Source organism: Clostridium gelidum (assembly GCF_019977655.1).
Classification (GTDB): domain Bacteria; phylum Bacillota; class Clostridia; order Clostridiales; family Clostridiaceae; genus Clostridium; species Clostridium gelidum.
Genome location: NZ_AP024849.1, coordinates 3,757,206 through 3,872,548, shown reverse-complemented (window position 1 = coordinate 3,872,548; position 115,343 = coordinate 3,757,206). Strand labels below are relative to the sequence as shown.

Here is a 115,343-nt window from a genome sequence, read left to right as displayed (position 1 = left end):
CAAAGGGGATACACCTACAGGAAGAATTATAAAAATAAATGGAGAAAATTTAAATGCAAATAAATTAGTCGCTCAGCTCTCACAAAATATGAATTTTGTAATGGATGTATCTGTTGAAGAGTTTATAAGAATGCATGCTAAAAGTAGAAATGTTAGAGAACTTAAAGACATTACGGAGAAAATAGTTAAATATGCTAATGAACTTGCTGGAGAAAAATTTAGTAGTGATGTTCCAATAACACAACTAAGTGGTGGACAATCAAGAGCATTAATGATTGCAGATACGGCATTTTTAAGTATTTCTCCAATAGTCCTTATTGATGAAATCGAAAATGCAGGTGTAGATAGAAGTAGAGCATTAGAATTACTTGTTAAAGAAGGGAAAATAGTTTTTGTATCTACTCATGATCCAATACTCGCTTTACTTGGAAATAAGAGAATAATAATAAAAAATGGTGCTGTGAGTAAAGTTATTATAACAAATACAAAGGAAAGAGATAATCTTAGGATAATGAAGAAAATTGACAATAAGATGTCACAACTTAGAAATGCATTAAGAAGCGGAAATAAAATAGATTGGAATATGGAGAAATATTTTCAAGAGGAGGATTAAAAATGAAAAAGTTTCCGGAAATAAAATTAGTACCTGATGAAATGAGAGAAAAATTGGATTTTTTAGGACATATATATTGCCCTGCTAAAGAGGTGTTTTCAGAAAAAATAACAAAATTTTTAGAATTAAATAAAGAAGATTTGAAAGACATAAAAGCAGTGGTACCTATGGGTTCATGTGGAAGAGATGAATATTACAATGTTAATAAGATAAAAGATATTAATAAATTTCCAAGTGTTATAACTGGGGCTGGATTTACTGAATTTTTTGAAGAGGAATTTATACAAAGATTTGTAAATGAAGGATATTTTCAGCCTTTAGATTATGCAACAGATTTGAATACTACATATGAAGGTTTAGATCTTAAAGATCCTAAGGGATGTTATAATATTTATTCATCCTTTCCATATGTATTTGTTGTAAATGAACGTAAACTTAAAAACAGACCTGTTCCTTTAAGCTGGGAAGAACTTCTTGATAAAAAATATGAAAGAAGTATTACAGTTGGGCACACGGAAGAGGACATAAATGAAATGGTTCTTTTGCACACTTATAAAAATTTTGGAGAAGAAGGTATTAAAGCTTTAGCAAGAAATATAAATGCACCTATGGAAACAATAAAAATGGCAAAGGCAGCTGGAGGAAATGTGGATAGTGAAAGTGCTATATATATAATGCCATACTTTTTTGCAAAAGCAACACCTAAAAAAGATTATTTAAAAATAATATGGCCAAAAGAAGGTGCACTGTTATGTCCTCTTTATGTAATGATTAAAAAACATAGAGAAAGCTCTTTAGATAAACTTATAAATTATCTTTATAGTGAGGATTTAGGACAAGAACTAGCTAATAAATATTTTCCCCATGTAAATAAAAATGTAGATAATGGGATTCCAAATCACGGTAAATTGTTATGGCTAGGATGGGATTATATTCATGAGAAAAATATAATAACTAGAGTTCGCGAAATTGAAGAGATTTTTTATAAAGAGTGGAAAAAAAGGGGGATTTCAAATGAAAAGAATTAGTACATTATTTTTAATGTTCATTATTATGTCAACTTTGTTTGTTGGATGTGGGAGTAATACTTCAAATACCAAGGAAGCAAAAAATACAGGTGTTACAGAAGAAAAAGCAAGTGTAAAAAGTATAACAGATATGGCAGGAAGAAAAATGGAAGTGCCATCCAAAATTAATAAAGTATATTGTTCAGGACAACCAGCTATTGTTATGATGCATAATATAAATTTAGACAAGCTACTTGGCTGGTGTTTTGAATTAAGAGATTATGAAAAAAAATATTTAGATCCTAAATATCAAAAATTACCAGTAATAGGAGCAATGCAAGGAAAAAATGGAACAGTAAGTACGGAACAATTATTATCTTATAATCCTCAAATTATATTATCAATGGGAACTATAGATAATAACACAGTTTCAGATGCAGATAAATTATCGAAGGACATTGGTGTTCCTGTTGTAGTTGTAGATAGTAGTTTGCAGAATTTAGATAAGAGTTATGAATTTTTAGGAGATTTATTAGATGAAAAAGAAATTACTAATAAATTAGCGGAGTATTGTAGAGAGACTATGAATCAATTAAAAGAAATAACATCTAAAATACCTGAAGATAAAAAAGTGAGAGTTTATTATGCAGGTGGAGAAAAAGGACTTGAAACAGCTTCAATAGGAAACTGGCATGCAGAATTATTAGATTATGCTGGGGCAAAAAATGTTGTAGATTTCAAAGCATCAGGAGGACGTAGTGAAGTATCTATGGAGCAAATTATAACTTGGAATCCAGATGTAATAATTGAAGCAATATATGATAATCATTTAGATGGTGTGTTTAATAGCACTGAATGGTCAGGCATAAGTGCGGTTAAGGAAGGCAAAGTTTTTAGTGCTCCAGATGAACCATATAACTGGGTTGATACGCCACCATCAAGTAATAGAATAATAGGCCTTAAATGGTTAGTAACTGTGCTATATCCAGAGTATAGTAAAATGGACATGAAAAAAGAAATAAAAAAATATTATAAACTATTTTATAAAGCAGATATAGACGATAAAACAGCAGACGAATTATTAAATACAACAGTATCACTTGTATCAAAATAGATTATGCATGGCAATAATAATACAATTATGATTGGGGTTGTGAGTGTGAGTAAAATGAAAAATATTATTGATAAGTCTGAATATGATGTTCTTGGATTATTACCATGTCCTATTAAGGTGCCAGTAGAAACTGGATTTGATGATATGATAAATAATTTAGGATATGAATGTGATTTTAAATATCTTTTAGAAGGTAATGCTAATTATGAAGTTATGTGGATGGATGAATCTTCACATATTCCGCTTAAGGAAGAACTACCAAAGATTATCATAAGTGCTGGAGTAAATAGTTTTTATAGAAAAGATTTTAGAACCAAAGCAATAGATGAAAAATACTTTAAAGAAGTTAAAGGAATTGAAGAAGATGTAAAGAGAAATGATTTAAGTGATTTAGAGGGAAATTATTATATAATGGCATTAAATTATTTAGTTATGGTTGTGGATTTAACTAAATTGAAAGGTAGAGATATACCTAATTCATGGGAAGAACTTTTAAATAGTCCTTTTAAAAATGAAATTGCTATTAGAGGTAAAAAGGGAAAGTATTGCGAAACAACATTGCTTGCAATATATAAAGATTATGGCATGGATGGAATCAAAAAATTAAGTAAACTTGTTGGGTATGGTGGACATCCAGCTGAAATGGTAAAGAATGCTGGAAAGGGAATGAAAGATTCACCAACAATAAGTGTTATGCCATATTTTTACGCAAAGCTTCTTAAAAATAATGAAAACATTAAGATTATATGGCCAAAAGATGGAGCGATTGTAAGTCCTGTTACCTTGCTAGTTCAAAAAGAAATTTCTAAAAATTTAGAAAGTGCAGTGAATTATTTTATTGGTGCAGAAGTAAGGGAGATTTGTAAAAATGCATCTTTACCACATCCAATGGATTATTTAAAGTACCTGGAGGAAAATAATTATAAGCTAAATTGGATAGGCTGGAATTTTATAAGCAATAATAATATAAATAAATTATTAATAGAATTAAATTCACATTTTAATAATTTACAATAAATAAAGTTCAAAAATACAATAGTAGACAAGATTATTGAGCTGTTATTTGATTTGTATCAAAATGATGTGTTTAAAATGTATTACTTGCTAGAAATTCTTACTTATAAATGATAGAATTAACTAATGCCAATAAGGAGGAAGTTCTATGGATATTGAAGAATCTTTAACAGCACTTGAAGTTGCTGAATTATTAAAGATAACTAAAAACACTGTGTATGAATTAGTAAAAAGAGGAGAATTGCCTGGTTATAAAGTGGGCAAAAAATTAAGAATAGATAAAACCGATGTTGAAAGTTATATAAATAATCAAAAGGTTACAAAAAGTAATAATAAATTTATGGCACCGAAAGATGAATCCAATAAAGAAGAAAACTTAAATAATATAAAGAAATTAGAGAGTCAAAATGATATTATAATATCAGGGCAAGATGTAATTTTAGATATACTCGCAGAAAATATTAGAGAAAAAACTAGTGACGTAAGAGTACTAAGATCCAATGTTGGAAGTTATGAAAGTCTTTATGATTTGTACAATGATAAAATTTCTATTTCGTCAGCGCATTTATGGGATGGAGATACTAATGAATATAATACTGCTTTTGTTAGAAAAATGCTTCCAGGAATAGCGTGTTTAATTATAAATTTAGCTTATAGAAATGTTGGTTTTTATGTAGCTAAAGGAAATCCATATAAAATAAATACATGGAAAGATTTAACTAAGCATAATATATCAATGATAAATAGAGAAAAAGGTTCTGGAATAAGAATTTTACTAGATGAAAAATTAAGATTAAATAATATAGATAGAGAAAAAATCAATGGATATAATATAGAAAAACAATCTCATTCAGCAGTAGGAAGAAGTATTGCAAGGTGTGAAGGCGATGTTGGATTAGGAAATGAAAAGGTAGCTTCTCAGTTAAGCGAAATTGATTTTATAAAGCTGCAAGAAGAAAGGTATGACTTAGTTATAAAAGTATCAGATTTAAAATATCCAATATACAAAATGATCATAGATACTATACAAAGTGAAGAATTTAAAAAAGAAATTGAAGTTTTAGGAGGATATAATTTAAAAGATACAGGTAAAATACTTGCTAAAACTTAGGCAATAATATAATATGAGATTAATAGAATATTTTAGGTGCAAAGACGCAGTGATTTTACTGTGTCTTTTTTGTTTAGGCGCAATCAAAAAAATAAAATTTATGAGGAGTGATATTATGAATGAAATAGCAGTATTTCTTGATGAAAGAAATGAAATAAGTTCTTTTATAGAATCAAAGTGTGTTAAGATTTTTGAAAAAAAAGAAGATTTATGGAAAGCAAAAAAAGAAGTATCAGTAGAAATATCAATTGATGGAAAAGGAGTAAGAGAAATAAGAGAAGAGTATTTAAATTTAATAAAACAAATGGAAGAATGCAAAATTGTTATAGTAAATAAAGCCTTTGGAATTCCATATAGTGTATTTTATGCAGAAGATTTTAGTGTTTGGGAACTAGAAGGAAATCCACTAAACTTTTTAGATGAAATTATAATTAAAGAAAAAGAAGAAGAAGAAAGAGAAGAAAATCAAGAAGAAATTGCAAAAGAACTTGGAGAAGGACATTTTTATATAGATTTAATGGAATTAGAACTTTCCAAACCAGAACTGTCATCTAAAAAGGTGATAATTCCATTTTTAGAGAAGGATGAAGTAAAAAAAATAGAAATACATTGTTGCCATGTACCACCTTGGATTATAAAAGAAAAAGATAAAGGGAAAATAACATTAAAAGTTGAGGAAATTAAAAGAAATGAGTATAATGTAACTATAGAAAAATACAATTAGTCTTATAGGAAAAGGAGGATAAAACTATGGAAATAATAAAAACAAAATTTGGAATTTTAAATGATACATTTGTCGCTGAATATTATCCTACTGGAGAAGTAGAAGGATACAAGTTAGAAGAAAAAAGTGAACTTGATATTTTAGGGTACAAGCTAATACCTTCATATGGATTTCCAGATCTAAGGAAAAAGGAATTCCCATCAGTAAAAGTTTATAAAAGTGGAAATATAAAATGTATTTCATTAAATGAACTAACTTCCATTAAAACTAAGATGGGAGAGTATGAAGTTGAAAAAATTACATTTTATGAAGAGGGAGCAATTAATAGATTGTTTTTGTTAGATGGTAAATTATCTGGATATTGGTCTGAAGATGATGAATATAATTTAGCAAAAACACATAAATTTAACTTTGAGTTTGCATCTTTTGAAGCTAAAGTTATGACTCTACATTTTTATGAAAATTGTGAGCTGAAGAGTATAACTTTATGGCCTAAGGAAAAAGTCAATCTTACTTTAAAAGACTATAAGATTACAGGCAGAATAGGATTTTCCTTATATGAAAGTGGCAAACTTAAATCATGTGAACCTTTTAGACCAACTACTATAAATACGATTATTGGAGATATAGAGGCCTATGATGTTAATGCCATAGGAATTCATGGAGATGAAAATTCTCTTAAGTTTTATGAAGATGGTAAGATAAAATCACTTATTACTTCTAGAAATACAATAACAGTTACTACTTCGGAAGGAGACACAATATATCATACGCCAAAAAAATTAAGGATATATTCTAATAGTGAAGTTATGGATACTATATCATTAACTATAGAATTTAGAGATAATTTAGTTATAATAGATAATAAATATGAGTATGATATTAAAGAAAATAAGTTTGAAGTAAGGAGTTTTGGAGAAAAGCAACTTACACTTGTGGGCGATTTAAATAAGTGATTTTTTGTGAATTATGGTAAAAGTGATATTTTGTTATCAAATTGATAAAAGTGTATCGTTATCATTGCAAATGTCATAGAAAAATGAAAAAGAGCTTGCAATACTAATTATTTGTGATATGATAATTTCAATAACAAAAACAAATCAAAAAAAACAGCAACTCATTACAGATATTATAAAATTTGAAAAAGAGTTTGCAAGATGAAAATTTTATGATATAGTAATTTAAATAACTAAATAAAAATTAATTACTTACAATTAAGGCAATGAAGTCTAAGTTTTTAACTCAATGAAGAAGTTAAATCTTGGATTTTTTTTATTAAATGAAGGACGAAGGAGTCTACTTTATATAACTTTAGCGGTTATACAAAATAGATTCTTTTTTTTAAACTATTTTTTAGTTATATTAATACAATTAAGTTATAATGTCCCAAAAGGGCTTATATAAAGTGAAACTTTTCAGTTGGAGTTTTACTCCAGTTGATTTAGTTAAACAACTAGACATGGATAAAATCTATTTTAAATTAAGAGGAGGAAATTAGTATGAGACAAGTTGCGATTTATGGAAAAGGTGGTATAGGAAAATCTACTACCACTCAAAATTTAACATCAGCATTAGCTGAAATGGGAAAGAAAATAATGATAGTAGGGTGTGATCCTAAAGCAGATTCAACAAGATTAGTACTTGGAGGATTAGCACAAAAAACAGTTCTAGATACTTTAAGAGAAGAAGGAGATGACATCGAATTAGATGCAATCTTAAAACCTGGATACGGTGGAATAATGTGTGTTGAATCAGGAGGCCCAGAACCAGGAGTTGGATGTGCAGGTCGTGGAATCATTACAGCAATAGGAATGCTTGAACAATTAGGAGCATATACACCAGAATTAGATTATGTTTTCTACGATGTACTTGGAGATGTTGTGTGTGGTGGATTCGCAATGCCAATGAGAGAAGGAAAAGCTCAAGAAATATATATAGTTGCAAGTGGAGAAATGATGGCATTATATGCAGCTAATAATATATCAAAAGGTATTATGAAATATGCAACAACAGGTGGAGTTAGACTTGGTGGTATCATTTGTAACAGTAGAAAAGTTGATAAAGAATTAGATCTTTTAAAAGCTTTCGCAGAAGAACTTGGAAGTCAATTAATTCACTTTGTACCAAGAGATAATATGGTTCAAAGAGCAGAAATTCATAAGCAAACAGTTATAGAATTTGATCCAAAAGCAGATCAAGCAGATGAATACAGAGCACTTGCTAAGGCAATAGATGACAATAAAATGTTTGTTATTCCAAAACCAATGTCTCAAGAAAGACTAGAAGAAATATTAATGGAATATGGTTTAATGGATATCTAGGATAAAGAAAAACATATTATTAAAATAACCATAATTTAAAACCAAATGTGTTTAAATCTATATCTAAAAACAAAATATTTTATAGAAGGAGAGAAAAATATATGTATATGATTCGTGCGATAATAAGACCAGAAAGGGTTAGTACAGTACTTTCAGAATTACTAGATGCTGGTTTTCCAGAAGTTACAAAAATGGAGGTTTTTGGACGAGGTAAGCAAAAGGGAATTAAAGTTGGAGAAATTCATTATGATGAACTTCCAAAAGAAATGCTTTTAATCGCAGTAAAAGATGAAGATAAAGATGATGTAATAAAAGTTATAATGAGAAGTTCTAGAACTGGAGAAAAGGGTGCTTTTGGAGATGGTAAAATATTTGTTGCACCAGTTGAAGAAGCATACACTGTAAGTAGTGGAAAATCCGGATTATAAAATTAAATTAGGAGGAATAGCTTTATGAAAGAAGTTATGTGTATTATTCGTTTGAATAAAGTAAATAAAACTAAAGAATCCCTTGCAGAAGCTGGATTTCCATCAATTACTTGCAGAAAAGTACTTGGAAGAGGTAAAAAATCTATAGATATGGCTTTAATTGAATCATATGTTGAATCTGGTGAAATACAATCATCATCATATGGAGAAAATTTATCTGAAAGAGGTAGACTAATTCCTAAAAGGTTTATTACATTAGTAGTAAATGATGATGAAGTAAAAACTGTTGTAGATACAATAATGAGTGTAAATTCAACTGGAACTCCAGGAGATGGGAAAATATTTATACTACCAATCGAAGAAGTATATAGAGTTAGAGATGGACAAACAGGAGAAAGTGCAATTTAAAGTGTGGAGGTGAGGCAAATGAGTAATAAAGTATTAGATAGTGTATTAGATAAATATAGTGCAAAAGTATACAAAAACAGAAAAAAACATATATTAGACATTGAAAATGAAACAGAAGAAATTGATGCAAATAGAAGAACTATGCCGGGAATGCTGACACATAGAGGTTGTTGTTATGCAGGCTGTAAAGGAGTTGTTCTTGGACCTATAAAAGATATTGTAGTTTTAACTCATGGTCCTATAGGGTGTGGATATTATTCTTGGGGAACAAGAAGAAATAAAGCTTCAGTTCAAGATGGAGATGGAAGTTTTATCCAATATTGTTTCAGTACTAATTTAGGAGACAGTGATATTGTATTTGGTGGAGAAAAGAAATTAAAAGCCGCAATTAAAGAAATTGTAGAGATATTTAATCCAAAAGCAATATTTATTTGTTCAACATGTCCAGTTGGATTAATCGGTGATGATCTTCCAGCAGTTGCAGTAGAAGTTAAGCAAATGTATGGAATTGAGTGTATATCTTTTGCTTGCGAAGGTTATAAAGGTGTATCACAATCTGCTGGTCACCATATTGCAAATAACAAGATAATCAAATCCATAATAGGAACAAAAGATCATACACCTAAGACACATTCAGTTAACATTCTTGGAGAATATAACATAGGTGGGGACTCTTGGGAAATAGAAAGAGTCCTAAAGAGAATAGGCTATGAAGTTATATCAGTTATGACTGGTAATGCTAGTATTGATGATATGCGAATGGCTCACACAGCAGAATTAAACCTAGTTCAATGTCATCGTTCTATCAATTATATAGCAGAAATGATGAAAATCCAATATGGAACTACATGGCTTAAGGTAAACTTTATTGGAATTAAAGGTATAGTTGATTCTTTAAGAGATATGGCAAAATTCTTTAATGATCCAGCTATAACAGCTAGGACAGAAGAAGTAATAGCTGAAGAGCTTGAAGACATAAAAGAGGATATGGAATATTACAAGAGCAAGTTAACAGGAAAAACAGCAGCATTATATGTTGGTGGTTCAAGAGCCCATCATTATCAATTGTTATTAAATGATTTGGGAGTAGAAACAGTACTTGCAGGATTTGAATTTGCACACAGAGATGATTATGAAGGTAGAGAAGTAATTCCTAGTATTGTTGAAGATGCAGATTTAAAAAATATAGAAGTATTAGAAGTTGAAAAGATTGAAGGGAAATACAAAGAATATAAATCAGAAGAAGAAATACAAGAATTAAAGAAAACTATACATGATTTAGAAAATTATGATGGTATGATGGTTGATATGCCAAAAGGTTCAATCGTAGTAGATGATTTAAATGAATTTGAACAAGAACAATTTATTAAAGAACTAAAGCCAGACATATTCTTTACAGGTATTAAAGATAAATACACAATACAGAAAGGTGGAGTTTTATCAAGACAATTACATTCTTATGATTACAGTGGACCTTATGCAGGATTTAAAGGTGCTGTTAATTTTGGACGCGATGTAACTATGGGAATATACACACCAGCTTGGGGATTCGTGGTAGCGCCATGGAAAAAGCAATCTATATTAGAAGGAACATTTGGAGGTGAGGCATAATGTTAGATTTAACCCCAAAAAAAATAGTAGAAAGAAAAGCAGTTACGATTAACCCTAGTAAGACATGTCAACCAGTTGGAGCAATGTATGCTGCACTTGGTGTTCATGGTTGTATGCCACATAGTCATGGATCACAAGGTTGTTGTTCATACCATAGAACAGTATTATCAAGACATTTTAAAGAACCAGCTATAGCAACTACTTCAGCATTTAGTGAAGGGGCTTGCGTATTTGGTGGAGGTAGTAATATTAAAACTGCTGTAAAAAATATTTTTGATATATATAATCCAGAGATAATTGCAATTCATACTACATGTTTATCAGAAACTATAGGTGATGACTTAAAAACTTACATCTCAGATATGAATATTCCAGAAGGAAAGTACGTGTTACATGCCAATACTCCAAGTTATGTTGGATCACATATTACTGGATTCTCTAACATGGTCACAGGTTTTATTAATGGCTTATCTAAAACAACTGGAGTAAAAAATGGAAAAATGTGCGTAATACCTGGATTTGTTAACCCTGGTGATATGCGTGAAATGAAAAGAATGTTAAAACTTATGGGTGTAGATTTTACAATGATTCCTGATACAACTGGAGTTTTAGATTCTCCAATGACTGGTAAATATCAAATGTATCCAAAGGGTGGAACAAAAGTTCAAGACATCATAGAACTTGGAGACTGCGAAAAAACTTTAGCAATAGGAAGTTTTGCATCAGAAGCAGGTGCAAGTACACTAGAAAAGAAATTTAAAGTTCCTTACAATACATTAAAGATGCCTATAGGTATTGGAGCTACTGATGATTATATTATGGAATTAAGTAGATTTAGTAAACAAGAAGTTCCTTATGAACTTGAAGAGGAAAGAGGACAACTTGTTGATATAATGCTAGATGCGCATCCATATTATGATAAAAAGAAAGTAGCTTTATACGGAGATCCTGATACATTAATTTCATTAACTAAATTTGTATTAGAACTTGGAATGATACCTAAATATGTAATTACAGGTACTCCAGGAATGGCATTTGAGAAAGAAATAAATGCATTATTTGCAGAATTTGGTGTTGAAGGATCTATAGTTAAACAAGATTCAGATTTATTTTACTTACACCAATTGATAAAAAATGAAACAGTAGATCTATTAATGGGTGGAACTCATGGTAAATATATAGCAAAAGCTGAAGATATACCATTAGTTAGAGTTGGATTCCCAGTATTAGATAGATATGTTCACTCATTAATGCCAGTTACTGGATACAGAGGTGGTATGAGATTATTAGAATTAATGCTTGGTGCTCTAATGGATAGACAAGACAGAGATGCTAAGGATGAAGATTTTGAATTAGTAATGTAACGTAAATTTAAGGTATGTTCTAGCTGACCGAAATCAAATACATTTTTATTCCGCAGGACTATGAAAATATCACTGAAAGTACTAAATGGAAGCTTGCACCCACATTAGCTTGCTCCCACTTTCAGTGTGACAAGCTAATGTGGAACAAGCTTCCATTAAGTACTTTTAGCAGTGAAATTTTCAAATGCCTGCTTCACAAAAATGTATTTGATTTCTAGTGTATGTATGTACTTAAAGTTTAGTAAATGTGTATTTGAATTACTCTAACAAGTATAATCAGGAATTTTATTTTCCATAAAGTGTGTAAAATAGTATAAATAAAAAGATATGCACATATAAAAGAAGCAGCTATGCTGCAACCAAGAACTTAAAAAAGATATGCCCCTATGAAAAGAGCAGCTATGCTGCAATCAAGAACTTAAAAAGATATGCACAAATAAAAGAAGCAGCTATGCAGCAACCAAGATCTTAAATAAGGATATGTATAAACCTAAAAGATATGTATAAATAACTAAAAAAGAATAAACTCAATGATTGAGCAATTGAACACGAACTAAGACGTGTCAATTGCTCAATTCATTAATAAATTCAAAATTTAGAATTGAGAATGTAGAATGAACTAATAGGTACATTATACATCCTATATTCTCAATTCCAAATTGATAATTATAAATCGAAAAGGTGGTGTGTGACCTATGGAAAAGAAAAAATCAAATTCAGTTCTTGAAGAAAGAGAAGACTTTATATGCACAAAAGAAGGAAAGAATAAAAATTCAATGAAGTGTGATGGTGATAGTGTATCGGGATCAATTAGTCAAAGAGCGTGTGTTTATTGTGGTGCAAGAGTAGTTCTAAATCCAATAACTGATGCATACCACATAGTTCATGGACCAATAGGATGTGCTAGTTATACTTGGGATATAAGAGGAAGTCTTTCAAGCGGTGATGATTTATATAGAAATAGTTTTTCAACAGATTTACAAGAAAAAGATGTAATATTCGGTGGAGAAAAGAAGCTAATAGCAGCTATAGAAGGTATTATGGAAAATCATAATCCAAAGTTGATTTTTGTTTATGCAACTTGCATAGTTGGAGTTATTGGTGATGATATTAAAGCTGTCTGTAAAGAGGCAGAAGAAAAGTATAATGTGCCAGTTATACCTGTTATGGCACCAGGATTTTCGGGGAATAAATCTAAGGGATACAAATTAGCGTGTAATGCACTAATGAATATTTTTAGAAGAAATGTTTTACCTAAAGTAAAAGGAATTAATATGCTTGGTGATTTTAATTTAGCAGGAGAAATATGGATTGTAAAAGAGTATTTGAAGAAAATTGGAATAGATGTAGTATCAACAATTACAGGTGATTCTAGTTATGCTAATTTATTAAAAGCTAGTAGTGCAACTGTTAATGTTGTTCAATGTGCTGGCTCTATGACATATTTAGCAAAAAATATGGAACTGGAATTTGGAATTCCTTTTGTTAAAATAAGTTTTGTTGGAGTCGAAGATAGTAAAAATTCATTACTTAAAATTGCAAGCTTATTTGGAGATGAAGAGACTTTAGCAAAGGCTAAGGCTTTTGTAAAAGAAGAAGAAGAAAAAATAATGCCTATATTAAATGAATACAAAAAAAATCTTAAAGGTAAAAAAGCAGCTATATATGTAGGTGGAGGTTTTAAAGCAATTTCTTTAATTAAACAATTTAATGAATTTGGAATAGATACAGTAATGGTTGGAACACAAACTGGGAAAGCAGATGATTATGAAGTAATAAATAGTTTGGTTAATGATGGAACAGTTATTTTGGATGATGCAAATCCTTATGAATTAGAAAAATTTATGTTAGAACAAGATGTAGATATTTTAGTAGGTGGAGTAAAAGAAAGACCACTTGCGTATAAACTCGGAGTTGCTTTTTGTGATCATAATCATGAAAGAAAACATCCTCTAGGTGGATTTGTTGGAGCTGTTAATTTTGCAAAGGAAATTAATTTATCAATAAATAGTCCTGTATGGAAATATGTAAAGGAGAGTGAAGAAAATGAAGAGTAATTATGTGAATCTAACTGTTAACCCATGCAAAATGTGTATGCCTATGGGAGTTTGCAATGCTTTATATGGAATCAAGGGTTGCATGACAATTTTGCATGGATCACAAGGTTGCAGTACATATATAAGGCGACATATGGCAACACATTATAATGAACCAATAGATATAGCATCTTCTTCGCTTACAGAAGAAGGAACTGTTTATGGTGGAGAAAACAATTTGATTAAGGGGATTGAAAATTTAATCAAATTATATAATCCAGAAGTTATTGGTATTGCAACAACTTGTCTTGCTGAGACAATTGGAGAAGATGTAGATAGACTTTCAAAAATATTTTATGAAAAACATCCAGAAACTAAAGTCAAATTAATACCAATAAAATCTCCGGGATATGGTGGAACTCAATATGGGGGATATTTTACAGCACTAAGAGCAGTAGTAGAAAATGTAGAAATGGACATAAAGCCTAATGAAAAAATAAATATTGTAACTGGACCAATCAGCAGTGCTGATACAAGAGAACTTAAAGAAATACTAAGTGATTTTGAAATTGATTATATTTTGCTTCCGGATATATCTGAAAGTTTAGATGGAGGGCACAGTAAAAATTATAATAGATTACCTTCAAGTGGAACTACCATAGAAGAAGTTAAATATATGGGGGGGGCAAAAGCTACAATTGAACTATCTACATTTATTAAAGAAGAATATTCTGTTGGAAGCTACTTAGAAGAAGCTTATGGCGTTAAAAATTATAGAATTAATATACCAAGAGGACTTAGAGAAACGGATAAATTTTTAAAAGTATTGTGTGAAGTTTCTGGAAGGCCTATTCCAGAAAAATATAAAAAACAAAGAGGTAGATATTTAGATGCTATGATAGATTCTCATAAGTATAATGCAGAAGCAAGAATAGCAATCTTTGGAGAACCTGATTTTGTATATTCTGTAGCAAGACTAGCTATAGAAAATGGAGTAGTACCAGTGCTTATTGCAAGTGGAGATGCATGCAAAAAACTTGAACCAAGTTTAAGAGAAGAAGTTGATGAACTTGCTAAACTAATGTTTGCAGGAGAATGCATAATTACAGATGAAGCAGATTTTAAAGGAATAGAAAAATATGTTTTAGATTTAAAGGTAAATGTAATGATTGGAAGCTCTGATGGTAGAAGAATAGAAGAAAAACACAAGGTACCTTTAATTAGAATGGCATTTCCTATTCATGATAGAATTGGTGGTCAAAGAATTTTATCTATAGGATATGAGGGTTCTTTAAATTTAAGTGATCAAATTACAAATGTGATGCTTGCAAAAACAGAATCTACATTTAGAGAAAATTTATATAATGAATATTATAAGGAGGAGAGCATAATGAGTGAAATCACAATTAAAGAAAAGATGATTGAGGAGAGCAACATAGAAATAAAAGCTAGTGTTAGAGAAGAAGTTGAGGAAAAAACAAAAACTCATCCTTGTTTTAGTTGTGATTCAGCTCATAAATATGCAAGAATGCATCTTCCTATAGCACCTAAATGTAATGTTAGCTGTAATTATTGCCTCCGAAAATTTGATTGTGTTAATGAAAGTAGACCAGGGGTAACAACAGAAGTCTTATCTGCAGAAGAGGCATTTGTAAAATACAAATTAGTAAAATCTAAAATGGATAACTTAAAGGTAGTTGGTATTGCAGGTCCTGGAGATGCACTTGCTAATTTTGATGAAGTAAGAAAAACTCTAAAGCTTATAAAAGAATATGATAATGAAGTTACCTTCTGTTTATCAACAAATGGCTTAATGCTTCCATTTTATGCTCAAGAGTTAATTGATTTAGGAGTAACTCATGTAACTGTAACAATGAATGCTATAGATCCTAAGATAACAGCAAAAGTATATAAATTTATAGATTATCTAGGTGTGACTTATACTGGCGTGGAAGGAACTCAAATTCTTTTAAATAATCAATTATCAGGTATTAAGTATTTAGCTGATAGAGGGATTATGGTTAAGGTTAACATTGTAATGCTTAAGGGAATTAATGATCACCATATAGAAGAAGTAACTAAAAAAGTTAAAGAACTTGGCGCGGGAATAACAAACATAATGCAAATGATACCAGTTAAAGGTAGTGTATTTGAAAACATGCCACTTACAAGTAATAAAGAAATAATGGATTTAAGAAAAAAATGTGAAATAAATATTAAACAAATGTATCATTGCAAACAATGTAGAGCTGATGCAATTGGATTACTTGGAGATGATAAGTCTCAAGAATTCAATAAACCTATGAATCAAAGTACAACAAAAGAAGAAAAACCATTAAAATTTGCAATTGCTTCAAAAAGCGGCATTGGAGTTGATATGCACTTTGGACATGCATCAGAATTTTATATTTATGAATGCAAAAATGGAGAGGCAAAATATATAGAAAAAAGAGATGTAGATAAATACTGTAATGGTATCGACGTCTGTGATGAAGAAGAAGATAAATTTGCTAAACTATCTAAAGTTGTTTCAGATTGTGATGGAGTACTTTCACTTAGAATGGGTGATGATCCTAAAAAGAAATTTAAAGATATGGGAATAGAAGTATTTATGACTTGTGAAACAATTGAAACAGCAGTTGTAAAAGCTGCAGAATCTATATTAAAAGGGACAGAAGTTAAAGAAATGCTAAGAGCTTAAGAGATTTAATGATTTTGATGTTTGCATCAATTTTGTTTTTAAACTCTGATGGTTACTTACATTTTAATATAATTAAGCATATACAAAGAAATAATAAGTCAGCATGCTAGTATATTTTCCTTCATACTTCATAAGCATATTCACCTAATAGCCCCCTATAAGATGAACATACTTCTTCGTCTGAAGGAAAATATACACAGTGAAAAAGAGCAGTTATGTTGCATATAAGAAGATTTCATCGCATTATTGACTTGTTATTTTCTTTAATATGTCTTAAGTAAAATATAAATATTTAATAAAAAAGGAGACGAGTGAAATGATAGATATAAAGCATCATATTTTTGTTTGCGCAAGCTGTAGAGTTAATGGAATGCAAAAAGGAATGTGTTATTCTAAAGATTCTGTAAAGGTTGTACAAAAATTTATGGAGGAAGTTGAAGACAGAGACTTAATAAACGAAGTAATGGTTACTAATACTGGTTGTTTAGGGGTATGTAATAAAGGTCCTATTGTGGTTGTTTATCCAGAAGGAACTTGGTATGGAAATGTAAAAGTTGAAGATGTGGAAAGAATTGTAGAACAACATATCGAAGGCGGAAAAGTAGTAGAAGAATTAGTTATATAAGAAAGATGTATAAGATATATATGTTGTAATTATCAATGCTCAATTAATGATGATAGTTTTAGGTAACTTACTGTGGATTGTAGACTATAAAATACAATATATATAATTAAATACGATGCTATATTTCGTTAAAAAAATAGAACTTTAAGGAAATCATACGCTTTTCCTTGAAGTTCTTATTTTATAGATAAACACATAGAAGTTTTACATATACTTGGTATTATATTCAACATTCACTACACTTAGGCGTATATACAAACAGAGAAATTGGATACATATTTGTGGAGTAGGCATTGAAAATAAGCTGTTGAAGCATCTTAATGGCAGGTTGTTCCACTTTAGCTTGTCCAACTGAATAGTTGGAGCAAGCTAAAGTGGGTGCAACCTGCCATTTAGATACTTCCAGCGAAATTTTCACATTCCTATGGAACAAATATGTATTCAATTTCGGCGGGTATGCGCATAAGTGTGATTTTCATTGTGGGTATCTATCTGTTATTTAGGTTCATATTTCTCTAATTCATCAATAATTTCATCTTCTACCAATTCTATATTTGTTTTTCCAATATACCCAAAATTTATGCAATTTGAACGTATAAAATTAATAGCTCTATAATAAGTAGCGTGGTTCATAAAACCAGTATAGAAAAAAACATAATCATAATTGGATAAAATAGTAGTATCAAAGGTTTCATTAAATCCTGATAATGTTCTAAGGTCAGGATATTTTTCTCTAAATTTTCTTCTCCATTCTTTAGAGCCACCAATAATTAGTATATTTTTTCTAGCTATATAATAATCTAAAGTTTTTTCAGTATTAGAAGGAACATAGTTATTATTGATTTTAAATATATATTTTCTTATTTCATTTAGTTCAGTTCTATACTTTTTTTCTGATGCTAATTGATCTTCAAGTTCTTCAATTCTATTTTGCAGAGTTAATACCTCAGAATTATGTTTTTTATTAAAATCATTTTTTTGACGAGTAAGAACTTTATCAAATGATCCATTCTCTTTTTCAAGTGTATCAATTTGGTTTGACAATGTTAGGTTATCTTTTTCAAGGTTAAAAAGCTTTTCCTCTAATGAGTCTATCTTAAAAAAAAGTGTTTCTTGACTATTGCTAAAGTATAATTCTCTAGCATTTTTATATTCGTTAAGTAGTGATTTTATAAATATACCATTAATTATAGTTTGAAGTATTACTCTTATATCTATTTCACCATCATTACTTTTAATATAAGATAAGATTATTTCATCAATATTTAAAAAATTAGAATTATAGAACAAATAATTTATATCAAATTTATTAATGATAAAAATATTCTCTAAAATAATTCCAAAATCCTCAATGAAATTAAATTCACTATTTAAAATATCTGTATAGCTATTTAACTTACCATATTCTCTCTTTAATAATGATTTGATTTTTTGTAATTCAATTTTATGGAGTTCTATCTCCTTGCTTATTACTCTTGTTATGGGATCATGAAATTCAAAAAAGTTCATATCTTCAATAATTGAAAGAATAAAACCTTGATCAACAGTATCTTCACAGCGATATATAGAAAAATAAAAATAGATTGAAGAATCTAATCTAGCTTCGGCTTTACGTGTTACTTTATCCATTTGAGTGTATCTTTTAGTTAAAGCATTTTTATCATGCTTTTTAACTGCATTAAATATAACAGGATAAGACTTTCGTAATAAAGCTATTATGTTATTTCTTAAATTATGATCTTTTTCAGCGATTAAAAGTATACCTAATGCTTTTCGCCCCTCAATCTCTTGCTCAAGAGTCCCTTGAGTCATTATAATGTGGTTAATGCAGGATGAATTTATAGCAGCATTATAATAATTTATCTTATCAAGAAGATATATTTTATTAATATTTTTTCTGAGTTCTGAATCTCTAGTTATTGCAATACTTATATTTGCTAAAATATAATTTTTAAAAACTGATGGAGATATACTCCAGTTTGCTCCAATCATTTCTGAAAAGCGTTCTATATTTAAATTTACTGAATTTGAGTTAGAATCAAATAATTCCATTTGTAGAACACCCCCTAAAAACTTACTTATGTATTATGTGAAGATTAACCATAAGAATTAACGTAATATGGTTCAAAACAGACCGTAGATTAATATATAAAACTAAATTATATTAAATATAATTATAAAGTGAATATCATTATATTACAATGATTTAGTAATGATTTGTTAATTAATAAAGAAAAAAGTTAAGAAAATGTTATACAAATCATATCTATTATGATAATATAATAATAAGAAAACTTGATTACAATTAAGGCAATGAAGTCTAAGAAGCAACTCATATATTTAGTTGTTCTTAGACTATTTTTTTAAAAGTGGCAATGGAGCCTATTTAATATAATAAATTATATTAAATAAGGCTCTTTTTATATTTTAAAATATAATCATAGAATTTAATTATAGTTTAAAAGGGGTGAAATTATGAGTGAAAGAAAAATAGAAATCATAGATAAGACAATAATTGTTCTAAAAGAGATATATGGTGATAAGTTTAAGCAGAAAATTCCTGAGATAAAAGAGTTCATAAAATTGCTATATATAATAGGAAGTGATTTTATTGAAATTACTCAAGAACTCTATGAAGAATTATCACCACTGCCACAAAATATAAGATTTATAATATCTAATAACAATAATGTTGAGATTCAAAATGCTAATGAATTTTATAATAGTTTAATTAGTAAGTCTAATTTATGCAATTTAAAAAATGCTAGAGTAACTGGATTAGATGATATTATTTTTTACGACTATGAAAAAGTTTTTTTTGAAATTACGAATGCTTTTGGAACCAATATACAAATGTGTATTAAAAACAAGTATGGAGCATCTACAGCCATGAGTTTAGAGTGGATTAAACTTGGAGGGAAAAGGGTTATTACAACTTTTGCAGGAATTGGTGGATATGCTCCCCTTGAAGAAATCTTAGGAGCACTGTCTTTTTTGGAAAAAATAAAACTACGAGGAAATCATAAGCTGTTGCCGAAAGTACTTAATCTTTTTGAAGATATTACAGAAAGCAAGCTACGTGGGGATATGCCTTTTATAGGTAAGGATATTTTTAATGTAGAATCTGGAATACACGTAAATGGAATTTCTAAAAACCCATCCACTTATGAACCTTATGATCCAAGTGCAATTGGAAGGAAAAGAATTATTATTATAGGCAAGCATTCGGGAATGAAATCATTAGAGATAAAATTAAAAGAATTAAATATAAAATATGATTCGAGTGATTTAAACTGCATGCTAGAGGATGTAAGAAGACTTAGTACAAAAAACAGAAGAGGATTAAATGATAAAGAAATAGAAGAAATTTATAAAAAATGCAGCATATAGATAGTCATTAAATCGCATTGTATAAGCAAATTCTAAAATTTTTTAGAATATTAGAATTTATAATTAAACATTTAACTTTTAAAACAAATTTTTTCAAGGAAGGAGGGAATGTTATGAATTTACAAGAAAGCTTTAATGAGAAAATATATATTGTAGATACAACGTTGCGAGATGGAGAACAAAGTGCAGGAAAAGCTTTTTCAATAGATGAGAAGGTGGAGATAGCAAAATACATGGATGAAAATAATATATATCAAATAGAAGCGGGGATACCTGTAATGGGTGATTTGGAAAAGGAATGTATTAAGAGGATTTTAGCTGGCAGGAAAAATTCTTTGATTTCTACATGGAATCGAATGAATAGAAAAGATATAATGTATTCAATAGAATGCAAACCAGATATAATTCATATAAGTGTGCCTACCTCTGATATACAGATATACTCAAATTTAGGGAAAGATAAAATATGGGTTGAAGAAAATCTTAGAGATTGTGTATATTTTGCCAAAGATAAAGGCTATGAAGTGACTATTGGATTTGAAGATGCTTCAAGAGCAGATATAAATTATCTTATTAATTTATGTGAAATAGTTAAAGAATTTGGTGTTGAAAGAGTTCGATATGCAGATACAGTAGGAATATTAATGCCTTCTAAAGTTAAAGATGCAGTTAAAACCATAATAAGAAGTACAGGTATGGAGATTGAAATACATGCTCATAATGATTTCGGTATGGCAATTCCGATTTCACTTGAAGCTGTAAAGTATGGAGCAAAATATGTAGATTGCACATTAGATGGAATTGGAGAGAGAGCAGGGAATTGCAATTTACAAGAATTTATTAGAATTTCAGATGTGTTTTTAGAAAGAAATAAGAAATTGTAAGGAACCTTAATTTTAGATATATTCTCCTAAGTTAAGGTTCTTTTTCTTATGATGTTTTGACCAATATATTATTGAATACCATATTAAGCATTAATAAAGTTCCTACTCAAACAATAGACATGCTATATGTTAGGGTAGAAACCTTATTCAAAAATATACATACATAATCTTCAAATGAATAAATCAAATTTTTTCCATGCTGCTTCCAATAATTCTACATTACTATTAAAGAAATCTTTCTTTTCCTTTTCAATATATACAATTAAAACATTAATTAAACTTAGTGGGGCTGCAAAAGATTCTATAAATGTAGAGCCTTTACTTACAGCTGTTAATGTAATATCTGAATATGGTACAAGAGGAGATAACATAGTATCTGTAATAGCTATAGTCTTAGCTCCATTTGTCTTTAAATATGTGAAAATTTCTACTGTGCTTCTAGCATATTTCTCAAAGCTAATTCCAATAATTACATCCTCACTACTAAATTCATTAGTTTGTTTAGGTATTTGTTCTATGTTTTCAATTAAATGAACATCATTAAACATTAAATCAAGATAATATTTAAGAAATATCCCAATTACAGAAGAATTTCTTCGTGCAACTATATATATTCTTTTTGAATTTAATAATAAATCAACTGATTTTTTTAATTCATATAAATTTAAATCCTCCATAGTTAATTTAATATTATTTACATCATCTTCAAATAGGTCATAAATATCTTTTTCTTCACCAGAATCTTTTTCAGACTCAATTTTTATACGTTCAATATTCGTTATTTGCTGTTGCATAGATTCTTGAGTATCTTTTAAAAATTCAGGATAGCCTTTATATCCTAGAAATGTTACAAATCTCGTAATAGTTGCAATACTAACCCCAGATAACTTTGCTAATTTTTCTACAGTTAGAAAAGGTGTCGTATTAAGATGTGATAATATATATTTCGCTATTTTTTCTTGTGATTTACTCATATTAGGTATCTTTTCTGCCATTTTTTGATATACTCCTGCCATTATTGGAACTCCTTTCTTTATATAATTTAAAACTATATAATTTCTAAATTTATTTTTAATATCTTTTTTGAATTTATTGTAAAGATTTTTTAAAACAAAAAAGGCACTAACAACTTTACAGCTTGTTAGCACCTTTGCTATCAAAAATATATTAACTTCATTTTATCATGTAAACAAAACTTTGTAAATATGATTTCAAATCTCTATATATAATATTGTAAATTTTTTAGAGTATCTGAATTATTTACCGCTACCACCATAGTTTGATAATACTCTAGCACTAGGATCATTTACGTTACAGCCTTCCCATTCTTTGTTTGGCATCCAAAAGTCTACTACCATTTCTGCTTGTCCTGGATAGTATTTTTCAAAAATTTCTCTGTATAAAAGCGATTCCATTGTGAATGGTTTTGCGTGATATTTATATTTTTCACATAGGATTTCAAATTCTTTGTCAGAATAATATGTTTCTGCATATTCCTTTAAATGATCTACCATAGAATGCCCTACAGCATCGCTAAATGCTGCTTTTTCACGATATAAAATATTATCTGGAAGATAATCCCCTTCAAATGCATGTCTCAAAAGGTATTTACCCATTTTGTATTTGTTTAACTTCGTTTCAGGATCAATGGCCATAACATATTTTACAAAATCCAAATCACCAAAAGGTACTCTTGCTTCCAAAGAATTTGAGCTGATACAACGGTCTGCACGAAGTACATCGTACATATATAATTCCCTCATTCTCTTTTGAGATTCCTTTTGGAATTCTTCAGCACTTGGAGCAAAATCTGTATATTTGTAGCCGAATAATTCATCTGAAATTTCACCAGTTAAAAGAACTCTAACATCTGAAATTGCATGTAATTTCTTGCAAATCAAATACATTCCCATACTTGCTCTTATTGTGGTAATATCGTATGTTCCAAGAAGTTTAATAACCTCATCAAGTGATTCAAGAACTTCTTCTTTTGTCATATATATAGTAGTATGATCGCTATGTATGTAATCTGCAACTTCTTGTGCGTATTTTAAGTCAATTGCATCTTCAGTCATACCTATGGCAAATGTTTTAATTGGCTTTTCAGGACAGATTTTCTGTGCAACTGCACATACGAGTGAGCTGTCTAATCCACCACTTAACAAGAAACCTACAGGAGCATCAGCATCCATACGTTTATCTATACCAGCCACCAATTTGTCATGAATTTCTTTGCAAATAACTTCTAAGTCATCCTTGCAATATTCACCCTCTGTTGCTGTGATATCACAGTAGCAGGTAAATTCACCATCAGCATAATAATGTCCAGGTGGGAATGAAATAATCTTGTCTGTAAGCCCAATTAAGTTTTTTGCTTCACTTGCAAACATGATTTTACCTGATTTTGAATAGCCATAGAATAGAGGACGAATTCCAATTGGATCTCGTGCTGCAATGAAACTGTCTTTCTTTCCATCATAGATGATAGTTGCATATTCTGCATCTAATTTTGAAAACATATCCAGTCCATATTCTAAATACATAGGAAGTAATATTTCGCAATCACTATCGGAAATAAACTTATATCCTTTTTCTATGAGTTCATTTTTAATTTCACGGAAACCGTAAATTTCACCGTTACAGATGGCCGCATCTGTTTTTCTTGTAAATGGCTGCATTCCGCCAAAACTTAAATCCATAATAGAAAGTCTTTGGAATCCTAAAATACCAGATGGTAAAGTGAGAATCTCAGTCATATCTGGTCCTCTTGACTCCGTTCTTTGCAATGCCTCAGCAAATTGTCCATGTTTCATGTCTGTTGACGTATAACACATAATTGTACACATAATAATAGCCCTCCTCAAGATATAAAAATAGCGTCAATTCATCTTATATATAATAGGACGAATTGACGCTTATCCGCGGTGCCACCTAAATTACCATATTGGTCTCTTTCCAGCTAATACTGGTATCCAAATAACGTATGGAATACGGCGCTCCTACTTTATTTGCATTTTTTAAACCTTCTGTTTAACGAAAAGATTGCAAATATTTCAGTTTGCAGCTCCGGAGTGTTATTCAAAAAAACTCTGCCACTGGGTTCACACTATCCCCAGCTCACTGCTTGGTGAACTCTTTTTTTACTTATCTCCATCATTGCTTTTACTTTAATAAAACTTATTTTAAACATGTAATATTGTTTTGTCAATACTTTTTTATTAAAAAATTCATTCTATGAATGATTAAAAAATTTACTATGAGATTTGGTAAGTTTATCTGAGGAAAAGTACTTGACAAATGATAAATTTATGGTGTATATTGTAATGTACAAAGCAATGGCGCTTGGGATTTCCCAGGCGCTTTTTTGTTATATGGATATATTTAAAAATATTGTTGCTATTTAATTTTTATTACGAATTACATTCTCTTTTATTTTATGAATATATCCGTTTATAATTATTGATTATAATTATATGACAAGTTTAATCATGTGTTGATCTCATCCAAGAAACACTGATTCTGACATTTGGCCTTATAAAACTTAGGGTGATTTACTATTTTAAATTTAATAATAGCTTTATGTAATGGGGGTAATATCAAATGTCAATTACGGTAGGAAAATTATTTGGAAATGGTACTGTTCTATATCAAATGAAATTACTGGCGGGACAGAAAGGGCTTAATAATCTTGTTGAATGGGTACATATTATTGAAAATGATGAAGTTAGTCAATTTCTTCATGGAAATGAGGTTGTATTTACTTCTGGTATTCTTAATAACAATGAGGGGTGGCTACTAGAATATGCTAAGAAACTGTATAGTGCAGGAACAAGTGCATTTGTTGTAAACATTGGACCTTATACAAAATTAATAACAGAGGATGTAGTAAAATACTGTAATGAGGTTAAAATGCCTCTTTATACTATTCCATGGGAAACAAGAATGGTAGATGTAACGAGGGATATATGCTATAGTATCATGCAAAAAGAACAGGTGGAAATAAGTATTGCAACTACTATTAAGAATATTATATTTAAAACAGGTGATTTAGAGACGCAGGTTTTGCAAATGGAGCGTTATGGATATTTAAGGGATAGCAATTTTTGTTTTATTGTTATGTCATTTGATAATGAAAACGATGAAAATAAGCAAGTTAATATGAATAAAATAAAGATGTATTCAGAAAGAATTGCTCGAAGCATTCATGAATTATATATATCTTTTTCGTATAATGAGTACTGGGTTTTAGGTCTTGTAAATTATAGTAATTATGATATTAATAATTTCGTAGATACTTTCTTTAAAAATTGGGGTCAATATCTATGGGCGGTACATATGGGTATTAGCGAAAATAAAGATGGAATTAAAATTCAAGATGAGAACTTTAATAAGGCACTTATAGCTATAAAAATGGCTAAAAAACAAGATAAAGAAGTAATTTTTTATGACAAACTTGATATTTATAAGCTACTTTTAAACTCAAAAGATGAAGATGTTTTAAAGAAATATTATGATGATATATTAGGTAACTTAGAAAAATATGATAAAGAAAATGATACAGATTTAATGGACTTTTTATATATTTATTTGAAAAATAATGGAAGCCAAAGTCTTATGGCTGAACAACAATATATTCATAGAAATACAGTTAATAATCAATTAAAAAAGATTGAAAAAATCACTGGACATAATCCCTTAAACTTGGATGAAAAATTAAGATTTTATCTAGGATTTTATATTAAAGATATAATGTAGCGCATATTCAAAAATAACTAATAAGTATGTGTGCATGTTCTTAACCTATATTAAAACAAAATATAAATCCCATTGTTAACTTGGGATTTTCTGTAATATAGCTAAATATGCAGTTGCACAAATAAGATTAGTCACTTAGTTATTGCAACTCATAACAATGCTAGTATATAATAGAAACAAGTTAAAGAAAAACAAATTTATAAGTGAAACAGCAACGGAGCTTGTTCAATTGAATAAGTTCTGTTTTTTTTAGTTAAAAATAATTTATGAGTAACAATAAAGGAGTGTATAAATATGAATAGTGAAGAAATTAAGAGCACATTAAAAAAATATAGCTTACAATCTTGGAGCAAACAAAAAAATATAAATCCAATTTCAGTTGAAAAGGGAGACGGGATTTATTTCTGGGATTATGATGGGAATCGTTATTCAGATATGTCATCTCAACTTGTTAATATGAATCTTGGATTTTCTAATAAAGCAATTGGAGATGCAATTAAAGAACAAGTTGATCAGTATTGTTTTGTAGGGCCATCTTTTGGAGCTGAATCTCGTGCAAAGCTTGCAAAAAAAATCGTTGAACTTATGCCTAATAATATGGGTAAGGTATTTTTTACAAATGCTGGAGCGGAGTCAAATGAAAATGCAGTAAAGATTGCAAGAATGTTCACTGGAAAGTCAAAAATATTCAGTCGCTATCGAAGTTATCATGGATCTTCATTTGGTGCAGGTAATTTAACAGGAGAACCTAGAAGATATGCATTAGAACCAGGAGTTCCTGGATTTGTTAAATTCTTTGATCCTTATATTTATAGAGAAGCAATAGAATTTGAATCTGAAGAAGCTGCAACAAAATACTATTTGACTAAGCTTAAAGAACAGATTTTATATGAAGGACCAGACAGTGTAGGAGCAATTGTACTTGAGACTATAACAGGTTCAAATGGAATTATCATTCCACCAAAAGGATATCTTCCTGGAGTTAGAAAATTATGTGATGAATTTAATATTCTAATGATCTGTGATGAAGTTATGACAGGGTGGGGAAGAACAGGTAAGATGTTTGCATTTGAAAACTTTGATGTAAAACCAGATATTGTTACTTTTGCAAAAGGTGTTACCTGTGGTTATGTTCAACTTGGTGGAGTTGTGGTAAGTAAAGAAATTGCAGCTTATTTTGATGATAATATATTATCTTGTGGATTAACTTATAGTGGACATCCTCTAGCTTGTGCAGCAGGTGTTGCTTGTGTTAATTATTATGAAGAAGCAGATATTTTAACTAATGTAAATAAAATGGGGATTGTACTTGGTGAAAAATTAGAGGCAATGAAAGATTCTCATCCATGTGTTGGAGATGTAAGATATATTGGATTATTTTCAGCAGTAGAGCTAGTAAAGGATAAAGTAACTAAGGAACCATTGGTACCATATGGTAAAGATCCAGAAGGAATCATGGGAAAAATTCTAAATGAATTAAAAGCAAGAAAGTTCATGACTTATACTCATGAAAATATGATACTTGTTGCTCCTCCATTAATTATTACAAAGGAACAATTAGAAGAAGAACTTGTTAAGTTAGATGAAGTACTAGAAATTATAGATAAAGAATATATTTAAATGAGGTGAAGAGAAGTGGCATATGAATTCAGTTTGCCAGGGCATACAATTGTTGGAGATAATGCATTAGAAGATAGTGAAAAGTTGATAAAAACCTTTGGGAAAAAAGCATTTATTGTATCTGGGAAAAATGTGACCAAAATGGGAACAGTAAAGATTTTGACAGATAGTTTAGGCAAATGGGGAATAAATTTTGAAGTGTTTAATGACATCATAGGAGAACCAACAGATGACATGATTGAAAGTGGTGTAAAAGCCTATAAAAATTCAGAATGTGATTTCTGTATTGCGCTTGGTGGCGGAAGTCCTTTAGACAGTGGCAAGGCAATTGTAGCTATGACAAAATTAGAAGGTGTTATATCAGATTATATGGGAGTAACAATAGAGGGCGATTTTCCACCTTTGGTATTAATTCCAACTACTGCAGGAACAGGATCAGAAGCTACTAAATTTACGATTATTACAGATTCAAAGAAGAACATTAAAATGCTTCTGAAGGGAGAAACATTATTGCCGAAATTGGCAATTATTGATTCTAAGTTTTCTATGACAACGCCCAAAAGTGTGACTGCAGCAACGGGAATGGATGCACTAACTCATGCAGTAGAAGCATATACTTCAAGAAAAGCAAATCCATTAACAGATACCTTTGCATTATCTGCAATAAAAAGAATTTTTGCTTATCTGCCATTAGTTTATAAAAATGGTGAAGACAAAAAGGCAAGAGAAGAAATGGCACTAGCAGCTTATGAAGCAGGGGTATGTATAAATAATTCTTCTGTAACATTAGTTCATGGAATGAGCAGACCCGTTGGAGCAATGTTTCATGTAGCTCATGGAATTTCAAATGCCATCCTTATAAAGGAATGTTTATCTTATGTTTTAGATGGAAGTTATGAACGATTTGGTAAAATTGGACGAATTATTAATGCAGCAGATAATACCAGCAGTGACAAGGAAGCAGCAGAGGCTTTTTTAGAGAAACTCACAAGTCTATGTAGTATATGTGAAATTCCTACTTTAAAAGAATATGGAATTAATAAAGAAGAGTTTGATGTTCTAGTAGATAAGATGGCACAAGATGCTATTGATAGTGGAAGTCCATCAAATACTATAAAAAGTATTACAAAACAAGATTTAGTGACTATATACAATAAATTATGGTAAGAATAAATTAAAATTTAATTAATGTGGGTTAATCCCATACAAAAAAGCTAATGTATAGTAAAATTTAGCTATATGATAGAATATTTGCAACGGCGCAAAACAATATGTTTTGGGCCGTTTTTTGTTCTAAAAAGGAGGCATAAATAAATGAATATTTTAAATGACGTAGATACAGAATTTAAAGAAAGAGATTTTTCAAAACCAAGAGAAGAAAAAACAGAAATCAAAATAGATGATTTAAGTATGATCTTTCAAGATAAAGATGGAGGAGAACCAGTAACAGCACTTAAAAATGTTAACCTAGACATTAAAGAAGGAGAATTTATCTCATTACTCGGTCCGTCAGGTTGTGGAAAGACAACATTACTTAGAATTATAGCTGATTTATTGCAACCTTCTATGGGCACAGTTACAGTGCGAGGAGAAACTACAAGAGATATAAGGCTTCAAAAAAAATATGGTATTGTATTTCAAAATCCTGTTTTATATGATTGGAGAACTGTTCGAAGAAATGTATGTATGCCAATGGAACTACTAGGAATGAAAAAAACAGAACGTACTGCTAGAGTTACAAAAATGCTTGATTTAGTTGGACTTTCTGAATTTGGAACACATTATCCGTATGAGTTAAGTGGTGGTATGCAACAAAGAGTTGGTATTGCAAGGGCACTGGCAATTAATCCAGAGATTCTTCTTATGGATGAACCATTTTCAGCATTAGATGAATTTACTCGCGAAAAGCTTCATCTTGATCTTCTTAGTATTTGGAGTAAAACAAATAAAACCGTAGTTTTTGTAACTCATAACATTTCAGAGGCAGTTTTTTTATCAGACAGAGTAGTGGTTCTTTCGCCACATCCAGGACGTGTCTCAGCGGTAATTGATATTAAGACACCACGACCAAGAAACATGGAATCAAAGCAAACTCCAGAGTTTTATGAATATATTACGAAGATTCGAAATAGCTTTGAGGGGGTATGAGAATGAAAGACAAGAAAGAAAAATATACAGTTAACTTGGTTTGGACTATTGGTATTTTAGCAGTTTGGGAGCTTGTTGCATTCTTTTTAGATAAAGTAGCTCAGGACCCTATGGCTGAAGCAAAATTACCTTATCCTCATAGTATTATAGTATCAATTTCACAGAATTTTACAGAACTAATAAGTGCAGCGGGACTTACTTTTTCTAGAGCAGTAGTTGGATTTGCACTAGGAGCAGCCATAGGAGTTGCATTAGCTATTATTATGAGCTTATCAAAAATTGCAGAAAAGATAGCATTACCTTATTTGATAATATCACAAATGATACCTGTTTTGGGATTAGCTCCTATAATTTTTACTCTTGCAAAGGATATGAATACATCTAGAATAATTATCGCAGCCTACATAACATTTTTTCCAGTTGCTATTAATATGTTAAGCGGATTAAATAGTGTTGATAGTGATAAAAAAGAGTTGTTATATTCTTATGCAGCTAAGAAAAAGAGTATTTATTTTAAGCTTATGATTCCATATTCTTTACCTTATTTATTTGCAGGATTAAAAATAGCAGCACCAATGTCAATTACAGCATCAATTTTGGTTGATATGCTTGGCTCAAGTGGTGGAATTGGAGTGAAACTTCTTTATGCATTATACTCAGGAACCAGAGATGTGTTCTGGGGATCAGTTGTGACAAGCGCTATTATGGGAATTATTAGCTACTTTATTGTTGTTTTCCTTGAAAGAATTTTTATGCCTTGGAGAAAACAAACAGCATAAGGCATATTGGCTATTAGGCACAATCAAAAAAATAACAAGTCCATCTGGTAGCCTATTTTCCATCATTCTGCGTCGGCAAAATGCCAGAATAGGCCAGCTATGATGGCACTTCACCTCCTTGTCTTATGGAAAATATTCATACCAGCTTTGGACTTGTTATTTTATTTCATGTGCCTTATTAAAAAAATACTTCAAAAGAAAGGAGATTTATGTATGACAGAAAAACTTAAAAATGTACTATGGCCATTAGGCTTTGGAATATTAGCAATTGCTATGTGGCAGGTAGGTATAATTCATGCTGCTTTAGGTTTTAAACCCTTTCAATTACCAATACCATCACAAATTGTAATTACGTTAAATAATAATTTAACTAAAGCTTTATCTGATACTATGAGTACAGTTTCAGGCGCATTGGTAGGACTAGTTATAGGATGTGTAATAGGATTTCTTGTTGCTGCACTTGCTACACAGTTTCCCAAATGGGGTTATACAGGACTTAGTGTAATAGCTGCATTTAATGCGATTCCAATTGTTGCATTATCTCCTATTATGAATCGCTGGTTTACTAGTGGTTTCTCTCAAAAAGTTGGAGTTGTAACAGTTGTATGTATGTCAGCTATGGCAATAAATGCTTATCGTGGATTAAATGATTTAAAGCCATTTGCAAAAGATTTGTTAGAATCTTATGCAGCACCAGAAAAAGTTATATTTTTTAAGCTTCGGTTACCTAGTAGTCTGCCAAGTGTATTTACAGCATTAAAGATTAATGTTGCTTCTGCACTAATGGCGGCAATGATCAGTGAATATTTTGCTGCATCTACATCAGGTATTGGGTTTGGAATTAAAGATAATTTAAGAAAGGGAATGATGGCCATGGGGTGGTCTTACATAGTTATGGCTGCTTTGGTTGGAATTGTTCTTTATTTGATTATTATATTGGTAGAGCGCAGAGCAATAAAATGGCATGCTTCACAAAGATAAAATGAAACTTAGTTTCAGGGGGGAATTTTAATTTCCATCTGAAGGTTAGTTGAATTAATCTAGGGTCGTGCCACTGTTATACTTCATAACTAAAACTTTTATCATTACGATATTAATAGGAATGAAGCATTACAGTGGCTAGACATCAGATAAAATGAAACTTGATTTCAAAGTAAGATGTTTTTATTTAATAAGAGGAGGAATTTAATATGAAAAAGAAATTATTAGCTTTAGGTTTAATTACAGTATTGATGGGTACATTGTTTATAGGTTGTGGATCTAAGTCATCAGAAACAACACCTACAAAGGAAACAACAAAGACAGAAGACACAAAAAAGGATGGAGCATTAGAAAAGGTAAAACTTCAGTTAAAATGGCTTCCGCAATCACAATTCATGGGATATTATGTGGCAGCAGAAAAAGGTTATTATAAAGAGGAAGGAATTGATATAGAAATTCTTCCAGGCGGAAGTGATATTATTCCAGAACAAAATGTATATAATGGTGCAGCAAATATTGGTGTTACTTGGGTATCAAGTTTAATGACTTATCAAGCTCAAGGATATGAATTACAAGAAGTTGCTCAAATGTTCCAAAAATCAGGACTATTAGTAGCATCAAAAAAGGCTACTGGAATTAACTCACCAAAAGATTTAGCAGGTAAAAAAGTTGCTAACTGGTTTGGTGGTAATGAGTATGAAGTTCTAGCATTATTATCAAAATACAAATTAGATAAGAATAAAGATTTAAATCTTGTACAACAAGATTTCACCATGGATCAACTAAAAGAAGGTTCTGTTGATGCAGCTTCAGCAATGACGTACAACGAGTTTGGTTTATTACTTGAAAGTGGTATTTCAAAAGATGATTTAAATGTAATTAACATGAATGATGAAGGCGTTGCAATGATGGAAGATTGCTTATTTGTAAATTCTGAATGGGCATCTAAAAATGAAGATTTAATGGTTCGTTTCTTAAGAGCTTCTATTAAAGGCTGGAAAGATGCATGTAAAGACCCAGAAGCAGCTGGAAAAACAGTTTATGATGTAGATAAATCAGTATCTTTAGATCATCAAGTATATATGGCAAAAGAAGTTGCAAAACTTGCTAGCCCAGAAGGTTTTGATGCTTCAAAGATTGGACAAATAGATATGAAGGCTATTAAGCAAACAGGAGATTTCTTAAAACTTTATAACCCTGATTTAGCAAAAACTCCAGTAGTAGATGAAACAACATTTACCTCAAAATACTGGGATAAAGCAACAAAATAATAGTATCTATTATAAACCCGTGTTGATATCATCACATATTTGTTCCATGAGCTAAGGAATTGAACTTAAGAACATCTAAATGATTATAGTCCAATTCCAGCTTGCTCCGAATACAAGATTCGGACAAGCAATTAATTGGACTATAATCATTAAGAGTTCTAAAAGTGCAATTCCAATGCTCACTTCACAAACATGTAATAATATTAACACTATATTAAATAATAAAAATTAGATTAAAAGAGAATTATAATACTATAAAAAACTAGCAAATCACTTGTAAATTTTTTAAATGTACTTAAGCTAATGTTAATATTCTCAAGGATTACCTAGGAAGACTAGTCAATAGGATATGAGAGTGTTACAGTGGCTAAATATAAAATAAATTATAAAAAAGGGAGGAGAATATTTATGGATTTAATTATAAAAAATGGAACCATTGTAACATTATCAGAATCTTATATTGCAGATATTGCTGTAAAGAACGGTAAAATTGTAGCAATTGGAACAGGTTTTTCAGAAGAAGGCGCTGAAGTGGTAGATGCTCATGGTAAATTGGTATTACCTGGTGCCATCGATGCACATACTCATTTAGCAATGCCATTTGGAGGAACAGTTTCAGCAGATAGTTATCTTGCAGGAACAAGAGCAGCAGCATGTGGTGGTGTTACAACTGTCTTTGATTATCCAATGCAAAGAAAAGGACATGGAATAATTGAAACTATTAAAGGAAGACAAGAAATGTGTGACCCAGAGGCGTGTGTTGATTACGCATTCCACTGTATTATAACTGATTTAAATGAAGGTGCTATTTTAGATGAATTTAAATCAGCTGTTGATTATGGTATCACAAGTTTTAAATGTTTTTTAGTATATAAAAAAGAAGGCATGATGGTAGATGATGCTACCTTGGTAAAAATCATGTTAAAAGCAAAAGAAACTGGCGCTATCACCAATATTCATGCAGAAAACCCAGATTTAATTGATTTAAATATTGAACAATTTTTAAAAGAAGGAAAAACTTCAGCTTGGTATCATTATTTAAGCAGACCAGAATATGTAGAAGCAGAAGCAGATAAAAGAGCAGTACACTTAGCAAAATCTGTAGAAGCACCATTATATATAGTTCATATGGCCGATAAAGAAGGATTAGAAGCTGCAATTGCTGCCAAGATGGATGGACATGAGATTTATATTGAAACATGCCCACAATATTTAGAATTTACATCTGATGTGTATAAAAGAGAAGATGGAAGAAACTTTGTATGCTCACCACCTATGAAAGGACAAGAAAGTCAGGATGCACTTTGGAAAGCTATTAAAACAGGTGCTATTGATACTATTGCTACAGATCACTGCCCATTCCAAAGCTATGAAAAGGACTGGGGAAAGGATGATTTTTCAAAGATTCCAAATGGCTGTGCAGGAGTTGAAAACTTATATCCATATATGCTTTCGGCAGCAAATGACGGAAAATTAAGTTTTAATCGTGTAATTGAATTATGTTCATCTAATCCAGCTAAAATATTTGGATGTGACCAAAAGGGCTCTATAACAGTTGGAAAAGATGCAGATATTGTAATTTATGATCCTAATAAAGATTTTACAATCTCAGTTAAAAATATGCATTCAGATTATGATCATACTATTTGGGAAGGCAAAAAACTTCATGGATATCCTGAACAGACTTATGTACGTGGAAATTTAGTGTACGATAATGGAGAGTTTGTTGGAAAACCAGGAACTGGAAAGTTTGTAAGAAGAATAGCACGTAAATAATTAGGCGCGTGAAATAAAATAACTTGTAAAAGATGCAATGTATATTTGCATCAGATAAGGAGGCATTGAAATGAGTAGTCTATTGTATAAAGATATTTCACTTAAAGAAGATGTGGCAGGGTGTTTGCTCTGCAATGAAGCACTCTGCTCAAAAGCTTGTCCATATTCAGTTGAACCGGACATTATTATTCGTTCCTTAGCATTTGAAAATAAGCTTGGGGCAGTAAATAAACTGCCAAATCCAATGCCTTGTGAAACGTGTGAAAACAAACCTTGCATGGAGGCTTGTTTAAAAGGAAAAATTAATGAACCAGTACCAATTGACAGAATAATGAAGACAATATCAACTGAGTCTAAAACAAAAGAAGAAGAAGTTGATTTATCTATAGATTTTTGTGGTATACACTCAGAAAATCCATTTTTTCTTTCTTCATCAGTAGTTGGAAGCAATTATGAGATGGTGGCAAAAGCATTTGATATGGGATGGGCAGGAGTTGCTTTTAAAACTATTGGAATGTTTGTACCAAAAGAAGTTTCACCAAGATTTGCAGCGATTAGTAAAGAAAATGTACCTTTTGTTGGATTCAAAAATATTGAGCAGATTTCAGATCATACATTGGAAGAAAATATTGAATTTTTGAAACAATTGAAAAAAGATTATCCAAGTAAAATTATTGTAGCATCAATTATGGGACAAAATGAAGAGGAATGGACTAAGCTTGCAAAGTTGATGACAGAGGCAGGTTCAGACATCATTGAATGTAATTTTTCATGTCCACATATGACAAGTAAAGGGGTAGGTTCTGATGTTGGACAAAATCCAGATTTAGTATCTTTATATACTAAGGCTACAAGACGCGGAACTCATTTGCCTATTCTTGCAAAAATGACACCTAACATTGGAAATATGGAAATACCAGCAATAGCTGCAATGGAAGCAGGTGCAACAGGAATCGCTGCTATTAACACTATTAAAAGCATTATGAATGTTAATCTATCCACTTTTGCATCAGAACCAACTGTGGAAGGAAAGACTAGCGTTGGAGGATATTCAGGAAAAGCAGTGAAGCCAATCGCATTACGTTTTATTCAAGAGATGAAAAATTGCAAGGAGCTAAAAGAAACACCAATAAGTGGAATGGGAGGCATTGAAACTTGGAGAGATGCAGCTGAATTTTTAGCTTTAGGCTGTGAGAATCTGCAGATAACCACAGCGGTCATGCAATATGGATATAGAATTATTGAGGACTTAATAGATGGAATGAAATTATATTTAAGTTCAAATGGATATAAAAATATATCTCAAATCGTTGGAAAAGCACTGCCTAATATTGTACCTACGGATAAGCTTGACCGCGATAGTATTTGTTACCCAAGATTTGATAACAAAAAATGTTTAGGTTGTGGACGATGTTATTTATCTTGCTTCGATGGTGGTCATCAAGCAATCAAGATAAATGAAGAGACGAAAAAACCTGTCCTTATAGTAGATAAATGCGTAGGCTGTCAATTATGTGTTACGGTTTGTCCAGTCAATGCTATATCATCAGGTAAGAGAGTTAAAAAATAAATATAAGAAGAATTGAAAGGGGATATGGATATGTTAAGTTGTAATAAAGAAAGAATGGAAGACAAGATCAAAACATTTAGTAAATTTGGAGATACAGGAAAAGGCGGAATCACAAGATTGTCTTTATCACCTGAAGCACTAGATGCAAGGGAAGAATTTTGCAGACGGTGCACCGCTCTTGGAATGGATATAAAAACTGATGATATGGCAAATATTTATGCTACTATTTCAGGAGAGAAGGGTTTACCTGCTATTATGATGGGATCTCATATTGATTCTGTTAAACAAGGTGGAAATTATGATGGTATTTTAGGTGTTCTTACTGCTTTAGAAGCAGCAGAAACTATTGTTACAGAAAAAGTACCTCACAAACATCCAATTACAGTAATTGTATGGACAAATGAAGAAGGGGCACGTTTTGAGCCTGCAATGATGTCATCAGGAGTTATAACAGGGAAATTTGATAAAGATGTTATGTTAGCTTCTAAAGATACAGAAGGAATTACGTTTAAGGAAGCATTAGAAGCCAGCGGATATATGGGCGAGATTGAAAATAGAATGACTGCTGAAAAATATAAGGCCTTAGTGGAATTACATGTGGAACAAGGACCAGTTTTAGAAGATGAAAAAGTTGACATAGGAATTGTTGAAGGGGTTTGCGGTATGATAAACTACGAATTCACATTTATAGGACAAGCTGATCATGCAGGGACAACACCAATGAAGTATAGAAAAGATGCTTTATATGCAGCTACAAAGACAATCCAATATCTTCATGATGAACTTGACAAGCTTGATGGTAAGTTAGTATATACAACAGGGAAGATTTCAGCTCATCCAAACATCCATACGGTTATTCCTGATCTTGTTAAATTTACATTAGATGTTAGACATCAAGATCCAGAAGTAATTAAACAAGCTCTTGAAATCATTAAGGCTATTCCAAATATTGTTGAGAAATGTGAAGCGAGCTATGAAGAAGCATGGTCACGTAAGACAGTTAATTTTTATCCTGAATTTGTAGGTTATGTAGAAAAGAATGCAAAGGAATATGGATATTCAGCTAAGAGAATGTATAGCGGACCAGGTCATGATGCTCAATTCATTACAGATGTTATTCCAACTACAATGATTTTTGTTCCAAGTGAAAATGGACATAGTCATTGTGAAAAAGAATGTACACCTGTTGATAACTGCTTAAAAGGAGCAAATGTATTATTACAAACAATTTTAGATATTGACAAAAATTAAGTAAATATTGAAAAATGCCAATATAAAAAACGAAATAGAGGATAATCTGTTATTTTTCTCATGAAATTTATGAAACAGATTAGCTTCTATTTTTTTTATTTATATTTATGATTTGACTATATGTGCAATATTGGAAAATATTACTTTAAAGAATATAATTGGTAATAATTCAGAAAAGAAATTTGAAGAAATAAATATAGTGAATTATAATTAAAGGGCTATGTGGTGGAAAAAGGAAAAAAATAATTATAAATACATTTAAGGTAAATATAAAATAAAAAAACTAAATTAAGAGAAGATTAGAATATACTTATAAATCCGAAAATGACTTGGGTGGAATTTTTTTGTAAAATCTGAAATATAGGAGCAAAGGAAAGATGGATAAAAGAGTTGATGAAAAGATATTAGACTTTATAAATGCAACAGAAAAAGTTGAGGCTAGAAAAGATATTTGTAGTGGTCCAGTAAAAATTGGAGGTAGATATTATGAGTTTGAAGAAACAGAATTCTTTGATGAAAAATTAAAGATGTATATTCCAAAGGATTTTGAGGACATGCCACAAGATACAAGAAAATTTAAATATCCATCAGAAAATAGACCAGATATAATCAAATGCAATGAAGATGGAAGTATAGCAATAACATTTAAGTTTATAGATAGTCCTTTAAATGAAGAATATGTAGAAAAGCTAAGAGACATAATGAAATTAATTAATAAAAGGCTTAATCCTGCAAATGTATTTTATGATGAAGAAATTTTAGAAGTAGATGAAAAGAATATAGGATACTTTGATTTTAAAAGCTCTGCTATAGATGATTTTTTATATAATTTTATATTTCTTTTAGAGCTTCAAGAAAAAACAGTAATGGGTACGTTTAGTTGTAGTTTTAGTGAGTATGAAGAATGGAAAGACATTGCTATTCTTATGATAAATACCATAAGAATAAGTAAAGAAGAAAATAGTAAAATTATTTAAGGAGATGAGAATGAGTGAGTGAAGAATATGTATATACCTATGGAGATATTGTAGTATCACCTTACAAATTTGAAAAAATAAAAAAGTTAAAAATAACAAGAGAATTAAATGAACATGGAAGACTTTATATAAGTGGAATTATAAGTGATGAAAATGAAGACAAATATGTTGAGGTAGCAACGGCAGAAGAAAGTATTAAGGTATCTGTTAAAGATGATGAAGGAAATGTTACTGATTTATTTCAAGGAATAGTTACTAATATTAGTATTAGCGCAAATAATGATGTAAGAACTTTAGAAATTGAAGCTTTAAGCAAAACATTTTTAATGGATATAAAAGAGAAGAGTCGTAGCTTCCAAAATGAAGAAAGTACTTATGGAGATATCTTTACTATTATAAATAGTGGATATAGCAATATTCAGAATATAGATAATGTTACTTATGGAGCTAAAATTGATAAATTAATAGTTCAATATAGAGAAACTGATTGGGAGTTTGTAAAGAGATTAGCATCACATTTTAATGGAGGAATAGTTTCAGAGTGTCAATTGACTGATATAAAGTACTCTTTAGGCGGAGCTGGATATAGTAAAGTTTTTGATCTTAATGAATTTAATTATTCAATAAAAAAAGGCTTACACGAATACAAGGTAAAATCAGCCAATGAAGCTTATGAATTGGATGATATGAATCTAGTAAGTTATGAAATAACAAGCAATAGAATAATGAATTTATATAATCAGGCTGCATTTAAAGGAAGAAAACTTTTTGTATATAAATGTGAGATAGAAATGGTAGGCGGAGTTCTTTCAAATAAATACATTTTAAGAGATGAAAAAGGCATGAAGGTTAGGAAACTTTATAATAACAATCTTGTTGGTGTTTCGCTTCAAGGAAGAGTGTTATCTACTGAAAAAGATAATGTTAAAGTTTCTTTGGAAATAGATGGAAGTCCAACAGAACGTGAAGGAGTAAGATGGTTTGAATATGCAACTGTTTTCTCATCTCCAGATGGTACAGGCTGGTACTGTATGCCTGAAATTGAAGATGTAGTTCGATTATATTTTCCAGATAACGAAGAAAAGCATTCATGTGTAATAAGTTCAGTTAATTTACAATCAAGTGATTCTACAAAACGTAGTGATCCATCTGTAAAGAGCTTTAGCACAAAGTATGGAAAAGAAATAATAATGAGACCTGGTGCAATAGATATTATCTCTGGTGGAAACTCTATGAGTTTAAATGATGATGGTGGAATACAAGTTAATAGTGATAGTCAAATTTCAATGTCGGGTTCAAGTATAAATATAAGTGGTGGAGATGTATCAATACATGGAGATGGAGGAGTTACATTGTCTCAATCTGGAGCAAGTATTGTAATTAAAGATGATGTTGTTATGAGTGGAGCTAAGATTAATACACAGTAGGGTCATTTATATTAAAGATATTTAGATAGGCCGCCGAAATAAGGGGGCATGCATTTGTTCCAGTTACTGAAGATTACACAAAAGCAAGACCCTTATTTCTAATTGTGGATATATATTCAAAGTATAAGCGTAATTTAGAAGTTGTATATCTATAAGAGAGGGGAAATCAATGATAATTCCAGTAAATAAAGAAAAGATAATGGATGAATTTAAAACAAAGTATGTTGAGGGAAGATTTTACGAAGAGAGTCCTAAGATATATGAAATGTTTGAAGATAATAAAAAATCTATAATTGAAGAGCTTATCTTAAAGTTTAAAGAAGTCTGCAAGAAGGCTATTAATATGCAAGAACAAGGTCTTAAAGGTGAAATAAAGTACATCTATATATCATATTTAAGGACAAGCCTCATGCAAAATTTAGGTGTTTACAGAATAGATTTTTATGATGATAAATGGCTTTTAGATAAAGAGGAATGTTTTATAAATATTGATTTGAGTTTTATATATGAACCACTTTTTAATCATATGGAAGAATTACAAATAAAAAGAAAAGAATATGGACGAACTATAACTGAAATGGATATAGAAAAAATAAAGATTAAAGAAGGGAACAAGTATCATAGATTAGGTATAAAAATCTTAGAAAGTATAGTAAATGATTTTGTAGAATGTGATGAATATAAGGAAATGAAAAAGAATTATGAAATAAGTATACTTGCAGGGGAATATTGTGATGAAGCTGTGCTTATATATGAAACTTCAAAAGAAAAATAAAGGATCGTCCTTTAGGAAAGGGGATAAATATGGATTATTTTTTATTAAAGCAAGATAAAAGATATTCTTATATTCCAAGTATTGTAGATTGGTTTAATAATATTAATATTAAGAATTTGAATTTAATAAATGCAGATAAGATAAAAGATGTAACTATTCTTTATGTAAAATCTGATAAAAACAATAATTACCTTGATATTTTAGATAATCAACTATTTTTAGTATCTGAAGATATGAAAAAGATATTAGAAAAATACAATACTAATATAATTTTTAAAATGATAGTTTTAACTGATTTTAAGAATTCAATTCAAAATGTATATTATCTGCCTATTTTTGAAGAAATAGAAGCTTTAAGTGAAGATGCAGAAATGAATTTAAATAAAACTGTTGTTAAAAAAATTATATTAAATGAAGAGAAAATAAGGAATAAAAAAGTTCTTAAGATTAAAGAAAGTTCAAAAACCATGGTAGTTGTTAGATTAGATGTGGCAGAAAGTTTACTACGAAGAGATTTTAATGGAATTATTCTCGAAAAAGTGGAGATAAGAAGTAAGTAAATTATGATTAAAAAAACAAAAAACTAAGGGAGGGTAAATTATGGCTACTTACTATGTTGTAAGAGGAGCAAAGATGTGGTGTGATAAGGGAAGTAATGAAAGAAAAATAAATCTTCCTGTAAGCCACGGAAGTTATGTTAATGGTAAACCAATATTAAACAAAAAAGATTGGAAACCAGAGAATATAAGTTATTTTGGAGTATGTCCAGAATGCTTGGCAGGAGAGGAAACAACTGTTATAGATAAAAATGGAGCATTAAAGACAGGAAAAAAATGTACGCCAGTAATAGTTGTGGATTGGGTTAAGACAAAGGATAATACCATAATAGAAGGTCAGCCAGCTTTAACAAATGAGTCAATAATATTCTGTACTCATGGAGGTAACATAACATTTGTTGACCATGGACAAGAATAAGGCAGTAGTTATAGGAAAGGGGGAGGGAAAAGATAAATGGAAGCAATTCATAAATTAAGGATAAGCTGTCCTTATGAAATACTAAGAATAGAAGACATTAAAATTTCTTGCAAGCCAAGTGAGCATGGATATTTATACTTGAAATGTTTAGTAGATGATACAATTAATTTTAAGTATGCTATAGAAGCTTCCACTGAAGATAAAATTGTTCTATATGAAGAATTAGAAGATAAAGAAAAATCTATCATATTCAATGGAATAATACAAAATGTAATAACAACAAATGAAAATGGAATATATTATTTAGAATTAGAAGCAGCGACAAGCAGTATTCTTCTTGATATTGAAGAAAAAACAAGATCATTTCAAGATGCAGAAATGAGTTATGATAATTTAATAAATGAAATACTTAAAGATTATAAAGGTTATGGATTTACTCAATGTATGAGCAGACCAATGAGTATAGGAAAATCTTTATTCCAATATAAAGAAACCGATTATGAATTTTTAAAAAGAGTAGCAAGTCTACTTGGATTAGAAGTGATTTGTGATATAATAAATCTAAATAATTTGTTTTATTATGGAAGACCAGATGGTAAAAAATATACATTAGAAGATAGAGTAAATTATAAAGCATGCAAAGATTTAGAAAGATATAGCAAAGCTCAAGTCTTTGGAATAGATTTTCACGATACAGATTTCTTTTATTACGAAGTAGAAAAACGTCAAAAGATGGATATAGGAGATAAAATTTACTTTAAGCAGAAGGATTTATATGTTAATCAATATGAAGCAAAACTTCATAAAGGAGATTTAATTTATAAATATAGATTTTGCAGAGATAGAGGAATTTGGATAGATAAAATATACAACAAAAAGATAAAGGGAGTAGCTCTTGAAGGAAAAGTTTTAGAGACAGCTGGAGAAAAGTTAAAGATTCATCTAAATATAGATGAAAGTCAAGATCCTTCAAAGGCAGCTTGGTTTTATTATGCACCACCAACAGGAAATATACTCTACTCAATGCCGTTAGTTAACGAAAGTGCAATGTTATATTTCCAAGATATAATAGAGGCAGCACCTATTGCTACAAATTGTGTTAGGAAAAATGGAGATACCTGCTCAGATTTTTCGGATACAGCGAACAGATACTTTGCAGATGAAAATGGAAACTACTTAGATATGCTGCCTGGAGCAATTAATTTTCATAGAAGTGGTTTTAATGTAAACTTAAATGATCAAAGTGGAATTACATTTAATAGTTCAGGAAATTTAAGTATCGGTGCATCAGGAAGTGTAGATTTAAGTGCTGGTAGTGTAGCAATAAATGCTGGTAGTGTAGCAATAAATGCTACAAGTAAACTTTTAGTGCAAAAGAGCAAGAGTAGCTACATTTCTCTTGAAAATGAATTTTATGCTGAAGCAAGTGTGGTATATGAAAGTGGAAGTGCTAGAGATAGTTATGGAGCATTTACGGATGATGAGCCTACTGCTGGAGTTGCTGCTGCAATTGCTAAAAAGGTGGCAGAGAGTATAGAATTTGCTGTAGGAGCTTTAGTATCTGCTATGGCTGGAATAGCTGCATCTATAGGAAGTGGAATTGGAAGCACGCCATTAATGGGTAAAAGTAATGATATTTCAAATAATGGCATGGATAACTTAATTAATATTTTACAAGGAAAGCCTAATAGTATAAATAATATGAGCGGGCAAACTATAAACAATTCTACTTCAACTAATGATGTGAAAGACTATTATATTGGTGCTGGAGAAACTCCGGGTATGGGTCCTGTGTATAAAGATGGTGATAAAGTAAAACTTTTAGCACAAAATGGAGAAAATTTTACAGCTACAGTAAGTTCTTCAGAATCAGGTGCAAGTTTAGACGTTGATAATTATGAGGCCTATAAAAAAGCAAATTATGATCCTAATAATTTAATACCAAAGACAGGATTATATGCTGCAGCAGATGTTGCTCAAGAAACTATTTGGGGAGGCCTTAAATTGGTTACCTATGTGCCTGAAGAGTGGGAGGCCTTTGTAGATCAGTCAGGTTTAACATATCATCGTCCAGGTTCTTGGGAGTCAACAAGAGAGTCATTTGATAAAATATCTTCAAACTGGCATAATTATTTATATGATAAAGCACCATATAAGGATTTATTTAATACTGATAAGTTTTTAATGAATATAGCATCAGCAATAGGTGGCATAGGTGGAATAGCAAGATCCGTTACAAATATTCCTAAATTGTTTAGTGGAGGATTAAAAGTTGCAGCATTTGCCAATGGTACATTAAGTATATCAAAAGTAGGGGATATAAATATAGCTGCAATAGCAGGTATTGGTAAAATTGGAGCATATGGATTAGGTACTGGAGCTGTTATTAGCAATATGATGGGGGATTTTGATAACTTTGATTCCAAAATTGGTACAAACAAACAAAAAGGAAATTTTGGCGAAGCAGCAGCAGATGATAATATATTGAGTAATCAGAAGGTAAAAGATGCTGGGTATGACTTAGAGTCAATAGGTAGAGATGCGCCATCAAGCCAGGATGATAAAATAGTAAAAGGAATTGATGGACTATATAAAAATAAAAATCCGGATTCAGATATAGAATATGTTATTGATGAGGCTAAGTTTGGCAGTTCAAAGTTAGGAAATACAAAGGATGGACTACAAATATCTGATGATTGGATAAAAGGGAGTGACCGTATTTTAAAAGCTGTAGATGGAGATGAAGATTTAGCTAGAAAAATTGCTAAAGCATTAGATAGAGGTAAAGTTGAAAGAGTATTAGCTAAAGTTGATAGTAATGGAAATGTAGTGACTTATAAATTGAATAGTTCTGGCAAAGTTATTGGGATTTGGCCATGATAAATAAAGGAGGAGTAATTTATGTTACGTGATAATTTGAAATCTTTAGAGTATTTTGAAAATCAAATAGCGAATAAAGAAAAATATATACAAGAAGAAAAAAAGGAAATAATGGAGCTGGAGCAGGATATAAAAAATGAAATCAAGAGATTTCCTAAGGATAATAAAGACATTATTTGTTCAACATATCAAAACAATGCTATGTATGAAATGAAAAAGATTTGTGCATTATATTCTGCCGGTATGCCAGTAGAGCATTTGAATCAAGACTTTGAATATACAATAGTATGTATGGAAAACTATGGAGAACATAAAATAGGATATTTATATCTTCTTTGGATGATATCTTTAGGAATATTATTAGAAACTGATAAAAAGAATATAAAAAGATTGTCTAAGCTAGTGGAGAAAGAAAATATTAAAGATTCAGTAATTGATTATTTATTATATACTAGCGATATTGGATGGCTGAAAGTTACAGATATTTATTATAAAGAAAATCCATATTCAAAAACGAAAGAAATTATAGAACTTGCACAAAAAGATAAAAATGGTGCATCAAAAAGAATACAAAAATATATGCAAAAAGAATGGTTTAAAGGTCATTATGATTATGAATGGAAAAATGCACATAAAGAACATGGTTATGTAGGATTATGGAGTTTTGAAACAGCAGCATTAGCAAAAATATTAGAGATTGATGATGCAAGCTTAATAGAAAATAATCATTACCCATATGATTTGGCACATTATAAGAATGTAATGAAATTTAAGAAAGTTTCAATAAGTGAATTCAAGCATGAGTATGATAGTGAAGAGATAGAAAAAGCAAAAGCAAAAGAAGGAATTGAAAATAATACTGAATTAGAAAGAATTATTCCAATAAAATGGCATTCATTTGTAAATGAGTTGATATATGATTATAAAGTTCTAGATGATAGCAATTTTTATGAAAAATACAAAAAGCCTATTGGATTAGATCAAATATGGTTTTTCTTTGAAGAGTATAAAAAAGAAAATAAGGAAAAAAATCTATTAGGAAGTCTGATTGTTTTTGCAATGACAGAAAAAGGATATATTTTGCAGTTAGATTATAAAGAAGATATAGAAGATTATTATTCAAATATGAAAAATTACTGGAGAAATTCAGAGACAAAGCTAATTCAATTTGTATTAGATAATGATCAAAATTATTATGCAGTGGTACCGAAAGATGCAAATATTGAAAAGATGCATGAAGTTACTGTTACAGATGTAAAAGAAATTAAATAAATTTAAATTTTATTTAGAATCAATATGTAATATCTATAATAAAATAGCAAATCACTCGAAAATTCCCGATTATGACCTCGGAGGTGTAAATTTTCCAAATATAAGTTTGAAATAAATAAAGAACTTATGAAAGCAGATGATAAAAATCATCTGCTTTTTCCATGTAGAAGCAAAAGAATCTGAAAGTAAGCATTACAGTATTTTGTTCTTTTAAGGAAAGGATTCAGAGCTTCTTTATGATATTTATAAAAGTTTAGGTTATACACAATGCATGGACGAGCCAATGAAAATAGGGGTACCTTTATTTCAATATAAAGAAACCGATTATGAATTTTTAAAAAGAGTAGCAAGTCTACTTCGATTAGAAGTGATTTGTGATATAATAAATCTAAATAATTTGTTTTATTATGGAAGACCAGATGGTAAAAAATATACATTAGAAGATGAAGTAAATTATAAAGCATGCAAAGATTTAGAAAGATATAATAAAGCTCAAGTCTTTGGAATAGATTTTCACGATACAGATTTCTTTTATTATGAAGTAGAAAACCTTAAAAAGATGGATATAGGAGATAAAATTTATTTTAAGCAAAAAGATTTATATGTTAATCAATACGAAGCAAAACTTCATCAAGGAGAGTTAATATATAAATATAGATTTTGCAGGGAACGAGGAATTTGGCAAGATAAAATCTATAACCAAAAGATAAAGGGAGTTTCCATTGAAGGAAAAGTTTTAGAGACAGCTGGTGAAAAGCTGAAAATACATTTAAATATAGATGAAAGTCAAGATCCTTCAAAGGCAGCTTGGTTTTATTATGCACCACCAACAGGAAATATATTGTACTCAATGCCGTTAGTTAACGAAAGCGCAATGTTATATTTCCAAGATATAATAGAGGCAGCACCTATTGCTACAAATTGTGTTCGTAAAAATGGAGACACTTGTGCTGAATTATCAGATACAGCTAACAGATATTTTGCAACAGAAAGTGGAAACTACTTAGATATGTTGCCAGGAGCAATTAATTTTCATAGAAGTGGATTTAATGTAAACTTAAATGATCAAAGTGGAATTACATTTAATAGCTCGGGAAATTTAAGTATAGGAGCATCAGGAAGTGTAAGTCTAAGTGCTGGAAGTGTAGCAATAAGTGCTACAAGTAAATTGTTAGTACAAAAGAACAAGAGTAGCTACATTTCTCTTGAAAATGAATTTTATGCTGAATCAAGTGTGGTTTACGAAAGTGGAAGTGCTAGGGATAGTTATGGAGCATTTACAGATGATGAGCCTACTGCTGGAGTTGCTGCGGCAATTGCTAAAAAGGTGGCAGAGAGTATAGAATTTGCTGTAGGAGCTTTAGTATCTGCTATTGCTGGAATGGTAGCAGTTCTAGGAAGTATACCAGGAGAAACTTCATCATCAGATAATGGAAATTCAGTTCCGGTTGTAGGAGAAGAATTAAAAAATAATGAAGATATAAAAGAGTTTAACTCTAATCGTGGTTACGGAAGTGAAACTTTAGTAAAAGAAAAATCCGGAGATGGTGTATATGTCTTAGGAAAAACTAATACTATACAAACAGCATCAGGAGAAAAAAGTTCTTTTGTGCCTGTTGATATGGATAGTTATTTGGAACATAATTCACCTGGAAAATATTTAAAAAGTGATTTGTTAGCTTTGGGAAATGTTGCTCAAGAGACTATAATTTCAACAGGAGAAATGGCTAGTTATGAACTGGAAAATAGTACGATAATAGGTCCTGCACGTCATTTGTATGATGGTTATAAGAAAGTAACAGGTGAAGCACCATTTGGTGGAGCACTAGAAGATTTTGATGTTATGAAGAAGGCAAGAGAGAAGTGCAGTAGTATATCTTCAGATATCCATGATTATTTATATGATATGGCACCATATAAGGACGAATTTAATCTTGCTAATTTTACATTTAATGTAGCACTGATAGCAGTTCCAATAGCAGGTCAACTTAAAAATATTCCTAAGTTGGCTGAATTAGGAATGAATGCAAGTAAAAAATTAGCTAGTAAAATACCTAAGGCTACTGATGATTTGGCTGAATTTTTTAAAAATCTTTTTAAGGATACTAAGACCAGCTATGTGAAGTCAATAGAAAAATATACTGATGATATGAGAAAATATATTATTCCTCCAGAGGATGGATTTGATGCATTAATTGAGCGAAGATATATCGACATTAGAAAAGCAGGTTTTAGTGATGTTTCAGATATTGCAAAAAATACAGGTCTACCAGAGCAAGACATTATAGACATGAAAAATCACTTGTTTTTTAATACCCATGATTTATCAGTACAAGGTAAACCTCCTGAAAAACTATATTTTCAAGGGAATGCTAATATTGCTTATGGTTGGGAAAAGGCAAGAAGTGGAGAAATTACAAAGACCGAAAAGGACTGGTTTGAGGCTCTTAGGAATCATGAATTGACAGAAAAAAAATATATGGATGATGGAATGCCATTAACTGATCCGTCTACTTGGGATCCAGTAAAAGAAAGACAAGGGACTGATCCTTTTAAAAACGCACATGATAAAGCAAATTTAACAGCTGAAGCGCCTAGTGACTTTCCAGGTTATGCTGACATTGCTAATAAGGAATGGAATAAAAATTATATGAACAAGAGCAATGATTATTAATATTGAGGTGAGAAAAATGTATATGAATGAATTGATAGAGAGAATAAACAACATAAAATGGGATGTAGTTGGAAAAAATAATTCAGAAGTTGAAGCTGATTTTGGTTATGAATATTTAAGAAGATTGGCTAAATTTTTTAAAGAGGAATCAATTATGCCAATAAAACCTGTAATGGCAAATATAGCAAAGCTACTGGGAGATGTAGAGGAAGAGATAGTTATTTCTGACTATCTTAGCCCTGAGGCTGTAGAATTTGCAGGGGAAGGTATGTCTAAAAATATATTAAAGTATTATATTCAATTAGCTAGATATGCTGATAAAAATCCGAATGTGGATAAATATTTAAGTATATATGATCCATTAATTAAACTTCTTGAAAGAGGAGGAAAGTATGTTCTTAGCATAAATGAGTTGGATATAGTGAATGTTGCACGATATCCATTAAGACAATGGTATGAAAGATTTGTTGCAAAGGAACCAATTAATATAGATCAACTGTAATTATTACTAATAGAGTACTATGAATAGCTATATAAAAATGAAAAATATACTCTAACTAAAAATGTAAATCAGAATTATATTTAGAGATTCAGAAAGCCATTTTAAAATTGATATAATATTAAAAAAGACAATAAGAAATATAGCTATCAAAGATATAAAATTTTTAATAGCTCCATAAAGAAATATTTAAGTAAGGATTATGCCATAGGGACATAGTCCTTATTGTCTCTCATAATAGCAAAAACAATATGTGTCAATTTATTGGCTACCGCGCCAACGGCAGTTAAATGATGCTTACCTTCACTTCTTTTTTTGTTATAATATTCATTAAGAGGGCTATCATGCAAAGTGCATGTTGAAGCAGCTAAAAATAAAGCACGTCTAAGGTATGGTGAGCCTCTTTTAGACATTTTGTTATTATTTGATAAAAATTGACCAGATTGTTTAACCGTAGGATCTATTCCGGCATAAGCCACTAGGCTAGAAGAATTCTTAAAACGCTTAATATCACCAATTTCACTAAGGATAATAGCGCTAGTTACATGGCCAATTCCAGGAATGGAAGTTAAATGTGAATCAAATTGACTATAGTAAAATTCAATTTCTATATCCAAAGATTTGATTTGTTTTTCAAGAAAAAGTACTTGATCAATAAGTTGCTTTAATTGAAATTTAAAGGCATCTTGAGCTATTTTAATTCCAAAGGTATTTTTTAGCTGCATCTTGAATTTGTCCAGCCTTATTAAGCCCAAGTTGTCCACGGCTGTTTGTTTTTAATAATTTAGCTAATTCATTTATATCAAGTGCTAATATTTCTTCTGGAGTTTGATATTTTTCAAGAAGAGCTTTAGAGCTAGAACCCCAAGTATCAGAAAATAGTTTTTCATATTCAGGGAAAACTTGGTCAAGCACTGTAATTATTCTGCATTTAAGTTCAGAAACTTCAGTAGTTAAAGAAAGCCTATATCTACAAAGTTGTCTTAAAGCAAGGAGCTTGTCCTCGCAAAGCTTGGTATTAGTAAATTTACCGAATCTAATAACTTCAGCAATTATAAAAGAATCCTTAGTGTCATTTTTAGTTTGACGAATGTATAGATTTCTAAAACTATCGGACTGAATAGGATTAATAACATTTATGGTGTAGCCTTTTTCTAATAAAAATGAGTACAAAGAAAGCCAATAATGACCTGTAGCTTCAAGCCCAAAGATAACTTCAGAATCATAAATATGCTTATGAATATGTTCGATTAGTTTGTTTCCACCACTATGAGAATTAGTAAATTTTACTGATTTACCAATTATAGAGCCTTTATCATCAATAATAGTAGCTTCATGATTATTTTTACCAATATCAATTCCAACTATGTACACAAAAACCACCTCATTTAAAATAATTGTTTAGATAGAATCCTCTTATCTATGCAAGTTACATCCTAGTTTGATATACGAAAACTTGTAAAAATACAATTAACATCCAGCTTATACGCAACATCTCGCAAAGATGAGGTAACAGTCTTAGCAACGAGATCAAAAGATGTCTCAAGGGGGCAGACGTAAACCTCTATCTAGTACGAGAATATTGTCTCAAAAGATGAGTGATTAAACAATAGTTATTATAGTAACTTTAAGCCTATGGAAATGAGATATAGATTAAAGTTTTAGGGTGGGAACTATGTATTAATCTTTACAAGCTTATTATACTAGGGGGTAAGTAATCCTGCTTATGATATATTAAAAATGACAGATATGGAACGTACACAATATATATTAAATAATTCAGATTTATCTATTGGTGAAGTACAAGAATATTTAGATATTAACTACGCATTTGATACTAATGTAGGCGATACATTTCGCTCAGAAGGAATTATTGAAGCTAATAAAGATATAACAATACCTCGTTCCAAAGATTATTTGAATAGTAAAGGAAGAATTGATTATTCTGTTGTTCCTCCAGATGGATATGCTATAGATGCAACAACAGGAAAATTGTTAAAGGATGAAATTAAGGAAAATTTGACTGGCGTTAATCGAGTTTATGATAGATATGGTTCTGAATTTGGAAGCTATATGTCACCAGTAGGTGGAACACCTACAACTTTTGAACAAAGAGCATTAGCAACAGTACAAGATGAGACAACACATCACTATTATGAGGAGATAGGAAATTTAGCTGATATTGAAGGAGACATTAATAAAGCATCATTAACTGCAACAAGAAAGGCTGAATTATTAACAAAATTACATGATAATGGAGGTATAACATATGAGGGCAAAATAGCTCCAGGATATAATCAAATAGGTGGAGGAATTCAAACACAGACACCATTAATTGTAAAAGAGTTAATTGAAATAGGTACGCTTAGAAAAATACGTTAAGGAGTGTGAAATATGAATATTCAAGAGGTAATGAAAATTATTAGTGATGAAAAGATAGGAAGATGTGTTTATAAAAAAGAATTAAATGTTTTAATGATGGGACCGTTTGACTTAGAACATAAGAAAAACAAATGGTATGTAATAGAAAATATTGAACGAAGAGGAGAAGTTATAAAATTTGAAACAATTAATGAAAGTGAGGCATGTGAACATTTTCTTGAAGAAGTTCGAAGAAGAAAAATAGAAATTACTAATTGATGAAAACATCCAGCAAGCCATATAATGTGATATCACAAATATTGTGCAAATAGCAAATATAAACAGTTAAATTATAACTTCAGAGGTTATTGAGGGATAAATAGAAGTTAGTGCTTTACCAATAGATAAGACAGATGACATCATACAGATTGAGAACAAAGTTAATAACAATAAAACAAAAAATTCTCATTTAATAATAAAATTTGAATAATTGACTGCTTAATTAATATGATATTGACTGAATAAAAATATAGATACAGAGTAATATAGTAAATTCAATTAAGTTTGGAAAAGAACTTATTGCATAATAATAATTCTGTAGTAAGTTTGGAGACTACCATAGGAAAAACATACTCTAAAAACTGCAAATATCTATCAAAAGAGGGTTCTAATGCTAGTTACTATAGGAAAACATAGCATATTCAGCAAAAACTTCTTTTGATGACTAGCTAAGCTAATAGTAAACTCTAATAGATGGCTAATGAAGTATCTGTTGGAGTTTTTCTTTCTAAGGGCTAAGTTGGATACAATAGGGCACAGTTTGGGCGTACTTTGGACAAAGGAAATCTAGTGAAACAAATACTTTGGGTGTAAGGGCTAACTTTGAAATAAATTCATAGATAGAAGATAAGATAAAAGATATTAGAAAAATATGATTCTAATATAATTTTTAAAATGATACGTTTGATTGACTTTGAAAATTCAAAATAAAGTATATATTATTTAATGTATTAAATTATAAAGCGTGCAAAGATATAATAAAGCTCAAGTCTTTGGAATAGATTTTCACGATACAGATTTCTTTTATTACGAAATAGAAAACCTTAAAAAGATGGATGTTTAAGAGTTTTTATAATTCCTGATTTATTCACAATTTAAATTTCCATTATTGACAAAAAATATGGAAAGCATTATAATTATCTCATTGGTTTAAACAAGGGCGTTTAAAGAAGTTAATTCTTTAAGTGCCCTTATTTTATTTTTTTAGTAGAAATGATAATATTAAAAAAATATGTAAATGAGTTTAAGATGAGGTTAGGCGATAATATACATTTATTATGTAAGTATTTATTATGAAATATTATTACTTTTATATTTTACAAATTAATAAACAATAAAGGACAATGGTGTCAAAAAGTAATTTGCGCCATTGTTCTTTTTTTGCCTCTATATAAATAAAAAGTTTTTTAGTAATGTACATAAGTAAAATAATATTTCAGAAATAACAATTACATTGAAATTATATGTTCATAAGAAAAGAGGTGAGAGTATATTTTAAAAAATGAAATATATAGTATAGGCGTTGATATTGGGACATCAACAACTGAAGTTATAGTCAGTAAATTAAAGATTAAAAATATTTTGAGTTCTTCATTAATTGAGGAAACAGTAATTGAAGACAAAGAAATAATATATAAAAGTCCTATTGTATTTACTCCTCTTTTAGATGAAGTCACTATAGATTTTATAAAGATTAAGGATATTGTTTCAGAAGCTATTAAACTAAGTAAAGTAGAAAAAAGTAATATATCTACAGGAGCAGTGATTATAACCGGAGAAACCGCAAGAAAAGAAAATGCCAGTGAAGTATCAAAAAATCTTTCAGAGTACTTAGGAGATTTTATTGTAGCAACAGCTGGACCTAAGCTTGAATCATTACTTGCTGGATATGGTTCTGGTGCCTGTGATATTTCAAAAAAACTTAATAGGAGAATAATAAATCTTGATATTGGAGGAGGAACAACTAATGTATCTATATTCAACTGTGGTGAATGTGAGCAAACTTTTGCATTAGATATTGGTGGAAGGCTTATAAAGTTTGATTATGAAGGAAAAGTCAGTTATATTTCAAAAAGAATTGAATTTCTCATAGAGGATATGAACATTAATATTAAAAGTGGAAAAAAGGTTGAATTAAAAGAGCTAGAGATTATATGCAAGAAATTAGCAAAGAGCTTATTAGAAGTTTGTTGCTTAAAACAATTGTGTGAAGATACAAGAAGATTATTTATAAGCGAAGAATTCGAGCCATTCAAAGTTGATTATATAAGTTTCTCAGGTGGAGTAGGAGAATATATAGGTGAAACTTATGAAAATATTCAAGCTAAAGACATATTAAAACATGATGATATTGGACATCTACTCGGAGCATGTATAAGTAAGGAATTTGAAAATTATAAAGAAATGTTAGTATCACCTAAGGAAAAAATAAGAGCAACAGTAATTGGTGCAGGAAATCATTCTCTAACAATAAGTGGTAGCACAATAGCTTTTGATAAATGCATATTACCACTTAAAAATATACCTATAATTAAATTGTTTGACAAAGAAGAAAAGTTAAATGAGATATATTTACTAGGAAAGAAAAAGCTTGGTATGTATGAGGATACTACAGTTGCAATTTCACTTATAGGACCTAAGAGTCCAAGCTATGAAGAAACAAAGGTAATTGCAAATGAAATAATAAAGCTTTTTGAAGAAACTAATGGACCAATAATTGTTGTTTTAGAAAATGATTTTGCAAAAGCACTCGGACAAGTAATTTCTTTAAGTTTAAATAAGAAAAGAGAAGTTATATGCATAGATAAAATATCTACAAGAAATGGAGATTATATTGATATAGGATTGCCAATGGGTAATTCAATACCAGTAGTTATAAAAACTTTGATATATAATTGTTAAGAAATAAAACAATAAAATTAATAATAAGGAGTGGTAAAAATGAAAAATGAATTAAAAAAGACATTAAAACCAATACAACTTTGGGGAATAATCGTTGGGATGGTTATATCAGGAATGTATTGTGGATGGAATTATGCTTTAGAATTTACTAGCCCAGTTGGGTTTATTATAGCAATATTAATAGTTACAGTTTTTTATACTACATTTATGTTTAGTTATGCAGAACTTTCAACTGCAATTCCGCATGCTGGAGGACCTTCTGCATATGCTTCAAAAGCACTTGGAAAATTTGGAGGTTTTGTTGCAGGATTTTCATGTTTAGTGGAATTTTTATTTGCAACGCCAGCAATAGCATTGTCAATAGGTGCATATATTAATTTTTTAATACCATCAGTACCTATAGTACTCGCAGCATTAATTGCATATGGAGTATTTGTTCTTATAAATTGTTTAGGAATAGAGACAGCAGCTAAGGTTGAACTTATTGTTACTATTGTAGCGATAGGAGGATTACTTTTATTTATAGGGGCAGGAGCTCCACATATTGAAATGAATAATATTCTTGGTGGAGAAGTTTTTAAAGGTGGACTTGGTGGAATATTTAGTGCAATACCTTTTGCTATTTGGTTTTATTTAGCTGTAGAAGGTGGAGCAATGTCAGCTGAGGAATGTGAAAATCCAAAGAAAGATATACCAAAAGGTTTTATATTAGGAATAGTTACTCTTGTTATATTGGCTCTTGGAACATTCTTTGTAACAGCTGGAATTTCAAACGCAAGTGATTTAAGTGCAATGGCTTCACCATTACCTACAGCATTAGAAGGAATATATGGAGCAGGTTTATTATCTAATGCAATGAGTTTTATTGGATTATTTGGACTTGTAGCAAGTTTACATGGAATAATAATTGGATATTCAAGACAAGGATTTGCAATGTCTAGAGCAGGGTATTTACCTAAGTTTTTATCAAAGGTAAATTCTAAAGGAGCACCAGTATATTCAATAGTAATAATGAGCTTAATTGGGATGATTTTTGTTTTAACAGGACAAACAGCTGTAATTATTGTTATATCATGTTTTGGGGCTGTAGCTTTATATATAATAAGTATGATTTCTTTATTCATTTTAAGAAATAAAGAACCAAACCTTAATAGACCATTTAAAGTATCATATCCAATAGTTCCATCAATAGCACTTGTAATAGCTCTAGTATTTTTAGTAGCACTTACAATTTCAAATATTTCAACTGTATCTTGGGTAGTAGGAGCTTACGCACTTGCAATAATTTATTATTTTGTATATTCTAAAATGCAAGGTGCAAATACAGAAGAATTAAAAGAAGACTTCAATGAAGAAATTGACGTTGAAACTATCTAGAAAAAATTAATGGTGAAAATATCTATAAGGAGTGACATATATGATTTTAAGAACAACCCTTTTTGGAAATGTGTATAATTTTTCAGATGTGAAGGAAGTTCTTGCAAAAGCAAATGAAGAAAAGTCTGGAGATAGACTTGCAGGAATTATAGCTAGTTCAACTGAAGAAAGAGTAGCTGCAAAGGTTGTGCTTTCAGAGTTAACTGTAGGTGATTTAAGAAATAATCCAGTGGTAGATTATGACACAGATGAAGTGACTAGAGTAATTCAAGATGGAGTAAATGAGGAAGTTTATAATAAAATAAAGTCTATGACAATTGGAGAATTTAGAGAATTTCTTTTATCATCAAGTGGAGAAGAAATAAAAGAGATAAGAGATGGATTAACTTCAGAAGTTGTAGCAGGTGTAACTAAGCTTATGAGTAATATGGATCTTATATGTGCTTCAAGAAAAATAGTTAATATAGCAACTTGTAATACAACTATTGGAAACATTGGAACTCTTTCTGCAAGACTTCAACCTAATCATCCAACAGATAATATAGATGGAATAATGGCATCTGTTATGGAAGGTATAAGTTATGGTGTTGGAGATGCATTAATTGGACTTAATCCGGCAGTAGATACAATTGATAGTGTTTCCAATATACTCAAGGTATTTAAAGACTTTATGAACAAGTTTAAAATACCAACTCAAAATTGTGTTTTAGCACATGTAACTACTCAAATGGAAGCTATTAAAAAAGGCGCACCTATGGATTTGATGTTTCAAAGTATAGCAGGTTCTGAAATTTCAAATAGAGCCTTTGGAATAGATGTAAAATTGTTAGATGAAGCTTATTCACTTATGAAGGAATTGAAATCTTCTAAGGGAGATAATTTTATGTATTTTGAAACTGGACAAGGTTCTGAATTATCTTCAGAAGGGCATAATGGAGCAGATCAACTTACTATGGAGGCTAGATGTTATGGGCTTGCAAAAAAATATAATCCTTTTTTAGTTAATACAGTTGTAGGATTTATAGGACCAGAATACCTTTATGATGGAGCACAAGTTATAAGGGCAGGACTTGAGGATCATTTTATGGGCAAGCTAACAGGTCTTTCTATGGGGGTAGATGTTTGTTATACAAATCATATGAAGGCAGATCAAAATGATTTAGAAAACTTAGCAGTTTTACTTGCACAAGCTAACTGTAATTATTTTATGGGTGTTCCTGGTGGCGATGATGTAATGTTAATGTATCAATCTACAAGCTATCATGATATTGCAACTTTGAGGGAAGTAACAAATAAAAGACCAATTAAAGAATTTGAAATGAGACTAGAGGAAATTGGTATAATGAAAAATGGAATATTGACAAATAGGGCAGGAGATCCGTCAATATTTTTGAAGATGGGGGTATAATTTATGGATCATGATATTTTAGAAGATATATCCACCATTGATTTAAGTAATAGAGTTTCAGTAGATGATCCGATAGATTATAAAGGTTGTATGATTTTAAGAAAATCAACACCAGCAAGAATTTGTACTGGAAGAGCAGGGTCAAGATATAAAACAAGTGATTACTTGAGGCTAATGGCAGATCATGCAATTGCAATGGATGCAGTTTGGTCCAATGTAGATGAAAGCGTAGTTGATGAGTTGGGTTTTTTAAAATTTCAAACATTAGCAATGGATAAGGAAGAATATATAACGAGACCAGATTTAGGAAGAAGTTTTTCAAATGAAGTTATAGATCATATAAAAGATAAATGTATAAACAATATAGACGTACAAATAATAGCTGGAGATGGATTAAGCTCACCAGCCATAACTTCAAATTTAAAAGATATATATCCTATGATAGTTGATGGAGTAAAAGGAAAAGGCTATAGTTTAGGAACACCAATTTTTGTCAAATATGCTAGAGTTGCAACTATGGATAAAATAAGTGAAGCAATAAACGCAAAAATTACACTAATATTGATAGGTGAAAGACCTGGACTTGCAACAGGAGAGAGTATGAGCTGTTATATAGCATACCAAGCAAGTAGTAAAAAGCCAGAATCACAAAGAACTGTAATATCAAATATACACAAAAATGGAATGCCTCCAGTAGAAGCAGGAGCACAAATCGTCCAATTAATTGAAATATTAATGAAGGAAAAGAAAAGTGGAATAGATCTTAAACTTTAAAATAAAGTAAGGCTATAAGTATTTTTCTTTTAAAAGTAAAAAAGATAGAATTTTATCCTTTAAAATTAGGACGAGATTCTATCTTTTTTGTTAATTCACAGTTTCAAATAAATATACAAGTTAAATTATGAAAACAGAATAATTCGTTATTTTGGATAAATAACCGTAAATTTTCTGTATTTACAATTAAAATAATAATTTTTATTGACAAACATGTAGTATACAGTATAATAAACTTATACACAATGGCTGGTGTTAATTCACCAGCCATATTTTTTTATAATAATTTTAACGTTAAAAATTTATTATATAATAATTATACGAAAATCATTCAAACTATAACAATAAATGTTATTATGCAAAAATGGTACAACCTATAAAATAGAATAAAGAAAAATATTTAAATGTTTAAATATAAGACAAAGGTGTCTGTAATTTCAATTGAGATTTTATAGGCATCTTTTTTTGTATAAAAAAAAGGAGAAATAATAACTAAAATTAATTAAAAAAATAAAAGATATGGGGGAAATTATTATGATAAGAAAGACATTATTCAAAAAATCATTAGGGGTAATAATAGCAATGGTACTTACAATGTCAATGGTTGTAGGTTGTAGTGAAACGTCAAAGGGAGATTCAGCTAGCGGAAAAACAATAAAACTTGGTGGAGTTTTCCCAATAACTGGTGATGTCCCAGCGTTAGGAGCAGCAATGGACAATGGAGCGAAATTAGCAATCAAAGAAATTAATGCATCTGGTGGAGTTCTTGGTAAACAATTGGATTTTATTGTAGAAGATGATCAAAATCAAGCATCAACAGCACCAAATGCAATTACAAAATTAATAGAACAAGATAAGGTAAGTGCAGTAATTGGAACTTATGCAAGTAAATGCTCAATTCCAATGGCAGCAGTTGCAAAAGCATCAAAGGTAGTTATGATTACTCCAGGATCAACAAATGAGAAGGTAACTACTGAGGGTGGAGAATATGTATTTAGAGCATGTTTTATTGATCCATTACAAGGGAAGATTGGTGCAAAATTTGCAGCAGAAAATCTTAAAGCTAAAAAAGTAGCTATGCTTTATGATGTAGGAAATGATTATTGTGTAGGTATTTCAAAAGAGTTCAAAGCAAATTTTGAATCTTCTGGTGGTACTATAGCTTATGAAAAAACTTATAATACAGGAGAAAGTGATTTTAAGGCATTTTTAACTGAAATTAAAGAATTAAATGTAGATGTATTGTATCTTCCAGACAATTACTCAACTGTAGGATTAATTGCAAAGCAAGCAAAGGAAGTTGGTATTACAGCAAAATTACTCGGTAGTGATTCATGGAGTGATCCAGGACTTGTACAAGTTGGTGGAGCTGCAGTTGAAGGAGCTTACTTTACAGATCACGTATCACTAAAGTCAGATAATGAAAAAATCAAAAAATTTGTTTCAAGTTACAAGGCAGAGTATAATGCTGATCCAAGTGCATTCTCAGTACTTAGCTATGATTCAGTATACATTGTAGCAGAAGCAATTAAAGCAGCAGGTAGTACAGATGAAGTTGCAATCAAGGATGCAATGACAAAATTAGATGTAGATTGTGGAACAACTCATTATAAATTTGATGAAAAACGTAACCCAATTAAGAGCATAGTTATTAATAAGGTTGTAAATGGAGAGTTTAACTTCGAAACTGAAATTGCAGCTAAATAACAAGGTACCCCTTGAGGGTATAAAGTGATACTTATTAATTTAAGTGAGGTTTTATTGAAATTTAAATATTACTTGAACTAAAAAGAATAATAGAAAAAAAGAAATTTTAATAAATTTAATATTAAACGACTGTATCAAAGGCGATGCATAATAGTTAGTGTACGCTTATGATATAGTCGTTTTTATTATCAAAAAAAGTAAAGGAGAGGATCAATATGAATACTTTATTACAACAACTTGTAAATGGTGTAAGCCTTGGTAGCGTATATGCATTAATAGCTATCGGCTATACCATGGTATACGGTATTATTAAATTAATTAATTTTGCTCATTGTGATATTTATATGGTTGGTGCTTTTGCAGGATATTATGCAGCAACGGTACTGGGATTTGGATTTATTGGATGTTTACTTTTTTCCATGATTTTATGTGCATTATTAGGTATGGCAATTGAAAGAATTGCATACAAGCCCCTTAGAAATTCACCAAAGGTAACATTGTTAATCACTACTGTGGGTATGGAGCTTTTATTACAAAATCTTATGAAGGCTGATTTTATGGCAGGTCCAAATACAAGAACCTTTCCAGAGGTACTTCCTTTAGTATCTTATAATATTGGACCAATTACAATTAGTAACTTACAGTTAATTTCATTTGCTGTCACAATAATATTATGTCTTATATTGCAATATATAGTTACTAAAACGCAAACAGGCAGAGCTATGAGGGCAACATCTTATGATAGAGATGCAGCAGCTTTAATGGGAATAAATATTAATAAAGTTATTTCTTTAACATTTGCTTTAGGTTCAGCATTAGCAGCAACAGCTGGTGTATTAGTTGGTATGCTTTATCCTAGACTTGAACCTGCTATGGGTGTTATGCCAGGACTTAAATCTTTTGTAGCAGCTGTTCTTGGAGGAATTGGTATTATACCTGGAGCAATGTTTGGTGGAGTTGTAATGGGACTTATTGAAACACTATCAAAGGTATATATTAGTTCGGGTTTATCCGATGCAATTGCATTTTCTATTTTAATTATAATTCTTCTTGTAAAACCAACTGGTATCTTTGGTAAATCTGATAATGTGAAGGTGTAGGTGATAATTATGCAAACAAAGATAAAAGGTAATGAAAAAAATGTGAATATAAATTTAGTTAAAACCACATATATCAGATATGCACTTACATTGGTAGTTCTTGCTTTAACCTATGGACTTTTAATGTTTCTTGTAAATCAAGGTATAATTGATAACTACATACTTAGAATTATGAAGCAAGTTGGAATTTTTGTAATTGCAGCACTTGGACTTAATCTTATATTGGGTTTTACAGGACAGTTCACTATGGGCCATGCGGCATTTATGTCAATTGGAGCATATGCTTCAGCAATAATGACAAAAAATTTCGATATCCCATTTCCAATTGCTTTGATTGTAGGCGTTATTTTATCAGCAATTTTAGCAGCATTAATTGGATATCCAATACTCAGACTTAAGGGTGATTATTTAGCTATTTGCACCTTGGGATTTGGCGAAATAGTAAAGGTAATAATTCAAAATGTCGATTATGTTGGAGGTGCTAGAGGAATTTCAGCAATACCAACAAAAACTTCATTTCTAATAGTATTTTTTGGAGTAGCACTTTGTTATGCAATACTTAAGAATTTGATTCATTCCTCAAAAGGTAGAGCAATAATGTCTGTTAGAGAAGATGAAATAGCAGCAGAAGCAATGGGCATTAACTCTACAAAATATAAAATGATTGCTTTTATTATAGGTAGTAGTATGGCAGGTCTTGCAGGAGGATTATATGCTCACTTTAATACTTTTATTGATCCAGCGAGTTTTAACTTTGCTAAATCTATTGAGTTAATTACTTATGTTGTACTCGGTGGTATGGGAAGTTTATCTGGGACTGTACTTGGGACCACAATTCTTATATATTTACCTGAAGGATTAAGAGGACTTAGTAGTGTATTTAAGGATTATAGAATGCTTATATATGCATTTTTACTTGTACTAATGATGATTTTTCGTCCACAAGGTATTCTTGGAACAAGAGAGATTTCAGTTGCAAATATTATAAAGTTTATTAAAGGAATTAAAAATATGTCATTTAAAGATATCTTAAAAAGAAAAAAGGCAGGTGAGTAGTATGTCTTTACTTTCAGTAGAGAATTTAACAATAATTTTTGGTGGTCTTGTTGCTGTTTCTGACGTGAATATGGAGATAGGAGATCATCAGTTAATAGGTTTAATTGGACCCAATGGTGCAGGTAAGACAACACTTTTTAATATGCTTACTGGTGTTTATAAACCAACACGTGGGAAAATAGAAGTAAATGGGGAACGTATTGATGGAACTAAACCTTATGATATTACATCAAAACGTATTTCTAGAACTTTTCAAAACATTAGACTTTTTCAAGAATTAACAGTGTTAGAAAATGTTATGATTAGTTTTGATTTTCAAGCAAAAGCTAATTTATTTAGTTCTGTAATTCATACACCAGCTCAAATTTTAGAAGAAGAAAAAATGAAAAAAGAGGCCTTAGATATACTTAAGATTTTCAGCTTGGATGATAAGGCAGATGATCTTGCAAAAAACCTTCCTTATGGTAAGCAAAGAAGATTAGAAATAGCTAGGGCATTGGCTGCAAAGCCAAAACTTTTACTTCTTGATGAACCTGCAGCAGGTATGAATCCACAAGAGACCATAGAACTTACCGAACTTATTCGTTGGATAAAAGATGAGTTTAAAATTTCTATTTTGCTTATTGAACATGATATGAAACTTGTAATGAATGTATGTGAATACATTTATGTACTTTCTTTTGGTCAAATTATAGCAAAGGGTATTCCAAAAGAAATTCAGAAAAATCCTCAAGTAATAGAAGCTTATTTAGGAAAGGGGGCTGCGAAATAATATGTTAAAGGTAAATAATATAAATGTATCTTATGGTGCAATTCACGCAATTCACGATCTAAGCTTAGAAGTGAATGATGGAGAAATTGTAACTTTAATTGGTGCAAATGGTGCTGGAAAAACAAGTACGCTTAGAGCTATTAGTGGTTTAACCCCAATTAAATCAGGTGAAATTATATATAATGATAAAGTAATAAGTACTCTTGGAGCACACAAAATCGTAGCTCATGGACTAAGCCAAGTACCAGAAGGAAGAAGAATATTTGGTGATCAAACAGTAGAAGAAAATCTTTTACTTGGAGCATATCTTAGAAAAAACAAATCCGAAATCAAAGAATCAATGGAAGAGGTATTTAATTCGTTTCCAAGAATAATGGAAAGAAGAAAACAGCTTGCAGGAACTTTGTCAGGTGGTGAGCAACAAATGCTTGCAATTGGTAGAGCATTAATGGCAAAGCCTAAATTATTATTACTTGATGAGCCATCTATGGGACTTGCACCCATTATAGTTGAAGAAATATTTGAAATTATAAAAAAAATTCGTAACTCGGGAACAACTATTCTTTTAGTAGAGCAAAATGCCAATGCTGCACTTCAAATAGCAGATCGTGGATATGTATTAGAAACAGGTAGCGTTGTCATAGAAGGATTAGCAAAGAACTTATTAAATGATGATTCTGTTAGACGCGCATACTTAGGAGAATAAAGTAAAAAAATAGTGATATAAATTTTTTCAAAGAGAAGGGTGGGAAATAACATGGATAATTTTGTGATTGCAATCACTAGAACGTGTGGAAGTGGTGGAACAACCATTGGGAAAATGCTTTCAAATGATTTCAAAATCAATATGTATGACAAAGAATTATTACGTTTAGCATCAGATGATAGTGGTATTAATGAATCACTATTTAGTAATGCAGATGAAAATATGAAAAATAGTCTCTTATATAGGGTGTCAAAAAATGTATACAATGGAGAGCTAATTCCGCCAGAAAGCAATGATTTTACTTCAAATGATAATTTATTTAACTATCAAGCTAAGATACTTAGAGAACTTGCAGAAAAAGAATCTTATGTTGTAATAGGACGTTGTGCAGATTATATTTTAAAGGATAAACCAAATGTATTTAAGATTTTTATTCATTCATCTTATAATGATTGTATTAAGCATGAGATGGAAAGCCTTTGTATTACAGAAAAAGAGGCAATTAAGCAAGTTAAGAAATTAGATAAGTATAGAAAAGAATATTATTATTATCATACAGGCAAGAAGTGGGAAAATGTAAAAAACTATGATTTGTGTATTGATACCAGTAAATTAGGATTTGAAAAAAGTGTTAAATATATTACAGAATATATTAAATTAAGAATGGACTTATGATATGAATTAATACACTTGTAAAAAAATTATTTTTGACTATAAATAATAAAAAGTTCGTTACATTAATATACCTGTAAATTCTATAAAATAAAGGGTTTACAGGTTTATTTTTAATAGTTTGAGGGGGTAGTTATGGATAACATGGATTATAAAATATTAAAATGTCTAAAATCAAATGCAAGATATAAAGCATCTGACATAAGTAAGGAAATTCATTTATCAATTTCCGCAGTTATTGAACGTATACACAAAATGGAAAAAAATAATGTGATTACAAATTATACAATAATAGTAGATCAAAAAAAATTAGACAATGATGTGAGTGCTTTGATGGAGATTAGTCTTGAGCATCCCAAATACTACGATTCTTTTACTGAGGCAATTGAATTAAATGCTAATATTGTTTCATCTTATTATTTGACTGGAGATTATGACTTTATGCTTAAAATTATTTGCCAATCCTCGGATCATCTTGAAAAAATTCATCGACAGATAAAAAGCCTAGAAGGAGTATCAGCAACAAAAACTCATTTTATTTTGAAAAATATTAAAAACATATTTTGTGTAATACCGGAGACAGATAATTAAAGTACTTAGAATGAAACTTTTAGAGAAGGAAATTTCAACATAAAATTTTTAGAAATATGTAAAGATTTATTATAATATATTCGTTAATACCATAATTTTGTCGTGTAGATATGGTTACTCTTAATTATATATACTTTATAAATATGAGGAGTTTAAAAATGATAAAATCACTTATACTGGGAATATTAGCTTCTTTCTTTTTTGCTTTTACTTTTGTACTTAATCAACAAATGAATATATCAGGTGGTAGTTGGCTATGGAGTTCATCTTTAAGATACATTTTTATGTTACCCATTTTATTTATTATTATGATTATAAGAAATGAATTATTTGATGTATTAAATGATATAATAAAAAACCCTATTCAATGGATTACTTGGAGTACAATAGGGTTTGGATTATTTTATGCGCCTTTATGTTTTGCTTCAGAATATGGGACCTCATGGTTAGTTGCTGGAACTTGGCAAATAACTATAGTTGCTGGTGCATTTATGTCGCCATTATTTTTTAAAACTATAGAAATTAAAAATAGAATCTATAAAATAAGAAATAAAATACCTAAAAAATTTCTAGTAATTTCTTCAATAATTTTGTTAGGCATATATTTAATGCAGTCTGAGGAAGCAAGCGATATCTTTGATTTAAAAATATTATTAGGAATTATATCTGTTATTTTAGCAGCATTCTCTTATCCCCTTGGTAATCGTAAAATGATAGAAGTTTGTGATAATAGATTTAACACATTTCAAAGGGTATTTGGCATGACACTATGTAGTATGCCTTTTTGGATAATCATATCAATATATGGTTGTGTTTCTTTTGGATTACCAAGTAAAGGACAAGTAGTACAATCATTTATAGTTGCTATTTTTTCTGGAATTATTGCTACAATATTATTTTTTAAAGCAACTGATATAGTAAGTTATGATACATACAAATTATCAATAGTAGAATCGACACAGTCTGGTGAAGTAATATTTACACTTTTAGGGGGAATAACTATATTTCATGATAAAGCGCCAACAATGATTGGTTTAATAGGAGTAATACTAGTGGTTAGTGGAATGATTTTAAATTGTCTTATTGAAAAGTAAGGCACATGAAAATAAATAACAAGTCCAAAGTTGCCATGAATATTTTTCATCAGGCAAGGAGACGAATCGCCCTCATAGCGGGCCTATTAGGTCAATTTGCCGACGTAGCATGATGGAAAATAGTCTGGCAAATGGACTTGTTATTTTTTTGATTGTGCCTAATCTTAATATGTTATGAAAATTTCTACTGTAGCTATAAAAATTAGTTTATTTATAAGACTGCAAATTTTACGTAATATATAGTAAAAGACATTAAATATTTTGGCTTTATAGTATAATTAAAATAAATTATACGTAAATTTGAAAAAATATTGAAAAAAATTAATATGAGATGTACTATATACTCATATTTAAAAAATTTATTAAAAACCATATATATTTAGACAAAGAAGTCAAAGTTAATATGTCTAATTATATGTGGTTTTTTATTATTTATAGGAGGATTAACAATGGAAAATTTAGGATATTATAATGGAGAGTATGATTTAATTGATAAGATGAAAGTACCCATGAATGATCGTGTGTGTTATTTTGGTGATGGAGTTTATGATGCTACTTATAGCAGGAATCATGTGATTTTTGCACTGGATGAGCATATTGATCGATTTTTTAATAGTGCTGGTTTATTAAAGATTAAGATTCCTTACACAAAGGATGAGCTTAAGGAAATTCTTAAGGAAATGGTTAATAAGGTTGATAGCGGGGAGCAATTTGTATATTGGCAAGTTACAAGAGGAACTGGAATGCGTAATCATGCTTTTCCAAGTGATGATGTTCCAGCAAATATCTGGATTATACTAAAGCCTTTAAACATTAAAGATATGTCAAAAAAACTGAAGTTAATTACTTTAGAGGATACTCGTTTTTTACACTGTAATATTAAAACATTAAATCTATTACCTAGCGTAATGGCTGCACAAAAAACTGAAGAGGCAGGATGTCAAGAAGCAGTATTTCATAGAGGGGATAGAGTAACAGAATGTGCACATAGCAATGTATCTATTATAAAAGATGGTATTTTAAAAACTGCACCAACAGATAATTTAATTCTACCTGGTATTGCAAGAGCTCATCTTATTACAAAGTGTAAGTTATTTGATATTCCTGTATCTGAAACAGCATTTACATTAAAGGAATTAGTAGATGCAGATGAGGTTATTGTAACTAGCTCAGGTCAATTTTGTATGACTGCTTGTGAAATAGATGGGCAACCTGTAGGTGGAAAAGCTCCAGAACTTGTAAAGAAATTGCAGGATGTTTTGTTAAATGAGTTTTTAGAAGAAACAAAAGTAGACTAGGAGGAAAGAATATGAAACAAGAACAGTTAACAATATTTAATATGGGAGAGAATTTAGATAATTTAATGAATTTAGATCCTAGAGGATATGGTGTATGTCGTATTTTATATTCTGCTGCAAGAGAATATACAGAGGAACCTTTAACTACAAATGCAGCTAAAAAATTGGTAGATACATTAAAAGAGGGAGATTTGGTTTATATAATGACTGGATTTGTGCTACTTCCATTTAAAAAAGCAGAAATGGATGGGATAGTAAGTTCGCTCCTCTTGGCAAGATCACTAGTTAAGGCCTTTAATGTAAAACCTGTAATCATATGCCCTGATGATAATATGGAAGCTGTAAAAAATTTAGCTTATGTAATTGGATTACATTTGTATGACAATATAGAAGAATTAAACGAATATCCTATATCAATGGCGGCTATAGCATTTACAAAGGACGTAAAAAAGTGTGCTAAGCAGGCAGATGAAATTATAGCTAAGGGATTACCTAGTGCGGTTATTAGCATAGAGTGTCCTGGAGCGAATTCAGTTGGGACTTATCATAATGCAGTAGGTTTAGATGTGACAGACTTAGAAGCAAAACAAGATATCTTATTTACTAAATTACAGGATAAAGGAGTTCTTAATATAGCAATAGGTGACCTTGGAAATGAAATGGGTATGGGAACTATTAAAAAGCAGTTAGAAGAATATATTCCATATGCAGCTAAAGGAAAATGTAATTGTGGATGCAATGGAGGAATTGCAGCATTTACAAAGGCAGATAATATTATAACTGCTACTGTTTCTGACTGGGGATGTTATGGATTAATTGCAGCAATTGCTTATTTAAAGAAAGACTTAGAAATATTGCATACAAAGGAAATGCAAGAAGAAGTTATGGTTGTGGCGTCTCGAAGTGGAATGATAGATATGTATGGTTGGTTAGTTCCTGCTATAGATGGTTTTGGCGTGTCTATGAATCGTTCAATAGTTAATCTAATGAGAGAATGTGTAGATTCTGCTATCAAATTAGAGAAAACAACTGCTAAGTGGTTTAAAGAGGTTATTGAATTAGGTTTTTATGAAAATATAATGCAAGAACAAGAGGCTAATGAAAATTTGATAAGGCTAAATGAAAGGAGTAATAGAGGGTGAATTATTCGAAAATGAAGCCTAAAGAGGTTCGTAGCTTAATACGTGAAGGGAAAATTACAGGGACAACCTCTGGAATGTGTGCTGGATATGCACAAGCTAATTTAGTTATTCTGCCAAAAGAGTTAGCTTACGATTTTTTATTATTTACTCAAAGGAATCCAAAGTCTTGCCCAGTACTCGAAGTTAGTGATGTTGGTAGTAGAAACCTTAGATATATTGCAGAGAATGCAGATATAGCTTGTGATATTCCTAAATATAGAGTTTATGAAGATGGAATACTAACTGGGGAATATACAAGTGTAGAGCATTTGTGGAGAGATGATTTTGTAAGCTTTTTAATAGGTTGTAGCTTTTCTTTTGAATCAGAGCTAATAGATGCTGGTGTACCAATAAGGCATATTGAAGAAAATTGTAATGTACCTATGTTTATAACTAATATAGAATGTGAACCTGCAGGTATATTTAATGGGAAAATGGTTGTTAGTATGAGACCTATTCCTTACGCGCAAATTATAAAATCAGTAATGGTAACAGGAACAATGCCAAAGGTTCATGGAACACCAATTCATATTGGAGATCCTTCTGTTATCGGAATTTCTAATATTAATAATCCTGATTTTGGCGATTGTGTTAAAATAAAAGAAGGGGAAGTACCAGTATTTTGGCCTTGTGGTGTAACACCACAGTCCGTAGTTATGAATGTAAAGCCTAAAATTGTTATTACACATTCTCCAGGGCATATGCTTATAACTGATACTAAAAATATAGATTTAAAATACTGAGAGGAGAAACTTTATGTATCAGGTAGATTTAAATTGTGATTTAGGAGAAAGTTTTGGAAGCTATAAGATTGGTTTAGATGAAGATGTGATTTCATATATTTCTTCTGCTAATATAGCATGTGGTTTTCATGGATCAGATCCACTTATCATGGCAAAAACCGTTGAATTAGCTAAGAAATCTAATGTATGCGTTGGTGCACATCCAGGATTACCTGATTTAGTTGGTTTTGGAAGAAGGAATATGGATATTTCTCCACAGGAAGCTAAAGCAATGGTGCAATATCAAATTGGTGCATTAGAATCATTTTGCAAAGCACAAGGAACTAAAATGTATCATGTAAAACCACACGGAGCTTTATATAATATGGCTGGAAAAGATTTAAACCTTGCACTTGCAATTTGTGAAGGAATCTATGAAGTGAATCCTGATTTGATTTTACTTGCACTATCTGGAAGCAAAATGATTGAAGCTGCAAAACATATTGGATTAAAGGTAGCAAGGGAAGCTTTTGCAGATCGTGCTTATGAAGAAGATGGTTCTTTAGTTTCAAGAACTAAAGAAGGCTCAATGATACTTGATGAAAATGAAGCCATTAAACGAGTTATTAGAATGATTAAAGAAAATAAGGTAAAAACAATTACAGGAATAGATATACCAATTAAAGTTGATTCAATATGTGTTCATGGTGATGGAATTAAGGCATTAGAATTTGTAAGAAAAATTAATTTCAGTTTTGAGGAAGAAAAAATAAAAATTGTTTCATTATCTAAAATTATTTTATAGATATATATTAATGTAATAAAAAATATTGTGGAAGAAGGATTTTCTGTGGAGAAATATCTTAGAACTTATGCAAAAATAGATTTGAATGCTGTATTGCATAATATAAATGAAATCAAGAAAAAGATAGGACAAAATGCAAAAATCATGGCAATAATTAAGGCAAACGGATATGGTCATGGTGCTACAGCTCTTGGAGATTTCCTTGAAAATGAAGTGGATTATTATGGAGTGGCTACTATAGAAGAGGCAATGGAACTTCGCGTAAATGGAATAAAATTGCCTATATTAATTCTTGGCTATACATCACCAAGTCAGTATATAGATATAGTTGAAAATGATATTACCCAAACTATTTATACTGTGGAAATGGCTGACGAAATCTCAAAAGTAGGGGCACTATGTAAGAAGAAAGCTAAAGTTCATATTGCTCTAGATACTGGTATGACTAGAATAGGATTTCAAGCAGATAAAGCTGGGATTTTAGAAGTTGAAGAAATTTTCACATTTTCACATTTGATAGTTGAAGGTCTATTTACTCATTTTGCATGTGCAGATGAAGCAGATAAAAGTTATAGTAAATTTCAAATAGATAGATATGATAATTTTGTGAGATTATTAGAAGAAAAGGGCATTCACATTCCTATTAAGCATATGTGTAATAGTGCAGGAATAATGGAGTTTGATCATCATCACTTTGATATGGTTAGAGCTGGAATAATTACTTATGGATTATATCCATCACAAGATGTTGATAAAAATGCTATTAAGCTAAAGCCTGCTTTAGAATGGAAAACACACGTAATTAATGTAAAGACTGTTGATGCAGGATATGGTGTAAGTTATGGAATAACTTATATTACAAAAAATAAAACAAAGATTGCAACTGTTTCTATTGGATATGCTGATGGGTATCTGAGGGCACTTTCATCAAAAGCAAGAGTATTGATTCACGGCAAATATGCACCAATTATAGGTAGGATTTGTATGGACCAAATGATGATTGATGTTACAAATATAGATAATGTAAAGATTGAAGATGAAGTAACCTTAGTAGGGAAAGATGGGAATAATATTATTTCAATTGAAGAGTTAGCAGATATAGCAGGAAGCTTTAATTATGAATTTGCCTGTGGTATAGGAAATAGGGTTACAAGAGTATATAAATATATAGGTTGAAAATCTTTGGAGGTAAAACATGAGGACAGAAAAGATTAAGATTGAAACTGAAATTTCTCAAATAAGTGAAACCTCAGCTTTGATTGAATTTGGATATGAAATTAAGGAAGATATAAATAAAAGAATAAGAACATTTTGTACATATCTAGATGAACATCCTTTTATAGGAATGATAGAATATGTACCTGCTTTTGCAAGTGTTTCTATTATTTACAATCCTTTAGATATAAAGTGTGAATGTCCATTTGATGTAGTAAAGTCTATTTTAGAGGATATACTATCTAAACTTGATTTTTCTTTGATGGATGAAGAACATATTATTGAAATTCCAGTATGCTATGGTGGAGAATTTGGACCAGATATTGAACATGTAGCTAAAATAAACAACCTTACTGTAGATGAGGTAATAAATATTCATTGTGAGGGAAAATATTTAGTTTATATGATTGGATTTGCACCGGGGTTTCCTTATTTAGGAGGAATGTCAGAAAAGATTGCAGCACCAAGACGTGAATCTCCAAGGACAGCAATACCTAAAGGTTCAGTTGGTATTGCCGGAATGCAAACTGGATTATATCCAATTGAAACTCCTGGTGGATGGCAACTTATAGGGAGAACTCCAATAAAGATGTTCGATTTAGATAATAAAAGCCTTTTAAAGTCAGGAGATATAGCTAAATTTTATTCTATTTCTTATGAGGAATACCTAGAGCTAAAGGAGGGAGACCAATGAACATATCTGTTTTAAATCCAGGGCTCCTTACAACTATTCAAGATTTGGGGAGAAGTGGATATCAAAAATATGGAGTTATAGTTAGTGGTGCTATGGATACATATGCTATGAGACTTTCAAATATCTTAGTTGGAAATGAAGAAAATGAAGGTGTTCTAGAAATAACATTGATTGGTCCTTCTTTAAAGCTTGAGGCGGGAACTTTATTTTCCATAACAGGTGCAGATATATCACCAACTATTAACGGAAAGAAAATTCCTAGAGGAAGACCAATTTACTTAAATAAGGATTGTATATTAAAGTTTGGCTATTGCAAAGCAGGATGCCTTTCTTACTTAGCTGTAGCTGGAGGTTTTGATGTAAAAAAGATTATGGAAAGTAAAAGTACATATTTAAGAGCACAATTTGGTGGTTTTAACGGAAGAAGTTTGAAAAAAGATGACATTCTTAGGATTGGTGTTAAAAGTTCTAAAGCCATTAAAATAATAAAAAAGCTAGAAGAAATAAAGGTTAAGGGTGATTTTATAGCTCCAAGCTGGTATATTAAGAATTTTATGATTCAAAATACTGAAAGTACAGTTATAAGAGTTTTTGAAGATAGACAATTTCATAAGATATCTGAAAAAAGCATAAATAAATTTTTCAACTCAAAATTTAATATAGATATTAAATCTGATAGAATGGGATATCGTTTAGCTGGAGAAAAAATCGAGCTTAAAGAAAAGTTAGAAATGATATCAGAAGAAGTGTCACTGGGTACTATTCAAATTCCTCCAGATGGGAATCCTATTATTCTTTTAGCAGATAGACAAACTACTGGTGGATATCCAAAGATAGCGCATGTAGCCTCTGTAGACATTCAAAAGATAGTTCAACTTAAACCTAATGATAAAATTGAATTTAAAAAAATAACCTTGAAGGAAGCTGAAAAATTATACTTTAAAAGAGAAATTTATATAGTAGACTTGAAAAAAGCTATAGAAATAATAACGATATAATAGCGTTAGGAGTAAGATTATGATTAAAATAGATGATATAGAAAAGATTATTGAAGTTGTTAATAAATATAATTTTTCTCGCTTTGAATTTGAACAAGATAAAAGTAAGATAATTATAGAAAAGAATGGAGCACCTAAAACAGAAAATAATGAACCTTTTAAGTTTGAAACTAAAAGTTTTGAGGCTAAAATTGAAAAAGTTCAAGATTTTAAAGAAGAAATTATTGAAAAAGAATATATAAAAGCTGCTTTTCCTGGAAACTTTTACTGCTCAAAGGAACAAGGCGAAAAAGCTTTTGTTAATCTTTATGATGAAGTTCAATGTGACAGTATAGTTGGACTAATTGAAGCAATGAAATTATTTAATGAAATTGAAGCTGGAGCTGACGGAACAATTATTGATGTATTAGTTAAAGATGGAGACTTTGTTGAATATGGTCAACCATTATTTGAAATTAAAAGTAAATAAATTAATTGGAAAGGAGAAAACTATGTTTAAGAAGATTCTCATAGCTAATAGAGGAGAAATTGCCGTTAGAATTATACGAGCTTCTAATGAAATGGGCATTTTAACAGTTGCGATTTATTCAGAAACAGATAAAGATGCAATGCATGTTAAATTAGCAGATGAAGCTTATTGCATTGGAAAAACATCTCCAAAAGACAGTTATATTAATGTAAAAAATATATTAAGTGTAGCTATACATACTAAAGCAGATGCCATTCATCCAGGTTATGGTTTTTTATCTGAAAATGCAGAGTTTGCAGAAATGTGCGAAAAGTTTGGAATTACTTTTATAGGTCCATCACATGAAATTATAAGCAAAATGGGTGATAAATCTAATGCAAGGGATACTATGAAAAAGGCAAATGTGCCTACTGTTCCAGGAACTGATGGTGAAATAGAAGATATAAATGAGGCAATAGAAATTGCAAATAAAATAGGATACCCTGTTATTGTTAAAGCATCTGCTGGTGGTGGCGGTAAAGGAATGAGAGTTGCGAGTTCTAAGGATGAATTAATAAGCTCTATTGAAACAGCTCAAAAGGAAGCTCAAAATTACTTTGGTAATTCTACTGTTTATTTAGAAAAATACTTAGAATATACAAGACATGTTGAAATTCAAATAATAGGAGATAACTATGGAAATGTAGTTCATCTAGGGGAAAGAGATTGTTCAATACAAAGACGTCATCAAAAACTTGTAGAGGAATCACCATCACCTGCACTAAATGAGGATTTACGTAATGCTATGGGGCAAGCTGCCATTAATGTAGCTAAATCAGTAAATTATAATAGTGTAGGAACGGTTGAATTTCTTTTAGATGCGGAAAATAATTTCTACTTTATGGAAATGAATACGAGGATACAAGTAGAACATGGAGTAACTGAAATGATAACTGGAATTGACCTTGTGAAGGAGCAAATATCAGTAGCAGCAGGGGAAAAATTATCATTTACTCAGGAAGACGTAAAAATAAATGGGTGTGCCTTAGAATGTAGAATAAATGCAGAAGACCCAGCTATGAATTTTATTCCATGCCCAGGAAAAATTGAAAATTACATAGTTCCTGGAGGAATTGGACTCAGAATAGATAGTGCAGTTTATCAGGGATATGTTATCTCACCATTTTATGATTCAATGGTATCAAAAGTAATTGCGTGGGGAAGAAATCGAGAGGAAGCCATTTCAAGAATGAAAAGAGCCTTAAATGAATTTGTTATTGAAGGAGTTAAAACAACAATTCCATTCCATAAAAAATTAATGGATAATGAAACTTTTATAACAGGAAACTTTAATACTAAATTTTTAGAAATAGAGAAAGATTTATTTTAGAAAAAAAGAAAAGAACACCAAATCTAGCTTAACGTTCATTTTCTAATAACTAATTAAAAATTAATATCCCCAAAACTAAAAATGTTCTAGGAAAAGCTTAGTATTATCAGTACTAAGCTTTTCGTATTTAATTATTTTGATAAGGGTTTATTAGCTATATGATTACAAAAATCTAAAAGATTATATTTCAAAGGCAAATCTTTTATTGATATAACATCTTCTTTATAATTCCCATCCCATGGAGAAATGGATACAATAGAATCATTAAAAACATTAATTAAGTATTTATCATCGTTAAAAACTACTTTTAACCTAAAGGGCTCTTCAATATCAATTTGATCTTCAGAATAATTATCATCAACTAGAGCAGAAATAAAGTTTTCAATTATATCATTTTCCTCAATTGGAACTTCTATTTCTTTATATAAATTAGTATCAAACACATATAGAGTGAAATTTTCATTATTTAAAATTCTATTTTCAAGCTCATCGGTATAATAATGATTACTTGGTTTGGTAGAAAGATTTATGTATTTAGGATCCTGAAAACTGCAACCATTTAAAATAAAAAGCAATAGAATGATTATAAAAATAAAATTTAACTTTTTCAAATAAAACATCTCCTTGTATAACATTTCTTAAATTAGGTATATTCAAAAAAGTAAATCAGTATGCTAAAAACATAGCAAGTGATAATTTAGAGAATTGTATAATATGATAGATAGTAAAGATAATTTGGAGGATAGTATGTATATAATAGCGACAGTAGGGCCAAATGTAAAAGATAGGACTGTGCTTAAGGGCATAATGGATAATGGTGTAAATGCATTAAGATTTAATTTTATACATGGAAGTGAAACGGAATTTCTAGAATTTTTAAAAATAGCAAAAGAAATAAATAAAGACGTAGAAATAATACTAGATCTTTCAGGAACTAAAGTCAGAGTGTCTAGTAACTTTGAATATATATATAAAGTTTATGATGATGAAGAAATTTATTTTTGTGGAGAAGACAAATATGATGAAATGAAAAATAATATAAGTAAAATTAAAGCTAAGATAATTCCATTGAATATAACAAATAAAATTTTAAATCAAAAAAAATATGAACAAATAGGTATAAAAGATAATACTATGCTTTTTAATGTTATAGATAGGAATAATGGACTTATTAGAGTTGTTGCAGTAAGGGGAGGAATCATTAGAAAGGGAAAAGGTTGTAATATAAAGGGTTTAGATAGAGAACTTATTTTATTAAGTCAAAAAGATAAGGATGCCATAATATGGGGCATAAAGAATAACGTAGATATAATATGTCAATCATTTGTTGAAGATAAGGAAGATATTAAAGAAATAAAATTATTTTTAAATGATAAAATTATAAATGAATATAAACCTAGAATTTGGGCGAAGATAGAAACTCTAAATGGTATAAATAATATAAAAAGTATTTTAAGTGAAGTGGATGGAATAGTTATAGGAAGGGGGGATTTAATTCCGGAAACATCTATAGAAGATACACCAATACATGAGGAAAAAATAATAAATGAAGTAAGCAAAGATAAAGACAAAGATATAATTATGGCAACTCATCTTTTTAATAGCATGAAAAATGGAAAAATGCCATCAATTTCAGAAGTTGAAAGTATATATAATTTTATAAAAGCAGGTGCTACAGGTTTCCTTTTAGCTGGAGAGACATCCATAGGAAAAGCACCTGTAAAAACAGTTGAATTTCTAAGTAAACTAATCTCAAAATATAAACCTAGTTGAAGCCTTATGCGTGGATCCGCCGAAATTGAATACATGTTTGTTCCTGCGGACTAAGAAAATTTCGCTGGAAGCCACTAAATGGCAGGTTGCACTCATTCCAGTTTGCTCCAAATATAAAAGCACTGTGTGAAAGTTCGAGGAGCCAAATATAAAATTTGGACTCTCACTTTTTGGACAAACTAAAATGGAACAACCTACCATTAAGGGGCTTCAACAGCTTATTTTCTAATGCCGCTTACACAAACATGTATCCAATTTCTATATTTGGTTATACAGTAAGTATAGTAAGTGTACAACTAAATACAAAATATAAGTGCAAATTTAAATGTAGGTATCAATAAAAACAGCATGAGTATTTGTGCAAGAAGCACTTTAAAATATCCATCATGTTTTTATATTTATTAAATATATTTATTAAATCTTTTAAGAAAGAATGAAATAGCTAAAGTTAATGCATAATCATAAACTAAAAATACTATTTGAGCACCTAACCATAAAATCCATAAAGGCAAATCGGGTGATATAACTACTAAAAGGTTTTTAGTAATAAAGTAAATTATGCCAAGTAGTATATTAAATGAAATGAGCTTTAAGAATATTTCTAAGGGTATGTTTTTAGCTTTTTCTATAAAGTACTTTATTATTCCATATACTCCAAAGAACAACGTGTAGTATAAAGCAATATTAGGTCGAACTAAAAAGAAACTAAGTACGCTTGAAGCAATATAAACTAATATTGTGTTTTTTATTGAAGTTCTTATAATAGATATTGGAATTAAACAAGAAGCAACTGTTAATATTGATAATGTATTTATTGGAATAACAGATGTAGCATAAAGTATTACAAGAGTTAACGCCACTAATAATCCGCTTTCAGCAATATATCTTGATTTCATAAAACCTTCACTCCTTTTAGCAAATTATAGGAAACTCGATTAGCTTTAATACTATTTTATTTAACAACAACCAATTAAATCGCCACCAGCACATTCACATAAAGAATCTAAACACCAAAGATTGACACAACAGCTTAACATATCATTATTATTTCTATTTGTTGTTCTATAATAAGGATTAGAATAGCCATTACCTCTTTGTTTTAAAGAATTTAAACCCTGTCTATATTCTAAATTATTTGGATCCATACTAACAGCTGTATTCATATGTTCAAGACCAGAATCAAACCAACCCTTGTTAACTAGTACTGCACCATATAAATAATGCCATTCTGCATTTCTATTGTTAATAGAATTTAATTTATTTTCAGCAAATGCATAATTCCCAGATTGGATTGATCTTCTTATTTCTTGGAATTCATAAGATCCACTTGAAGAATTATTATAATTAGAAGCATTACTTGAGTTACTAGAACTAGAACTGCTAGAATTATAGTTAGTATTCCCAGCATTCTTTGTTAAAGCATCATAAGCTTCATTAATTTCAATCATTTTTTCCTGTGCTAAATTTTGAAGAGGATTATCTATAAATTTATCGGGGTGGTATTGTTTAATAAGTTTTCTATAAGCACTTTTTATTTCAGCTTGGGTTGCACCAGGTTTTATGCCTAATACTTCATATGGATTCATTATAAATCGCTCCTTTTAGTTTCATTTGTACTTTCTGGATTTTTAGTTACAGTTATGTATTTATCCATTAAGCCGAGTTGAATTATGTTATATAGTATATCTTCATTTCTATTAAGTTGCAATTTTTCTAAGTTTTCCTTGCAGCTATATCCACAATTTAAAATAGTGAATTCTATTTTAGGTTTTATAAAATCAATAAATTTATCATATTCTAAGGAATTTTTATTATATAAAAAATTTATTGGATTAAACTTATCTTTTTCCATATCAGATTTTAAATCATCTAAGGCATCTATTAAATAAATCCATTTGCCTATAGAATACCCTAAAGTATACAAAGTATTTCTAAGCTCTAGGCAATCATCCTTAAGCTTATAAGGATAATCACGTAAGATTAGACCAACTAAATTACTAAATGGATCACATATTTCATCTATAGAAGTAAAAGATTTATTATCTTCTAATATAGAAAGATTTTTTAAACACTTTTTAATATCGTTATTAATTTTAATTATTGAAGCTCCAAATTTTCTTTTATAAGGCGATAAGACAACTGAAAAAAACTTACTTCTTAAATTTTTATCATCGTGTACATCATCTAATAATTTATAATAAAATAAGGAGATATTCATAGCAGCTGCATAAGACAAAGATTTATTATTAGCTACTACAATCTTTTTTTCAGTAGGGTGAAGTGCACATCTATGGGATGATACTTCTAATTCTTCTGGATTTAATGCATCTAATAATAATCCTAAAAAAGTCATATCATAATTTAGAGACATTCTAGGGATATTACCAAATTCTTTTTTTATGTGACAACATAATCCACAATAATAGCATTTAAATCTAGCAAAATCCTTTACTTTCATTTCTGCCTTCAGTGGAGTAACATATCCAAACAATAAAAACACTCCTTAATTTACGTGAAACTAATCTATGAAATAAAGTTAATTATAATTTCATTATACCGTAAATTTTAACATTCAAACAATAGGTTTAGAGATATATAATAAAAACTTCAGATAAAATTCACATTTATTTTGAAATAGTCTAGATAGAAACTTGAAAAAACAACGCAGAATATATGTATTATATAGAAGTAGTAGAATATTTTATCATAATTATCAAAAAAATATTAAAAAGCTATTTACAACGGATAATAATTATTATATAATAAGAAATGTAGTAAGAAACCAATTAATCAAAAAGAAATAAAAAATTGAATTAAAAAATTAAAACTTTAGGAGGAATATATTATGAAAAAATTCGTTTGTACAGTGTGTGGTTATATTTATGAGGGAGAAGCTGCTCCAGAAAAATGTCCAGTGTGTGGAGTAGGAGCAGACAAGTTCATGGAACAAAGCGGAAACTTAGCTTTTGCTGATGAACATGTTATTGGAGTAGCTAAGGGTGTTGATCCAGAAATAATTGAAGGATTAAGAGCAAACTTTACTGGAGAATGTACAGAAGTAGGAATGTACTTAGCAATGTCTAGACAAGCTGATAGAGAAGGTTACCCAGAGGTTGCAGAAGCTTATAAGAGAATAGCATTTGAAGAAGCAGAACATGCTGCAAGATTTGCTGAATTACTAGGAGAAGTAGTAGAGGCAGATACAAAAGCTAACTTAAAAGTTAGAGTTGATGCAGAACATGGTGCATGTCAAGGTAAAAAGGACTTAGCAACACTTGCTAAGAAATTAAACTTAGATGCAATACATGATACAGTACATGAAATGTGTAAAGATGAAGCTAGACATGGTAAAGCATTCAAAGGATTATTAGACAGATACTTTGCATAAGATTAAATTATAAAATATAAAAATAGTAGATACCAAGAATAATATTCTAATGGTATCTACTATTTTTTAGTTACAATCTTTCAGCGTATAAAGATTGGAACATATTATAAGTTTTCTCATCCAAACAAACCATAGCAATTTCATCAAAAACATCTGGTGAATTTTCAATGAAGGTTAAAATTTCATCTAAAGCTATATTGGAAGCTTCTTTTAATGGATAGGAATAAGCGCCTGTGCTAAGCGAAGGAAAAGCAATGGTTTTGATTGGATGTTCTTTTATATACTGATTAAATTCTTTAATTAAATAATCTTTCTCGTTATTACCAGTAAATTTATTTGTATTAAAAAGATAAAGATTATTATTTATAAAGTTATTGATTTGATTGGAGTAATAATCAGAATAATTAGTTGCGATTTCAAGAGCAGAGCTATAAGCATTTCTTAAATATTTCTCTTCAGAACCGTTATGCCTATAAATGGGACCAACTGTATGTATTACCCAATATACACCATGGTCATTTAAGTTATAGGATTTTGTTATTTTAGATTTGCCAGTCATACAACCATTTAAATGCCTACATTCCTCTAATAATCTTTCTCCACAAGCTCTATGAATTGCACCGTCAACTCCGCCACCCCCAAGCAAAGATGTATTTGCAGCATTCACAATTGCATCGAATTTAATTTTAGTGATATCACCTAATAGTATTTGAAATTTTGTCAAAAAAATCACCTCATATAAATATATAAATTCTCTTACTTAATAGTTTACACCTAATCAACTGAAAAAAATACCAATTTATAGAAATATATATATAATGTGTAAAAATAGAAATAAGAGATTAAAAAGATATTTAAATGTATAAAAAAAGAGAAGACATACATCAAAAAAGTGTATGCCTTCTCTTAAGCTTAGTTAGGCATAATCAAAAAAATAACAAGTCCATTTGCCAGCCTATTTTCCATCATGCTACGTCGGCAAATTGACCTAATAGGCCAGCTATGAGGGCAATTCGTCTCCTTGCCTGATGAAAAATATTCATGGCAACTTTGGACTTGTTATTTATTTTCATATGCCTTATTACTAAATAAGTTTATTTTCTAAATTTTTTCTTCTATTATCTAAAGGATTTAAATTAATATGATGTACCTTCAATGTTTCATCAGGACTCATAATTAATTCATCTAAACGAATTCTACCTTCTGGAGTATTAGCTACAACCATAAGTTCAGTACCTTTTTTATAGAATACCCAGTTGTATCCATCCTTTACAACATCATCTACATCTTCCATAGAGATTAAAGCAGTGTCTTTAGAATTACCAAATTTATCTCTTAAAATTATACCCATAGTTTCATGGTCAATTTTTGTACAATCATTTTTTAAGTTTTTGTTATATAATTCTAAGTTTTCTTTTCTGTTGTCTAAAGTATTTCCGTTTAAATGTTTAATTGGAGCCTTTGGACTAACATCTAAAATTACTGATTGAATAGTTTGTTTAGCAGATACAGTTTTTCCATCTACTTTAGAAGTTATTAAAGTTTGCACTAGATAATTATTGAAATCTTTATGCCATTCAGCAAACCAAGTTCCTGCCTTTTGAACTCTTTCAGCATCAAATGTATCTACTTTGCAAATAAGTTCACTTCCATCTTTCTTTAAAACGGTAATTTCAGTAGTATTATCTTTTGTAGTATAAGTATTTTCTTGAGTTTTATAATTTGTATTTATGGTTAAACACCTCTTTCATGATTTTGATGTTTCAATAATATATAAGGTATATTAAATTGCTACTTATCAGAAAAATAACATAAAGTGAAACTTTTCAAGTGAAGTTTTATACTTCATCTGAAATTAGTTGAACTTCGTTCCCTCAAAGGGTACCACGCACCATCAAGGGTTAAAATGTACCCACAAGGGGTATCTCGTCTAGGGTTTATGCGGTTCTTAGCTGCAATATAATAAAATTAGAGTGCTAGAAACGCTAGACATGAGATAAAATAAATTATTTTACAAGTTATTGTCTTTATTATGACACATATATAGTTTATTTAAACATTATATCATTATACCAAATTAAAAATATAAAAGATAGGCACATTTAAAAAAATACGCACAGATAAAAAAGGTGCGAAGCACAACCAAGAACTTATTAAGCACAACCAAGAACTTTTCACATATAAAAAAAGTACTCACCTATGAAAAGAGTGCGAAGCACAATTGGGAACTTATTGCACAAGCAAGAGCAGTTCACATTAAATAATTTATATAAATAACGACAATCAATATGGAATTACAGTTAATGAAACAAAATTTACTAGACATAATGAATTGAACTAAAGTAAAATAGAACGTGACATAATAGATATATAAACATATTAAAGATATTGAAGATATAAGAGGTACTAAAGATTATGATAATTACTAAGAATTTAAAGAATATTACAGAAGATAGAAAATTTATAAAAAAGGCCATAGCTATAACTATTCCAATAGCGCTACAAGCTTTGTTAAATACTAGTTTAAATCTTGTGGATACTGTAATGATTGGAAGCTTAGGGCAAACATCTATTGCAGCAGTTGGACTTGCAAACAAAGTTTTCTTTGTTTTTACATTATTGCTATTTGGAATTATAAGCGGTTCATCTATATTAACAGCTCAATACTTTGGAAAAAATGATATAAAAAATATAAGAAGAGTTTTAGGGATAGCGCTGATTATTGGATTAATAGGTGCAGTTATTTTTGTAATTCCAAGTTTAATATGCCCTGAAATAGTTATGAGTATTTTTACACCAAGTGAAAATACAATAAAAATAGGAGCATCATACTTGGCTATTGCAGCAATTAGTTATCCGCTAACAGCAGTTACTAATGTTTATATAGGAACTTTAAGAGGAGTAAATCAGGTAAAAGCACCTGTATTTATAACTATAATATGCATTTTCATAAAAGTAATATTAAATTATAGCTTGATATTTGGGCATTTTGGAATGCCAGCCCTTGGGGTTCGAGGTGAAGCAATTGCAACATTGATCGTTAGAACACTTGAGTGCATATGTATACTATCTTTAGTATATTTTGAAAAAGGACCAGCAGCGGCAAAAATTAAGGAACTTGTATCTTTTAATGTGAAATTTGTGAAACTTTATTTAAAGACTGTAACTCCAGTTATTACTAATGAATTTATGTGGGGATTAGGTGTTACAATGTATTCATTAGTATATGGAAGAATGGGTGATGAAGCAGTTGCAGCTATTACAATAACTCAAACTGCTGAGCAAATAATTACTGCGGTCTTCCAAGGAACTAGTGCAGCAACTGCAGTAATTCTAGGAAATGAATTAGGTGCAAATAAATTAGAAGATGCAAAAACTCATGCAAAGTATTTTATTATATTGAATTTTATTTTTTCATTAATAATGGCACTTATATGTTTTGGAATTAGAAATCCACTTATTACTTTATTTAATGTAACAGGTATTGTAGCTACTAATATAAGTACTTGCCTAATAGTATTTATACTATACTTACCATTTAAAACATTTAATTGGGTTAATATTGTAGGTATTCTTCGAAGTGGAGGAGATACTAAAGCAGCATTAATACTAGATATTACAGGGGTTTGGTGTGTTGGTATACCTTTAGCTTATTTAGGCGGAATCGTATTTGGACTTCCTATTTATTTTGTATATGCAATGGTTTCATTGGAAGAGGTATATAAATTCTTCTTAGGTTTTATGCGATATAAAAAGAAAATATGGCTTAGAAATTTAGTTTAAAATTATAAATAAAGGAGATATTCTTAAGATAGAAAGTAAATTATATTTTAAGATTGTCTTCTTAATCTTCTTGTAACATTTATGTAGCTAATTTGTAACACCTATGCAATTAATTTGTTATATAATAGGAAATAAGATAAATGCTAAAGGATATGGATAATAAATAAAAATTTCAAGTAGATAAAGGGAAACATTTATGGAATATAGATATTGGAGGAATATATGGAACAGCAAAATAACCATAGACAAAAAAAGAGACGAAAGAAACAGAAGCCTAATTCATTAATACTTTTAACTGGAATATTTGATATATTTATTTTTTTAGTGATAACTACACCTCTTGTATTATTTTTTGGACCTTATGATAATACAAGAAAAACACTGATTTCAACTGTACTTGCAACAAGACATGCATATTTAATCAATGATTTAATACCACAGGAAGCTTTAAATAAACTCCTTGGAATAGAAGAAAATCAAGATGGAGGAGCAGAAGTTGCTCAAGATATGAATAAAATAAATGTTAAATATAAAATCGGAAATGAAGTAACTCCATATAAAATAGAGACTAAGAGATTTGATGGATATGTACTTGAAATAAAAAATCCATTAAAGGTTAAGGTTGCAATGACTAAATTTTTAGGTAAGATGGGGCAAAAAACAAGCGAAATGGCTGAGCAGCATGATGCTGTTGCAGCTATTAATGGAGGTTCCTTTGTAGATAAATCTTCTGATGGAACACTTTATGCGGGAACTGGATCTGAACCTGGTGGATTTGTAATTTCATCGGGAAAGGTTGTATATCCGGCGTCTGGCGCAAATGAAAATAATGTTGAAAATGTTATTGCATTTACAAAGTCAGGACAGCTTATTGTTGGGGATCATACATTAGCACAACTTAAGAAAATGGATGTACAAGAAGCCATGTGCTTTAGAAAACCTAATATTATTATTAATGGAGTTAGACAGGTAAAAAACAAAGCAGAAGAGGGACTTAATCCAAGGACAGCAGTTGGACAAAAGGCAGATGGAACTGTGATATTTTTAGTTATTGATGGAAGAAAATTAACAGAACCTGGAGCAAGTTTATATGATGTTCAAGAAATTATGATGGAGAGAGGAGCTCTTAATGCAGGTGCTCTTGATGGAGGATATTCATCAACAATGTATTATAAAGGTGACTTGTTAAATTCTCCTAATGCATGGAATGGTGAAAGGTCTGTAGCTACAGCGTTTTATGTAGAACAGTAGAGTAGAAGAACATAATAAACCGTAAATCATTTTATTGTGCAAAGGAGCAGAAAGTTTATGAGCAAATTGAAGAGAAGATTAATGTGGTTTAGCATTGCATTTATATTACAACAATTCATATTTTTATGTGTGGAAAATGTATATTTAGGTACAGATTTAAATATAAAGGCCGAAAAAGTTCAAGAAAAAGAAAACTTAGCAGATAAGAAAACAGAAATTGATATAAAATCAGGGTTAAATGAAGTTAAATTATCAACAGACGGACGGTTTGTCTCTTATTTAGAAGATAATAAACTTAAAATATTAGATAGTAATGATAACAAGGAAAAAGAATGTCAAATAGATGAGGGCGCTGAGGTTGTATTTTATAAATGGCTAAGTAATGAAAATAATATAATTGTCATTCAGAAAGTAAAAGAAAAGGGAGTAACCTATTTTGAACCAGTATCTTTTGATGCTAAAAAGGGAGAGGCAAGGGAACTTGCAGATTATGATTATAATAAGTTTAGAATTAAGCTTCAAAACTCAAAAGATAAAATAGATGATGTAGTATTCTCAACACCAACGAGTACTTTATATATAAAAGTTAAGCAAAGTGATGGAAAATGTGATTTATATTATGCAAATATTATGAATCAATTAAAAAAGGTTAAAGCTGATAAAGTTCTAGGGAATGTTGTAGTGCCAACCACTAGTACTAATGCAGTAATAGAAGAAGGATCAAATATAACTATATTAAATACAAAAGGAAACTTATCAATACCAAATGTTAAAGCTTCTAAAATATTAGGAGTGGATGTTAATGATAATGTCTATTTTGGAGAAGTATCAGATAATAAAATTAAAAAAATATATTATACTGTTTTATCAGAGAAGAATAGAAAATGGAATGAACTAAAGCTCACAAATCCAATTGATAAAGAATCTATAATAATTGATTATTCTGGTAATGTTTATGTGAATAATAAAACTGAAGGTAGCGTCTTAGAATTAACTAGTAATAAATCAATAAAATATAAAGGCGATTTTGTTCAATCATATTCTAAAGGGATTATTTCAAAAGTGGGTAATAAATTAATGAAAAATAAGCTGGAATAAATAAAAGAATAAAATAAACAAAAGAAAGTACATATTGTACTTATAAGAGGAGTTGTAACAATGAATCCAGTAGCATTTCAAATTGGAAGTTTTGAGGTTAGATGGTATGGTATATTAATAGCATTTGGGGTAATAGTAGCAATAATATTAGCTGGTTACAACTGTAAAAAGAAGAATGTAGATTTTGATACAATATTAGATATATTTTTTGTAGCTTTTCCAGCAGCTATTGTTGGAGCAAGAATGTATTATGTAGCATTTGAATTTCAAAACTATAAAGATAATTTAATAGATATGTTCAATATTAGAAAAGGTGGATTAGCTATTCATGGTGGTTTAATAGGAGCATTTTTAGCTGTTTACATATTTTCCAAAATAAGAAAATTAGAAATATTAAAATACCTAGATATAGCAGCGCCATCAATTATTTTAGCTCAAGCAATTGGAAGATGGGGAAATTTCATGAATGGGGAAGCTCATGGTGGTGAAGTTTCTTATGAATTTATAAGCAAGTTTCCAAGCTTTATACAAAAGGGAATGAATATTTCAGGAACTTATTATCATCCAACATTTTTATATGAGTCAAGTTGGAATCTTATGGTTTGTGTCGTATTGTTAGTAATTCTTTATAAGAAAAGTAATAAGGATAATGGAATTGTAATAGCAAGTTATATGATTTTATATTCTTTAGGAAGAGTATTTATAGAAGGCTTAAGAACAGATAGTTTAATGATTGGAAACCTGAGAGTTGCTCAATTAATAAGTATTGCAGGAATTATAGTTGGAGGAGCACTCATAATGTATATTATAAGAAAGAGAAGAATATAAGAAATCCGCCGAAATAAGTAGCATGCTTTTGTGACCGTTTCTAAGGAATTTTGATGGGTGCTTCTAAGATCACAAGTTGTACCCAAAAAGCTTGCTTCAAAGGCAAGCTTTGAACAAGCATTTTGGAACAACCCACCATTTAGTGGTTTCCAGCAAAATTTTCTTAGTCCGCTGGAACAAACATGTATTCAATTTCGGAGAGCTATGCAAGCTATACGAGTTATATTATTTTGAATCGAGCAATTTATTACTAATTTCTAAATCTTTTTTGTACTTATAAGGAGTTTTACCATAACATTCCTTAAAGCTATTTATAAATGATTTAATATTAGGGAAACCATTATCAAAAGCTAATTGATTGATTGAATAATCTGTATTAACTAAATCTCTATAAGCTGAGTTAAGACGAATGCCTTTTAAATATGTACCTACTGTTATACCCATATGTTTTTTGAAAATTGTTGAGAGATATTCTTTTGAAATTTGGTAGTTATTAGCTATTTCATCTAAAGATATGTTATCTTTATAATTTTCATCGATAAATTCTGTAATGACTTTTAAACGTTCTAAGTGTTTTTTAGTTTTTAATTCTATAGTCATGTCTTTTTGTAGTTTAAAGTTACTTAGTAATATATATAATAATTCATACAATAAACTATTTATTTTCAAATAATGAAATTCATCAGTACGTGTTTGATCTTCTACAAAGATTAAAGATGTATTGTTAAGTGCCATATCTTTTATATACATAGAACCTATTTCTTCAAAAATTTTTTTTAGCCTTTTAATGCTTTTTTCGTTGCCTATATTTAATTTAAATTCTATATTCTCTATATCAGAGTAATTATCTTTCAAAAAACTATATGGAAGCAATATTGTTATAGTTGTAGAAGCATTAGTACCATAATCAATTATAGAATGAACGGCTCCACTATTAACTAAAATTAATTGTTTGTTTTTTATAGAAAAAATTTCTCCATTTACATAGCTTGTAAAGCTCCCTTGATACGAAAATGCAAGTTCTAAATCCTTATGCCAATGACTAGGTACAATGCCAGGAGAGGTGTTTATTATTATTTTAGCAGGTATCTTTTTAGTAGTTGTAACTATTTCATAATTATAATTCATACAAAACTCTCCTTTTGACTATATTTTTTTAATATAGTCCTAATAAAATTATTTTTAATTAACATGTTAATTAATTTAGATTAAAATTGTTTTAAAATATTTAAGGCATTAATAGCATTTTATAATAAGAAGTTTATTTAGTATAATACTGTATCATATTGAAATAATGATAAAAAATAAATTCGTGAATTAATTAAATTATGAATTTTAATTAGGAAAATAATACATTAATGTATAAAATATTAATATTTAACCATATTATTTATAATATAGTGCTATATTATAAATAAGGATAAGACTATAATAATTATGTAAACGATACTTAAGTTTCGGTACCGATTCCAAAATATTAAAATTTAAAAAATTAATAGGGTAATAATAAGTGATTAATAAGATTTATTACTAATCGTTAATTTATGCAAGCGATTGCAATATTTATAGTAAGTATACTATGATTTACGCAAAATGTGAAGCATTACGTTAATTAGAGTATATTACAAAGATTAATTCTTAATTTGCTTGTAAGGATTTTCTTCTATAATCCAATTTGATTTTATGATAAATATAATGTTCTTGGGATAGAGAAAATCTTACATATATACTTAGACACTTCAAAATAAAGGGTTTAAGACTTTATAATAGACTGATTTTTAAATAAAAAATAGGAGGAATTTTAAAATGTTAAAGAAGAAAAAAATATTGTCATTAATAATGACAACAGTATTACTAATGGGAACATTAGCAGGTTGCGGAGGTGCATCAAAAGAAACTGCAAGTAGTAGCGCAGGTGGTGATAAAACAATAACAATTTGGTCACATATGGATACTGCGTCAGAATTTCCAAAACTTCAAGAAGTAGCAGATAAATGGGCAAAAGAGAAAGGCGTTAAAGTTAATGTTGTCGATGATAAAGGCAAGATTCAAGATTATATTCAAGCAGCTGGTAGTTCTCAAGCTCCAGATATAATGGTTGGTATAGCTCATGATAATTTAGGTACATTCCAAAAAGCTGGTTTACTTGCAGAAGTGCCAAGTGGTTTCTTAGATGAAAGTAAATATAATAATAAGGGATTAATTGATGCAGTAACTATAGGTGGTAAACAATATGGAGTTCCATATGCTGGAGAAACAGTTGCTTTATACGTAAATAAGGACAAGGTTAAAGAAGTTCCAAAAACTTTTGAAGATGTTGTAACTAAGGCTAAAGAACCTGGAATAGGATTAGTATTTAGTATAAATAATTTTTATTACGATTTAGGATTCCTTACAGGTCAAGGAGGATATATATTTAAGAACACTAATGGAACAGTTGATCCAAGTGATATAGGTCTTGGAAATGACGGCGCAATAAAAGGGTTCCAATTTTTACAGGATTTAGTTATTAAAGATAAACTTATTGCAGCAGATACTACTGATGATATAGCTAGAAGTAGATTCATGTCAGGAGATGCAGCATTCTTTATATCAGGAGCATGGGATGCTCCAGCAGCTAAAAGTGCAAATGTTAACTATGAAATTGTTCCAATGCCAACATTAGGTGGAAAACCGGTTACAACAGCTCTAGGAGTTCAAACAGCATTTGTAGCTGAAAAATCACCAAATAAGGATTTAGCTTGGGATTGTATGAAATATATTAAAGATAATATTGAACCAATCATAATAGAAAGTGGCAGAATACCTGCAACTAAAGCAGGCGTTGAAAGTGATGCATTTAAGAAAAATAAGGACATGGTAGCATTTGGTGAACAATCAAAGGTTGCAGTTCCAATGCCAAATATTCCAGAAATACAAAATATATGGGCACCAGGTGGAAATTTAATGTTATCAATGAGTGATGGAACAAATGATCCTAAAACAACAGGAACAGAATTGGTAAAACAAATAAAAGAAGGAATAGCTCAAAGTAAATAAGATTAAAAAGGGGATGTATTTCCCCTTATTTTATTCTCTTATACTAAAGAGGGAGGCAATTATGAAAAGTATAGAAACAGCAAAAAGAAAAAAGGATTTTGCAGCAGTTCCTTTTTTATCACCAGCTTTAATTTCAATATTAATATTATCAATTTTACCAATTGTGTATACAGTATATATTGCATTTACTGATTATAATCAATATTCAAAAGGTGTTGTTAATTTTATAGGGATTGGAAATTTTATAGAAGTATTTAACGGACCATTTAGTAAAGTATTTTTTCCAGTATTTTTATGGACTCTTGTTTATTCTTTATTATCAACAATTGGATCATTTTTCTTGGGTCTTATTATGGCTGTATTAGTAAATAATGAGAACATAAAGGAAAGAAGTTTTTACAAGGCAATTTTAGTTCTTCCATGGGCATTGCCAGGTACTGTTGCAGTACTTTCATTTCAAGGATTGTTTAATGGAACTTATGGAGCAATTAATAACTTGCTTATTAGTATGCACCTTATTATAAAACCAATTCCTTGGTTAACAAATCCTACACTTTCGCAACTAGTAGTTGTTGTAGTTACAATATGGCTAGGGTTCCCATATATGATGAATGTTTGTATAGGTGCATTAGAATCAATACCAAATACTTTTTATGAAGCAGCTGATGTTGATGGAGCAAGCAAACTTACACAATTCTGGAAAATAACATTACCATCTCTTGCACAAACAGCATATCCTTTAGTAATTACAACGTTTGCTTTTAATTTTAATAACTTTGGATCAGCATTTTTGATAACCCAAGGGTTACCTTCTAGGCCTGGAACACAATTTGCAGGCTATACAGATATACTAGCATCTGTTAATTATAGATTGTCAATGACTTTTGGAAAATATGCAATAGCTGCTACTATAAGTATTATAATATTTGTAGTATTAGGTTCAATTTCATTTGTTCAAATGAAAGCATCAAGACAATTTGAGGAGGTTAATTAATATGGTGTCATATGAAAAGGAAAAGGTTGAAGTATTAAAGTATAAGAAGAAAATAAAGCCAGCTCAAAGAAGAGCTGCATGGGCTTCAAGGGTTGTAATTTGGTTTATGTGTATAATAGTATGTATACCATTATTGGCAGTAATTACAGCATCTTTGGCTAAAGGCCAAGGATTTACACAAACATCTATTATTCCTACGTCTTTTACATTAGATAATTATGTTAAAGTTTTAACTAAAACTAATTTTTTAATATGGGTTAAAAATTCAGTACTTCTTTGTACAGTTACTGCTCTAATACAGTTATTGTTGACAATGCCATCAGCTTTCGCTTTCTCTAAAATTAAATTTAAAGGCAGAAAATATGGACTTATGTCCCTTTTAATATTACAAATGTTTCCACAGATTATGACTTTGCCAGCAATATTAAGTTTTGCATATCAATTTAATGTAATGGATAAGTTCTGGGTATTAGTATTACTTTTGGCAGGCGGAAGTGCGTATAACATTTGGCTTATGAAAGGATACATGGATGGTATTCCTAAAGAGTTAACCGAATCAGCTTATATAGATGGTGCTACAACTTTTCAAGCATTTACTAAAATAATAATACCTTTAATAAAGAATATGATGATAGTAATCTTTATTTTTTCTTTCATTGCAAATTATAGTGAATTCTTCTTTACATCAGCACTTATAAAGGATAAAGCAAGTCAAACTATAGCAACAGGTATGAGAGATTTTATTAGAGATCAATTTTCAGCAAACTGGACTCAGTTCTCAGCAGCAGCAGTAATGGCAACAATACCAGTAGTTGCAATCTTCGTTGCTACACAAAAATTCTTTGCAAAAGGATTAACAGCAGGATCTGTAAAAGGTTAATAAAGACAATAAAAGTAAGATTTACATTAATATATTGCATTAATGCGCAATAAAAAAATAACAAGTTAGTATGCTAGTGTATTTTGTATATTTGACTTGTTATTTTCTTTCACTTGCCTAATAGAAAAAATAATTACTAAATAATTTTACCCTATAAAATATTAGATTCTAGGAGAAAAGATAGATGAGAAAAGTAAAAAAATCTAATAGTAAATCAGAAAAAATTAAAGGTAAATTTAAAAAATCTAAAAGTATACACTTTAAATTATTACAAAGTATGTTCTTAATTTCAATTATTCCAATAATAATAATTTGTAGTGTTGCTTTTGTTAAAATTAATGATATTACAAGTAACAATTTTAAATCCTCAAGTGCTACTTCAACTTTAGGTACTAACAGGTTGTTTGATTCCGGATTTGAAAATATAATAAATACTCTTATGTCATTTTCAAAAAAGGATATTTTTACAAGTGGTGATATTGCAATGAAATCTAATATTGTAATGAAACCTACTATTTTTGAATATCCTGAAATAAAAAATGATTTAAAATTAATTAAAGGATCAAATAGCTCCATAATATCTGTAGATTTTACATTTGCTACAAGCAAATCTTATTATAGTTATCCAGAGAAAGTAGTATCTTCTGACTTTAATCCAACATCTAGAGCAGTTTATAAAGCTGGTGCTGGATATAAAAATACTGCTTACATATCTAATGTATATAAGAACTCAGATACAAATACTGATTGTGTAACAATAGCTTATGGTGTTAGAAATACAAGAGATGAAAGTATAGGAGTAATAACTCTAGATTTAGATCTTAAAGATCTTTCTAAAACTCTTACTAATATGTTAGATGCAAACAGTAATAGTGAGTTTATAGTATGTGATATGGAAGGACAAGTTATTGCAAGCACAAATGATAAGCTTATTGATACAAAAGTTGTATCAGAGTATTCTATTTGGAATGATATTAGGTCAAATGGGACAGGGAGTGCAAATTTTTCTTTGAAAAATGAGAAATATTCAGCTTCTTATGTAACTTCTGAATTAACAGGCTGGAAGTTTATTAGTAAAATACCAGAAAATGTTTTAACACAGTCAAGAAACTCATTAATTAGAGATTTTTTATTAATTATTATATTGGTAATTATTGCAATTATAATTATAGGTACAAAATTTTCTAATAGTTTATCGAAAAACATATTAAAAATAAAAGATGCTATTAATGAAGCTGCATTAGGTAATTTTAATAGCAAAATTCTTATTAATTCAAAAGATGAACTTGAAACTTTAGCAAATAGCTTTAATGATATGTGTATAAATGTTTCTTCTTTATTAGATAATGTAAATTCATCAGTAGAAGATGTTAATTCGGCATCCCTAAATTTAAATAATAAAAGCAAGGAATTATCTTCATCAATATTAACGGTAAATGAAACTATTAATAAAATTGATTTAGGTACCACAGATTCTACAAATAATTTAGAATTATTAAGTTCTAACATGGAAGATGTATCTAACTCAATAAATAGAATTGATTCTTTAGCAATAAATGTTACATCTATGGCTGACAAAGCAAATTCATTAAGTGAATTTGGATTGGATATTATAAATGCATTAATTGATAAGGCAAATGAAACTCAAAAAATCACGTTGGAAGTTAATAATGTAATACAAGCAGTTTCTAAAAGTGTAGAAGACATTGCAATTATGAATGATACTATAACACAAATTACTAAACAAACAAATTTATTATCTCTAAATGCTGCAATAGAAGCTGCTAGAGCTGGGGAATCAGGTAAGGGATTTTCTGTTGTTGCTGACGAAATAAAAAAACTTGCTGAAAAAACTGAATTATCAGCAAAGGAAATTGGTAACACAATAACTTATGTTAAGAGCAATGTTGAAAATGCTGTTATGAAAGCTAATGATACTAGTAATGCTGTTGAGAATCAACAAAAATCAGTTAAACAATCCCATGATATATTTAACGATATAATATCTTCAATTAGTATTTTAAGTATAAAAGTTAATGATATTTCTAAAGATTTAAGGGAATTAACTAGTAAAAAAGATGAAGTACTAAATCAAGTTCAAAGCTTATCATCAATTGTTGCAGAAACATCAGATGGAGCAGGTAATGTTTCTTTTGTTTGTGAAAAAGTTAATGAAACAACAATTGAATTTATTGATTCTTCAAATAAATTAAAGCACTTATCTGATAATTTACAATCTGAAATTAATAAGTTCAATCACAAATAATTTTAATTTAAAACATTAAAATTTAATAATACCAATTCAGTAGTAATATAAGTTTCAATAATGATTTTACAATTAAGATTTATCTTAGCTACATTATACGAGAATTTTAGAATTTGCTTATAAAATGCAGGTTAAGAGATATGTGAAAACTTTATTGCAACATATATATATATAAATATATATATAAATATATTAGCATCCAGGCTTTTCATTTTAATATGTATAAAAAGGAGAGGATTAAGTATATGAAATTTGAAGCAGTATATCACAGAACTTCAGATAACTTATGTTATCCAATTAATGAAGAAGATTTAATTATAAATTTAAAAACTGGTTATGATGTAAAAAAAGTATTTATACATTATGGAGATCCATTTGCAACCGGAATTTTAGGCGGAAATAGTAAGTGGGAAGGAACAAGTGAAGAGATTCCATTTAAGAAAAGATTACAACATCAGATTTGGTGGACAACAACCTTGAAACCTGAATTTAAGAGATGTAGGTATTATTTTGAATTAGCTAATGATGATGAAACCTGGTTTTATTTTGAAGATGGATTTATAAATGAAAAACAAATGCACATTGAAGGGAAAATGTTGCAGTGTTTTACATTCCCTTGGATGAATAGCGCAGATATTAATAATACACCAGCTTGGGTAAATGATATGGTATGGTATCAAATATTTACTGAACGATTTTGTAATGGGGATTCTTCCATTAATCCAGAAGGTGTAAAGCCTTGGCGCACAGGAAAAGTTACAAATAAAGAATTTTATGGTGGAGATTTACCTGGAATCATTAATAAATTAGATTACTTAGAAGAACTAGGAATTACAGGAATATATTTAACGCCAATTTTTGAATCTGTATCAACACATAAATACGATACAACTGATTATATGAAAATAGATCCTCATTTTGGAGATAAAGAAGTATTTAAAACTCTCGTAAATAGTGCTCATGATAAAGGAATTAAGATTATGCTTGATGGTGTATTTAATCATTGTGGAGCTAAGTTTGCACCATGGCTTGACGTAGTCGAAAACGGAACTGATTCTAAATATTTCAATTGGTTTATGGTTAATAAATGGCCTTTTGATAATAAGGGGGATACAAAAGATGGAAGATTCTATTCCTTTGCATTTAATGAGAGAATGCCAAAGTTAAATACAAATAACAAAGAAGTAATTGATTATTTTATTGGTGTGTGTGAATATTGGGTAAAAAATTATGATATTGATGGTATTCGATTAGATGTTGCAAATGAAATTTCCCATAAATTCTGTAAGATATTAAGAGAAAAAATGAAAGAAATAAAGCCTGACTTTTATATTTTAGGTGAGATATGGCATGATTCCATTTCTTGGCTTAAAGGCGATGAGTTTGATGCTGTTATGAATTATCCATTGACTAGTAGCATAGGAGATTTTTGGATCGATAAAAGTTTAACTAAAGCAGATTTTGAATGTACAATTAACAGATGTTACACAATGTATATGCAGCAAAATAATGATGTGCTATTTAATTTATTAGACTCTCATGACACAGAAAGATTAATTTCAAGGGTGAAAAATATTAATGTTTTTTATCAACAGTTAGCAGTATTATTTACGATGCCAGGAAGTCCATGTATATTTTATGGTACAGAAATTGTTCTTGAAGGAAAACATGATCCTGACTGTAGAAGGTGTATGCCTTGGGATGAAATTGAAAGTGGACAATATGATAGCAAAATTAATATTATGAAAAAACTAATTAAATTAAGAAAAGAAGAACAACTTTTTAGAAGTCGTAATTTTCATTTTCCAAACAGTATTAAGAATGACAGAGTTATAGAATATATTAAAATAGATGAATGGGGTAATAAATTAGAAGTTTTACTAAATTGTTCGGATGGAATTATTACAGTAGATGACAGCAATGAAGTTTTGTTTAGTAATTTATATTCTAATAATAGATTACTTAAAAATGGTGTATTAATTAGAAAAAAGTAGTTTTAAAAAAATAAATTACTTTATGTATTTGATAATATAAATTATTCATTAAATTAGGTAAGAATTAATTATTTAGATGTAATAAATTTCTTATAGTTAATATAGTTGTAAAGGGGAGCCGTTATGGAGTTAACATATAGATTTGGACGAGGTAATTGGAGAACCATAAAAGAAGGAAATGAAAGAGAATGGATGATAGGAAATGGCATTGGAGGTTACTCTGGTCAAACTATTATTAACAGTGGATTTAGAAGCCATCATGGATATTTAATAGCAGCAATGAATCCACCTGTAGAGCGTTACTCAATATTATCTAGGACTCAAGAACAAATTATAGTGGAAGGTAGAAAATATGATTTAACCTGTCAAGAATATGATGGCTTTAGTAAAGATGGGTATAAGTATCTTCAACGTTTTATATTTGATTCAGTTCCACAATATATTTATCAAGTAGAAGATATACACATAAATAAATCCATAGCTATGGAGTATGGGCACAATACAGTAGCCATATGTTATGACATTCAAAATGGAAGCTCACAAGCTAAAATTAATGTAACACCATTGTTTACTTTTAAAGAAGCAGGTGAAATTATAGATTCTGATCAATTACAATTTGAAACTGAACTAGAAAATAATAACTTAAAATTATATCCACATAAAAATGAGGGAATTACAATAAGTTTTATATCATCAGAAGGTATATTTAAAAGTAGAGGTTTAGGAAAATCAAATTATGATGATAATAGCAATCCACTAATTGAAGAAAATCATTATTATGAATTTGAAAATAGAAATGGATCTACAAGATTAGATAATCATTATACACCTTATGATATTGAAGTTAAGTTAGAGCCTTTTGAAACTAAAAAGTTTTATTTTAAATGTACTGTTGAAGAAATGAATAATAAAGATGGATTCGATATTGTAGATGAATATAAGGAAAGGTCTAATAAACTTATGGAGTTATCAGGATACAAAGATCCCTTTGCTTTAAATTTAGTAAAATCCGCAGATCACTTTATTGTTAAGAGAAATAGTACAAGATTAAAAACAGTCATAGCAGGATTTCCTTGGTTTGTGGATTGGGGAAGAGATACTATGATAGCATTTGAAGGATTGACACTAGCTACAAAGAGATTTAAAGATGCAAGAGAAATTTTAGTATCATTTGCGGAGTATGTAAAAAATGGACTTGTTCCAAATGTGTTTGCAGATAAAGGAACACAAGCATATTATAATACAGTAGATGCTTCATTATGGTATGTGCAGGCTATATATAAGTATTTGCAATATACTGGGGGTAAAAGTGACTTTAAGTTTGTAAATGATAGATTGTTTGATAAGTTAATTGAAATTATTGAATCATATTCAATTGGCACAGATTTTTCAATCGGTATGGATAAAGATAGTCTTATTCATGCAGGAAATGGTTTAGATCAAGTAACATGGATGGATGTAAGAGTTGGAGAATTAGTAGTGACTCCAAGACATGGTAAACCAGTTGAAATAAATGCTCTTTGGTATAATGCTCTTTGCATAATGAATTGGTTATCAGAAAAGTTTGAAAGAGATGGATCAAAATATAGAAGTTTAGCTAAAAAAGTGAAGAAATCATTTAACACAAAATTTTGGAATGAAGAAGAACAATGCTTATTTGATGTTGTTGATGACAATGATGGAAAAGTTAGACCTAATCAAATTTGGGCAGTATCATTACCTTTTACTATGTTAGATGAAGAAAAAAACAAGAAAGTTGTAGATAAGATATATAAGGAATTATATTCAACTTATGGACTAAGATCCTTATCCTTTTTAGATGAAGAATTTAAAGGGGAATATATAGGGCCATTGATGAAAAGAGATTTAGCATATCATATGGGCACAACATGGGGATTTACAATAGGTGCTTTTATATCAGCATATTGTAAAGTGAATAATCACTCTAAAGAAGCAGTGAAGAGAGCAAAGGAAATGTGTGAAGTGTTTGAGGACCATATGAAAGATGGATGCATAAATGGAATAGCTGAAGTATTTGATGGTGATTTTGCAGCCACAAGCAGAGGGTGTTATAGCCAAGCTTGGAGCGTAGGCGAAGTTTTAAGAGTTTATACTAGTGATGTATTACCATTTATTTGATAGTAAGTTGTCCCATGATCGTCATATATACTGTTTATGACTTAAGAAGTATGGTTAAAGACATGACAAAACAAGTAAATATTGAATAAAAAATTTAACCATCCAATTCTGATTATATTTCAGACTTTGGATGGTCATTTTAGTTAATTGTATAAGCAAGCTTTTACTGAGTTTCCTTAATAAGTTATAATAACTAAATTTTCTTAGATATCAATAGTATTGAAGTCTATTTCAAGATTATCATAGATATTTACTTTGATTTTATCATCAAATGTGTATGCTGTTGGAGCGTCATATCCGTTATCAGTTAATGTATAAACTAAGATGTTTTTTTTCATAGGATTAACAATCCAATATTCCTTAACTTTAAACTTTTCATACAGATTCAATTTTCGTACATAGTCATTACTAGGATTATAGGGAGATATAACTTCTACAATCATATCAGGTGAACCAGTACAGCCTTTATCGGTTAATTTACTTTTATCACAGATAACTGATATATCCGGTTGAACTATATTTTTACTATTAATTATATCCTCATCATCATTTTTAAGGATAATATCAAATGGTGCGGGATAAACCTTACAAGGACCATTATTAGATTCAATATATTTTCTTATTTTAAAAAGTATTTCAGTTATTATTTCCTGATGTATTCTACTAGGTGCTGGTGACATATTAATTATTTTTCCTTCTATAATTTCTATTCTTTCATTTTCATCATAAGTTAGATATTCTTTATAGGTATAAGTTTTGATTGAATCTATTAACATGATAAGACCTCCTTTAGTTATATTATTGACTTGATATTAAATTATTTATCGCAAAATACAGTAGATATCTACTAATTTATTATATTCTAATAAAATAATAACATTAAAGATAACTTTTGTAACCTATTAAGAGGTTTAGAAAGATATTCGATAATGGTATACTTGTATATTTCTATTAAATACGTTTACACTTATAATATCATAAAAACTGTGATATAATGTAAAGGATGGTTTGCGAATTGAGAAGGAGAGATTTAATGTCAAAAAGTTACCAATGGAGAAAAGTTATAAAAAAATCAGTTGTTTTTGTAATGGCTTTAAGCATTTATTTAAGTGGAGATATTGTTTTTTCAAATAATGTGGCTAAAGCAGCAACATCAAATAAAGAACTGATTTGTTCAACAACAGCGTATACATCAGGAATTCAAGGTAAAACAGCAAGTGGAAGAAAAGTAGAAAGAAATCCAAATGGGATAAGCACAGTTTCAGTTGATCCAAGTGTATTTCCTTTCGGAACAATCTTTTATATTGAAGGCTATGGATATGCAATAGCTTCAGATACTGGCAGTGCAATAAATGGAAATGAACTTGACTTATACTTTGATAGTTCTAATGAGTGTAATGATTGGGGTAGAAAATCTGTTAAAGTCACAGTACTAGGGGATTCTACAAACTCATAAATAACAAAAATGGTGTAAATGTTTAATGTTTAACGTTTAACTTGTTCCAGTAAAGTAATTTAGATAATAAATATCTAAATTTAAAATTGAATAATGGTAAAATTTAATATAGTAGTTTTCAATTATAGTTGCAACTTGTAGTTACAATAAAATGTATGAAAAAAAGTAAAACAGTCGTAGTATACGGAAAGTTATGTTAAAAGCAGAAAACCGTTAAGAATGTTCAAAATTAAACAGCATAAATTGTCAAACAAAAAAGTATAGCCATCAATAAATTCATTACTATGTTTATATGTAGTATATAACAAATATAATTTTGACAGTGGTATTCATGAATAACTTTCTATTTAGATAAACTTAGGCAAGCTTATCTAAAGGTAATAATAAGGTTAAACTATTATAAAATAAGGATACAATGAGTGTATTCTGTAAAAGAAGTGTTTCATTTTAATATGAGACACTTCTTTTATTATGTTTTTTAAGATGAATTAAATGTGTAAGATTTTGATTTTTAGTAGATAGCACAATTATGCAGAATAGCGTTAGGGTTCTTATTTTAAAAGTGAATAATGTAGTATGCGCAAAGTATGTTATAATAAGATATATTTGGAATGATAAGGCTTGAATACAATAATATGATATTAGGCACAATCAAAAAAATAACAAGTCCATTTGCCAGAAAAGTTCCGTATTGTAGCACAGATACTCTTTTCTAATGTGCCCATTTTCCATCATGCTGTGTCGGCAAATTGACCTAATAGGACTGCTATGAGGGCAATTCGTCTCCTTGCCTGATGAAAAATATTCATGGCAACTGTGGACTTGTTATTTATTTTCATGTGCCTTAAAAGATAAGTATGTGAATTTTAAGGGGTGAAAATGTTGAAGTTGCCATTTTTAATTGGATTAGTTATTGCAATAGTAGCAAATTTAATAGGGTTTCTATTAAATGATTATAATATAACACTTAAAATAACTGGATTTGTTGTAGGTGGTTCTTTTATTATATCTGGTATATTAAATGGTACATTTATTAGCGGTGATAGATATAAGGCTAACCTTATAGGTGAAACAAAAGATGATAGAGATAAAAAGATGAAAATCATAAAATATGTGTTATTTATATCAATACCAAATATTATTATTTTTATAATAATATTTGCATTAAAAATTAAAAAATATGTATATATATAATTTAACAAAACTGATTGTATATTTTTTTTACTGCAAAGGATGTTTTTAATTATGCTGGATATATTGGTTCAAATCTTTTAAATAGAGATTTTAAGCAAGTGAATGTAGATAAAGTTAGAGAACTTGTAGAAAACAATGCATATATTGTAGATGTTAGAGAAAGTATTGTAACAGAATATAATTTTAGATAATTTACTTGAGTGACTAAGTCACAGAAATAGTAAAAAGATAAGGTTATAATTAAATCATAAGAAGTAAGGAAAATTAGAAAATATGAATTGGAGGAATTAAATATGGTTAAAGTATTAACTAGTAATGATTTTATTGACAATGTTGAAAATACTAAAGGGGTAGTAGTTGTTGATTTCTCTGCAACTTGGTGTGGACCATGTAAGATGTTAGGTCCAGTATTTGAGGGAGTTAGTAATAAATTGGGAGACAAGGCTAAATTCTTTAAGGTAGACATAGATGAAAGTGGAAATATAGCTCAAAAATATAGAATATCTGCAGTTCCAACTATGATTATATTTAAGGATGGAGTTCCTGTAGAAAATTTAGCAGGATTTATGCCAGAACAAAATATAACAAATAAGGTAAATGCACATTTATAAAAAACAATAGTATAATGAATTTAAGTGTTTAGTGGGTAGTCTAAGTAAAATTAGACTACCTGTTTTTTTAAAAATAAATATTACCTCATAATTCCAGGCGGAACAATTTTCTTTTAGATTAGGTAGTGTTTAAGATAAGCATATAGGTTATAATAAATAATAATGTATTTGTATTTAAGAATTAATGAAAAGAAGTGTAACTAAATCAGAGAGGAAAGCTGTGTTGAGCTTGTTTGAGTTTGATACAGTTTTTTTATTTATGTGAAGTCAATGAGGCAAGTAGCAGCTTGATGCTTACTCAATTTTTGTGGTTCTAAATTCTTACTGCAATTCTAACATGGTTAAAGTCACAAAGGAGATGTGATATGGAAAAAATTATTATTGTATGTGCTATGTTTCTGATGGCAGTCTTTTTCTTCAAATGGAAACATAAAGATGGGCACACCAATGGGGATGGAACAAATCATCATTACCATAAAATCGGACATAAACACGGTGAAGGGATTTCCATTGATTTTTATGCTTATGCTTCTAAAATTAGACATTGGAATGCTACTTTTAAAGTATCTTTATCTGTTTTGACTCTGATTCTTTGCATTGTATTGGACAATCCCCATGTATCTGTTGCAGTCATTATTGCAATGGCATATTTGACCGTTATGAAAGGAGAATTTTCAGTAATGGAATACTTGTCGATACTTGCGATTCCAATCGTCTTTATCCTGCTTGGCACTTTTACCATTGCCATTGATTTTTCAAGGAAGCCCATGGGGCAGTATAATCTGTATCTTGGTTTCTGCTATGTGTTTACGTCTCATGCAAAGCTTAAGACCGTGGTATTTTTGATTTTGAAGGTTTTTGCAGCTATCAGTGCTCTACAGATGATGACACTGTCGACTCCATCCTCTGAGATTATCTATGTGCTTCGAAAGGCACATGTGCCAAAGCTTATTGTAGAACTCATGAGTCTTATTTACCGTTATATTTTCATTTTGATGGATGTTTATGCTAAAATGAAAAACTCCGCAGAATCACGATTAGGCTACTGTGATTTTAAAACTTCCTGCTATACATTTGGAGGCATTGCAAGCAATATGTTAGTTATTTCATTAAAAAAGGCAAATGCTTATTATGATGCCATGGAAGCCAGATGTTATGATGGAGATCTTATATTTTTGGAAGAAGATAAAAATGTAGAGACAAAACAAATTGTCATCGCAGCAGCATTCATAATTTTTTTAATTATGCTCTGGGCCTTTACAAGATAGAAAGGAACGATTATGGGAAATTTAATATTAAAAGTCGAAGATCTTTACTACATATACGGAAATGGAAAGCCTGCATTGGAAGGCGTAAACGTGGATATCTATGAAGGTGAGAAAATCGCTGTTCTTGGTTCCAACGGCTCTGGAAAATCCACATTTTTCTTGAACGTGGATGGTGTACTTACACCGCAGCAAGGGAAAATCAGTTATCGTGGTACAGTTATAAGTAAAAAGAATTTAAACGAGCTTAGAAAAAATATTGGAATTGTATTTCAGGATGCAGACAATCAAATCATTGCATCTACAGTTAGGGCAGAAGTTGCATTCGGACCTATGAATTTAAAGCTTCCAAAAGAGGAAGTACTAAAACGGGTTGATGAAGCACTATCATACATGAACATATCTGATTTCAAGGATCGTCCTCCTCATTATTTGAGCGGTGGTGAGAAAAAGCGCGTAACTATTGCTGATATCATTGCTATGAAATCGGAAATTATAATTTTTGATGAACCGACAGCAGCACTAGATCCTTTAAATGCACATATGCTAGAAGAAGTTTTACTCAAGCTTGGAGCAGAGGGAAAGACCATGCTTATTTCTACTCATGATGTAGATTTTGCATATAGATGGGCTGAAAGAGTTATTGTTTTCTGCATGGGGAAAATTATCGCAGACGGAGCGCCTCTAGAAATTTTTCAAAACACTGAAATTTTAAAACAGGCAAATTTGAGACAACCAACCTTACTAGAAGTCTATGAATCCCTTGTAGAAAAACATCTGTTAAAAGATACAAAAGACTATCCGAAAAGTACACAGGAATTCAAGAAAATGCTTGAATAATAGACATTTTCTAGACAGTTTGGCATATACATGTTATGATACTTTTGATAATTTAATATCTATTGGTGCCAGCAAATATTTGTTAAGGCAACGGGAAATGGGTGAAAATCCCATGCGGTCACGCCACTGTGAAGGCAAGCATAAGCTGCCAAGTCAGGATACCAGCCAATGTGATAAGTTGTTATATTTAGTTACGAACGATGACTAAGTGTGGTTAGCGATAATAATCGCTAAAGTCCTATCCTAGGACCGCACACCTGATTTATTTTTGTAAATGCAGGTGATTTATATTGTCTAGTTTTTGATGTCGTTCACATTAAAAACTATAGAGGAGGAAAAAATGAATCAAAAAGAAAAGAGAATTGTCGCACTTTGCGCAGCCTTTGCTTTAGTTTTCGGAGTAGCTCCGGCGGCAAACGCAATGCACATTATGGAAGGTTATCTTCCACCAAAATTCTGCATTATGTGGGGTGTTATATGCATTCCATTCGTAGTAGTAGGTTACTTATCAATTAAGAGAACGTTGTCCAAGCACCATAGAGCTATCACTATTCTTGCCATGGCAGGCGCATTTGTTTTCGTACTTTCATCTTTAAAGATTCCGTCAGTAACAGGAAGTTGCTCACATATGACTGGTACTGGACTTGGTGCAATATTATTTGGACCAAGCGCTGTCAGCATCCTAGGCATTATTGTACTGATTTTTCAAGCAATATTGCTTGCTCATGGGGGAATTACAACTCTTGGTGCTAATACGTTTTCTATGGCTATTGCAGGTCCCTTCGTTTCTTATGGAATTTATAAATTATGTAAGATGCTAAAAGTTAATAAACATGTAGGTATTTTCTTGGCAGCATCAATAGGTGATCTATTCACTTATTGTATAACTAGTGGTCAGCTTGCACTTGCATATCCGTCTGAGAATGGTGGTGCCCTTGCATCTGCAGTAAAGTTCCTTGCAGTATTTGCACCGACACAAATTCCACTAGCAATTATCGAAGGTATTCTAACTGTTGTCATCATTATTGGCCTTGAAACATATGCAAAATCTGAACTAACAGATCTTGGATTTATGAATGGAGGCGAAAATTGATGACAAAGACGAAAAAAACAGTCGTAAGTTTATTAATTATTGCTGCATTGATTGGCATTATTCCATTATTCGCATTAAAGGGTGCCCAGTTCGGTGGTTCTGATGATGCTGGAAGCAAAGTTGTTACCCAAATTACAGGTACTGAGTATAAACCTTGGTTTACACCTGTTATGGAAACTTGGATTGGTGGAGAATTACCTGGCGAGATAGAGAGCTTACTTTTCTGTGTACAAACAGGTATTGGAGTTGGTGTTATTGCTTTCTTCATGGGAAGATTTGTAGAGAGAAATAAAATAGAAAATCAGAAGAACAAAATAAAATAATATTTTTTCGTATGATTGAAATATAAAGAAAAAACGGTGATGCAAAAAGCAGCAGCGCCTAGCAAAAGCCTTGTCCAGTACTATACTGGACGGGCTTTTTTTATAAATACCCAGTAACGGTATATAATTTTAAAAACAAGATATAAGATTACTAAACTTTCATGGATTTTAAGTTAAAACTAAAATATATTATGCACATACAATATATAGTGATAAATTATGATATTTAAACAATATATAGTTATAATGTACATGAATTATGTTTTAATGTGATTGATTTATAATATAGTTCCTTATATAATAGTCTAATGGATACTACATAATAAATATTATTAGTAGAGTATAAAAATCATGAACTAATGTTTTTTACAGGGTCTCTAATTTACTATTTATTATAAGATATCTAAAAATTCAAATTTTAGAGAAAGTAAGGTTTAAAAATGGATATTAAAATAAGAAAGCGAAATGGAAAGTACGAGCCTCTTAAGGTGGAAAAAACTAAAAAGATGGTTAAGCTGGCCTGTGAAGGTATAGAAGGCTGTGATCCTATTGAATTAGAATTAGATTCAAGAATACAATTTAGAGATGGAATGACTACAAAGGAAATTCAAAGAACTCTTATTCAAACTGCTATTGAAAAGGTTATTCAAAGTAGTAATGTTGGCAATGGAAATACCATAAATAAAACTAATAGTAACTGGCAGTATGTGGCGGCAAGGCTTTTATCCTATGATTTATATAAAGAAGCGCAAATTAACAGAGACTATAGTAACTTTGGGTATGGGGATTATTATGAACTTGTTAAAAAAATGATAGGGATGAACCTGTATGGCACATATCTTATAGAAAATTATTCTGATAATGAAATAAAAGAATTAGGAAAATATATTGTTCCTGAAAGAGATGAATTATTTAATTATGAAGGATTAAAGTTATTAAATGATAGATACTTAATTAAAGGGTTTAGCGGAGAGATATTTGAACTTCCTCAAGAACGTTTTATGACTATAGCTATGCATTTAGCAATACCTGAGGGAGATAAAAAAGTTTTTTATGCAAAAAAGTTTTATGATATCTTAAGTAAACTAAAAGTTACAGTAGCTACGCCTACTTTAGGTAATGCAGGTACACCTTTATATCAGTTAAGTAGCTGCTTTATATCTGTTGTTGGTGATAATTTATGGTCAATTTATGATGTGAATCATAAGTTTGCACAAGTTTCAAAACATGGTGGAGCATTAGGTATTTACGCTGGTAAAATAAGAGCTTTAAATAGTGAAATAAGAGGGCATAAAAATGCATCTGGTGGTGTTATTCCATGGGTAAGACTATATAATGATACAGCAGTTGCAGTAGATCAATTAGGTAAAAGAAAAGGTGGAGCAACTGTAACGCTTGATATATGGCACAAAGACATTTTTGAGTTTCTTGATATTAGAACTAATAATGGCGATGATAGAAGAAAAGCTCATGATATTTTTCCTGCGGTAAGTATTCCAGATTTATTTATGGAAAGATTAGAAAAAAGAGAAAACTGGTCTCTTTTTGACCCTTATACAATTAAAAAGCTAATGGGATATTATATAGAAGATTGTTTTGATGATGTAGATAATGAAGAATTTACTAAGAAATATTTAGAATGTGAACAAAATAGCCTAATTCCAAGGGAGAGTGTGCCAGCACTTGATATTATGAAAAAAATAATGAAAAGTGCAGTAGAAACTGGGACTCCATTTATTTTCTTTAGAGATACTGTAAATAGAGCAAATCCTAATAAGCATGCAGGGATGATATACGCATCAAATCTGTGCCATGAGATAGCCCAAAATATGAGTGAAAGTGAGCTCATTGAAGAAGAAATAATCAATAAAAATGGGTTTGTAGAAGTTATTCAAAGGGTTAAGCCTGGTGATATGGTAACTTGTAATCTTAATTCAGTAAACTTAGGTAAAGTGAAAATAGATGAATTAAAGGAATGTATTCCTCTTCAAATAAGAATGTTAGATAATGTTATAACATTAAATAAACTTCCGGTACAAGAGGCTAGAATCACAAGTGACAAGTATAGAGCAATTGGACTAGGAACAAGTGGATATCATCACTTTCTTGCTAGTAATAAAATAAAATGGGAAAGTGATGAACATCTAAAAGTAGCAGATGAGCTTTTTGAAGAAGTTGCTTATAATGCAATAAAGGCTTCAATGGAAATTGCAAAGGAAAAAGGAAGTTATCCTGCATTTAAGGGCTCAGAATGGGAGACAGGAAAGTATTTTGAAAGAAGAGGTTACAATTCTGATAGATGGAAAAAGCTTCAGGAGGATATTAAAAAATATGGCATGAGAAATGGATATATAACTGCTATAGCACCTACAGGAAGTACTTCAAATATAGCAAATACCACTGCAGGAATAGACCCTGTGTTTAAAAAGTTTTTTGTTGAAGAAAAGAAGGGAAGTTTTACACCAAAAACAGCACCAGATTTAAATGATGAAAATTTTTGGTATTATAAAGAAGCACATACTATTGATCAACAGTGGAGTATTAAAGCCTGTGCTGTTAGACAAAGACATATAGATCAAGCTCAATCATTTAACTTATATATAACTCCAGAAGTAAAAGCTAAGGATATTTTAAATATGTATGTGGAAGCTTGGAAGCAGGGTGTTAAAACTATCTATTATGTAAGAAATATATCTTTAGAAATGGATGAATGTACAAGCTGTTCAAGCTAGAGGCAGTTTACAGTTAACAATTTACAGTTAACAATTTAGGAGGAAAAGCCTAAGGGCTTTTCTAAATTATATTTTTTGTTGAAATCCCTTTTGGGGATTTCAATCATAAGAAGAGTTATGTATAAGAAGGGGAGTTTAAGCCAATGATCAAAAAAATGATTTTTAACGAAAATGGTAAGCGTGGAACAGAATCAATGATAAATGGGAATACTACAAATTTAAGAGAATGGAATAGAATAAAATACGTCTGGGCAAGTGACTTTTATAGAACTATGCTAAATAATTTCTGGATACCAGAAGAAATATCCCTTAATGAAGATATAAAACAGTTTCCTAATTTAACGGATGGAGAGAGAAATGCTTTTGATAAGATTATTTCATTTTTAAATTTTCTTGATTCTGTGCAGAGTGAAAATTTACCTAATATATCTAGATACATAACTGCTGCAGAAGTATCGTCGCTTATAAATATTCAAACTTTTCAAGAAGAAATCCATGCACAAAGTTATTCATATATACTTGATACAGTAACAAATCCAATTACTAGAGACAAAATATATGATGAATGGAGAACGGATGAAAAGCTTCTTAAAAGGAATAAATTTATAGCGGGAATATATGAAGAATTTAATCAAAAACCTGAATTACATAACTTTTTAAGAGTTATAATGGCAAATTATATATTGGAAGGAATATATTTTTATTCAGGTTTTAGCTTTTTCTACACTTTAGCAAGACAAGGTAAAATGACTGCAACTAGTACAATTTTCAAATATATAAATAGGGATGAAATTACTCATCTAGTGCTTTTTCAAAATATCATAAAAGAACTTAAGAAAGAGAACACAGACATTTTTACAAACGTCTTAGAAGAAGAGCTTCGAGATATGATGAAAACAGGTGTAGAACATGAAATAGAGTGGGGACAGTATGTTACTAACAATGAAGTTTTAGGGCTAAATGATGAACTGATAGAAAAATATATTAAGCATATTTCAAATAATAGGCTTATAGCAATTGGATTAGAGCCGCTATATCCTGAAGTTACAGATCATCCAATGGAATGGATTGATAATTTCTCTAAGTTAAATAATACTAAAACTGATTTCTTTGAAGCAAAAGTGACTAATTATACAAAAGCTGCAGCCTTTGATTTTGATGATCTTGATTAAAGTTAGAGCTGAAAGAAATGATATTACATAGATGAACCGACTAACTATTTAGATATTAAGCATCAGTTGTCTTTATTAGAGTATCTAAAGAAAAGTGGAAAGACAATAATTATAGTTATTCATGATCTTCAGCTTGCAACACACTATTGTGATGAATTATATTTATTAAAAAACGGGCAAAATGTTGTAAATGGAAGTTCAAGCAAAGTATTAACTGAGGAGAATGTTAAAAAAGTATTTGAAGTTAGTGGTAATGTAGTTTTAAATGAAAAAGGAAAACCAGAATTTAAACTTAATATATAGGTTAGATTGGATGTGAAATTATGACTCTGCAACAATTAAAATATGCAGTTGAAATTGCTAGATGTGGATCTATCACAAAAGCAGCGGGACATCTTTTTATTAGTCAGCCAAGTCTTTCTACTGCAATTATGGAACTTGAAAATGAAATTGGAATTACTATTTTTAATAGAACTAATAAAGGCATTAAAGTTTCTACTCACGGTGCTGAATTTTTAGGTTATGCAAAGCAAGTAATTGAACAAGCTGAATTACTTGAAAGTCGCTATTCTAATAAAAAATCAGTAAAACAAAATTTTTCTGTATCTACTCAGCATTATGCTTTTGCAGTTAGTGCTTTTGTAAATCTTATAAAAGAATATAATTTGGATGAATATGAATTTACTTTGCGTGAAACAAAAACCTATGAAATTATAGAAGATGTGAAAAATCTTCGGAGTGAAATAGGAATTATTTATTTAAATGAATTTAATTCTAAAGTTCTTAATAAATTTTTAAGAGAAAATAATTTGGTTTTTACAGAATTATTCAAGGCAAATCCTCATATTTTTATTAGTTCTGAAAATCCACTTGCAAATAAAAAATATGTTACATTAAAAGAATTAGAGCCGTATCCATATCTTTCTTTTGAACAAGGTGAATATAATTCTTTTTATTTTTCAGAAGAAATTCAAAGCACTATTACACATAAAAAAAGTATTACGGTAAGTGATAGAGCAACATTATTTAATTTACTTATAGGATTAAATGGTTATACAATTTCAACTGGAGTTATAAGTCACGATTTAAATGGAAATAACATAATTTCTGTTCCTTTACAATTGAAAGAAAAAATTACTGTTGGATATATTATTCATGAAAATATATCTTTAAGTAAAATAGCTTTAGATTACGTTGAATTATTAAAAGAAACATTAATAGGAGAATTGAATCAGGCATAGTTTAAAACTATGTTTAGCCATATAATTTATGAATTATTTTATACATAGAAAAATGTATTATACTTGTCTTACTAAATTAAAAAATAACAAGTTTTAATTGTTATTTTTCAAAAAGTTGAGAATAAAAGGAGAGACAAGCATGATAGAATTTGAAAATGCAAGGAAAAGAGAAGTAACACCATTTAGATATGATATTGTTGGAAGTTTTCTTCGTCCAACAGCATTAAAAGAAGAAAGAGCAAAATTTGCAAAAGGAATAATTTCTAAAGAAGAATTGAAAAAAGTTGAAGATATTGAAATTACAAAACTAATTGAAAAGCAAAAAAGAGTTGGATTAAAAGTAATAACAGATGGAGAGTTCCGTCGTTCTTGGTGGCACCTTGATTTTATGTGGGGATTAAATGGTGTTGAAAAAGTAGAAATAGATAATGGATATAAGTTTAATGGCTTAGAGACAAGAGCAGAAACTGCAAGATTGTCAGGTAAAATCACTGGTGAAAATCATCCTTTTGTTGAGCATTTTAAATTTATTAACCAATTTGCACAGGAGAGAATTGTAGCAAGACAAACAATTCCTGCACCAGCTCAATTTTTAGCAGAATTACAACGTGCAGAAAATAAAGAAGATACTAATAAATTTTATAATAACATTAATGAGTTAATAAATGACATTGCAAAAGCTTATGAAACAGTAATAAAAGATTTATATGATGCTGGTTGCAGAAGTTTACAACTTGATGATTGTACATGGGGAATGTTCTGTGATAAAAAATACTGGGAAGCCCGTCAAGATGCTGGAGTTGATTTAAAAGAACTTGCAGAACTTTATGTAAAAGTTAATAATATGGCAATTTCAAAGCATCCAGATGATATGATTGTTACAACTCATGTCTGCAGGGGAAATTATCATTCAACTTTTGCAGCTTCTGGTGGATATGAGCCGATTGCAGAAATTCTATTTGCAAAAGAAAATGTAGATGGATTCTATCTTGAATTTGATACAGATAGGGCAGGTGATTTTTCACCACTTCGCTTCGTAGGTGCTGGAAAACAAGTTGTTTTAGGACTTATATCTTCAAAAATTGGAGAATTAGAAGATAAGACTGCTATAATTAATAGAATTAAAGAAGCTACTAAATATGTTGATATTAACAATATCTGCATTAGTCCACAATGTGGATTTGCATCTACTGAAGAAGGGAATATTCTTACAGAAGATGAGCAGTGGAATAAAATTCTTTTCCTTAAAGAAATTGCAGATGAAATTTGGGAATAATTTAATATTGCTTTTTAATTATTTAGTAGAATCTTAGTTTACATGTTCATATATTACTATAAGCAATATTATAAAGTGATGTTATGAGATACATTTTAGATATAAAAGAATGTAAACTATTGGGCAAAGGTGATGAAGGTAGCGTATACCTAACACCTGAAGGTTTTGCTTTAAAAATATTTTCTGATAAAAAAAACGCTAAAGATGAAACTGAAATTTTAGAAAAAGCTAAAGATAGTAGGTTCTTTCCAAATGTTATTTTTCTAGCGGATAATATGATGCTTAGAGAATATGTCTCTGGTGAAAATTTATATGAGTTTATAAATAATAATAGACTCTCTTATAATTTATCAATAGAAATTATTGAGTTTATTGAAGACTTTAAAAGGTTAAAATTTAAACGAATCAATATAAGAAATGCTCATATCTTTGTTAATGAAAATGAAAAAATACAAATTATTGACCCTCGAAAAACTTACATTAAAGAAACACCTTATCCTAAAGAGATTATTAGCATTCTTGTTAAATTAAATTTATTTGATGATTTTTTAAAAAATCTTATAAACTACAAACCAGAATTACTTAAATATTGGATTGATGGATACGAGTATTTTAAAAAGATGTCAAAAAAAACAATACGTATAAATATGTACGCATGTTAAAAATAAATAATTTTATCCACAACAAACTATCTGGTAAGCAACAGTTGCTTACCAGATAGTTTGTTAAACGTTCATATATATTACCACTATTAAATATTCTTAAGGCAGAAAATGTGAATGCAACTTTTTCTCTTATAGGACAATATATGGATAAAGATCAGGCAAACAAAGATTTAGTAAAAAGAGGACTGTAGAATTTGTAACAAGGCTCTTTTTTAGTTTGGAGGTGAGGTGATGAGTATGAAATAGTTATAATAACAACAATCCAATAAATTTCAGGTCATGAAAATATTGTGACAATGAATTTGTATACTAGAACCTCAGAAAAAGATATGGTTAATTGAAAATCAAATTCAATACTTTGAGAGTATTTAGTAAGTGATGTAAATTCTTCACTACTAAAAACAACTTTAGTTATTATTTTATTTGATTATATAAATTCAGAAGAGTATAATTTGAAGAAGTAAATTTTGTATTAAATGTAATAAGTAATCAGATTAGATAAGTGAGGATGAGGAAAATGGCTAGGAATTTCATAATTGAAAATATGCCAGAGTTTAAATCTATTGAAGCTAATAAATTTAGTAAAAAGAGATTAGCAATTTGGGCTGGGTTAATAATTATGTCTTTATTTAGTTTGTATTTTATTACTAACAATGAAGATATGTATAATAAACCAATAGCTAAAATAATTACAATAAATGAAGAAGAATCTAATAAAGAGACTACTGATGGGAAAATAGAACCAATTAAAAATCAAAAAATTCAAGCTATTATTATGAATGGTATTTATAAAGGAAAAACGGTTGAACTTAATAATTTGACATCATTTTCTCAGGTTAATGACTTGGATTTAAAAATAAATGATGAAGTTTTTTTATCAATTGAAGATAATGATAAACAAGAAATATCTTCTGCAAATATAATTGAATTTAAAAGAGATAAATATATTGTATACATAATAAATATTTTTGTTGCTTTAATTTTATTAATAGGAGGAGCTAAAGGTTTTAGATCACTCGCAAGTGTATTTGTTAATATTGTAATTGTATTTACTATAATTGAATTATTCACTAAAGGCTACGATTTAATGGCATTTTCTATAATAGCAAGTATAATTTTTATTGTTCTTTCTATACTGATAGTGTCTGGACGAAATAAGAAAAGCATTTCTGCTATAGTAGGTACCTTGATTGGTACTCTTGTATCAATGTTAATAGCAGGAATTGTTATAAAGTTAAATAATTGGAGTGGAATTCATTTTGAGGAGATGGAATTTCTTACCCATCCACCAGAAGAAATATTTTTCATTGAATTAATAATAGGTACATTAGGAGGAATAATGGATATAGCAATATCTATTTCTTCAGCCATAAAGGAATTATATGATAAAAATCCACATATTAAAAGAAAAGCTATCATTAAATCTTCAAGAGAAATTGGACAAGATATTATGGGAACAATGGCTAATACTTTGGTTTTTGCTTACATAAGTGGTAGTGTTCCAACTATATTACTTCTTTTAAGAAATGGAATGCCAATTACTAATATAATTAGTTTTAATCTTTCTATGGAATTTATGAGAGCAATCGTTGGAAGCATAGGAATTGTTTTAAGCATTCCTATTACAATGTACACTTCCATTTTAATTCTCAAAAATCAGAAGATTGGAGAAGCTTAATCTATGAACATTATATTAATACTATTAATTATATTATTAATTCTTATGACAGTTGTTGGTGGTACACGAGGGATACAATCATTTTTTACGTTGATTTTAAATTTCTTTACATTATTTTTTATGATTATTTTAATTGGTGCAAAAATTGATCCAATCAAAGTAACTTTCATTGGATCAATTTTTATAAGTTTTTTTAGCTTATTTTTTATTAATGGATTTAATAAAAAAACATTGTCATCGCTATTATCTGTTATAATAGTTATCTTGATAGTTATGTTTATAACATATGATATGGGAATAAATGCAAAAATACAAGGTTTCAGTAATGAACAAACAGATACAGTTGCATTCTATTCTCTATATGTTCAAATAAATTTTTCTAAAATAGTTATCTGCGAAATACTAATTGGATTATTAGGTGCAATTATTGATGTATCTATATCAATATCATCATCTATGAATGAAATCTATTTAAATAATTCATTCATGACTAAGCATGAATTATTTAAATCTGGTATGAATATTGGCAAAGATGTTTTAGGAACAATGACTAATACATTATTTTTTGCATATATAAGTGGATTTATGACTTTATTAATATATTTTAGTGAACTCAAATATTCTTTAGCAACTATTTTTAATGCAAAAGTATTTTGCTCACAAGTATTTCAATCTATGTGCTGTGGGATAGGGATTATTCTTATTATACCTATTACTGCTTTTATTACGTCAAAATTAATGCCTTTATCTAGAAAGTCAATTTAAATTCTTATATCTGATCAGATAAAGCAACAATATATATTAATATGTTATTGACAATGAATATAGAGACTCATATAATTGAAAATGAATTGCATTTACAGAATGTAATAAAACAAAAAAATAGGGATTAATGGAGAGTAAAGATGAAACAAAGATTAAAAAATATTATTAAACATAATTGGTTATTTATATTTATGGTAATAATGCTTCAACTTAAATCAATGACACTATTATCTATGCTTAGAACACCGAACTCATCAAGTATAAGCATAGGAAATATTTATTTTGGAATTCCTGTATTGTGGGCGCATGTAGTTATAATAATATTAATATGTAGTCCTATGTTTTTCTTTAAAGAAAAGGGAAGATTAAGAACGGCTCTAATAATAGATATTTTAGTTACAATTCTTTTTGTAGCAGATATATGGTATTATCGTGCCAATGGAACTTTCTTATCTATTAGACATTTAATACATAATGAAATATTTAATCCAGAAGGAAAAAACTTATTTAATCCTAGATTAGTAGATCTAGCATTTTTTATTGATTATATTATAGTTTTTTTAATTTATAAATTTATTAAAATAAAAGAATATGAAGGTAAAAAAGCACTACCTTTAAGAGTAATAAAAGCTATATCAGTCTTTTTATTAAGTGCATTGGCTATAGGCATGGGTCACTATTATGTAGATATTAAACAAATGGATCCAGGAAAAAATTTATTTAGATTATCTTGGGCTCCATTTCAAACCTTTAGTGATATGAGTCCCCTAGGATATCATGGATTCGATATTGATTTTTATGCAGATAAAAATAAAACTTTAACAAGTAATGAAAAAAATGATATAGAAAATTGGTTTAATGATAATAAAGAAAATATTCCAGATAATAAGTACAAGGGTATGCTTAAAGGAAAAAACCTAATTGCCGTGCAAGTAGAATCATTAGAGAATTTTGTTATAAACCAAAAAGTTTATGGACAAGAAATAACACCTAACTTAAATAAATTATTATCAAAAAGTTTATATTTTGATAATATATATGAACAAAATAATTCTGGTACAAGCTCAGATGCAGATTTATTGGTTAATACATCTATATTTCCAATAAGACAAGGCACAACTGTTTATTCTTATCCTTGGGATAAATATAATTCGTTGCAAAACTTACTAAACGGCAGCGGTTATACTACTATTTCTACTCATGCAGAGTTACCAGGTAGCTGGAATTGGGCAGAGTTCCATAAATCTTTTGGGGCAGATAAAATATTGGACATACAAATGTATAATCA

99 protein-coding genes, 1 pseudogene, 1 riboswitch and 1 other annotated feature (2 of these 102 cut by a window edge) are annotated in these 115,343 nt (G+C 29.7%); of the genes and pseudogenes, 88 read left to right on the top strand and 12 right to left on the bottom strand.

The window, feature by feature from the left end; all coding sequences use genetic code 11:
* The 15 genes from psyc5s11_RS17815 to psyc5s11_RS17745 all read left to right on the top strand — a co-directional run.
* Nucleotides 1–613, top strand: partial view of an ATP-binding cassette domain-containing protein gene (locus tag psyc5s11_RS17815; protein WP_224033828.1) — the 3' portion only. The gene continues 914 nt to the left of window position 1, outside the view; only the last 613 of its 1,527 coding nucleotides appear in the window; its start codon lies off the left edge, out of view; it ends in the stop codon at nt 611–613.
* Nucleotides 614–615: 2 nt separating this feature from the next.
* On the top strand, nt 616–1,641 hold the full coding sequence (locus psyc5s11_RS17810) for an ABC transporter substrate-binding protein (protein ID WP_224033827.1): 1,026 nt from the start codon (nt 616–618) through the stop codon (nt 1,639–1,641).
* Nucleotides 1,628–2,734 (top strand): ABC transporter substrate-binding protein, encoded by a 1,107-nt coding sequence (locus psyc5s11_RS17805; RefSeq protein ID WP_224033826.1) that lies wholly within the window; start codon nt 1,628–1,630, stop codon nt 2,732–2,734. Before psyc5s11_RS17810 ends, psyc5s11_RS17805 begins: the two co-directional genes overlap by 14 nt.
* Nucleotides 2,735–2,788: 54 nt before the next feature.
* Complete coding sequence (locus psyc5s11_RS17800) at nt 2,789–3,751, top strand: ABC transporter substrate-binding protein (protein ID WP_224038219.1); 963 nt, start codon at nt 2,789–2,791, stop codon at nt 3,749–3,751.
* A 145-nt stretch (nt 3,752–3,896) separates the two neighbouring features.
* Nucleotides 3,897–4,859 carry a helix-turn-helix transcriptional regulator gene (locus tag psyc5s11_RS17795; RefSeq protein ID WP_224033825.1) on the top strand — a complete coding sequence of 321 codons (963 nt, stop codon included), beginning with the start codon at nt 3,897–3,899 and terminating at the stop codon, nt 4,857–4,859.
* A gap of 115 nt (nt 4,860–4,974) precedes the next feature.
* Nucleotides 4,975–5,583 carry a Fe-only nitrogenase accessory AnfO family protein gene (locus tag psyc5s11_RS17790; protein WP_224033824.1) on the top strand — a complete coding sequence of 203 codons (609 nt, stop codon included), beginning with the start codon at nt 4,975–4,977 and terminating at the stop codon, nt 5,581–5,583.
* A 26-nt stretch (nt 5,584–5,609) separates the two neighbouring features.
* Entirely contained in the window at nt 5,610–6,539 is a 930-nt protein-coding gene (locus psyc5s11_RS17785; RefSeq protein ID WP_224033823.1) for a hypothetical protein, read from the top strand.
* 543 nt (nt 6,540–7,082) lie between these two features.
* The gene (gene nifH / locus psyc5s11_RS17780) at nt 7,083–7,904 is read left to right on the top strand and encodes a nitrogenase iron protein (protein ID WP_224033822.1); all 822 of its coding nucleotides are present in this window, start codon (nt 7,083–7,085) and stop codon (nt 7,902–7,904) included.
* Between the two features lie 101 nt (nt 7,905–8,005).
* Nucleotides 8,006–8,332 (top strand): P-II family nitrogen regulator, encoded by a 327-nt coding sequence (locus tag psyc5s11_RS17775; RefSeq protein WP_224033821.1) that lies wholly within the window; start codon nt 8,006–8,008, stop codon nt 8,330–8,332.
* A gap of 24 nt (nt 8,333–8,356) precedes the next feature.
* Nucleotides 8,357–8,740: a P-II family nitrogen regulator gene (locus psyc5s11_RS17770; RefSeq protein WP_224033820.1), complete on the top strand. Its 384-nt coding sequence runs from the start codon at nt 8,357–8,359 to the stop codon at nt 8,738–8,740.
* Between the two features lie 18 nt (nt 8,741–8,758).
* Nucleotides 8,759–10,351: a nitrogenase component I subunit alpha gene (locus tag psyc5s11_RS17765; protein WP_224033819.1), complete on the top strand. Its 1,593-nt coding sequence runs from the start codon at nt 8,759–8,761 to the stop codon at nt 10,349–10,351.
* Entirely contained in the window at nt 10,351–11,715 is a 1,365-nt protein-coding gene (gene nifK / locus psyc5s11_RS17760) for a nitrogenase molybdenum-iron protein subunit beta (protein WP_224033818.1), read from the top strand. Before psyc5s11_RS17765 ends, nifK begins: the two co-directional genes overlap by 1 nt.
* Before the next feature lie 695 nt (nt 11,716–12,410).
* Nucleotides 12,411–13,772 (top strand): nitrogenase iron-molybdenum cofactor biosynthesis protein NifE, encoded by a 1,362-nt coding sequence (nifE, locus tag psyc5s11_RS17755; protein WP_224033817.1) that lies wholly within the window; start codon nt 12,411–12,413, stop codon nt 13,770–13,772.
* Nucleotides 13,762–16,452 (top strand): nitrogenase cofactor biosynthesis protein NifB, encoded by a 2,691-nt coding sequence (nifB, locus tag psyc5s11_RS17750; RefSeq protein ID WP_258712354.1) that lies wholly within the window; start codon nt 13,762–13,764, stop codon nt 16,450–16,452. Before nifE ends, nifB begins: the two co-directional genes overlap by 11 nt.
* 316 nt (nt 16,453–16,768) lie before the next feature.
* Entirely contained in the window at nt 16,769–17,077 is a 309-nt protein-coding gene (locus psyc5s11_RS17745) for a 2Fe-2S ferredoxin (protein WP_224033815.1), read from the top strand.
* Nucleotides 17,078–17,572: 495 nt separating this feature from the next.
* On the opposite strand, the gene psyc5s11_RS17740 is transcribed toward psyc5s11_RS17745, so the two are convergent.
* A complete protein-coding gene (locus psyc5s11_RS17740) occupies nt 17,573–19,129 on the bottom strand; it encodes a hypothetical protein (RefSeq protein WP_224033814.1) in 1,557 nt (518 codons plus the stop codon).
* Between the two features lie 423 nt (nt 19,130–19,552).
* On the opposite strand from psyc5s11_RS17740, the gene psyc5s11_RS17735 reads away from it, so the two are divergent.
* Nucleotides 19,553–20,467, top strand: coding sequence for a homocitrate synthase/isopropylmalate synthase family protein (locus psyc5s11_RS17735; RefSeq protein WP_224033813.1), 915 nt, complete (start codon nt 19,553–19,555; stop codon nt 20,465–20,467).
* Nucleotides 20,468–20,580: 113 nt separating this feature from the next.
* Nucleotides 20,581–21,351 (top strand): beta/alpha barrel domain-containing protein, encoded by a 771-nt coding sequence (locus tag psyc5s11_RS17730; protein WP_224033812.1) that lies wholly within the window; start codon nt 20,581–20,583, stop codon nt 21,349–21,351.
* A gap of 170 nt (nt 21,352–21,521) precedes the next feature.
* On the opposite strand, the gene psyc5s11_RS17725 is transcribed toward psyc5s11_RS17730, so the two are convergent.
* Both psyc5s11_RS17725 and asnB read right to left on the bottom strand, forming a co-directional pair.
* Nucleotides 21,522–22,367, bottom strand: a complete 846-nt coding sequence (locus psyc5s11_RS17725; RefSeq protein ID WP_224033811.1) for a MurR/RpiR family transcriptional regulator — start codon at nt 22,365–22,367, stop codon at nt 21,522–21,524.
* Between the two features lie 240 nt (nt 22,368–22,607).
* The gene (gene asnB, locus psyc5s11_RS17720; RefSeq protein WP_224033810.1) at nt 22,608–24,197 is read right to left on the bottom strand and encodes an asparagine synthase B; all 1,590 of its coding nucleotides are present in this window, start codon (nt 24,195–24,197) and stop codon (nt 22,608–22,610) included.
* A gap of 50 nt (nt 24,198–24,247) precedes the next feature.
* Nucleotides 24,248–24,517, bottom strand: a binding site (T-box leader).
* 434 nt (nt 24,518–24,951) lie between these two features.
* Between asnB and psyc5s11_RS17715 the strand changes: the two genes are divergently transcribed.
* From psyc5s11_RS17715 to psyc5s11_RS17625, 19 genes are all read left to right on the top strand, one after another.
* Nucleotides 24,952–26,106: a PucR family transcriptional regulator gene (locus tag psyc5s11_RS17715; protein ID WP_224033809.1), complete on the top strand. Its 1,155-nt coding sequence runs from the start codon at nt 24,952–24,954 to the stop codon at nt 26,104–26,106.
* Between the two features lie 294 nt (nt 26,107–26,400).
* Nucleotides 26,401–27,726 carry an aminotransferase class III-fold pyridoxal phosphate-dependent enzyme gene (locus tag psyc5s11_RS17710; protein WP_224033808.1) on the top strand — a complete coding sequence of 442 codons (1,326 nt, stop codon included), beginning with the start codon at nt 26,401–26,403 and terminating at the stop codon, nt 27,724–27,726.
* A 15-nt stretch (nt 27,727–27,741) separates the two neighbouring features.
* Nucleotides 27,742–28,893 carry an iron-containing alcohol dehydrogenase gene (locus tag psyc5s11_RS17705; RefSeq protein ID WP_224033807.1) on the top strand — a complete coding sequence of 384 codons (1,152 nt, stop codon included), beginning with the start codon at nt 27,742–27,744 and terminating at the stop codon, nt 28,891–28,893.
* Between the two features lie 147 nt (nt 28,894–29,040).
* Nucleotides 29,041–29,874 carry an ABC transporter ATP-binding protein gene (locus psyc5s11_RS17700; protein WP_224033806.1) on the top strand — a complete coding sequence of 278 codons (834 nt, stop codon included), beginning with the start codon at nt 29,041–29,043 and terminating at the stop codon, nt 29,872–29,874.
* A 2-nt stretch (nt 29,875–29,876) separates the two neighbouring features.
* Nucleotides 29,877–30,653 (top strand): ABC transporter permease, encoded by a 777-nt coding sequence (locus psyc5s11_RS17695; protein WP_224033805.1) that lies wholly within the window; start codon nt 29,877–29,879, stop codon nt 30,651–30,653.
* Between the two features lie 213 nt (nt 30,654–30,866).
* The gene (locus psyc5s11_RS17690) at nt 30,867–31,634 is read left to right on the top strand and encodes an ABC transporter permease (RefSeq protein ID WP_224033804.1); all 768 of its coding nucleotides are present in this window, start codon (nt 30,867–30,869) and stop codon (nt 31,632–31,634) included.
* A gap of 209 nt (nt 31,635–31,843) precedes the next feature.
* Complete coding sequence (locus tag psyc5s11_RS17685) at nt 31,844–32,905, top strand: ABC transporter substrate-binding protein (protein ID WP_224033803.1); 1,062 nt, start codon at nt 31,844–31,846, stop codon at nt 32,903–32,905.
* 408 nt (nt 32,906–33,313) lie between these two features.
* A complete protein-coding gene (gene hydA / locus psyc5s11_RS17680) occupies nt 33,314–34,681 on the top strand; it encodes a dihydropyrimidinase (RefSeq protein ID WP_224033802.1) in 1,368 nt (455 codons plus the stop codon).
* A gap of 70 nt (nt 34,682–34,751) precedes the next feature.
* Nucleotides 34,752–36,251 (top strand): NAD-dependent dihydropyrimidine dehydrogenase subunit PreA, encoded by a 1,500-nt coding sequence (gene preA / locus psyc5s11_RS17675; protein ID WP_224033801.1) that lies wholly within the window; start codon nt 34,752–34,754, stop codon nt 36,249–36,251.
* A 30-nt stretch (nt 36,252–36,281) separates the two neighbouring features.
* Nucleotides 36,282–37,502 (top strand): Zn-dependent hydrolase, encoded by a 1,221-nt coding sequence (locus psyc5s11_RS17670; RefSeq protein ID WP_224033800.1) that lies wholly within the window; start codon nt 36,282–36,284, stop codon nt 37,500–37,502.
* 377 nt (nt 37,503–37,879) lie between these two features.
* Entirely contained in the window at nt 37,880–38,479 is a 600-nt protein-coding gene (locus psyc5s11_RS17665; protein WP_224033799.1) for a hypothetical protein, read from the top strand.
* Between the two features lie 14 nt (nt 38,480–38,493).
* Nucleotides 38,494–39,906, top strand: coding sequence for a contractile injection system protein, VgrG/Pvc8 family (locus psyc5s11_RS17660; RefSeq protein ID WP_224033798.1), 1,413 nt, complete (start codon nt 38,494–38,496; stop codon nt 39,904–39,906).
* Nucleotides 39,907–40,075: 169 nt separating this feature from the next.
* Nucleotides 40,076–40,681, top strand: a complete 606-nt coding sequence (locus psyc5s11_RS17655; RefSeq protein WP_224033797.1) for a hypothetical protein — start codon at nt 40,076–40,078, stop codon at nt 40,679–40,681.
* Nucleotides 40,682–40,710: 29 nt separating this feature from the next.
* Complete coding sequence (locus psyc5s11_RS17650; RefSeq protein WP_224033796.1) at nt 40,711–41,241, top strand: hypothetical protein; 531 nt, start codon at nt 40,711–40,713, stop codon at nt 41,239–41,241.
* A 40-nt stretch (nt 41,242–41,281) separates the two neighbouring features.
* A complete protein-coding gene (locus tag psyc5s11_RS17645) occupies nt 41,282–41,656 on the top strand; it encodes a DUF4280 domain-containing protein (protein WP_224033795.1) in 375 nt (124 codons plus the stop codon).
* Nucleotides 41,657–41,692: 36 nt separating this feature from the next.
* Complete coding sequence (locus psyc5s11_RS17640; protein ID WP_224033794.1) at nt 41,693–44,536, top strand: hypothetical protein; 2,844 nt, start codon at nt 41,693–41,695, stop codon at nt 44,534–44,536.
* Nucleotides 44,537–44,557: 21 nt separating this feature from the next.
* Nucleotides 44,558–45,808 (top strand): PoNe immunity protein domain-containing protein, encoded by a 1,251-nt coding sequence (locus psyc5s11_RS17635; RefSeq protein WP_224033793.1) that lies wholly within the window; start codon nt 44,558–44,560, stop codon nt 45,806–45,808.
* A 283-nt stretch (nt 45,809–46,091) separates the two neighbouring features.
* Nucleotides 46,092–48,482, top strand: a complete 2,391-nt coding sequence (locus psyc5s11_RS17630; protein ID WP_224033792.1) for a hypothetical protein — start codon at nt 46,092–46,094, stop codon at nt 48,480–48,482.
* A 22-nt stretch (nt 48,483–48,504) separates the two neighbouring features.
* Nucleotides 48,505–48,984 (top strand): hypothetical protein, encoded by a 480-nt coding sequence (locus psyc5s11_RS17625; protein WP_224033791.1) that lies wholly within the window; start codon nt 48,505–48,507, stop codon nt 48,982–48,984.
* 197 nt (nt 48,985–49,181) lie between these two features.
* On the opposite strand, the pseudogene psyc5s11_RS28315 reads toward psyc5s11_RS17625, so the two are convergent.
* A pseudogene (locus psyc5s11_RS28315) lies at nt 49,182–50,355 on the bottom strand (IS110 family transposase).
* A 366-nt stretch (nt 50,356–50,721) separates the two neighbouring features.
* Here psyc5s11_RS28315 and psyc5s11_RS17610 point away from each other — a divergent pair.
* From psyc5s11_RS17610 to accC, 23 genes are all read left to right on the top strand, one after another.
* Nucleotides 50,722–51,363: a TNT domain-containing protein gene (locus psyc5s11_RS17610; protein ID WP_224033788.1), complete on the top strand. Its 642-nt coding sequence runs from the start codon at nt 50,722–50,724 to the stop codon at nt 51,361–51,363.
* 12 nt (nt 51,364–51,375) lie between these two features.
* Nucleotides 51,376–51,621, top strand: a complete 246-nt coding sequence (locus psyc5s11_RS17605; protein WP_224033787.1) for a hypothetical protein — start codon at nt 51,376–51,378, stop codon at nt 51,619–51,621.
* Nucleotides 51,622–52,893: 1,272 nt separating this feature from the next.
* The gene (locus psyc5s11_RS17600; RefSeq protein WP_224038218.1) at nt 52,894–54,303 is read left to right on the top strand and encodes an ethanolamine ammonia-lyase reactivating factor EutA; all 1,410 of its coding nucleotides are present in this window, start codon (nt 52,894–52,896) and stop codon (nt 54,301–54,303) included.
* A 39-nt stretch (nt 54,304–54,342) separates the two neighbouring features.
* The gene (eat, locus tag psyc5s11_RS17595) at nt 54,343–55,680 is read left to right on the top strand and encodes an ethanolamine permease (RefSeq protein ID WP_224033786.1); all 1,338 of its coding nucleotides are present in this window, start codon (nt 54,343–54,345) and stop codon (nt 55,678–55,680) included.
* Between the two features lie 40 nt (nt 55,681–55,720).
* Nucleotides 55,721–57,088 carry an ethanolamine ammonia-lyase subunit EutB gene (locus psyc5s11_RS17590; protein WP_224033785.1) on the top strand — a complete coding sequence of 456 codons (1,368 nt, stop codon included), beginning with the start codon at nt 55,721–55,723 and terminating at the stop codon, nt 57,086–57,088.
* Nucleotides 57,089–57,091: 3 nt separating this feature from the next.
* Entirely contained in the window at nt 57,092–57,862 is a 771-nt protein-coding gene (gene eutC / locus psyc5s11_RS17585) for an ethanolamine ammonia-lyase subunit EutC (RefSeq protein ID WP_224033784.1), read from the top strand.
* A 534-nt stretch (nt 57,863–58,396) separates the two neighbouring features.
* A complete protein-coding gene (locus psyc5s11_RS17580; RefSeq protein WP_224033783.1) occupies nt 58,397–59,569 on the top strand; it encodes an ABC transporter substrate-binding protein in 1,173 nt (390 codons plus the stop codon).
* Nucleotides 59,570–59,784: 215 nt separating this feature from the next.
* Nucleotides 59,785–60,669 carry a branched-chain amino acid ABC transporter permease gene (locus tag psyc5s11_RS17575; protein ID WP_224033782.1) on the top strand — a complete coding sequence of 295 codons (885 nt, stop codon included), beginning with the start codon at nt 59,785–59,787 and terminating at the stop codon, nt 60,667–60,669.
* A 9-nt stretch (nt 60,670–60,678) separates the two neighbouring features.
* Entirely contained in the window at nt 60,679–61,725 is a 1,047-nt protein-coding gene (locus psyc5s11_RS17570; RefSeq protein ID WP_224033781.1) for a branched-chain amino acid ABC transporter permease, read from the top strand.
* Between the two features lies 1 nt (nt 61,726).
* Entirely contained in the window at nt 61,727–62,497 is a 771-nt protein-coding gene (locus psyc5s11_RS17565) for an ABC transporter ATP-binding protein (protein ID WP_224033780.1), read from the top strand.
* A gap of 1 nt (nt 62,498) precedes the next feature.
* A complete protein-coding gene (locus tag psyc5s11_RS17560) occupies nt 62,499–63,203 on the top strand; it encodes an ABC transporter ATP-binding protein (RefSeq protein ID WP_224033779.1) in 705 nt (234 codons plus the stop codon).
* A 51-nt stretch (nt 63,204–63,254) separates the two neighbouring features.
* Nucleotides 63,255–63,878, top strand: a complete 624-nt coding sequence (locus tag psyc5s11_RS17555) for a cytidylate kinase-like family protein (RefSeq protein WP_224033778.1) — start codon at nt 63,255–63,257, stop codon at nt 63,876–63,878.
* A gap of 132 nt (nt 63,879–64,010) precedes the next feature.
* Nucleotides 64,011–64,466: an Lrp/AsnC family transcriptional regulator gene (locus tag psyc5s11_RS17550; protein ID WP_224033777.1), complete on the top strand. Its 456-nt coding sequence runs from the start codon at nt 64,011–64,013 to the stop codon at nt 64,464–64,466.
* A gap of 158 nt (nt 64,467–64,624) precedes the next feature.
* A complete protein-coding gene (locus tag psyc5s11_RS17545; RefSeq protein ID WP_224033776.1) occupies nt 64,625–65,560 on the top strand; it encodes a DMT family transporter in 936 nt (311 codons plus the stop codon).
* A 449-nt stretch (nt 65,561–66,009) separates the two neighbouring features.
* Nucleotides 66,010–66,858 carry a D-amino acid aminotransferase gene (locus psyc5s11_RS17540; protein WP_224033775.1) on the top strand — a complete coding sequence of 283 codons (849 nt, stop codon included), beginning with the start codon at nt 66,010–66,012 and terminating at the stop codon, nt 66,856–66,858.
* Between the two features lie 11 nt (nt 66,859–66,869).
* The gene (locus tag psyc5s11_RS17535; protein WP_224033774.1) at nt 66,870–68,000 is read left to right on the top strand and encodes a DUF4392 domain-containing protein; all 1,131 of its coding nucleotides are present in this window, start codon (nt 66,870–66,872) and stop codon (nt 67,998–68,000) included.
* Entirely contained in the window at nt 67,997–68,782 is a 786-nt protein-coding gene (locus tag psyc5s11_RS17530; protein WP_224033773.1) for a putative hydro-lyase, read from the top strand. Before psyc5s11_RS17535 ends, psyc5s11_RS17530 begins: the two co-directional genes overlap by 4 nt.
* Nucleotides 68,783–68,795: 13 nt before the next feature.
* A complete protein-coding gene (locus tag psyc5s11_RS17525; RefSeq protein ID WP_224033772.1) occupies nt 68,796–69,566 on the top strand; it encodes a 5-oxoprolinase subunit PxpA in 771 nt (256 codons plus the stop codon).
* 45 nt (nt 69,567–69,611) lie between these two features.
* Nucleotides 69,612–70,742 carry an alanine racemase gene (gene alr, locus psyc5s11_RS17520; protein ID WP_224033771.1) on the top strand — a complete coding sequence of 377 codons (1,131 nt, stop codon included), beginning with the start codon at nt 69,612–69,614 and terminating at the stop codon, nt 70,740–70,742.
* 19 nt (nt 70,743–70,761) lie between these two features.
* The gene (pxpB, locus tag psyc5s11_RS17515) at nt 70,762–71,475 is read left to right on the top strand and encodes a 5-oxoprolinase subunit PxpB (RefSeq protein ID WP_224033770.1); all 714 of its coding nucleotides are present in this window, start codon (nt 70,762–70,764) and stop codon (nt 71,473–71,475) included.
* Complete coding sequence (locus psyc5s11_RS17510) at nt 71,472–72,473, top strand: 5-oxoprolinase subunit C family protein (protein ID WP_224033769.1); 1,002 nt, start codon at nt 71,472–71,474, stop codon at nt 72,471–72,473. The genes pxpB and psyc5s11_RS17510 overlap by 4 nt, the downstream gene beginning before the upstream one ends.
* 19 nt (nt 72,474–72,492) lie before the next feature.
* Nucleotides 72,493–72,942: an acetyl-CoA carboxylase biotin carboxyl carrier protein gene (locus tag psyc5s11_RS17505; protein ID WP_224033768.1), complete on the top strand. Its 450-nt coding sequence runs from the start codon at nt 72,493–72,495 to the stop codon at nt 72,940–72,942.
* Nucleotides 72,943–72,964: 22 nt separating this feature from the next.
* The gene (accC, locus tag psyc5s11_RS17500) at nt 72,965–74,311 is read left to right on the top strand and encodes an acetyl-CoA carboxylase biotin carboxylase subunit (protein ID WP_224033767.1); all 1,347 of its coding nucleotides are present in this window, start codon (nt 72,965–72,967) and stop codon (nt 74,309–74,311) included.
* 131 nt (nt 74,312–74,442) lie between these two features.
* Here accC and psyc5s11_RS17495 read toward each other — a convergent pair whose 3' ends face one another.
* Nucleotides 74,443–74,922: a DUF4883 family protein gene (locus psyc5s11_RS17495; RefSeq protein WP_224033766.1), complete on the bottom strand. Its 480-nt coding sequence runs from the start codon at nt 74,920–74,922 to the stop codon at nt 74,443–74,445.
* A gap of 136 nt (nt 74,923–75,058) precedes the next feature.
* Here psyc5s11_RS17495 and psyc5s11_RS17490 point away from each other — a divergent pair, with 136 nt between their 5' ends.
* Nucleotides 75,059–76,084 (top strand): pyruvate kinase, encoded by a 1,026-nt coding sequence (locus psyc5s11_RS17490; RefSeq protein WP_224033765.1) that lies wholly within the window; start codon nt 75,059–75,061, stop codon nt 76,082–76,084.
* A gap of 401 nt (nt 76,085–76,485) precedes the next feature.
* On the opposite strand, the gene psyc5s11_RS17485 is transcribed toward psyc5s11_RS17490, so the two are convergent.
* Genes psyc5s11_RS17485 through psyc5s11_RS17475 form a run of 3 tightly spaced genes read right to left on the bottom strand, consistent with a single transcriptional unit; the run spans nt 76,486 to nt 78,575 of the window.
* Entirely contained in the window at nt 76,486–76,980 is a 495-nt protein-coding gene (locus tag psyc5s11_RS17485; RefSeq protein ID WP_224033764.1) for a hypothetical protein, read from the bottom strand.
* A gap of 60 nt (nt 76,981–77,040) precedes the next feature.
* On the bottom strand, nt 77,041–77,670 hold the full coding sequence (locus tag psyc5s11_RS17480; RefSeq protein WP_224033763.1) for a J domain-containing protein: 630 nt from the start codon (nt 77,668–77,670) through the stop codon (nt 77,041–77,043).
* The gene (locus tag psyc5s11_RS17475) at nt 77,670–78,575 is read right to left on the bottom strand and encodes a DUF5685 family protein (protein ID WP_224033762.1); all 906 of its coding nucleotides are present in this window, start codon (nt 78,573–78,575) and stop codon (nt 77,670–77,672) included. The genes psyc5s11_RS17480 and psyc5s11_RS17475 overlap by 1 nt, the downstream gene beginning before the upstream one ends.
* A gap of 354 nt (nt 78,576–78,929) precedes the next feature.
* Between psyc5s11_RS17475 and psyc5s11_RS17470 the strand changes: the two genes are divergently transcribed.
* The gene (locus psyc5s11_RS17470; RefSeq protein ID WP_224033761.1) at nt 78,930–79,472 is read left to right on the top strand and encodes a ferritin family protein; all 543 of its coding nucleotides are present in this window, start codon (nt 78,930–78,932) and stop codon (nt 79,470–79,472) included.
* Nucleotides 79,473–79,542: 70 nt separating this feature from the next.
* Here the strand turns inward: psyc5s11_RS17470 and psyc5s11_RS17465 are convergent, their stop codons facing one another.
* Nucleotides 79,543–80,196, bottom strand: coding sequence for a macro domain-containing protein (locus psyc5s11_RS17465; protein ID WP_224033760.1), 654 nt, complete (start codon nt 80,194–80,196; stop codon nt 79,543–79,545).
* Nucleotides 80,197–80,556: 360 nt separating this feature from the next.
* Nucleotides 80,557–81,204: a hypothetical protein gene (locus tag psyc5s11_RS17460; protein ID WP_224038217.1), complete on the bottom strand. Its 648-nt coding sequence runs from the start codon at nt 81,202–81,204 to the stop codon at nt 80,557–80,559.
* Between the two features lie 683 nt (nt 81,205–81,887).
* Between psyc5s11_RS17460 and psyc5s11_RS17455 the strand changes: the two genes are divergently transcribed.
* From psyc5s11_RS17455 to lgt, 4 genes are all read left to right on the top strand, one after another.
* A complete protein-coding gene (locus psyc5s11_RS17455; RefSeq protein ID WP_224033759.1) occupies nt 81,888–83,255 on the top strand; it encodes an MATE family efflux transporter in 1,368 nt (455 codons plus the stop codon).
* A 222-nt stretch (nt 83,256–83,477) separates the two neighbouring features.
* Complete coding sequence (locus psyc5s11_RS17450; protein WP_224033758.1) at nt 83,478–84,506, top strand: phosphodiester glycosidase family protein; 1,029 nt, start codon at nt 83,478–83,480, stop codon at nt 84,504–84,506.
* A 57-nt stretch (nt 84,507–84,563) separates the two neighbouring features.
* On the top strand, nt 84,564–85,604 hold the full coding sequence (locus tag psyc5s11_RS17445; RefSeq protein WP_224033757.1) for a hypothetical protein: 1,041 nt from the start codon (nt 84,564–84,566) through the stop codon (nt 85,602–85,604).
* Nucleotides 85,605–85,664: 60 nt separating this feature from the next.
* Nucleotides 85,665–86,432: a prolipoprotein diacylglyceryl transferase gene (gene lgt, locus psyc5s11_RS17440; protein ID WP_224033756.1), complete on the top strand. Its 768-nt coding sequence runs from the start codon at nt 85,665–85,667 to the stop codon at nt 86,430–86,432.
* 225 nt (nt 86,433–86,657) lie between these two features.
* On the opposite strand, the gene psyc5s11_RS17435 is transcribed toward lgt, so the two are convergent.
* Nucleotides 86,658–87,560 carry an AraC family transcriptional regulator gene (locus psyc5s11_RS17435; RefSeq protein WP_224033755.1) on the bottom strand — a complete coding sequence of 301 codons (903 nt, stop codon included), beginning with the start codon at nt 87,558–87,560 and terminating at the stop codon, nt 86,658–86,660.
* Nucleotides 87,561–88,238: 678 nt separating this feature from the next.
* On the opposite strand from psyc5s11_RS17435, the gene psyc5s11_RS17430 reads away from it, so the two are divergent.
* The 6 genes from psyc5s11_RS17430 to psyc5s11_RS17405 all read left to right on the top strand — a co-directional run bounded on the left by psyc5s11_RS17430 (nt 88,239) and on the right by psyc5s11_RS17405 (nt 97,744).
* Nucleotides 88,239–89,471 (top strand): sugar ABC transporter substrate-binding protein, encoded by a 1,233-nt coding sequence (locus tag psyc5s11_RS17430; protein WP_224033754.1) that lies wholly within the window; start codon nt 88,239–88,241, stop codon nt 89,469–89,471.
* Nucleotides 89,472–89,532: 61 nt separating this feature from the next.
* Nucleotides 89,533–90,465: an ABC transporter permease subunit gene (locus tag psyc5s11_RS17425; RefSeq protein WP_224033753.1), complete on the top strand. Its 933-nt coding sequence runs from the start codon at nt 89,533–89,535 to the stop codon at nt 90,463–90,465.
* A gap of 1 nt (nt 90,466) precedes the next feature.
* On the top strand, nt 90,467–91,345 hold the full coding sequence (locus psyc5s11_RS17420) for a sugar ABC transporter permease (protein WP_224033752.1): 879 nt from the start codon (nt 90,467–90,469) through the stop codon (nt 91,343–91,345).
* Between the two features lie 184 nt (nt 91,346–91,529).
* Nucleotides 91,530–93,611 carry a methyl-accepting chemotaxis protein gene (locus psyc5s11_RS17415; RefSeq protein WP_224033751.1) on the top strand — a complete coding sequence of 694 codons (2,082 nt, stop codon included), beginning with the start codon at nt 91,530–91,532 and terminating at the stop codon, nt 93,609–93,611.
* Nucleotides 93,612–93,856: 245 nt separating this feature from the next.
* The gene (locus psyc5s11_RS17410; protein WP_224033750.1) at nt 93,857–95,605 is read left to right on the top strand and encodes a glycoside hydrolase family 13 protein; all 1,749 of its coding nucleotides are present in this window, start codon (nt 93,857–93,859) and stop codon (nt 95,603–95,605) included.
* A 123-nt stretch (nt 95,606–95,728) separates the two neighbouring features.
* Nucleotides 95,729–97,744: an amylo-alpha-1,6-glucosidase gene (locus tag psyc5s11_RS17405; RefSeq protein ID WP_224033749.1), complete on the top strand. Its 2,016-nt coding sequence runs from the start codon at nt 95,729–95,731 to the stop codon at nt 97,742–97,744.
* A gap of 203 nt (nt 97,745–97,947) precedes the next feature.
* On the opposite strand, the gene psyc5s11_RS17400 is transcribed toward psyc5s11_RS17405, so the two are convergent.
* A complete protein-coding gene (locus tag psyc5s11_RS17400) occupies nt 97,948–98,520 on the bottom strand; it encodes a Uma2 family endonuclease (protein WP_224033748.1) in 573 nt (190 codons plus the stop codon).
* Nucleotides 98,521–98,777: 257 nt separating this feature from the next.
* Here psyc5s11_RS17400 and psyc5s11_RS17395 point away from each other — a divergent pair, with 257 nt between their 5' ends.
* The 17 genes from psyc5s11_RS17395 to psyc5s11_RS17315 form a co-directional block, all read left to right on the top strand.
* Entirely contained in the window at nt 98,778–99,200 is a 423-nt protein-coding gene (locus tag psyc5s11_RS17395; protein ID WP_224033747.1) for a 3D domain-containing protein, read from the top strand.
* An 879-nt stretch (nt 99,201–100,079) separates the two neighbouring features.
* Nucleotides 100,080–100,394 carry a DUF5316 domain-containing protein gene (locus tag psyc5s11_RS17390; protein WP_224033746.1) on the top strand — a complete coding sequence of 105 codons (315 nt, stop codon included), beginning with the start codon at nt 100,080–100,082 and terminating at the stop codon, nt 100,392–100,394.
* A gap of 14 nt (nt 100,395–100,408) precedes the next feature.
* Complete coding sequence (locus psyc5s11_RS17385) at nt 100,409–100,585, top strand: hypothetical protein (protein ID WP_224033745.1); 177 nt, start codon at nt 100,409–100,411, stop codon at nt 100,583–100,585.
* 102 nt (nt 100,586–100,687) lie between these two features.
* Entirely contained in the window at nt 100,688–101,005 is a 318-nt protein-coding gene (gene trxA, locus psyc5s11_RS17380) for a thioredoxin (protein ID WP_224033744.1), read from the top strand.
* Between the two features lie 365 nt (nt 101,006–101,370).
* Nucleotides 101,371–102,273 carry a cobalt ECF transporter T component CbiQ gene (gene cbiQ / locus psyc5s11_RS17375; protein ID WP_224033743.1) on the top strand — a complete coding sequence of 301 codons (903 nt, stop codon included), beginning with the start codon at nt 101,371–101,373 and terminating at the stop codon, nt 102,271–102,273.
* Nucleotides 102,274–102,285: 12 nt separating this feature from the next.
* Nucleotides 102,286–103,110, top strand: a complete 825-nt coding sequence (locus psyc5s11_RS17370) for an energy-coupling factor ABC transporter ATP-binding protein (RefSeq protein ID WP_224033742.1) — start codon at nt 102,286–102,288, stop codon at nt 103,108–103,110.
* 47 nt (nt 103,111–103,157) lie between these two features.
* A riboswitch (cobalamin riboswitch) is annotated at nt 103,158–103,294 on the top strand.
* A 156-nt stretch (nt 103,295–103,450) separates the two neighbouring features.
* Nucleotides 103,451–104,203 (top strand): energy-coupling factor ABC transporter permease, encoded by a 753-nt coding sequence (locus tag psyc5s11_RS17365; protein WP_224038216.1) that lies wholly within the window; start codon nt 103,451–103,453, stop codon nt 104,201–104,203.
* Nucleotides 104,203–104,526 (top strand): energy-coupling factor ABC transporter substrate-binding protein, encoded by a 324-nt coding sequence (locus tag psyc5s11_RS17360; protein WP_224033741.1) that lies wholly within the window; start codon nt 104,203–104,205, stop codon nt 104,524–104,526. The genes psyc5s11_RS17365 and psyc5s11_RS17360 overlap by 1 nt, the downstream gene beginning before the upstream one ends.
* Before the next feature lie 440 nt (nt 104,527–104,966).
* Nucleotides 104,967–107,258, top strand: coding sequence for a ribonucleoside-diphosphate reductase subunit alpha (locus psyc5s11_RS17355; protein ID WP_224033740.1), 2,292 nt, complete (start codon nt 104,967–104,969; stop codon nt 107,256–107,258).
* Nucleotides 107,259–107,401: 143 nt separating this feature from the next.
* Nucleotides 107,402–108,430, top strand: a complete 1,029-nt coding sequence (locus psyc5s11_RS17350; protein WP_224033739.1) for a ribonucleotide-diphosphate reductase subunit beta — start codon at nt 107,402–107,404, stop codon at nt 108,428–108,430.
* Between the two features lie 66 nt (nt 108,431–108,496).
* Nucleotides 108,497–108,733 carry an ATP-binding cassette domain-containing protein gene (locus tag psyc5s11_RS17345; protein ID WP_224033738.1) on the top strand — a complete coding sequence of 79 codons (237 nt, stop codon included), beginning with the start codon at nt 108,497–108,499 and terminating at the stop codon, nt 108,731–108,733.
* Between the two features lie 20 nt (nt 108,734–108,753).
* The gene (locus psyc5s11_RS17340) at nt 108,754–109,671 is read left to right on the top strand and encodes a LysR family transcriptional regulator (RefSeq protein WP_224033737.1); all 918 of its coding nucleotides are present in this window, start codon (nt 108,754–108,756) and stop codon (nt 109,669–109,671) included.
* Between the two features lie 139 nt (nt 109,672–109,810).
* Nucleotides 109,811–110,947, top strand: coding sequence for a 5-methyltetrahydropteroyltriglutamate--homocysteine S-methyltransferase (locus tag psyc5s11_RS17335; protein ID WP_224033736.1), 1,137 nt, complete (start codon nt 109,811–109,813; stop codon nt 110,945–110,947).
* Between the two features lie 83 nt (nt 110,948–111,030).
* Nucleotides 111,031–111,609: a protein kinase family protein gene (locus tag psyc5s11_RS17330; RefSeq protein WP_224033735.1), complete on the top strand. Its 579-nt coding sequence runs from the start codon at nt 111,031–111,033 to the stop codon at nt 111,607–111,609.
* Nucleotides 111,610–112,129: 520 nt separating this feature from the next.
* On the top strand, nt 112,130–113,290 hold the full coding sequence (locus tag psyc5s11_RS17325) for a YibE/F family protein (protein WP_224033734.1): 1,161 nt from the start codon (nt 112,130–112,132) through the stop codon (nt 113,288–113,290).
* A gap of 3 nt (nt 113,291–113,293) precedes the next feature.
* On the top strand, nt 113,294–114,055 hold the full coding sequence (locus psyc5s11_RS17320; protein WP_224033733.1) for a YibE/F family protein: 762 nt from the start codon (nt 113,294–113,296) through the stop codon (nt 114,053–114,055).
* A 140-nt stretch (nt 114,056–114,195) separates the two neighbouring features.
* Nucleotides 114,196–115,343, top strand: partial view of an LTA synthase family protein gene (locus tag psyc5s11_RS17315; protein WP_224033732.1) — the 5' portion only. Its footprint extends 667 nt past the window's final position; 1,148 of the gene's 1,815 nt are visible here — the first part of the coding sequence; the start codon lies at nt 114,196–114,198; the stop codon falls past the right edge of the window.

Bases quoted from the DNA above. Each gene is read 5' to 3' on its own strand.
- psyc5s11_RS17810 (WP_224033827.1), top strand. From the start codon at position 616: ATGAAAAAGTTTCCGGAAATAAAATTAGTACCTGATGAAATGAGAGAA.
- psyc5s11_RS17805 (WP_224033826.1), top strand. From the start codon at position 1,628: ATGAAAAGAATTAGTACATTATTTTTAATGTTCATTATTATGTCAACT.
- psyc5s11_RS17800 (WP_224038219.1), top strand. From the start codon at position 2,789: ATGAAAAATATTATTGATAAGTCTGAATATGATGTTCTTGGATTATTA.
- psyc5s11_RS17795 (WP_224033825.1), top strand. From the start codon at position 3,897: ATGGATATTGAAGAATCTTTAACAGCACTTGAAGTTGCTGAATTATTA.
- psyc5s11_RS17790 (WP_224033824.1), top strand. From the start codon at position 4,975: ATGAATGAAATAGCAGTATTTCTTGATGAAAGAAATGAAATAAGTTCT.
- psyc5s11_RS17785 (WP_224033823.1), top strand. From the start codon at position 5,610: ATGGAAATAATAAAAACAAAATTTGGAATTTTAAATGATACATTTGTC.
- nifH (WP_224033822.1), top strand. From the start codon at position 7,083: ATGAGACAAGTTGCGATTTATGGAAAAGGTGGTATAGGAAAATCTACT.
- psyc5s11_RS17775 (WP_224033821.1), top strand. From the start codon at position 8,006: ATGTATATGATTCGTGCGATAATAAGACCAGAAAGGGTTAGTACAGTA.
- psyc5s11_RS17770 (WP_224033820.1), top strand. From the start codon at position 8,357: ATGAAAGAAGTTATGTGTATTATTCGTTTGAATAAAGTAAATAAAACT.
- psyc5s11_RS17765 (WP_224033819.1), top strand. From the start codon at position 8,759: ATGAGTAATAAAGTATTAGATAGTGTATTAGATAAATATAGTGCAAAA.
- nifK (WP_224033818.1), top strand. From the start codon at position 10,351: ATGTTAGATTTAACCCCAAAAAAAATAGTAGAAAGAAAAGCAGTTACG.
- nifE (WP_224033817.1), top strand. From the start codon at position 12,411: ATGGAAAAGAAAAAATCAAATTCAGTTCTTGAAGAAAGAGAAGACTTT.
- nifB (WP_258712354.1), top strand. From the start codon at position 13,762: ATGAAGAGTAATTATGTGAATCTAACTGTTAACCCATGCAAAATGTGT.
- psyc5s11_RS17745 (WP_224033815.1), top strand. From the start codon at position 16,769: ATGATAGATATAAAGCATCATATTTTTGTTTGCGCAAGCTGTAGAGTT.
- psyc5s11_RS17740 (WP_224033814.1), bottom strand. From the start codon at position 19,129: ATGGAATTATTTGATTCTAACTCAAATTCAGTAAATTTAAATATAGAA.
- psyc5s11_RS17735 (WP_224033813.1), top strand. From the start codon at position 19,553: ATGAGTGAAAGAAAAATAGAAATCATAGATAAGACAATAATTGTTCTA.
- psyc5s11_RS17730 (WP_224033812.1), top strand. From the start codon at position 20,581: ATGAATTTACAAGAAAGCTTTAATGAGAAAATATATATTGTAGATACA.
- psyc5s11_RS17725 (WP_224033811.1), bottom strand. From the start codon at position 22,367: ATGGCAGGAGTATATCAAAAAATGGCAGAAAAGATACCTAATATGAGT.
- asnB (WP_224033810.1), bottom strand. From the start codon at position 24,197: ATGTGTACAATTATGTGTTATACGTCAACAGACATGAAACATGGACAA.
- psyc5s11_RS17715 (WP_224033809.1), top strand. From the start codon at position 24,952: ATGTCAATTACGGTAGGAAAATTATTTGGAAATGGTACTGTTCTATAT.
- psyc5s11_RS17710 (WP_224033808.1), top strand. From the start codon at position 26,401: ATGAATAGTGAAGAAATTAAGAGCACATTAAAAAAATATAGCTTACAA.
- psyc5s11_RS17700 (WP_224033806.1), top strand. From the start codon at position 29,041: ATGAATATTTTAAATGACGTAGATACAGAATTTAAAGAAAGAGATTTT.
- psyc5s11_RS17695 (WP_224033805.1), top strand. From the start codon at position 29,877: ATGAAAGACAAGAAAGAAAAATATACAGTTAACTTGGTTTGGACTATT.
- psyc5s11_RS17690 (WP_224033804.1), top strand. From the start codon at position 30,867: ATGACAGAAAAACTTAAAAATGTACTATGGCCATTAGGCTTTGGAATA.
- psyc5s11_RS17685 (WP_224033803.1), top strand. From the start codon at position 31,844: ATGAAAAAGAAATTATTAGCTTTAGGTTTAATTACAGTATTGATGGGT.
- hydA (WP_224033802.1), top strand. From the start codon at position 33,314: ATGGATTTAATTATAAAAAATGGAACCATTGTAACATTATCAGAATCT.
- preA (WP_224033801.1), top strand. From the start codon at position 34,752: ATGAGTAGTCTATTGTATAAAGATATTTCACTTAAAGAAGATGTGGCA.
- psyc5s11_RS17670 (WP_224033800.1), top strand. From the start codon at position 36,282: ATGTTAAGTTGTAATAAAGAAAGAATGGAAGACAAGATCAAAACATTT.
- psyc5s11_RS17665 (WP_224033799.1), top strand. From the start codon at position 37,880: ATGGATAAAAGAGTTGATGAAAAGATATTAGACTTTATAAATGCAACA.
- psyc5s11_RS17655 (WP_224033797.1), top strand. From the start codon at position 40,076: ATGATAATTCCAGTAAATAAAGAAAAGATAATGGATGAATTTAAAACA.
- psyc5s11_RS17650 (WP_224033796.1), top strand. From the start codon at position 40,711: ATGGATTATTTTTTATTAAAGCAAGATAAAAGATATTCTTATATTCCA.
- psyc5s11_RS17645 (WP_224033795.1), top strand. From the start codon at position 41,282: ATGGCTACTTACTATGTTGTAAGAGGAGCAAAGATGTGGTGTGATAAG.
- psyc5s11_RS17640 (WP_224033794.1), top strand. From the start codon at position 41,693: ATGGAAGCAATTCATAAATTAAGGATAAGCTGTCCTTATGAAATACTA.
- psyc5s11_RS17635 (WP_224033793.1), top strand. From the start codon at position 44,558: ATGTTACGTGATAATTTGAAATCTTTAGAGTATTTTGAAAATCAAATA.
- psyc5s11_RS17630 (WP_224033792.1), top strand. From the start codon at position 46,092: ATGAAAATAGGGGTACCTTTATTTCAATATAAAGAAACCGATTATGAA.
- psyc5s11_RS17625 (WP_224033791.1), top strand. From the start codon at position 48,505: ATGAATGAATTGATAGAGAGAATAAACAACATAAAATGGGATGTAGTT.
- psyc5s11_RS17610 (WP_224033788.1), top strand. From the start codon at position 50,722: ATGACAGATATGGAACGTACACAATATATATTAAATAATTCAGATTTA.
- psyc5s11_RS17605 (WP_224033787.1), top strand. From the start codon at position 51,376: ATGAATATTCAAGAGGTAATGAAAATTATTAGTGATGAAAAGATAGGA.
- eat (WP_224033786.1), top strand. From the start codon at position 54,343: ATGAAAAATGAATTAAAAAAGACATTAAAACCAATACAACTTTGGGGA.
- psyc5s11_RS17590 (WP_224033785.1), top strand. From the start codon at position 55,721: ATGATTTTAAGAACAACCCTTTTTGGAAATGTGTATAATTTTTCAGAT.
- eutC (WP_224033784.1), top strand. From the start codon at position 57,092: ATGGATCATGATATTTTAGAAGATATATCCACCATTGATTTAAGTAAT.
- psyc5s11_RS17580 (WP_224033783.1), top strand. From the start codon at position 58,397: ATGATAAGAAAGACATTATTCAAAAAATCATTAGGGGTAATAATAGCA.
- psyc5s11_RS17575 (WP_224033782.1), top strand. From the start codon at position 59,785: ATGAATACTTTATTACAACAACTTGTAAATGGTGTAAGCCTTGGTAGC.
- psyc5s11_RS17570 (WP_224033781.1), top strand. From the start codon at position 60,679: ATGCAAACAAAGATAAAAGGTAATGAAAAAAATGTGAATATAAATTTA.
- psyc5s11_RS17565 (WP_224033780.1), top strand. From the start codon at position 61,727: ATGTCTTTACTTTCAGTAGAGAATTTAACAATAATTTTTGGTGGTCTT.
- psyc5s11_RS17560 (WP_224033779.1), top strand. From the start codon at position 62,499: ATGTTAAAGGTAAATAATATAAATGTATCTTATGGTGCAATTCACGCA.
- psyc5s11_RS17555 (WP_224033778.1), top strand. From the start codon at position 63,255: ATGGATAATTTTGTGATTGCAATCACTAGAACGTGTGGAAGTGGTGGA.
- psyc5s11_RS17550 (WP_224033777.1), top strand. From the start codon at position 64,011: ATGGATAACATGGATTATAAAATATTAAAATGTCTAAAATCAAATGCA.
- psyc5s11_RS17545 (WP_224033776.1), top strand. From the start codon at position 64,625: ATGATAAAATCACTTATACTGGGAATATTAGCTTCTTTCTTTTTTGCT.
- psyc5s11_RS17540 (WP_224033775.1), top strand. From the start codon at position 66,010: ATGGAAAATTTAGGATATTATAATGGAGAGTATGATTTAATTGATAAG.
- psyc5s11_RS17535 (WP_224033774.1), top strand. From the start codon at position 66,870: ATGAAACAAGAACAGTTAACAATATTTAATATGGGAGAGAATTTAGAT.
- psyc5s11_RS17525 (WP_224033772.1), top strand. From the start codon at position 68,796: ATGTATCAGGTAGATTTAAATTGTGATTTAGGAGAAAGTTTTGGAAGC.
- pxpB (WP_224033770.1), top strand. From the start codon at position 70,762: ATGAGGACAGAAAAGATTAAGATTGAAACTGAAATTTCTCAAATAAGT.
- psyc5s11_RS17510 (WP_224033769.1), top strand. From the start codon at position 71,472: ATGAACATATCTGTTTTAAATCCAGGGCTCCTTACAACTATTCAAGAT.
- psyc5s11_RS17505 (WP_224033768.1), top strand. From the start codon at position 72,493: ATGATTAAAATAGATGATATAGAAAAGATTATTGAAGTTGTTAATAAA.
- accC (WP_224033767.1), top strand. From the start codon at position 72,965: ATGTTTAAGAAGATTCTCATAGCTAATAGAGGAGAAATTGCCGTTAGA.
- psyc5s11_RS17490 (WP_224033765.1), top strand. From the start codon at position 75,059: ATGTATATAATAGCGACAGTAGGGCCAAATGTAAAAGATAGGACTGTG.
- psyc5s11_RS17485 (WP_224033764.1), bottom strand. From the start codon at position 76,980: ATGAAATCAAGATATATTGCTGAAAGCGGATTATTAGTGGCGTTAACT.
- psyc5s11_RS17480 (WP_224033763.1), bottom strand. From the start codon at position 77,670: ATGAATCCATATGAAGTATTAGGCATAAAACCTGGTGCAACCCAAGCT.
- psyc5s11_RS17470 (WP_224033761.1), top strand. From the start codon at position 78,930: ATGAAAAAATTCGTTTGTACAGTGTGTGGTTATATTTATGAGGGAGAA.
- psyc5s11_RS17455 (WP_224033759.1), top strand. From the start codon at position 81,888: ATGATAATTACTAAGAATTTAAAGAATATTACAGAAGATAGAAAATTT.
- psyc5s11_RS17450 (WP_224033758.1), top strand. From the start codon at position 83,478: ATGGAACAGCAAAATAACCATAGACAAAAAAAGAGACGAAAGAAACAG.
- psyc5s11_RS17445 (WP_224033757.1), top strand. From the start codon at position 84,564: ATGAGCAAATTGAAGAGAAGATTAATGTGGTTTAGCATTGCATTTATA.
- lgt (WP_224033756.1), top strand. From the start codon at position 85,665: ATGAATCCAGTAGCATTTCAAATTGGAAGTTTTGAGGTTAGATGGTAT.
- psyc5s11_RS17435 (WP_224033755.1), bottom strand. From the start codon at position 87,560: ATGAATTATAATTATGAAATAGTTACAACTACTAAAAAGATACCTGCT.
- psyc5s11_RS17430 (WP_224033754.1), top strand. From the start codon at position 88,239: ATGTTAAAGAAGAAAAAAATATTGTCATTAATAATGACAACAGTATTA.
- psyc5s11_RS17425 (WP_224033753.1), top strand. From the start codon at position 89,533: ATGAAAAGTATAGAAACAGCAAAAAGAAAAAAGGATTTTGCAGCAGTT.
- psyc5s11_RS17420 (WP_224033752.1), top strand. From the start codon at position 90,467: ATGGTGTCATATGAAAAGGAAAAGGTTGAAGTATTAAAGTATAAGAAG.
- psyc5s11_RS17415 (WP_224033751.1), top strand. From the start codon at position 91,530: ATGAGAAAAGTAAAAAAATCTAATAGTAAATCAGAAAAAATTAAAGGT.
- psyc5s11_RS17410 (WP_224033750.1), top strand. From the start codon at position 93,857: ATGAAATTTGAAGCAGTATATCACAGAACTTCAGATAACTTATGTTAT.
- psyc5s11_RS17405 (WP_224033749.1), top strand. From the start codon at position 95,729: ATGGAGTTAACATATAGATTTGGACGAGGTAATTGGAGAACCATAAAA.
- psyc5s11_RS17400 (WP_224033748.1), bottom strand. From the start codon at position 98,520: ATGTTAATAGATTCAATCAAAACTTATACCTATAAAGAATATCTAACT.
- psyc5s11_RS17395 (WP_224033747.1), top strand. From the start codon at position 98,778: ATGTCAAAAAGTTACCAATGGAGAAAAGTTATAAAAAAATCAGTTGTT.
- psyc5s11_RS17390 (WP_224033746.1), top strand. From the start codon at position 100,080: ATGTTGAAGTTGCCATTTTTAATTGGATTAGTTATTGCAATAGTAGCA.
- trxA (WP_224033744.1), top strand. From the start codon at position 100,688: ATGGTTAAAGTATTAACTAGTAATGATTTTATTGACAATGTTGAAAAT.
- cbiQ (WP_224033743.1), top strand. From the start codon at position 101,371: ATGGAAAAAATTATTATTGTATGTGCTATGTTTCTGATGGCAGTCTTT.
- psyc5s11_RS17370 (WP_224033742.1), top strand. From the start codon at position 102,286: ATGGGAAATTTAATATTAAAAGTCGAAGATCTTTACTACATATACGGA.
- psyc5s11_RS17365 (WP_224038216.1), top strand. From the start codon at position 103,451: ATGAATCAAAAAGAAAAGAGAATTGTCGCACTTTGCGCAGCCTTTGCT.
- psyc5s11_RS17360 (WP_224033741.1), top strand. From the start codon at position 104,203: ATGACAAAGACGAAAAAAACAGTCGTAAGTTTATTAATTATTGCTGCA.
- psyc5s11_RS17355 (WP_224033740.1), top strand. From the start codon at position 104,967: ATGGATATTAAAATAAGAAAGCGAAATGGAAAGTACGAGCCTCTTAAG.
- psyc5s11_RS17350 (WP_224033739.1), top strand. From the start codon at position 107,402: ATGATCAAAAAAATGATTTTTAACGAAAATGGTAAGCGTGGAACAGAA.
- psyc5s11_RS17340 (WP_224033737.1), top strand. From the start codon at position 108,754: ATGACTCTGCAACAATTAAAATATGCAGTTGAAATTGCTAGATGTGGA.
- psyc5s11_RS17335 (WP_224033736.1), top strand. From the start codon at position 109,811: ATGATAGAATTTGAAAATGCAAGGAAAAGAGAAGTAACACCATTTAGA.
- psyc5s11_RS17330 (WP_224033735.1), top strand. From the start codon at position 111,031: ATGAGATACATTTTAGATATAAAAGAATGTAAACTATTGGGCAAAGGT.
- psyc5s11_RS17325 (WP_224033734.1), top strand. From the start codon at position 112,130: ATGGCTAGGAATTTCATAATTGAAAATATGCCAGAGTTTAAATCTATT.
- psyc5s11_RS17320 (WP_224033733.1), top strand. From the start codon at position 113,294: ATGAACATTATATTAATACTATTAATTATATTATTAATTCTTATGACA.